121 protein-coding genes, 1 tRNA gene and 1 riboswitch (2 of these 123 only partly in view) are annotated in these 110476 nt (G+C 67.5%); of the genes, 33 read left to right on the forward strand and 89 right to left on the reverse strand.

All coding sequences use genetic code 11. The features are described 5' to 3' along the window. The 8 genes from ACLHG5_RS12500 to pstB all read left to right on the forward strand — a co-directional run. Positions 1 to 461, forward strand: partial view of a DNA-binding response regulator gene (locus ACLHG5_RS12500; RefSeq protein ID WP_411317414.1) — the 3' portion only. It extends 229 nt beyond the left edge of the window; the window shows 461 of its 690 coding nt (coding positions 230-690); the start codon falls outside the window, past its left edge; it ends in the stop codon at positions 459 to 461. Next, positions 442 to 1392 (forward strand): mycothiol synthase, encoded by a 951-nt coding sequence (gene mshD, locus ACLHG5_RS12505; RefSeq protein WP_411319038.1) that lies wholly within the window; start codon positions 442 to 444, stop codon positions 1390 to 1392. Before ACLHG5_RS12500 ends, mshD begins: the two co-directional genes overlap by 20 nt. A 56-nt stretch (positions 1393 to 1448) precedes the next feature. Further along, entirely contained in the window at positions 1449 to 3629 is a 2181-nt protein-coding gene (locus tag ACLHG5_RS12510) for an RNA degradosome polyphosphate kinase (RefSeq protein ID WP_411317412.1), read from the forward strand. Next, positions 3629 to 4570: an NUDIX hydrolase gene (locus tag ACLHG5_RS12515; RefSeq protein ID WP_411319039.1), complete on the forward strand. Its 942-nt coding sequence runs from the start codon at positions 3629 to 3631 to the stop codon at positions 4568 to 4570. Before ACLHG5_RS12510 ends, ACLHG5_RS12515 begins: the two co-directional genes overlap by 1 nt. A gap of 152 nt (positions 4571 to 4722) precedes the next feature. Then, positions 4723 to 5817 carry a phosphate ABC transporter substrate-binding protein PstS gene (locus ACLHG5_RS12520; RefSeq protein WP_411317410.1) on the forward strand — a complete coding sequence of 365 codons (1095 nt, stop codon included), beginning with the start codon at positions 4723 to 4725 and terminating at the stop codon, positions 5815 to 5817. Between the two features lie 127 nt (positions 5818 to 5944). Next, a complete protein-coding gene (gene pstC / locus ACLHG5_RS12525) occupies positions 5945 to 6901 on the forward strand; it encodes a phosphate ABC transporter permease subunit PstC (protein ID WP_411317409.1) in 957 nt (318 codons plus the stop codon). An 8-nt stretch (positions 6902 to 6909) separates the two neighbouring features. Next, the gene (pstA, locus tag ACLHG5_RS12530) at positions 6910 to 8004 is read left to right on the forward strand and encodes a phosphate ABC transporter permease PstA (protein ID WP_411317487.1); all 1095 of its coding nucleotides are present in this window, start codon (positions 6910 to 6912) and stop codon (positions 8002 to 8004) included. Between the two features lie 8 nt (positions 8005 to 8012). Next, on the forward strand, positions 8013 to 8792 hold the full coding sequence (gene pstB, locus ACLHG5_RS12535) for a phosphate ABC transporter ATP-binding protein PstB (protein ID WP_411317408.1): 780 nt from the start codon (positions 8013 to 8015) through the stop codon (positions 8790 to 8792). Between the two features lie 130 nt (positions 8793 to 8922). Here the strand turns inward: pstB and ACLHG5_RS12540 are convergent, their stop codons facing one another. From ACLHG5_RS12540 to ACLHG5_RS12550, 3 genes are all read right to left on the reverse strand, one after another. Beyond that, complete coding sequence (locus ACLHG5_RS12540; protein ID WP_411319040.1) at positions 8923 to 9792, reverse strand: anti-sigma factor domain-containing protein; 870 nt, start codon at positions 9790 to 9792, stop codon at positions 8923 to 8925. Next, entirely contained in the window at positions 9789 to 10394 is a 606-nt protein-coding gene (locus ACLHG5_RS12545; RefSeq protein WP_411319093.1) for a sigma-70 family RNA polymerase sigma factor, read from the reverse strand. Before ACLHG5_RS12545 ends, ACLHG5_RS12540 begins: the two co-directional genes overlap by 4 nt. Before the next feature lie 303 nt (positions 10395 to 10697). After that, entirely contained in the window at positions 10698 to 11327 is a 630-nt protein-coding gene (locus ACLHG5_RS12550) for a DNA-directed RNA polymerase subunit beta (RefSeq protein ID WP_411317406.1), read from the reverse strand. 89 nt (positions 11328 to 11416) lie between these two features. Between ACLHG5_RS12550 and ACLHG5_RS12555 the strand changes: the two genes are divergently transcribed. The 3 genes from ACLHG5_RS12555 (at position 11417) to ACLHG5_RS12565 (ending at position 12031) form a co-directional block, all read left to right on the forward strand. Then, positions 11417 to 11489: transfer RNA gene (locus tag ACLHG5_RS12555), tRNA-Lys, on the forward strand. Positions 11490 to 11565: 76 nt separating this feature from the next. Next, a complete protein-coding gene (locus ACLHG5_RS12560; protein ID WP_411319041.1) occupies positions 11566 to 11757 on the forward strand; it encodes a hypothetical protein in 192 nt (63 codons plus the stop codon). Between the two features lie 103 nt (positions 11758 to 11860). Further along, positions 11861 to 12031: a CsbD family protein gene (locus ACLHG5_RS12565; protein ID WP_411317404.1), complete on the forward strand. Its 171-nt coding sequence runs from the start codon at positions 11861 to 11863 to the stop codon at positions 12029 to 12031. A gap of 117 nt (positions 12032 to 12148) precedes the next feature. Here ACLHG5_RS12565 and ACLHG5_RS12570 read toward each other — a convergent pair whose 3' ends face one another. The 3 genes from ACLHG5_RS12570 to ACLHG5_RS12580 all read right to left on the reverse strand — a co-directional run bounded on the left by ACLHG5_RS12570 (position 12149) and on the right by ACLHG5_RS12580 (position 13973). Continuing rightward, positions 12149 to 12325 (reverse strand): hypothetical protein, encoded by a 177-nt coding sequence (locus ACLHG5_RS12570; RefSeq protein WP_411317403.1) that lies wholly within the window; start codon positions 12323 to 12325, stop codon positions 12149 to 12151. Further along, a complete protein-coding gene (locus tag ACLHG5_RS12575) occupies positions 12322 to 12774 on the reverse strand; it encodes a pilus assembly protein CpaE (RefSeq protein ID WP_411319042.1) in 453 nt (150 codons plus the stop codon). The genes ACLHG5_RS12570 and ACLHG5_RS12575 overlap by 4 nt, the downstream gene beginning before the upstream one ends. Before the next feature lie 83 nt (positions 12775 to 12857). Beyond that, entirely contained in the window at positions 12858 to 13973 is a 1116-nt protein-coding gene (locus tag ACLHG5_RS12580; protein ID WP_411319043.1) for a VIT1/CCC1 transporter family protein, read from the reverse strand. A 278-nt stretch (positions 13974 to 14251) separates the two neighbouring features. Here ACLHG5_RS12580 and galT point away from each other — a divergent pair, with 278 nt between their 5' ends. The 3 genes from galT to ACLHG5_RS12595 are packed head-to-tail and all read left to right on the forward strand — an operon-like array spanning position 14252 to position 17327. Then, on the forward strand, positions 14252 to 15355 hold the full coding sequence (gene galT / locus ACLHG5_RS12585; protein ID WP_411319044.1) for a galactose-1-phosphate uridylyltransferase: 1104 nt from the start codon (positions 14252 to 14254) through the stop codon (positions 15353 to 15355). Further along, entirely contained in the window at positions 15352 to 16509 is a 1158-nt protein-coding gene (gene galK, locus ACLHG5_RS12590; protein ID WP_411317399.1) for a galactokinase, read from the forward strand. Before galT ends, galK begins: the two co-directional genes overlap by 4 nt. 26 nt (positions 16510 to 16535) lie before the next feature. After that, positions 16536 to 17327: a hypothetical protein gene (locus ACLHG5_RS12595; protein WP_411317398.1), complete on the forward strand. Its 792-nt coding sequence runs from the start codon at positions 16536 to 16538 to the stop codon at positions 17325 to 17327. Between the two features lie 90 nt (positions 17328 to 17417). On the opposite strand, the gene ACLHG5_RS12600 is transcribed toward ACLHG5_RS12595, so the two are convergent. From ACLHG5_RS12600 to ACLHG5_RS12615, 4 genes are all read right to left on the reverse strand, one after another. Next, on the reverse strand, positions 17418 to 18293 hold the full coding sequence (locus ACLHG5_RS12600) for a bifunctional methylenetetrahydrofolate dehydrogenase/methenyltetrahydrofolate cyclohydrolase (protein WP_411317397.1): 876 nt from the start codon (positions 18291 to 18293) through the stop codon (positions 17418 to 17420). Beyond that, complete coding sequence (gene glyA, locus ACLHG5_RS12605) at positions 18287 to 19573, reverse strand: serine hydroxymethyltransferase (RefSeq protein ID WP_411319045.1); 1287 nt, start codon at positions 19571 to 19573, stop codon at positions 18287 to 18289. The genes ACLHG5_RS12600 and glyA overlap by 7 nt, the downstream gene beginning before the upstream one ends. Positions 19574 to 19629: 56 nt before the next feature. Next, positions 19630 to 19713: riboswitch (ZMP/ZTP riboswitch) on the reverse strand. Between the two features lie 2 nt (positions 19714 to 19715). Continuing rightward, positions 19716 to 20132, reverse strand: a complete 417-nt coding sequence (locus ACLHG5_RS12610; RefSeq protein WP_411319046.1) for a hypothetical protein — start codon at positions 20130 to 20132, stop codon at positions 19716 to 19718. A 1-nt stretch (position 20133) separates the two neighbouring features. Then, the gene (locus tag ACLHG5_RS12615) at positions 20134 to 21408 is read right to left on the reverse strand and encodes an MFS transporter (RefSeq protein ID WP_411319047.1); all 1275 of its coding nucleotides are present in this window, start codon (positions 21406 to 21408) and stop codon (positions 20134 to 20136) included. Positions 21409 to 21523: 115 nt separating this feature from the next. On the opposite strand from ACLHG5_RS12615, the gene purU reads away from it, so the two are divergent. From purU to ACLHG5_RS12635, 4 genes are all read left to right on the forward strand, one after another. Next, positions 21524 to 22378: a formyltetrahydrofolate deformylase gene (gene purU, locus ACLHG5_RS12620; RefSeq protein ID WP_411317393.1), complete on the forward strand. Its 855-nt coding sequence runs from the start codon at positions 21524 to 21526 to the stop codon at positions 22376 to 22378. A 169-nt stretch (positions 22379 to 22547) separates the two neighbouring features. Continuing rightward, the gene (locus ACLHG5_RS12625; RefSeq protein ID WP_411319048.1) at positions 22548 to 22982 is read left to right on the forward strand and encodes a hypothetical protein; all 435 of its coding nucleotides are present in this window, start codon (positions 22548 to 22550) and stop codon (positions 22980 to 22982) included. Between the two features lie 47 nt (positions 22983 to 23029). Further along, positions 23030 to 23953, forward strand: coding sequence for an FAD:protein FMN transferase (locus tag ACLHG5_RS12630; protein ID WP_411319049.1), 924 nt, complete (start codon positions 23030 to 23032; stop codon positions 23951 to 23953). After that, the gene (locus ACLHG5_RS12635; protein WP_411319050.1) at positions 23950 to 25464 is read left to right on the forward strand and encodes an oxidoreductase; all 1515 of its coding nucleotides are present in this window, start codon (positions 23950 to 23952) and stop codon (positions 25462 to 25464) included. Before ACLHG5_RS12630 ends, ACLHG5_RS12635 begins: the two co-directional genes overlap by 4 nt. 105 nt (positions 25465 to 25569) lie before the next feature. On the opposite strand, the gene ACLHG5_RS12640 is transcribed toward ACLHG5_RS12635, so the two are convergent. Further along, complete coding sequence (locus ACLHG5_RS12640; RefSeq protein ID WP_411317389.1) at positions 25570 to 26784, reverse strand: NADP-dependent isocitrate dehydrogenase; 1215 nt, start codon at positions 26782 to 26784, stop codon at positions 25570 to 25572. A gap of 148 nt (positions 26785 to 26932) precedes the next feature. Here ACLHG5_RS12640 and ACLHG5_RS12645 point away from each other — a divergent pair, with 148 nt between their 5' ends. The 3 genes from ACLHG5_RS12645 (at position 26933) to ACLHG5_RS12655 (ending at position 28284) form a co-directional block, all read left to right on the forward strand. Continuing rightward, positions 26933 to 27388, forward strand: coding sequence for a GNAT family N-acetyltransferase (locus ACLHG5_RS12645; protein ID WP_411317388.1), 456 nt, complete (start codon positions 26933 to 26935; stop codon positions 27386 to 27388). A 9-nt stretch (positions 27389 to 27397) separates the two neighbouring features. Continuing rightward, entirely contained in the window at positions 27398 to 27709 is a 312-nt protein-coding gene (locus ACLHG5_RS12650) for an MGMT family protein (RefSeq protein WP_411319051.1), read from the forward strand. Between the two features lie 125 nt (positions 27710 to 27834). After that, complete coding sequence (locus ACLHG5_RS12655; RefSeq protein ID WP_411317386.1) at positions 27835 to 28284, forward strand: hypothetical protein; 450 nt, start codon at positions 27835 to 27837, stop codon at positions 28282 to 28284. 49 nt (positions 28285 to 28333) lie between these two features. Here the strand turns inward: ACLHG5_RS12655 and ACLHG5_RS12660 are convergent, their stop codons facing one another. From ACLHG5_RS12660 to sucC, 8 genes are all read right to left on the reverse strand, one after another. After that, positions 28334 to 30139 carry an ABC transporter ATP-binding protein gene (locus ACLHG5_RS12660; protein ID WP_411317385.1) on the reverse strand — a complete coding sequence of 602 codons (1806 nt, stop codon included), beginning with the start codon at positions 30137 to 30139 and terminating at the stop codon, positions 28334 to 28336. Next, positions 30136 to 31917, reverse strand: coding sequence for an ABC transporter ATP-binding protein (locus ACLHG5_RS12665; protein WP_411319094.1), 1782 nt, complete (start codon positions 31915 to 31917; stop codon positions 30136 to 30138). The genes ACLHG5_RS12660 and ACLHG5_RS12665 overlap by 4 nt, the downstream gene beginning before the upstream one ends. A 313-nt stretch (positions 31918 to 32230) precedes the next feature. Further along, on the reverse strand, positions 32231 to 33832 hold the full coding sequence (purH, locus tag ACLHG5_RS12670) for a bifunctional phosphoribosylaminoimidazolecarboxamide formyltransferase/IMP cyclohydrolase (RefSeq protein ID WP_411319052.1): 1602 nt from the start codon (positions 33830 to 33832) through the stop codon (positions 32231 to 32233). Continuing rightward, positions 33829 to 34422, reverse strand: a complete 594-nt coding sequence (purN, locus tag ACLHG5_RS12675) for a phosphoribosylglycinamide formyltransferase (RefSeq protein ID WP_411317383.1) — start codon at positions 34420 to 34422, stop codon at positions 33829 to 33831. Before purN ends, purH begins: the two co-directional genes overlap by 4 nt. A gap of 9 nt (positions 34423 to 34431) precedes the next feature. Continuing rightward, positions 34432 to 35904 (reverse strand): DUF6350 family protein, encoded by a 1473-nt coding sequence (locus tag ACLHG5_RS12680; RefSeq protein ID WP_411319053.1) that lies wholly within the window; start codon positions 35902 to 35904, stop codon positions 34432 to 34434. 97 nt (positions 35905 to 36001) lie between these two features. Next, a complete protein-coding gene (locus ACLHG5_RS12685; RefSeq protein WP_411317381.1) occupies positions 36002 to 36229 on the reverse strand; it encodes a hypothetical protein in 228 nt (75 codons plus the stop codon). 117 nt (positions 36230 to 36346) lie between these two features. Further along, entirely contained in the window at positions 36347 to 37234 is an 888-nt protein-coding gene (gene sucD / locus ACLHG5_RS12690; RefSeq protein ID WP_411317380.1) for a succinate--CoA ligase subunit alpha, read from the reverse strand. A gap of 57 nt (positions 37235 to 37291) precedes the next feature. Further along, a complete protein-coding gene (gene sucC, locus ACLHG5_RS12695) occupies positions 37292 to 38455 on the reverse strand; it encodes an ADP-forming succinate--CoA ligase subunit beta (RefSeq protein ID WP_411317379.1) in 1164 nt (387 codons plus the stop codon). Between the two features lie 170 nt (positions 38456 to 38625). Between sucC and ACLHG5_RS12700 the strand changes: the two genes are divergently transcribed. Next, complete coding sequence (locus ACLHG5_RS12700) at positions 38626 to 39459, forward strand: oxygenase MpaB family protein (RefSeq protein WP_411317378.1); 834 nt, start codon at positions 38626 to 38628, stop codon at positions 39457 to 39459. A 20-nt stretch (positions 39460 to 39479) separates the two neighbouring features. Here ACLHG5_RS12700 and ACLHG5_RS12705 read toward each other — a convergent pair whose 3' ends face one another. The 6 genes from ACLHG5_RS12705 to ACLHG5_RS12730 form a co-directional block, all read right to left on the reverse strand. Next, positions 39480 to 39884 (reverse strand): response regulator, encoded by a 405-nt coding sequence (locus ACLHG5_RS12705; protein ID WP_411317377.1) that lies wholly within the window; start codon positions 39882 to 39884, stop codon positions 39480 to 39482. An 80-nt stretch (positions 39885 to 39964) separates the two neighbouring features. Continuing rightward, the gene (locus ACLHG5_RS12710; protein ID WP_411319054.1) at positions 39965 to 41734 is read right to left on the reverse strand and encodes an ATP-binding protein; all 1770 of its coding nucleotides are present in this window, start codon (positions 41732 to 41734) and stop codon (positions 39965 to 39967) included. Between the two features lie 8 nt (positions 41735 to 41742). Beyond that, positions 41743 to 42156, reverse strand: coding sequence for a response regulator transcription factor (locus ACLHG5_RS12715; RefSeq protein WP_411319055.1), 414 nt, complete (start codon positions 42154 to 42156; stop codon positions 41743 to 41745). Further along, positions 42146 to 43168: a response regulator gene (locus ACLHG5_RS12720; RefSeq protein WP_411317374.1), complete on the reverse strand. Its 1023-nt coding sequence runs from the start codon at positions 43166 to 43168 to the stop codon at positions 42146 to 42148. Before ACLHG5_RS12720 ends, ACLHG5_RS12715 begins: the two co-directional genes overlap by 11 nt. Positions 43169 to 43395: 227 nt before the next feature. Next, a complete protein-coding gene (locus ACLHG5_RS12725) occupies positions 43396 to 45831 on the reverse strand; it encodes an ATP-dependent helicase (protein ID WP_411319056.1) in 2436 nt (811 codons plus the stop codon). A 33-nt stretch (positions 45832 to 45864) separates the two neighbouring features. Next, the gene (locus ACLHG5_RS12730; RefSeq protein WP_411319057.1) at positions 45865 to 46902 is read right to left on the reverse strand and encodes a glycerophosphodiester phosphodiesterase family protein; all 1038 of its coding nucleotides are present in this window, start codon (positions 46900 to 46902) and stop codon (positions 45865 to 45867) included. A 76-nt stretch (positions 46903 to 46978) separates the two neighbouring features. On the opposite strand from ACLHG5_RS12730, the gene ACLHG5_RS12735 reads away from it, so the two are divergent. Genes ACLHG5_RS12735 through ACLHG5_RS12745 form a run of 3 tightly spaced genes read left to right on the forward strand, consistent with a single transcriptional unit; the run spans position 46979 to position 48780 of the window. After that, positions 46979 to 47338: a zinc ribbon domain-containing protein gene (locus ACLHG5_RS12735; RefSeq protein WP_411317371.1), complete on the forward strand. Its 360-nt coding sequence runs from the start codon at positions 46979 to 46981 to the stop codon at positions 47336 to 47338. A gap of 43 nt (positions 47339 to 47381) precedes the next feature. Beyond that, complete coding sequence (locus tag ACLHG5_RS12740) at positions 47382 to 47933, forward strand: hypothetical protein (RefSeq protein ID WP_411319058.1); 552 nt, start codon at positions 47382 to 47384, stop codon at positions 47931 to 47933. Positions 47934 to 47982: 49 nt separating this feature from the next. Then, the gene (locus tag ACLHG5_RS12745; protein WP_411317369.1) at positions 47983 to 48780 is read left to right on the forward strand and encodes a Bax inhibitor-1/YccA family protein; all 798 of its coding nucleotides are present in this window, start codon (positions 47983 to 47985) and stop codon (positions 48778 to 48780) included. A 145-nt stretch (positions 48781 to 48925) separates the two neighbouring features. On the opposite strand, the gene guaA is transcribed toward ACLHG5_RS12745, so the two are convergent. The 6 genes from guaA to guaB all read right to left on the reverse strand — a co-directional run bounded on the left by guaA (position 48926) and on the right by guaB (position 56364). Continuing rightward, on the reverse strand, positions 48926 to 50500 hold the full coding sequence (gene guaA / locus ACLHG5_RS12750; protein ID WP_411317368.1) for a glutamine-hydrolyzing GMP synthase: 1575 nt from the start codon (positions 50498 to 50500) through the stop codon (positions 48926 to 48928). Further along, entirely contained in the window at positions 50493 to 50936 is a 444-nt protein-coding gene (locus ACLHG5_RS12755) for a DUF3817 domain-containing protein (protein ID WP_411317367.1), read from the reverse strand. Before ACLHG5_RS12755 ends, guaA begins: the two co-directional genes overlap by 8 nt. 4 nt (positions 50937 to 50940) lie before the next feature. Continuing rightward, complete coding sequence (locus ACLHG5_RS12760; RefSeq protein ID WP_411319059.1) at positions 50941 to 51732, reverse strand: SURF1 family protein; 792 nt, start codon at positions 51730 to 51732, stop codon at positions 50941 to 50943. Between the two features lie 165 nt (positions 51733 to 51897). Continuing rightward, complete coding sequence (locus ACLHG5_RS12765; RefSeq protein ID WP_411317365.1) at positions 51898 to 53628, reverse strand: glycerol-3-phosphate dehydrogenase/oxidase; 1731 nt, start codon at positions 53626 to 53628, stop codon at positions 51898 to 51900. Between the two features lie 52 nt (positions 53629 to 53680). After that, complete coding sequence (locus tag ACLHG5_RS12770; RefSeq protein WP_411319060.1) at positions 53681 to 54802, reverse strand: GuaB3 family IMP dehydrogenase-related protein; 1122 nt, start codon at positions 54800 to 54802, stop codon at positions 53681 to 53683. A 59-nt stretch (positions 54803 to 54861) separates the two neighbouring features. Then, positions 54862 to 56364 (reverse strand): IMP dehydrogenase, encoded by a 1503-nt coding sequence (gene guaB / locus ACLHG5_RS12775; protein WP_411319061.1) that lies wholly within the window; start codon positions 56362 to 56364, stop codon positions 54862 to 54864. 273 nt (positions 56365 to 56637) lie between these two features. Between guaB and ACLHG5_RS12780 the strand changes: the two genes are divergently transcribed. From ACLHG5_RS12780 to ACLHG5_RS12795, 4 genes are read left to right on the forward strand one after another with little or no spacing between them, the layout of a single operon-like run. Then, the gene (locus ACLHG5_RS12780) at positions 56638 to 57927 is read left to right on the forward strand and encodes a branched-chain amino acid ABC transporter permease (RefSeq protein WP_411317362.1); all 1290 of its coding nucleotides are present in this window, start codon (positions 56638 to 56640) and stop codon (positions 57925 to 57927) included. 9 nt (positions 57928 to 57936) lie between these two features. Next, positions 57937 to 58917: a branched-chain amino acid ABC transporter permease gene (locus tag ACLHG5_RS12785; RefSeq protein ID WP_411317361.1), complete on the forward strand. Its 981-nt coding sequence runs from the start codon at positions 57937 to 57939 to the stop codon at positions 58915 to 58917. After that, a complete protein-coding gene (locus ACLHG5_RS12790) occupies positions 58910 to 59827 on the forward strand; it encodes an ABC transporter ATP-binding protein (protein WP_411317360.1) in 918 nt (305 codons plus the stop codon). The genes ACLHG5_RS12785 and ACLHG5_RS12790 overlap by 8 nt, the downstream gene beginning before the upstream one ends. Beyond that, positions 59827 to 60627, forward strand: coding sequence for an ABC transporter ATP-binding protein (locus tag ACLHG5_RS12795; RefSeq protein WP_411319062.1), 801 nt, complete (start codon positions 59827 to 59829; stop codon positions 60625 to 60627). The genes ACLHG5_RS12790 and ACLHG5_RS12795 overlap by 1 nt, the downstream gene beginning before the upstream one ends. Before the next feature lie 172 nt (positions 60628 to 60799). On the opposite strand, the gene ACLHG5_RS12800 is transcribed toward ACLHG5_RS12795, so the two are convergent. From ACLHG5_RS12800 to groES, 4 genes are all read right to left on the reverse strand, one after another. After that, positions 60800 to 62098: an ABC transporter substrate-binding protein gene (locus ACLHG5_RS12800; RefSeq protein WP_411317358.1), complete on the reverse strand. Its 1299-nt coding sequence runs from the start codon at positions 62096 to 62098 to the stop codon at positions 60800 to 60802. 238 nt (positions 62099 to 62336) lie between these two features. Beyond that, positions 62337 to 63152, reverse strand: coding sequence for an ABC transporter substrate-binding protein (locus ACLHG5_RS12805; RefSeq protein WP_411319063.1), 816 nt, complete (start codon positions 63150 to 63152; stop codon positions 62337 to 62339). A 53-nt stretch (positions 63153 to 63205) separates the two neighbouring features. Further along, positions 63206 to 64174: an EamA family transporter RarD gene (rarD, locus tag ACLHG5_RS12810; RefSeq protein ID WP_411319064.1), complete on the reverse strand. Its 969-nt coding sequence runs from the start codon at positions 64172 to 64174 to the stop codon at positions 63206 to 63208. A 103-nt stretch (positions 64175 to 64277) separates the two neighbouring features. Continuing rightward, entirely contained in the window at positions 64278 to 64574 is a 297-nt protein-coding gene (groES, locus tag ACLHG5_RS12815; protein WP_100388242.1) for a co-chaperone GroES, read from the reverse strand. A 165-nt stretch (positions 64575 to 64739) separates the two neighbouring features. On the opposite strand from groES, the gene ACLHG5_RS12820 reads away from it, so the two are divergent. After that, positions 64740 to 65945 (forward strand): THUMP-like domain-containing protein, encoded by a 1206-nt coding sequence (locus ACLHG5_RS12820; RefSeq protein ID WP_411319065.1) that lies wholly within the window; start codon positions 64740 to 64742, stop codon positions 65943 to 65945. Here ACLHG5_RS12820 and ACLHG5_RS12825 read toward each other — a convergent pair. The 8 genes from ACLHG5_RS12825 to glmS all read right to left on the reverse strand — a co-directional run bounded on the left by ACLHG5_RS12825 (position 65942) and on the right by glmS (position 72822). After that, on the reverse strand, positions 65942 to 66595 hold the full coding sequence (locus ACLHG5_RS12825) for a hypothetical protein (RefSeq protein WP_411319066.1): 654 nt from the start codon (positions 66593 to 66595) through the stop codon (positions 65942 to 65944). The genes ACLHG5_RS12820 and ACLHG5_RS12825 overlap by 4 nt on opposite strands. A gap of 78 nt (positions 66596 to 66673) precedes the next feature. Continuing rightward, positions 66674 to 67735 (reverse strand): tRNA (adenosine(37)-N6)-threonylcarbamoyltransferase complex transferase subunit TsaD, encoded by a 1062-nt coding sequence (tsaD, locus tag ACLHG5_RS12830; protein ID WP_411317353.1) that lies wholly within the window; start codon positions 67733 to 67735, stop codon positions 66674 to 66676. Beyond that, on the reverse strand, positions 67732 to 68277 hold the full coding sequence (rimI, locus tag ACLHG5_RS12835; RefSeq protein ID WP_411319067.1) for a ribosomal protein S18-alanine N-acetyltransferase: 546 nt from the start codon (positions 68275 to 68277) through the stop codon (positions 67732 to 67734). The genes tsaD and rimI overlap by 4 nt, the downstream gene beginning before the upstream one ends. Continuing rightward, positions 68274 to 68906: a tRNA (adenosine(37)-N6)-threonylcarbamoyltransferase complex dimerization subunit type 1 TsaB gene (gene tsaB / locus ACLHG5_RS12840; RefSeq protein WP_411319068.1), complete on the reverse strand. Its 633-nt coding sequence runs from the start codon at positions 68904 to 68906 to the stop codon at positions 68274 to 68276. The genes rimI and tsaB overlap by 4 nt, the downstream gene beginning before the upstream one ends. A 41-nt stretch (positions 68907 to 68947) precedes the next feature. Next, positions 68948 to 69493 carry a tRNA (adenosine(37)-N6)-threonylcarbamoyltransferase complex ATPase subunit type 1 TsaE gene (gene tsaE / locus ACLHG5_RS12845; RefSeq protein ID WP_411319069.1) on the reverse strand — a complete coding sequence of 182 codons (546 nt, stop codon included), beginning with the start codon at positions 69491 to 69493 and terminating at the stop codon, positions 68948 to 68950. After that, on the reverse strand, positions 69490 to 70599 hold the full coding sequence (gene alr / locus ACLHG5_RS12850) for an alanine racemase (protein ID WP_411319070.1): 1110 nt from the start codon (positions 70597 to 70599) through the stop codon (positions 69490 to 69492). The genes tsaE and alr overlap by 4 nt, the downstream gene beginning before the upstream one ends. Beyond that, complete coding sequence (locus ACLHG5_RS12855) at positions 70596 to 70970, reverse strand: holo-ACP synthase (protein WP_411317348.1); 375 nt, start codon at positions 70968 to 70970, stop codon at positions 70596 to 70598. The genes alr and ACLHG5_RS12855 overlap by 4 nt, the downstream gene beginning before the upstream one ends. Positions 70971 to 70974: 4 nt before the next feature. Then, on the reverse strand, positions 70975 to 72822 hold the full coding sequence (gene glmS, locus ACLHG5_RS12860) for a glutamine--fructose-6-phosphate transaminase (isomerizing) (RefSeq protein ID WP_411317347.1): 1848 nt from the start codon (positions 72820 to 72822) through the stop codon (positions 70975 to 70977). 68 nt (positions 72823 to 72890) lie between these two features. Between glmS and coaA the strand changes: the two genes are divergently transcribed. Continuing rightward, positions 72891 to 73841 (forward strand): type I pantothenate kinase, encoded by a 951-nt coding sequence (gene coaA / locus ACLHG5_RS12865; RefSeq protein ID WP_411317346.1) that lies wholly within the window; start codon positions 72891 to 72893, stop codon positions 73839 to 73841. Between the two features lie 56 nt (positions 73842 to 73897). On the opposite strand, the gene glmM is transcribed toward coaA, so the two are convergent. The 4 genes from glmM to truA all read right to left on the reverse strand — a co-directional run bounded on the left by glmM (position 73898) and on the right by truA (position 77355). Next, entirely contained in the window at positions 73898 to 75259 is a 1362-nt protein-coding gene (gene glmM / locus ACLHG5_RS12870; protein ID WP_411319071.1) for a phosphoglucosamine mutase, read from the reverse strand. 24 nt (positions 75260 to 75283) lie between these two features. Continuing rightward, a complete protein-coding gene (gene rpsI / locus ACLHG5_RS12875) occupies positions 75284 to 75787 on the reverse strand; it encodes a 30S ribosomal protein S9 (protein WP_411317344.1) in 504 nt (167 codons plus the stop codon). A gap of 32 nt (positions 75788 to 75819) precedes the next feature. Then, positions 75820 to 76266 (reverse strand): 50S ribosomal protein L13, encoded by a 447-nt coding sequence (gene rplM, locus ACLHG5_RS12880; RefSeq protein WP_411317343.1) that lies wholly within the window; start codon positions 76264 to 76266, stop codon positions 75820 to 75822. A 156-nt stretch (positions 76267 to 76422) separates the two neighbouring features. Next, positions 76423 to 77355: a tRNA pseudouridine(38-40) synthase TruA gene (gene truA, locus ACLHG5_RS12885; protein ID WP_411317342.1), complete on the reverse strand. Its 933-nt coding sequence runs from the start codon at positions 77353 to 77355 to the stop codon at positions 76423 to 76425. Positions 77356 to 77396: 41 nt separating this feature from the next. Here truA and ACLHG5_RS12890 point away from each other — a divergent pair, with 41 nt between their 5' ends. Then, positions 77397 to 79355, forward strand: a complete 1959-nt coding sequence (locus ACLHG5_RS12890) for an acyltransferase family protein (protein ID WP_411319072.1) — start codon at positions 77397 to 77399, stop codon at positions 79353 to 79355. An 88-nt stretch (positions 79356 to 79443) separates the two neighbouring features. Here ACLHG5_RS12890 and rplQ read toward each other — a convergent pair whose 3' ends face one another. The 11 genes from rplQ to ACLHG5_RS12945 all read right to left on the reverse strand — a co-directional run bounded on the left by rplQ (position 79444) and on the right by ACLHG5_RS12945 (position 86623). Continuing rightward, a complete protein-coding gene (rplQ, locus tag ACLHG5_RS12895) occupies positions 79444 to 80013 on the reverse strand; it encodes a 50S ribosomal protein L17 (protein WP_411317340.1) in 570 nt (189 codons plus the stop codon). Positions 80014 to 80066: 53 nt separating this feature from the next. Further along, a complete protein-coding gene (locus ACLHG5_RS12900; protein WP_411319073.1) occupies positions 80067 to 81062 on the reverse strand; it encodes a DNA-directed RNA polymerase subunit alpha in 996 nt (331 codons plus the stop codon). A gap of 148 nt (positions 81063 to 81210) precedes the next feature. Then, the gene (gene rpsK / locus ACLHG5_RS12905; RefSeq protein ID WP_161885428.1) at positions 81211 to 81609 is read right to left on the reverse strand and encodes a 30S ribosomal protein S11; all 399 of its coding nucleotides are present in this window, start codon (positions 81607 to 81609) and stop codon (positions 81211 to 81213) included. Between the two features lie 42 nt (positions 81610 to 81651). Beyond that, positions 81652 to 82026 carry a 30S ribosomal protein S13 gene (gene rpsM, locus ACLHG5_RS12910; RefSeq protein WP_411317338.1) on the reverse strand — a complete coding sequence of 125 codons (375 nt, stop codon included), beginning with the start codon at positions 82024 to 82026 and terminating at the stop codon, positions 81652 to 81654. A 146-nt stretch (positions 82027 to 82172) separates the two neighbouring features. Next, entirely contained in the window at positions 82173 to 82286 is a 114-nt protein-coding gene (gene rpmJ, locus ACLHG5_RS12915; protein WP_354474636.1) for a 50S ribosomal protein L36, read from the reverse strand. Between the two features lie 68 nt (positions 82287 to 82354). Continuing rightward, the gene (gene infA, locus ACLHG5_RS12920) at positions 82355 to 82576 is read right to left on the reverse strand and encodes a translation initiation factor IF-1 (protein ID WP_022883252.1); all 222 of its coding nucleotides are present in this window, start codon (positions 82574 to 82576) and stop codon (positions 82355 to 82357) included. 177 nt (positions 82577 to 82753) lie between these two features. Beyond that, on the reverse strand, positions 82754 to 83905 hold the full coding sequence (locus tag ACLHG5_RS12925) for a mannitol-1-phosphate 5-dehydrogenase (RefSeq protein WP_411319074.1): 1152 nt from the start codon (positions 83903 to 83905) through the stop codon (positions 82754 to 82756). Beyond that, complete coding sequence (locus ACLHG5_RS12930) at positions 83902 to 84342, reverse strand: PTS sugar transporter subunit IIA (RefSeq protein WP_411317336.1); 441 nt, start codon at positions 84340 to 84342, stop codon at positions 83902 to 83904. Before ACLHG5_RS12930 ends, ACLHG5_RS12925 begins: the two co-directional genes overlap by 4 nt. Positions 84343 to 84368: 26 nt before the next feature. Continuing rightward, on the reverse strand, positions 84369 to 85895 hold the full coding sequence (locus ACLHG5_RS12935) for a PTS mannitol transporter subunit IICB (protein ID WP_411319075.1): 1527 nt from the start codon (positions 85893 to 85895) through the stop codon (positions 84369 to 84371). 106 nt (positions 85896 to 86001) lie between these two features. Continuing rightward, a complete protein-coding gene (locus ACLHG5_RS12940) occupies positions 86002 to 86268 on the reverse strand; it encodes an HPr family phosphocarrier protein (protein ID WP_411319076.1) in 267 nt (88 codons plus the stop codon). Beyond that, a complete protein-coding gene (locus tag ACLHG5_RS12945) occupies positions 86261 to 86623 on the reverse strand; it encodes a PTS sugar transporter subunit IIB (protein ID WP_411319077.1) in 363 nt (120 codons plus the stop codon). The genes ACLHG5_RS12940 and ACLHG5_RS12945 overlap by 8 nt, the downstream gene beginning before the upstream one ends. 114 nt (positions 86624 to 86737) lie before the next feature. Here ACLHG5_RS12945 and ACLHG5_RS12950 point away from each other — a divergent pair, with 114 nt between their 5' ends. Continuing rightward, positions 86738 to 88657, forward strand: a complete 1920-nt coding sequence (locus ACLHG5_RS12950) for a BglG family transcription antiterminator (protein ID WP_411319078.1) — start codon at positions 86738 to 86740, stop codon at positions 88655 to 88657. A gap of 18 nt (positions 88658 to 88675) precedes the next feature. On the opposite strand, the gene map is transcribed toward ACLHG5_RS12950, so the two are convergent. From map to ACLHG5_RS13105, 31 genes are all read right to left on the reverse strand, one after another. Beyond that, positions 88676 to 89503 (reverse strand): type I methionyl aminopeptidase, encoded by an 828-nt coding sequence (gene map / locus ACLHG5_RS12955; protein WP_411319079.1) that lies wholly within the window; start codon positions 89501 to 89503, stop codon positions 88676 to 88678. Positions 89504 to 89508: 5 nt separating this feature from the next. Beyond that, entirely contained in the window at positions 89509 to 90120 is a 612-nt protein-coding gene (locus tag ACLHG5_RS12960) for an adenylate kinase (protein ID WP_411317330.1), read from the reverse strand. After that, on the reverse strand, positions 90117 to 91442 hold the full coding sequence (gene secY, locus ACLHG5_RS12965) for a preprotein translocase subunit SecY (protein WP_411317329.1): 1326 nt from the start codon (positions 91440 to 91442) through the stop codon (positions 90117 to 90119). The genes ACLHG5_RS12960 and secY overlap by 4 nt, the downstream gene beginning before the upstream one ends. Positions 91443 to 91522: 80 nt before the next feature. Continuing rightward, the gene (rplO, locus tag ACLHG5_RS12970) at positions 91523 to 92278 is read right to left on the reverse strand and encodes a 50S ribosomal protein L15 (RefSeq protein WP_411317328.1); all 756 of its coding nucleotides are present in this window, start codon (positions 92276 to 92278) and stop codon (positions 91523 to 91525) included. Next, positions 92278 to 92463, reverse strand: coding sequence for a 50S ribosomal protein L30 (gene rpmD / locus ACLHG5_RS12975; RefSeq protein ID WP_411317327.1), 186 nt, complete (start codon positions 92461 to 92463; stop codon positions 92278 to 92280). Before rpmD ends, rplO begins: the two co-directional genes overlap by 1 nt. Continuing rightward, positions 92463 to 93140, reverse strand: coding sequence for a 30S ribosomal protein S5 (gene rpsE, locus ACLHG5_RS12980; RefSeq protein ID WP_411317484.1), 678 nt, complete (start codon positions 93138 to 93140; stop codon positions 92463 to 92465). Before rpsE ends, rpmD begins: the two co-directional genes overlap by 1 nt. A 47-nt stretch (positions 93141 to 93187) precedes the next feature. Then, positions 93188 to 93559, reverse strand: coding sequence for a 50S ribosomal protein L18 (gene rplR / locus ACLHG5_RS12985; protein ID WP_411317326.1), 372 nt, complete (start codon positions 93557 to 93559; stop codon positions 93188 to 93190). A 2-nt stretch (positions 93560 to 93561) separates the two neighbouring features. Continuing rightward, positions 93562 to 94098 carry a 50S ribosomal protein L6 gene (gene rplF / locus ACLHG5_RS12990; RefSeq protein WP_411317325.1) on the reverse strand — a complete coding sequence of 179 codons (537 nt, stop codon included), beginning with the start codon at positions 94096 to 94098 and terminating at the stop codon, positions 93562 to 93564. Positions 94099 to 94104: 6 nt separating this feature from the next. After that, the gene (rpsH, locus tag ACLHG5_RS12995; RefSeq protein ID WP_411317324.1) at positions 94105 to 94503 is read right to left on the reverse strand and encodes a 30S ribosomal protein S8; all 399 of its coding nucleotides are present in this window, start codon (positions 94501 to 94503) and stop codon (positions 94105 to 94107) included. Positions 94504 to 94584: 81 nt separating this feature from the next. Further along, on the reverse strand, positions 94585 to 95178 hold the full coding sequence (gene rplE / locus ACLHG5_RS13000) for a 50S ribosomal protein L5 (protein WP_411317323.1): 594 nt from the start codon (positions 95176 to 95178) through the stop codon (positions 94585 to 94587). Next, a complete protein-coding gene (gene rplX, locus ACLHG5_RS13005) occupies positions 95178 to 95537 on the reverse strand; it encodes a 50S ribosomal protein L24 (protein ID WP_411317322.1) in 360 nt (119 codons plus the stop codon). Before rplX ends, rplE begins: the two co-directional genes overlap by 1 nt. Before the next feature lie 2 nt (positions 95538 to 95539). Further along, positions 95540 to 95908 carry a 50S ribosomal protein L14 gene (rplN, locus tag ACLHG5_RS13010; RefSeq protein WP_411317321.1) on the reverse strand — a complete coding sequence of 123 codons (369 nt, stop codon included), beginning with the start codon at positions 95906 to 95908 and terminating at the stop codon, positions 95540 to 95542. Positions 95909 to 95940: 32 nt separating this feature from the next. Next, on the reverse strand, positions 95941 to 96264 hold the full coding sequence (gene rpsQ, locus ACLHG5_RS13015) for a 30S ribosomal protein S17 (protein ID WP_411317320.1): 324 nt from the start codon (positions 96262 to 96264) through the stop codon (positions 95941 to 95943). Then, complete coding sequence (rpmC, locus tag ACLHG5_RS13020) at positions 96264 to 96611, reverse strand: 50S ribosomal protein L29 (protein ID WP_411317319.1); 348 nt, start codon at positions 96609 to 96611, stop codon at positions 96264 to 96266. Before rpmC ends, rpsQ begins: the two co-directional genes overlap by 1 nt. Further along, positions 96611 to 97030 (reverse strand): 50S ribosomal protein L16, encoded by a 420-nt coding sequence (gene rplP, locus ACLHG5_RS13025; RefSeq protein WP_411317318.1) that lies wholly within the window; start codon positions 97028 to 97030, stop codon positions 96611 to 96613. Before rplP ends, rpmC begins: the two co-directional genes overlap by 1 nt. Positions 97031 to 97032: 2 nt before the next feature. Next, positions 97033 to 97821: a 30S ribosomal protein S3 gene (gene rpsC, locus ACLHG5_RS13030; protein ID WP_411317317.1), complete on the reverse strand. Its 789-nt coding sequence runs from the start codon at positions 97819 to 97821 to the stop codon at positions 97033 to 97035. Then, positions 97821 to 98228, reverse strand: coding sequence for a 50S ribosomal protein L22 (rplV, locus tag ACLHG5_RS13035; RefSeq protein ID WP_411317316.1), 408 nt, complete (start codon positions 98226 to 98228; stop codon positions 97821 to 97823). Before rplV ends, rpsC begins: the two co-directional genes overlap by 1 nt. Before the next feature lie 24 nt (positions 98229 to 98252). Continuing rightward, positions 98253 to 98534: a 30S ribosomal protein S19 gene (rpsS, locus tag ACLHG5_RS13040; RefSeq protein WP_411317315.1), complete on the reverse strand. Its 282-nt coding sequence runs from the start codon at positions 98532 to 98534 to the stop codon at positions 98253 to 98255. 12 nt (positions 98535 to 98546) lie between these two features. Beyond that, on the reverse strand, positions 98547 to 99386 hold the full coding sequence (rplB, locus tag ACLHG5_RS13045; RefSeq protein WP_411317314.1) for a 50S ribosomal protein L2: 840 nt from the start codon (positions 99384 to 99386) through the stop codon (positions 98547 to 98549). 19 nt (positions 99387 to 99405) lie between these two features. Next, positions 99406 to 99705 carry a 50S ribosomal protein L23 gene (gene rplW, locus ACLHG5_RS13050; protein WP_411317313.1) on the reverse strand — a complete coding sequence of 100 codons (300 nt, stop codon included), beginning with the start codon at positions 99703 to 99705 and terminating at the stop codon, positions 99406 to 99408. Beyond that, entirely contained in the window at positions 99702 to 100439 is a 738-nt protein-coding gene (rplD, locus tag ACLHG5_RS13055; protein ID WP_411317312.1) for a 50S ribosomal protein L4, read from the reverse strand. The genes rplW and rplD overlap by 4 nt, the downstream gene beginning before the upstream one ends. Before the next feature lie 3 nt (positions 100440 to 100442). Then, positions 100443 to 101108 carry a 50S ribosomal protein L3 gene (gene rplC / locus ACLHG5_RS13060; RefSeq protein ID WP_411317311.1) on the reverse strand — a complete coding sequence of 222 codons (666 nt, stop codon included), beginning with the start codon at positions 101106 to 101108 and terminating at the stop codon, positions 100443 to 100445. An 11-nt stretch (positions 101109 to 101119) separates the two neighbouring features. Beyond that, a complete protein-coding gene (gene rpsJ, locus ACLHG5_RS13065) occupies positions 101120 to 101428 on the reverse strand; it encodes a 30S ribosomal protein S10 (RefSeq protein ID WP_021010896.1) in 309 nt (102 codons plus the stop codon). Between the two features lie 433 nt (positions 101429 to 101861). Continuing rightward, positions 101862 to 102845 (reverse strand): hypothetical protein, encoded by a 984-nt coding sequence (locus ACLHG5_RS13070; protein ID WP_411319080.1) that lies wholly within the window; start codon positions 102843 to 102845, stop codon positions 101862 to 101864. Between the two features lie 236 nt (positions 102846 to 103081). Continuing rightward, positions 103082 to 104050 (reverse strand): DNA topoisomerase IB, encoded by a 969-nt coding sequence (locus ACLHG5_RS13075; protein WP_411317309.1) that lies wholly within the window; start codon positions 104048 to 104050, stop codon positions 103082 to 103084. A 113-nt stretch (positions 104051 to 104163) separates the two neighbouring features. Next, positions 104164 to 105357: an elongation factor Tu gene (gene tuf, locus ACLHG5_RS13080; RefSeq protein ID WP_411317308.1), complete on the reverse strand. Its 1194-nt coding sequence runs from the start codon at positions 105355 to 105357 to the stop codon at positions 104164 to 104166. Positions 105358 to 105589: 232 nt separating this feature from the next. Then, on the reverse strand, positions 105590 to 107707 hold the full coding sequence (gene fusA, locus ACLHG5_RS13085) for an elongation factor G (protein WP_411317307.1): 2118 nt from the start codon (positions 107705 to 107707) through the stop codon (positions 105590 to 105592). A gap of 104 nt (positions 107708 to 107811) precedes the next feature. Continuing rightward, positions 107812 to 108282 (reverse strand): 30S ribosomal protein S7, encoded by a 471-nt coding sequence (gene rpsG / locus ACLHG5_RS13090; protein ID WP_411317306.1) that lies wholly within the window; start codon positions 108280 to 108282, stop codon positions 107812 to 107814. Further along, on the reverse strand, positions 108282 to 108656 hold the full coding sequence (gene rpsL, locus ACLHG5_RS13095) for a 30S ribosomal protein S12 (protein ID WP_325517316.1): 375 nt from the start codon (positions 108654 to 108656) through the stop codon (positions 108282 to 108284). The genes rpsG and rpsL overlap by 1 nt, the downstream gene beginning before the upstream one ends. Before the next feature lie 312 nt (positions 108657 to 108968). After that, positions 108969 to 109433, reverse strand: a complete 465-nt coding sequence (locus ACLHG5_RS13100; RefSeq protein ID WP_411317305.1) for a DUF6121 family protein — start codon at positions 109431 to 109433, stop codon at positions 108969 to 108971. Beyond that, positions 109408 to 110476: the 3' portion of a hypothetical protein gene (locus ACLHG5_RS13105; protein WP_411319081.1), read on the reverse strand. The gene runs 110 nt beyond the window's last position; only the last 1069 of its 1179 coding nucleotides appear in the window; its start codon lies off the right edge, out of view — the gene reads right to left on this strand; its stop codon occupies positions 109408 to 109410. The genes ACLHG5_RS13100 and ACLHG5_RS13105 overlap by 26 nt, the downstream gene beginning before the upstream one ends.

Raw genomic sequence — 110476 nt, forward strand, 5'->3', positions numbered from 1 at the left:
CCGAGGGCGGGCTCACGGCGGTCAACGCCGAATGGGGGATCGACGACGTCATCCTCGAGACCGCGGGGCCCGCCGAAGTGGATGCGCGCATCCGGCTCGTCGTCGCTCGTCAGACGAACGACCCCAACTCGGGAAAGATCCAGGCCTCGGGTGTCGTCATCGACGAGGCGAGCTACTCGGCCAAGGTGCACGGTCGCCCGCTCGACCTCACGTTCAAAGAGTTCGAGCTCCTGCGGTTTCTCGCGACGCACCCCTCTCGCGTGTTCACGCGCGAACAGCTCTTGAGCGAGGTGTGGGGCTACGACTACTTCGGCGGCACGCGCACGGTCGACGTGCACGTGCGTCGGCTCCGGGCGAAGCTCGGCGACCTCGAGTCGCTCATCGGAACCGTGCGCAACGTCGGTTACCGCTTCAACCTGCACGAAGACGACTCGGAGCTCCGTGGCCAATCCACCCGCTGAGTCGCTCGACGTCCGGAGCCCCTTCGAGATCCTCGATCCTCGGGATGCCGACGACGTGCGGTCGGTTCTCGCCCTCGCGGCGCGGGCGGCGGATGTCGACGGCCAACCGCCGTTCTCCGACCAGACCCTCATCGATGCGCGCTCGGGCGCGCGCACCCTCGTCGCGGAGAGGTCGGTCGAGACGGGGGAGATCGCCTCGGTCGCGGCGGTCTCGATCGCCGCGGCCTCGCCCGCTTCTTCGCCCGGCGACGCCGCACCCGCCGAAGCGGAGGCCGTCGTCGACCCCGACGAGCGGCGCCGGGGGCACGGCGCGAGGCTCCTCGACGAGGTTCTGCGAGTCACCGATCACGACGCGCTCCTCTGGGCCCACGGCGATCACCCCGGGGCCCGCGCCCTCGCCCGGTCGCGCGGACTCGCTGTGACTCGTGAGCTCCTCCAGCTGAGACTCGACCCCGTCGAGCAGAACGGCACGGCCGCAGACGTGCGCCCCTTCCGGGTCGGCGTCGACGACTCCGAGTGGCTCGCCGTCAACGCCGCCGCCTTCGCGTCGCACCCCGAGCAAGGCAAGCTCACGCAAGCCGACCTCGACGCGAGGATCGCCGAGCCGTGGTTCGATGCCGACGACTTCCTCGTGGCGCGCGACGACGGCGGCGCGATGATCGGCTTCTGCTGGCTCAAGACCGTCGACGGGATCGGCGAGTTCTACGCCGTCGGCGTCGCTCCCGAGGCCCAGGGCAGCGGACTCGGTCGCCGACTCGTCGAGAGCGGGCTCGCGAGACTCGTCGCCCGCGGCATCCGCACCTCGAGCCTCTACGTCGACGGAGACAACGTCGCCGCCGTCTCGCTCTACCGCTCGGTCGGTTTCGTCGATCACACGATCGACGTGCAGTACGCGCCGACCCCGACGCCCCCGCTCCACGCCGCGGGTTAAGGCTCCGTTCACCGATCGCGACGATGCGCACCGACCCCTGGTGGCATCATGGGGTCATGGATAGCGAGACCTATGTCGGCGATGCCGTCGGAGCCGACCTGATCGACGACGATTACGACGACGAGTCGACGTGGTCGGATGACGGCAGCCTCCCAGCCGATCGCTACCTCGACCGCGAGCTCAGCTGGCTCGCGTTCAACACGCGCGTGCTCGAGCTCGCCGAAGACCCCGCGCTCCCGCTGCTCGAGCGCGCGAACTTCCTCGCGATCTTCGCGAGCAACCTCGACGAGTTCTTCATGGTGCGCGTCGCCGGACTCAAGCGCCGCATCGTCACGGGCCTCGCGGTGCCGACGAACGTGGGCCGCGCACCGAGCGACGTGCTCGCGCACATCGCGCGCACGGCGCACGACCTGCAGTCGCGTCACGCGGCCGCCTTCACCGACCTCGTGAAGCCGGCGCTCTCCGAGGCAGACATCCACATCGAGTCGTGGAACGACCTCGACGCGGCTGACCGGGTGCGACTCGAAGAGATCTTCTCGACTCAGATCTTCCCCGTGCTCATGCCTCTCGCGGTCGACCCCGCGCACCCGTTCCCCTACATCTCGGGTCTCTCACTCAACCTCGCCGTGCGCATCCGTCACCCCAAGAGCGGCAACACCGAGTTCGCCAGACTCAAGGTTCCGTCGATGCTCCCCCGATTCGTGCCCCTCCCCGACGACGGATCGGGATCGATGCGGTTCATCCCGCTCGAAGACCTCATCTCGAACCACCTCGGTCACCTCTTCCCCGGCATGGAGGTGCTCGACCACCACGAGTTCCGGGTCACGCGCAACGAAGACGTCGTGCTCGAAGAAGACGAGTCCGAGAACCTCATCCAGACTCTCGAGCGCGAACTGCTGCGTCGACGGTTCGGTCCGCCCATCCGCCTCGAGATCACCGACGACATGGATCCCGTGACCCTCGACCTCCTCGTGCGCGAGCTCGGCATCACCGAGCAGGAGGTATACCGCCTCCCCGCTCCCCTCGACCTCGGCGGTCTGTTCGACATCACCAAGATCGACCGCCCGCACCTCAAGTACCGCAAGCACGTGCCCACGACCGCGGCGCAGCTCATGCCCACCGAGCCCAACGCGAAACCCGACATCTTCGGGTCGATCGCCCGGCAAGACGTGCTCCTGCACCACCCGTACGAGTCGTTCGCCACGAGTGTGCAGGCCTTCCTCGAGCAAGCCGCGGCCGACCCCAACGTGCTCGCGATCAAGCAGACCCTCTACCGCACGAGCGGTGACTCCCCCATCGTCGAGGCGCTCATCGACGCGGCCGAATCGGGCAAGCAAGTGCTCGCGCTCGTGGAGATCAAGGCGCGCTTCGACGAGCAAGCGAACATCACGTGGGCGCGCAAGCTCGAGAAGGCCGGCGTGCACGTGGTCTACGGCCTCGTCGGGCTCAAGACGCACTGCAAGCTCGCGCTCGTCGTGCGACAGGAAGCCGACGGTCGACTGCGGCACTACAGCCACATCGGCACGGGAAACTACAACCCCAAGACGTCGCGCATCTATGAGGACCTCGGTCTCCTGACCGCCGACGACACTGTCGGCAAAGACCTCACGCGGCTCTTCAACGAGCTCTCGGGTTACGCCATCGAGCGCAAATTCAAGAGACTCCTCGTCGCCCCCCTCCACTTGCGCAAGGGGCTCATCAAGCACATCAACACCGAGACCGCCAACGCCAAGCGCGGTCTTCCGTCGGGTATCCGGATCAAACTCAACTCGATCGTCGACGAGGCGATCATCGACGCCCTCTACCGCGCGAGCGCCGCGGGGGTTCCCGTCGAGCTCGTCGTGCGCGGCATCTGTGTGCTGCGCCCTGGCGTCGAGGGGTTGAGCGAGAACATCACCGTGCGCTCGGTGCTCGGTCGCTACCTCGAGCACTCGCGCGTCTTCTCGTTCGTCAACAATGACGACCCCCAGGTCTACATCGGCAGCGCCGACATGATGCACCGCAACCTGGACCGCCGCATCGAGGCTCTCGTGAGGCTCACGAGCAGCGAGCACATCAGGCAGATCCACAACCTCTTCGAGCTCGCCACCGCCCCCGACACCGCGTGCTGGACGCTCTCGGGTGACGGAACCTGGACGCCGCACACCGCCGGCCCCGACGACAAGCCCCTCCGTGACATGCAGAACGTCATGATGAGACGCATCGCTCAGCGCAAACGCGGCGGGGTTCTGCGGTAATGCCGCCGACGATGTCGACGGTCGTCGCCGCCGGAACGGTGTGCTGGCGCGAGCGCAACGGCACCGTGCTCGTTCTCGTGATCCGACGCGACGAGCACGAGGATGTCTCCTTTCCGAAAGGCAAGGTTGAAGCGCGCGAGACTCTGCCCGAGACCGCCGTGCGCGAGACGCGCGAAGAGACCGGGCTCGCGGTGACCCTCGGTGCCTCGCTCGGGTCGATCGAGTACCCCCTCCCCGGCGGGCGGGGAAAAGTCGTTCACTTCTGGGCGGCCGAGGTGACGGATGCGGCGCGCAAAGCCTCGGACTTCACTCCGAACACCGAGGTCGCCTCGATCGAGTGGCTCCCCCTCGCCGCCGCACGGAGCACCCTCACCTACGACCACGATCGCGGCGTGCTCGACGAGCTCGCCGCACGCATCGAGCGCAACACCGCCCGCACCTTCGCGATCATGGCGCTCCGCCACGGCAAAGCCGTGCCCGCGAGCACCTGGCGAGGCCCCGACGCCTCCCGCCCGCTCGAACCGCTCGGCCACGACCAGGCCGCGAGCATCGCGAGAGCGGTCGCGAGCTTCGGGCCCCGCAAACTCGTGAGCAGCACGGCGGCGCGCTGCCTCGCGACGATCGAGCCCGTCTCGACCCTCACGGGGCTCGAGGTCAAAGCGACCGCGGCCATCAGCCAAGACGCCCACGAGGATGGCGACGCGAACGTCGAGCGCGTCATCGACAAGAGGCTCGCACGCGCCGTGTCGGCCGTCCTGTGCAGCCACGGGCCGGTTCTGCCGGACATCCTCGACCGGGTGGGCGCCGCGACAGGCGCGATCGGACGTCGCGCTCTCCGTCACGCCTCCATGCTCGACACGGGCGACGTCGCCGTCGTGCACGTGTCGACGTCGCAGCCGCACTCGATCGTGTCGGTCGAGACATACTCACCCGCGCTCTGAGCGCGCGGAGACCCCCGGAGGATCGTCGACCATTCGACGTCTGTTCACCGTCCGTTCACCGAAGCGGACGAGCCTGGACACGCGGGGTGACTACCGTCGGATCTCGGGTCAGCACCGGCCCGCACCCAGCAATCACCCCCGAAGGGAACACTGTGAAGTTCAATCGTCTTGGCCGCGCGGCCGTCATCGCCGCCGCGGGCGCGATTCTCCTCTCCTCTTGCGCTGCGAACGAGGGCGGCACGACCGACTCCGACTCGGGCAGCGAATCCAGCCTCACCGGCACGCTCGTCGGCGCCGGCGCATCATCGCAGCAGGCCGCACAGCAGGCCTGGACCGCCGGCTTCCAGGAAGCCAACAGCGACGTGACCGTCGAGTACGACCCCTCGGGTTCGGGCGCAGGCCGCGACACGTTCATCGCCGGCGGAAGCTCGTTCGCGGGCTCCGACGCCGCGTTCGACGACGAGGCCCTCGAAGCCGACGAGTTCGGTTCGTGCGTCCCCGGAACGGGAATCATCGAGATCCCCGCCTACATCTCGCCGATCGCCGTCATCTTCAACCTCGACGGCATCGAGACCCTCAACATGGACTCCGCGACCATCGCGGGGATCTTCACCGACGAGATCACGACCTGGAACGACCCGGCCATCGCCGAGCTGAACGAGGGCGTCGACCTTCCCGACACCGCCATCACCGCGGTGCACCGCGCGGACGAGTCGGGAACCACCGAGAACTTCGCCGAGTACCTCAGCGCGACCGCACCCGACGTGTGGGACGCCGAGGTCAGCGGTGACTGGCCCTACGGTGGCGAAGCCGCCAACCAGACCTCGGGTGTCGTCGACACCGTGACGAACGGAACCGGAACCATCGGTTACGCCGACGCCTCTCAGGCCGGCGACCTCGGAACCGTCGCCGTGCAGGTGGGCGACGAGTTCGTCGAGTACTCCGCCGAGGCCGCTGCCGCCATCGTCGACGCCTCGCCGTTCGTCGAGGGTCGCGAGGACGGCGACCTCGCCATCGAGCTCGACCGCGAGTCGACCGAGGCGGGCGTCTACCCGATCGTTCTCATCAGCTACCTCATCGCGTGCAACGAGTACGAAGATGCCGAAGCCGCTGAGCTCGTTCAGGCGTACCTCAGCTACATCATCAGCGACGAGGGCCAGCAGGTCGGAGCGGATGCCGCCGGTATCGCACCGATCTCGGAGAACCTCTTCGAGCTCGCCACCACCGCAGTAGACAACATCCAGTAACACGCACCACCCCGGGTCCGCTCGGCAGAGCGCGGATGACCATCCGCCTCCGCCGAGCGGGCCCAGCCCCGTGCGGGGCAACCCCCCAGTCCTCCTCCGAGACCCCGACACGAGGGACACAGACGACATGAGTTCTCCAGCCAGCGCGACAGCTCCGGCGCGAGTGAAGCCCAAGCAGCGACCGGGCGACCGGGTATTCGCTGGAAGCGCCCTCACCGCCGGCTCGCTCATCCTCGCGATCCTCGCCGCCGTTGCCGCGTTCCTCCTGCTGCAGAGCACCGAGGTCTTCACGACCCCCAACGAGGACATCCAGATCCTCGGCGGGCAATCGTTCTGGTCCTACGTCGGCCCCCTCGTCTTCGGAACCCTCTGGGCCTCGGCCCTCGCGCTCCTCATGGCTGTCCCCATCGCCATCGGCATCGCGCTCTTCATCTCGCACTACGCTCCGCGGCGCCTCGCCCAGGGCCTCGGCTACATCATCGACCTGCTCGCCGCCGTGCCGTCGATCGTCTTCGGCCTCTGGGGCGCGACCGTGCTCGCCCCCGCGGTGCAGCCCTTCTACTCGTGGCTCGTCGAGAACTTCGGGTGGTTCCCGCTCTTCACCGGGCCCGTCTCGGGCACCGGCCGCACCATCCTCACCGCGGGCGTCGTTCTCGCGGTCATGATCCTTCCGATCATCACGGCCCTCTCGCGCGAAGTGTTCCTGCAGACACCGGTCCTCCACGAAGAGGCGGCTCTCGCTCTCGGCGCCACCCGCTGGGAGATGATCCGGATGACGGTGCTCCCGTTCGGCCGCCCCGGCGTCATCTCGGCCGCCATGCTCGGCCTCGGTCGCGCCCTCGGAGAGACGATCGCCGTCGCCGTCGTGCTCTCCGCGGCCGGCACGGTGACCTTCGCCCTGCTGACCTCGCAGAACCCCGGAACGATCGCCGCCAACATCGCCCTGAGCTTCGCCGAGGCCTACGGGGTCAACGTCAACGTGCTCATCGCGACCGGTCTCGTGCTCTTCGCGATCACCCTCATCGTCAACTCGCTCGCTCGATACATCGTCAGCCGTCGTAGCGCTTTCTCAGGAGCAAACTAATGACCCAGATGCCGACGATGATCCGGCCCGACTCCGCAGACAAGCCCATCACCAACACCTACGCCTCGGGACGCCTCGGGCGCTGGACCCCGCTCTTCCTGCTCGGGGGCGCTGCGGCCGTGTCGATCGGCGTGTTCTCGCTCATGCAGGTCGCGGGCACGACCGAGGAGTTCAACATCTCGGGAGCCGTGCTCCTGACCCTCGTGGTCTACGCCATCGCCGTCTACGTCGCCTCGAGGCTCATCGAGGGTGCTCGCCGCGCCGTCGACCGGCTCGTGACGACGCTCGTCGCGACGGCATTCATCATCGCCCTCCTGCCGCTCATCTCGGTCATGTTCACCGTGCTGACGAGAGGGTCGGCACGGTTCGACGTCCAGTTCTTCAGCGAGTCGATGCGCAACGTCGTCGGCGAGGGCGGCGGAGGACTGCACGCGATCGTCGGAACCCTCCTCATGACCGGAGCGGCGACCCTCATCTCCGTGCCGATCGGTCTGCTCGCGGCCATCTACCTCGTCGAGTACGGCCGCGGACACCTCGCTCGCGCGATCACCTTCTTCGTCGACGTCATGACCGGCATCCCCTCGATCGTCGCGGGGCTCTTCGCCTACGCGGTGTTCGCGATCATCTTCGGGCCCGGCATCAAGCTCGGCATCGCGGGAGCCGTTGCGCTCTCCGTGCTCATGATCCCGGTCGTCGTGCGCTCGTCGGAGGAGATGCTGCGGCTCGTTCCCAACGAGCTGCGCGAGGCCGCGTTCGCTCTCGGGGTGCCGAGGTGGCTGACCATTCTCAAGGTCGTCCTGCCGACATCCATCGCGGGAATCACGACGGGTGTCATGCTCGCCATCGCGCGAGTGATCGGTGAGACCGCCCCGCTGCTCGTCGCCGCGGGCTTCACCAACAACATGAACTACGACCTCACCGACGGCCGCATGCAGAGCCTCCCCGTGTTCGTCTACTCGTCGTACGTGAGCCAGGGCATCGACGCCCAATCGGCCCTCGACCGTGCCTGGGCGGGAGCGCTGACACTCATCGTCATCGTCATGCTGCTCAACCTTCTCGCCCGAATCATCGCCCGCATCTTCGCGCCCAAGCTGGGCCGGTAAGGATACAGATGTCAAAACGCATCGAAGTCAACAATCTCGACGTCTACTACAGCAAGTTCAAGGCCGTCGAAGGTGTGAGCCTCTCGATCGAACCCCGCACCGTCACGGCCTTCATCGGGCCGAGCGGGTGTGGCAAGTCGACCTTCATCCGCACGCTCAACCGCATGCACGAGGTCATCCCCGGGGCCTACGTCGACGGTGAAGTGCTCATCGACGGCAACAACCTCTACGGCGCCGGCGTGGACCCCGTGCTCGTGCGCCGCCAGGTCGGCATGGTCTTCCAGCGTCCGAACCCGTTCCCGACGATGTCGATCCGCGACAACGTGCTCGCGGGCGTCAAGCTCAACAACCGCCGCATCTCGAAGTCCGACGCCGACGACCTCGTCGAGAAGTCGCTTCGCGGAGCGAACCTGTGGAACGAGGTCAAGGACCGCCTCGCCCTGCCGGGATCGGGCATCTCGGGTGGACAGCAGCAGCGACTGTGTATCGCTCGTGCGATCGCGGTCTCCCCCGAGGTCATCCTCATGGACGAGCCGTGCTCGGCCCTCGACCCCATCTCGACCCTCGCGATCGAGGACCTCATCGAGGAGCTCAAGAAGGAGTACACGATCGTGATCGTGACTCACAACATGCAGCAGGCGAGCCGAGTGTCAGACCGCACCGCGTTCTTCAACATCGCGGGCACCGGCAAGCCGGGCAAGCTCATCGAGTACGACGACACCACGACGATCTTCTCGAACCCGAGCGTTCAGGCGACCGAGGACTACGTCTCAGGCAAGTTCGGTTGATCACCTGATCACCTGATCAGCGCGTCGCGCACGACGAAGGGCCCCGGACGATCCGTCCGGGGCCCTTCGTTCGATCTCACTGCGGCACTCTCCCGACTAGCAAGCTCGCGCCGTCAGAACGGATCGCGGCTCAGACGTCTCCGACGACGAGGATCGGATCGGTCGTCGGGGACTCGGATCCGCCCCGCGGCTCGACCGTGATGCCGACCGTCGCCGTGGATGCCTTCGTTCCATCGAGAACGCGCCAGGTCGGGCCCGCATCGACCGCCGTGAACGTGCCGGCGGGCGCCGCCGTCCCTTCGGCGTCGATGTACCAGAGCTGGTAGACGAGTTGGGCGTCGAGCTGGGGAAGAGAATCGATGACCACCGCCGAGAGCTGCGCGTCATCGGACGACAACACTTTGGCGACGCCACCCCCGGCGACCTCGGCGACCGCCTGCTCGAGGTCGGGGGCGCCCGTGAGCTCAGCGAGCTGCTCCGCTTGAGCGAGTTCGGTGTCGGCGGGGGCGAAGAGGGGCCCCGCGAGGGCTCCTCCCGCGAAGATGGCGACCGCGGCGGCGGCCGAGAGCATCAGGGTCGCGGGCTTGCGATACCAGCGAGCCGCGGCTTTCGCCTCGGCGGGCGACTGCCGTCGCTCGGAACCCGGGCGCTCCAAACCGGAGCGCTCGGCAGCGAGGGAGTCGATGCCGCGCTGCTGGGCGATGGTCGGGGCCACCGTGTCGTCGAGGTCGCTCGTCGGCGCCGTAGGAGCCTGTGGGAGCGGCGGCAGCTGGGCGGTGGAGCCGAGCTGCGCCATGAGCCGCGCCTTGAGGTCGACGGGAGGTGTGACGGGGGCGGCCGCGAGGCCGAGCATCACTGCGGTGTCGGTCAATTCAGCCACCTCCGTTCGTGCTTCTTCGGATCGGGCGAGATACGCCTCGAATTCTTGTTTCTCTTCTTCTGTCACAGCGTCGAGGGCGTAGGCACCCGCAAGCAGGTGCATGTCATCGCGTTCGGTCACGATGCCACCCCCAATTCGTCACGCAGTCTGATCATTCCGTCACGCAATCGGGTCTTGACCGTGCCGATCGGAATGCTGAGCATCGACGCGACCTCACTGTGGCTGTAGCCGCCGTAGTAGGCGAGGGTCACCGCCTGGCGCTGCAGTTCGGTCAATCGCGTCATGGCCTTCTTGACCCGTTCGTGCTCGATCGTTATCTCGACGGCTTCGGATACGTGGTCGTATTCCGGAGCGATGTCGCGGATGCCGATCTTGGTGTCGCGGTCGCGTCCGGACTGCGATGATCGGATTCGATCGACCGCGCGTCGGTGCGCCATCGTGAGAATCCACGTCGACGCTCCCCCGCGCGACGCGTCGAAACGCGATGCGGTTTGCCAGATCTCCAGGAAGACCTCTTGAGCTACTTCTTCCGACTGCGCGTGATCGATGAGCAATCGGCGGATGAGCCCGAGCACTCGCGGTGCGATGTCGTCGTACAGTTCGCCGAAGGCCGCCTGATCACCGGCGGCCACCCGGCCGAGGAGGTCTTCGCGAGACGTCACGGGACGCGAAGGCTCGACGCCCTCGCTCGACTCACTTGCACTGACCACGCGCTCCAGCATGTCAAACATTCGACACACTCGCGCACCACCACGTCGAGACACCCGGTCGCCGGGGCGATGGGTGTCGTCGGGGGATGGTCACACTGAGAGTTCGCAGCGTCAGCCCGAACGGTTTGGTCCGGTTGACCGGAAGTCGCGGCGAGGAGCCCGCGGAATCGAGAATCTTCGGAGAGTCGGTGAGGCCGGACCGCAGAACGCCTCTCGGCGTGAGGCCGCTCGGAGCGGCGAATATTGGAGCCCGGGGTTACTGCGGCCCGACCGTGGCCCGAAGGCCGAGATCCAGTGTACGCGCTCCTCGCCGGGTCAATCCAACGAGCCTGTGCGCCACAAGCGAGCACACGCGGCGAGCTCGACGCTCGTGCGCGAGAGCCGCAGCGCCATGCGCGTGAGGTCGCTCGCGTGGTCGGGCTGGCTCAGGTCGGCGTCGTCGGCGTGGGATGTCGCACCCGCGGCCGTGATGCGGCAGAACGCCGCCGCGCGCTCGAGTGCGACCGCGAAGTCGCCGTCGAAGACGCCCCGCAGAATCGCATCGGCGAGGGTCATGATCTCGGCGGGGCCCGTCGGACTCGTCGCTCCCGCGACGACGGGGTCGATCGTCACCGAGATCTCCGAGCCTCGCTGGAACAGCAGGCTCGTCGACTCCGGGTTCTGCCTCACGAGCGTGCGCATGAGGTAGAGCCTCCACAGGGCTCCCGGCAGGCTGCGGGCGCTCGCGTGCGACCACAGCTCCGCGATCGCGTCGATGCCGTTCTCGTCGGCGAATGTCACGACCCGATCGAGGATGTCGGGGTCGGGGCTTTCGCGCACGCGCGACAGCAGGGCTCCCGCGGTCTCGTGCGCGATGCGACTCACGGTCGCGGGGTCGTCGCCTCCGACCATGCTCTCGAACTTCGAGCCCGAGAACTGTGTGGGCTTGTGGAACTCGTCAGTCATCGGGGCCACACTATGTCACCGGCACTGAGCGGAGGTACCTCCGTTTTGCCTGTAGATTTGTGTCCGTATGGACGCACGAGCGCCCATGGGGGCCTCTAGCTCAGTTGGTAGAGCATCGGACTTTTAATCCGCGGGTCGTCGGTTCGAGTCCGACGGGGCCCACCGCACCGCTGTCCGACGGACACCATGTCCAGGCTTCGTTCGGCTCGCCTCCAGAGTGGCCGGGTACGGTCGCCGCATGAGTCGAGAAGCCGCGCGCCCGAAATACCGCGGACTCCTCCTCGGCATCCTCTTCGGGGTCGGCCTCGGCATTTCGGTCGGGCTCATCCTCGACGACGTGGCTCTCGGGATCATCGCGGGGCTCGGAACCGGTGTGATCATCGGGGCCGTCGTCGACATGGCGAAGCGCGGCGAGACCAAGCGGCGCTGACTGCCCGCAGGACCGCCGATCGAGCATCGGGGAATCCTCAGACCCTCTCGGTACGATCGCCCCCGGTGATCACATCACCCGACGGAAAGAAAGAGGTGTAGCAATGGCAACTGAAGACAAAGCAGAAAACCATGGACAGAACCTTGCCGGTAAAGGCAAGGAAGCTCTCGGAAAGGTCACCGGCAACGAGTCCCTCGAAGCCGAAGGCAAGGCCGATCAGACCGGGGCGAACCTCAAGAACGCCGGCGAGAACGTGAAAGACGCGTTCAAGTAAAACGTCGAATCACGAAAGGCCCGGACCATCTCGCGATGATCCGGGCCTTTCGTCGGTTTCAGCGAGGCGGAGGCGACATCGTCGTCGCGACCCGCGTCGCGTCGGCTGGCGGTTTCGTCAGCTGCCGGCCTCGTCGTCCCCGTGGTCGACGGGGCTCACGTAGTCGCCTTTACCTTCGGTGGTGGCGGATGTCTCATCTGCCCCCTTCCCGTGGTCCACGGGATGCACGAAATCAGCCGCCTCGTCGTCGAGGCCGCCGTCGTGGTCTGTGTTGGTTCCGTCATGGTGTGTCATGGCGACCACGGTACGCCGTCGGGTTCGTCTTCGACAGTGCCGCCGTGCGACCGGTCCAGCAGATCGAGCAGCGCTCGACCGTAGGCGTCGGCCGCGTCGACCCCGACGAACGTCAGCGCCTCATCATCGATGACGACGTTGACCTCGAAGCGGCCGTCGGCCGCGGCGACGAGCGACCGGAACGTTCGAGCGAGCAGGAACCGCAACTGACCCTCGTGCGGAAGCCACAGGGTGTCGTCGAGCTCTATCGAATCGAGCGCCCACTCGGTCGTGCCGTTGAATCCCAGCACCGTTCCCGTCGGATAGTGGTGGGCCTCGACCGTCATCTCGCTCAACACGAAGACGTCACCGTCGGCTTCGGGCCTGTCGATGCGAAACGCGTCACCCGGCTCGGGGTGCCACGTCAGACCCGAATCCCGCAGGGCCCTGGCAAGCTCGGTCGCGATCATCCGCCATTATGCACACAGCACTCTGGAGGAGCATCCGGAGAGTCGGGGCATCTCGCAGAACACCCCAAGGCGCTTCCGGCGAATCAGAGAACGGTCGCGCCGAAGAGCAGGCCGAGAACGTAGGTCGCTCCCGCCGCGCCGATGCCGATCGCGAGCTGACGCAGAGCTCGCGGGAGCGGAGCGGCACCCGAGAGCACTCCGACGACGGCTCCCGTGAGGAGGAGCGCGGCACCGACGAGCACCGCGGCGACGATCAGAGCCGCGATCCCCTCCACTCCGAAGAAGAAGGGGATGAGGGGGATGATCGCACCCGACGCGAAGAAGCAGAAGCTCGACGCCGCGGCGGACAATCCCGTGCCGACCTCCTCGTACGCCTGATCGCCCGAGTCGGCGTCGCGGAGGGAGTGGTCGGCGAGCATCGCGGCGGCGCGCGCCGAGGCAGCCTCCGGATCCATCCCCCTCGCGCGGTAGACGAGGGTCAGCTCGTTCGCGTCGACGTCGAGGTCGCGCACGGCCGACCCGGCTCCGGGATTCGGCACCGACGCCTCGAGGAGCTCGCGTTGCGATCGCACCGACACGTATTCCCCCGCCCCCATCGAGAGCGCACCGGCGAGAAGCCCCGAGATGCCCGTGAGCAGCACGGTCGCCGCGGGGAGTCCCGTCGCCGCGACACCCGCGACGAGGGCGAGATTGCTGACGAGTCCGTCGTTCGCCCCGAAGACTGCGGCACGGAAGGTTCCCGAGATGCGGCTCCGCCCACGAGCCGCGAGCCCGCGGACGACCTCCTCGTGGATGCGCTCGTCGGCGACCATGGCGGCCGTCGCGTCGCTGTCGTTGGCGTACGGCGAGCGCGCCTCCGCGCGCTGCGCGAGCGCGAGAACGAAGACCGACCCGAACCGCCTCGCGAAGAACCCGAGAACGCGCGTGCGCACATCACCACGGCGGGGCCTGCCGAGACGGTCGCCGAGGAGTTCGACCCAGTGCGCCTCGTGGCGCCCCTCCGCCTCGGCGAGCTCGAGCAGGATCGCGCGTTCCTCGCCCGAGCGACGACTCGCGAGATCGCGATAGACCGAGGCCTCCGCTCGCTCGTCGGCGAGGTATTTGCGCCAGCGCCTCACATCCGCTGCCTTGACGTCGGTTCGCGGCGACTGCCCGCCGACCTCGCTCGCGCGAGGGGCGTTGCTGATCGGTTCAGACATGAAACCTCCGGCGAGAACTCGGTCGGGCGCGGATGCGGACGACTGTCCAGAATATCGAATGCGGCGAGACCGCGGCGGCTGCGACGGGCGGTCCCGGGAGGTGCCACGACATCGGGAGCGACCGCCCCGGCGCGACATCGGTGCGTCTGGCTGCTCCGATATGCTTGCGCGAGATCACCGATTGCCGCTCAGTCGAGAGCGGCAGCCGTAGCCCGTCCGGCGCTCGAGAGCCCCGAGAGAGCGCGACGGGGTCGGCCATGCGACAGAGGACAAAGGTCATGCCTCCCATCACGAAACGCGAATACCTGCTGGCGGACGGACGGGAGCTGATCTACTTCGACGACAGCGACACGACGCTCTCGCCGGACCGCAAACCCGATGAGCGCGTGCTCGACGCTCGACCGGCCACGGCCGTCATGCGCCAAGACGTGCTCACGGGCGAGTGGATCTCCATCGCCGCCGCGCGCCAGAACCGCGCTTTCCTCCCCCCGGCCCACCTCGACCCCCTCGCGCCGTCGACGCCCGCGAACCCCTCGGAGATCCCCGACACCTACGATGTCGCGGTCTTCGAGAACAAGTCACCGTCGTTCGGGCCCGGTCTCGAGACGGATGTCGACGGCGGAGCGCCGTTCGACGCGACGTCGATCGGGTTCGAGCGCACGCATCCGTCGATCGGGCGGTGCGAGGTCGTGTGCTTCAGCCCCGAGCACGAGGGATCGTTCGGGAGCCTGAGTGAGTCGCGCGCCCGCACCGTCATCGAGGCGTGGGCCGACCGCACGGCAGCGCTCTCCGCGCTCCCCGGCGTCGCGCAGGTGTTCCCGTTCGAGAATCGCGGCGAAGCGATCGGTGTGACCCTCCACCACCCGCACGGCCAGATCTACGCCTACCCCTACGTCACCCCGCGCACGCGCCGCGTGATCGAGTCACTCGACGCCGTCGGACCCGACCTCTTCGAGAGGATCCTCGAGACGGAGCGAGCCTCGGAGCGGGTCGTGCTGAGCGGCGAACACTGGACGGCGTTCGTGCCGTTCGCCGCACGCTGGCCCATCGAGGTGCACATGCTCCCGCACCGCCACATCCCGGACTTCGCCGCGACGAACGAGGCCGAACGCGACGAGCTCGCAACCCTCTACTTGCGCCTGCTGCGGGGTCTCGACGCGCTCTACGACACCCCGACCCCCTACATCGCCGCGTGGCACCAGGCTCCCGTCGTGGAGCGTCGCGACGACATCCGCCTCATGCTCCAGGTCACGTCTCCGCGCCGAGCCGAGAGCAAGCTCAAGTTCCTCGCGGGGTCGGAAGCGGCGATGGGCGCGTGGATCGGCGACGTCGCCCCCGAACAGGCAGCAGCATTCATCAAAGAAGGGATCGCGCGCGTATGAGCGACATCCGAGACGACGTCACCGCGGGCTTCACCGAGATCTACGGCTACGAGCCCGTCGGCCTCTGGTCGGCGCCCGGCCGTGTGAACCTCATCGGCGAGCACACCGACTACAACGACGGCTTCGTGCTGCCGTTCGCGATCGATCGACGCACCATCCTCGCTCTCGGCGTGCGTGACGACCGGATCGTGCGCGTCGCGAGCGACTTCGCCGACGAGCAGGTGGAGATCGACCTCGCAGAGCTCACGACCGACAACCTGCGGGACTGGTCGGCCTACCCCCTCGGCGTCGCGTGGGCGCTCGGAGAGAACGGCGCCGATCTCGCCGCCGTCCCCGGCGTCGACATCTACATCGAGTCGGACGTTCCCGTCGGGGCGGGACTCTCGTCGTCGGCGGCGATCGAGAGCGCCGTCGCCCTCGCGCTCAACGACGTCTGGCAGCTCGGCCTCGACCGCCGCACCCTCGCGCGCGTCGGCCAGCGCGCCGAGAACGTCGCGGTCGGCGCCCCCACGGGCATCATGGACCAGTCGGCGTCGCTCCTCGGTGAGGTCGACTCCGCCGTCTTCCTCGACTGCCGCACCCTCGACGCCGAGATCGTCGACCTCGGTTTCGCCGCGGCAGGGCTCGAGCTCGTCATCATCGACACCAAGGTGAGCCACTCCCACGCGACGGGCGGATACGGCGATCGGCGGGCCTCGTGCGAACTCGGCGCGAAGACGCTCGGCGTCGACTCGCTGCGGGATGTCTCGGTCGACGACCTCGAGCGAGCCCGCACCGTGCTCGACGACGTGACCTTCCGTCGCGTACGCCACGTCGTGACCGAGAACCGCCGTGTTCTCGACACCGTGCGCACCATCCGCGAGCAGGGTCCGCGGGCGATCGGGGAGCTCCTCGACGCCTCGCACGAGTCGATGCGCGACGATTTCGAGATCTCGGTGCCCGAACTCGACCTCGCGGTCGAGACGGCCCAGATGAACGGTGCCATCGGCGCGAGGATGACGGGCGGCGGTTTCGGCGGCGCGGCGATCGCCCTCGTGCCGAGCGAAGCCGTGTCGCGCGTGCAGGTCGCGATCGATGGCGCCTTCGCCGAACACGCCTTCAGCCAGCCTGATATTTTCGTCGTGCGCGCCTCGAAGGGCGCGAGTCGGGACTGACCCGACCGAGAGAGGGGAGGGCGGACGTGACACGTCGTCGCCTCGCGCCGCGGACCGCGACGATCGGTTCCGCGCTCGTGATCTTGAGCGCAGGTCTGCTCACCGGGTGCACGCCGCCGTCTGCGACGGCCGACCCCCCGCCCTCGGCGCCCGCCGCCCCCGAGGTGACGCCGACGCCGTCACCCTCGATCGTCGAACCCGACACGACCCTCTTCACCGTCTCGGCCAAGGTGCGGGCGATCGACAACACGACCGTCGACATCAGTCTCACCGGGTTCGAGCCCGTGCCCTCGACCGACCCGCGAGCCGCCGACCTCGTGGAGATGCTCGTCGACGGATGCCGCGCCATGGACGCCGCGAGCGTCTCCGACGTCACCGCCCCCGTCTCGGCGGCGAGCCTCGCCGAGTACGGCAGCAGCCTCATGCGCCTGGACTACACGGCGACCCCCGAGGGACACACGTTCTTCGCACCCGTCGACCTCCAGGTGGGTAGCCCCTACTTCGGCCGCATCGTGTCGGGCGAGAACGTCGCCGAGGTCGTGACCAACACGACGTGCACGGGCCGCTACCAGTTGACGGGGTCGGGCGAGGCGACGGCCGTGAGCAACTATGAGAGCGGTCGATCGGTGCCCGATGACGACCAGTGGATCTACGGCCACTACGGGTTCACGGTGCCGTTCGAGTCGGGCGCGACGATCGAGGCGTGCTCGGTCGAGGTCAGCGACCTCGCCGCCGAGAGCGTCGGCGACGTTCCAGGATGGGAACCGGGGTCGGATCGCACCGCGATCTCGTGCGGCATCGGGTGGCTCGGAGACTGAGCCTCCGACACCTGGGCCTCCGACACCTGAGGCGCCGTCACCCGGGCCGCCGACACCCGGGCCGCCCACCGCGGAGCGCGCGACCTCGACCTAGAGTCGTTCGGCCGCCTGCACGACGTTCTCGAGGAGCATCGCGCGGGTCATCGGTCCCACTCCCCCGGGCACGGGCGACACGAAGGCCGCGACATCCGTCACTCGCGGGTCGACGTCGCCTCGCAGCTTGGCCTTGCCGGTCTCGGGGTCGACGACGCGCGTGATGCCGACGTCGAGCACCGTGGCCCCGGGCTTGACCCACTCCGGTTGCACGAGCGAGGGAGAGCCGACCGCGGCGACGACGATGTCTGCCCGACGCACGTGCTCCGCGAGGTTCGCGGTGCGGGAGTGCGTGAGCGTCACCGTCGCGTCGAGTCCCTTGCGAGTGAGGAGGAGGCCAAGAGGCCGGCCGACCGTGAGTCCGCGCCCGATCACGACGACCTCGGCCCCGGCGATCGGCACGTCGTGGCGCTCGAGCATCTCCACGATGCCCGCGGGAGTGCACGGGAGCGGCGAATCGAGCTCGCCCGCGACACCGAGCACGAGTCGCCCGAGGTTGGTGGGGTGCAGTCCGTCGGCGTCTTTCGCCGGATCCATGAGCTCGAGCATCGCGTTCTCGTCGATGCCCGCGGGGAGCGGGAGCTGGATGATGTACCCCGTGACGGCGGGATCGGCGTTGAGACCGGCGATCGCGTCCCGCACCTCGCGCTCGGTCGCCGACGCGGGGAGGTCGACCCTGATCGACTCGATTCCCACCTCGGCGCAATCACGGTGCTTGCCCGCGACGTAGGAGAGCGAGCCGGGGTCGTCACCGACGAGCAGCGTGCCGAGACCGGGCGTGATGCCTCGCTCGCGCAGTACCGCGATGCGGCCGGCGAGGTCGTTCTTCACCGCGGTCGCCGTTGCGACGCCGTCCAAGCGAACGGCTACCACTGCTCGAGGCCGTCGTAGAGCGGGAACCGGTCGGCGAGAGCCGTCACTCGACTCGAGAGCGACTCGAGGTCGGCACCCGGGAGAAGAGTCGACGCGATGATGTCGGAGACCTCGGTGAACTCGGCGTCGCCGAAACCGCGCGTCGCGAGCGCGGGCGTGCCGATGCGGAGCCCCGACGTGACCATCGGCGGGCGAGGGTCGAAGGGCACAGAGTTGCGGTTGACCGTGATGCCGACCGTGTGGAGCGCGTCTTCCGCTTGCTTGCCGTCGAGCGGCGAATTGCGCAGATCGGCGAGCACGAGGTGCACGTCGGTGCCCCCGGTGAGCACGTCGACGCCCGCCGACGCGGTGTCGGGCGCCATGAGACGCTCGGCGAGCAACTGGGCCCCCCGGATGGTGCGCTCCTGCCGGTCGCGGAACGCGGGCTCCATCGCGAGCTTGAACGCCGTCGCCTTCGCCGCGATCACGTGCATGAGCGGCCCGCCCTGCTGGCCGGGGAAGACGTTGCTGTTGAGCTTCTTCGCGAGCGCGGTGTCGCGGCTCAGAATGATTCCCGACCGCGGTCCGCCGAGGGTCTTGTGCACCGTCGACGACACGACGTCGGCGAACGGCACGGGAGAGGGGTGGAGGCCCGCAGCGACGAGCCCGGCGAAGTGGGCCATGTCGACCCACAGCGTCGCGCCGACCTCATCCGCGATTTCCCGGAAGGCGGCGAAGTCGAGCTGGCGGGGGTAGGCCGACCAGCCCGCGATGATCACGCGCGGTTTGTGCTCGCGCGCCTTGACGCGCACGACATCCATGTCGATGAGGAAGGTGTCGGGGTCGACGCCGTAGGCCACCGCGTTGTAGAGCTTGCCCGAGAAGTTGAGCTTCATGCCGTGGGTCAGGTGACCGCCGTGAGCGAGCTCGAGGCCGAGGATCGTGTCGCCGGGGTCGGCGATCGCCGAGAGCACCGCGGCGTTGGCGGATGCCCCGGAGTGCGGTTGCACGTTGGCGAACTCGGCACCGAAGAGCTGCTTCGCTCGCGCGATCGCGAGCGACTCGGCGACGTCGACGAACTCGCACCCGCCGTAGTACCGGCGACCGGGGTATCCCTCGGCGTACTTGTTGGTGAGCACCGAACCCTGCGCTTGCAGCACGGCGCGAGGCACGAAGTTCTCGCTCGCGATCATCTCGAGGGTGCCGCGCTGGCGGCCGAGCTCGAGCTCGAGCACTTCGGCGATCTCGGGGTCGACGACCGAGAGGGGCTCGGTGAAGGCGGAGAAATGGGATTCGGACACTGGCAGCTCCTTGTCACGGGTCGAAGGCACGCTCGGCGCACACTCGACGTCTTGTGTGGAATGGCCCAGGCGTACGGCCACCAACCGTGTCAATCGCTCCCCGATGGGTGCCCATCTGAACGCCAGTCGCGACGCTGTCAGTCTACCCCCGCGGCGGTCTGCCGCGTCTGGCAGACCGCCTGCGGCGTCGTGCGGCACGTTCTCTCCGCGCCTTCTCGCGAGCCCGGGGTGGCACGAGAAAAGGGATCGCGGGATAGAGCACGCCTGCACCCACCCCGTGCAGCATGCCGATGGAGCACACCGTCACGACTCCGAATAGCAAGACGGCGACGAAGGCGGGGATGAGCGTGCCCAGGTCGAAGAAGCCGATCTCACCGAGGAAGTTCATGAGGAGCGCCACGCCGAGCAGCATGAGCGCTGGTGGCCAGAACGAGGGGTGAACGCGAAGAAGCACCCCGAAATTCTCCGCCCGACCGTCGGAGTGTCTCCAGCTGTAGAGGGAAAGCACCGGAAAAGCCACAGCGCCGACAGCACTCAGGATGGTCGCGATGGTCGTCATGCTAGGTGGGGATCGTCGGGATCTCGGATGTCTGCGGCTCCACGCGAGCCCGCCGACGCCGGCTGATGACGCGATCGCTCGCGACGATGAGCACGACACCCGCCGCGACGATCGACGCCTCGAAGAACGGAAGGGTCTCGAGACCCACGGTGTCGTAGAGCTGCCCGCCGATGAAGGCGCCGCCCCCGATGCCCACGTTGAACGAGACCGTGAACCACGCCGAGGCCTGATCGCGCACGCGAACCGACGCGGTCTGCAGCATCCGGGTCTGCAGGAGGGCTGGGCCGCCACCGAACGCGATGCCCCACACGATGAGGGCGACGACGACGATGATGCGCTGCTCGGGAACGAGGCCGATCACCGTGACGGCGATCGCGACGATCGCGAAGGCCCCCGCGAGGCTCGCCCGCGGATAGCGCGCGCCGACGATACCGACGAGGATGAGACCGACCGCGCCCGCTCCCCCGTAGACGAAGAGCAGCACGCTCACGCTCGACTCCGCGAACCCGCTGACGCCCGTGTAGAACGGCACGATGTAGGTGTAGAAGAGGTTCTGGCCGATCATGATGACGGCCACGATGGCGCACAGGAGCACGACACCCGGGATGGACTTGTCTTTGCGCGCGGGGAGGGGGATCTCGCCCGTGCGCAGCTCGACCCCGTGCTTGACGGCGGGCAGGAAGAAGACGACGAGCACCGTGAGCACGACGATCGTCACGGCCATCACGACGAAGGCCATGCGCCAGCCGAGAGCCGTGCCGAGCGCTGTGCCGACCGGCACACCGAGAACGAACGCCGTCGTCGCCCCGGCGCTCGTGATCGCCACCGCACGGGCGAGCTGCTCGCGCGGCACGAGGTAGCCCGAGTACGCCCCGACGACGGCCCAGAACAGGCCGTGGGCGAGACCACCGAGCATGCGGGCGACGACGACCACGGCGAAGTTCGGTGCGAGAGCGACGAGCACGTTGGTGAGCGCGAACGTCGTGAGCACGACGATCACGAGGGTCTTGCGGTCGAAGCGTCTCGTGAGGGTCGTGAGGATGGGCGCGCTCACGACGACCGTGCCCGCGTAGACCGTGACGAGCAATCCGACCTGCGATTCGGTCACGGCGAGACCCTCGGCCAGTTGCGGCAGGAGACCGGTCGGCAGGAATTCACTCGTGACGCACACGAAGATCGCGCCCGAGAGGATGACGAGGCCGAACCACGGGAACGGCTTCGCTGCGGATGCGGAACCGCTCGGCGAGCGCGGGGATCGGTTGTGGGGCGCGTTCATAGGAGAAGGGCTTCCCTGGGAGAGTGTGGATCGTGTCGCCGTCCGCGGGATGCCTCCCGTTCGAGGCCATCGCGGCCAGACTATCGCAGGGCCTCCAGACCCGTACGCTGTCACGGTGACCGACTCCACCCACTGGGCCCTGACCATCGTGTGCGACGACCGACCCGGCATCGTGCATGCCGTGAGCGGAGTCGTCGTCGACACGGGGGGCAACATCACCGAGTCGCAGCAGTTCTCGAGTGACGACACCGGGCGGTTCTTCATGCGCCTGCAGGTCGAGTCGCCGCGAACGCGCGAGCAGTTCGAGACCGCACTCGAGCCGATCGCCGAGAGCTACGACATGACGTGGCGACTCGACGTCGTCGGCCGCCCTCTGCGCACCCTCGTGCTCGCGAGCACGGCGGCGCACTGCCTCAACGACATCCTCTTCCGCACGCGCGCCGGGCAGCTGCCGATCGAGGTGCCCCTCGTGCTGAGCAACCACGAGTCGCTCGCCGGACTCGCCGAGTTCTACTCCGTTCCCTTCGAGTCCCTCCCCGTGACGGATGCCGAGCAGAAGGCCGCGTTCGAAGCGCGCGTGCTCGAGGCGGTCGAGGCCCACGACATCGAACTCGTCGTGCTCGCCCGCTACATGCAGATCCTGTCGAGCGAACTGTGCGCCAAGCTCGAGGGGAGGGTCATCAACATCCACCACTCGTTCCTCCCCGGGTTCAAGGGCGCGAACCCCTACAAGCAAGCCCACGCCCGCGGCGTGAAGCTCATCGGTGCGACCGCGCACTTCGTGACCCCCGACCTCGACGAGGGGCCCATCATCGAGCAGAACGTCGTGAGGGTCGACCACTCGAGGACACCCGCGCAGCTCGTCGCGATCGGTCAGGACGAGGAGTCGCGCACGCTCACCCAAGCGGTCAAGTGGTACGCCGAGAACCGCGTGCTCCTCGACGGCGATCGAACCATCATCTTCAAGTAGCGCGCGGCTCCCGACCCGCGTCGCGGGGAGCACCGACGCGAGTCTCGAGGGGCGACCAAGCTCTGCGAGGCTTCGCAGCGAATACATAGCAGTGCCCCGCAACAATGAATTCGATCAGCACCGCCGTCGGCACCGCCACCGTGACGGCACCACACTTCGAGGAGATCCCGTGACCGCCGCCCGCCGCCGCACCGCCGCCCTCGTCTTCGGAGGCATCTCCGTCGCCACGGCCCTCGCCGGGTGCTCGACACCCGACGCCTCGACCGGGTCCGACTCGACGGGCGGGTCCGCGCCGACCACGTCGGGCGACTACGCCGACGGCAGCTACTCGGCCGCGGGCGACTACCAGAGCCCGGGCGGCACCGAGTCGATCGACGTCGAGTTGACCCTCGCCGACAACATCGTGACCGAGGTCTCCGTCACCGGGAACGCGACGTCCGGCAACGCCGAGCGCTACCAGAGCGAGTTCATCGACGGCATCGACGCCGAAGTCGTCGGGGTCGACATCGACGACCTCGCCGTCGACAAGGTCGCCGGGTCGTCGCTCACGAGCGACGGTTTCATGGCGGCCGTCGCACAGATCAAAGCGGATGCCGCGAGCTGAGGCCGCGCGATGACGCCGCCTGCGGCCGCACGCCCGGTTCTCCTGTGATGACCGACCTCGTGAGCCACCGTTTCGATGCGATCGGCACCCGCTGGTCGATCGACACTCCCCTGCCCCTCGACGCGTCTCTCGTCGAGGCCGTCGCAGATCGTGTCGAGCGGTTCGACCGCGACTGGTCGCGATTCCGGCCCGACTCCCTCGTCGCGCGCATCGCGAGCACCGCCGGCCGCACGATCCTGCCCGACGACGCTCCCGGGCTCCTCGACGTCTACCGTCGCCTCTACGCCGCGACCGACGGCGCTGTGAGCCCCCTCGTCGGGCGCACCCTCTCCGACTGGGGTTACGACGAGCACTACTCCCTCGTGCCCGCACCGCGCATCTCGTCCGTCCCCTCGTGGGACGACGCGATCTCGTGGCACGGCCGCTCGATCGAGACGTTCCGACCGGTGACCCTCGACGTCGGGGCAGCCGGCAAGGGATACCTCGCAGACATCCTGAGCGCGCTGCTGAGCCGCGCGGGAGTCGACGAGCACACGGTCGACGGCAGCGGCGACATCGTGCACCGCGCACCGCGCGCCCTGCGGGTCGCTCTCGAACACCCGCGCGACGCGACGAAAGCCATCGGGATCGTCGACCTCTCGACGGGGGCGATCGGCGCCTCGGCGTCGAATCGTCGGGTGTGGCGCGGCGCGCACCACATCCTCGACGCCGTGACGGGCCGCCCCACGAGCGCGGTCGCCGCGAGCTGGGCGATCGCGGCGACGGGCATCGAGGCGGACGGCCTCGCGACGGCTCTCATCGTCGGCGACCCCTCGCGCCTCGCCGAGCACTTCGACTTCGAGTGGGTGCGGATGCTCGCCGACGGAACGATCGAGCGGTCGGCCGGCTTCACCGGGCAGATCTTCGCGCACGAGACCGTCGCCGACCGGATCTCCGCGGACCGTGCCGCCGCGCACGAGGGGGCCGCATGATCTCGGCCCTCGCGACCCTCGACCGCACGCTCGGACGCGTGACGATGTATCGCCTCGTGACGCTCGTCCTCGCCGCGCTCGCCCTCATCTCGCTCGGGCTCTCCGCCCTCGGCATGCTGCCGTACGCTCCCCTCGACATCCTCGCGAGTGGGGCCGTCGCGATCGCGAGCACGCTCGTCGCATCGCGCGTGATGGCCCTCCTGTTCCGCACGCGGCCGCACGTCGAGTCCTCGCTCATCACCGCTCTGCTCGTGTTCTTTCTGTTCTGGCCATCGAGCGAACCGCGCGACCTCGCGGTCGTCGCCCTCGCGAGCGCGCTCGCGACCGCCTCGAAATACGTCATCGCGTGGCGTCGACGTCACATCCTCAACCCGGCCGCCGCCGGGGCGATGATCGTCGCCCTCCTCGGGTTCGATTCCGCGGTCTGGTGGGTCGCGACGGCAGCGATGCTCCCCTTCGTCGTCGTCGGCGCGGCGCTCGTGCTCCACCGGGTGCGTCGATTCGCTCTCGCGGGGGTCTTCATCGTCGCGAGCGCGAGCATCCTCGTCGGTCGACTCGCCTGGTCGGGCTCGACGCTCCTCGACGCGACCGCGACGGCCTTCGTGTCCTACCCGATCGTGTTCTTCGCCGCGTTCATGCTGAGCGAGCCGCTCACCCTCCCGCCCCGGCGCTGGCAGCAGCTCGCCCTCGCGGCGCTCGTCGGGGCGCTCTTCGGCGTCGTTGGTCTCGTCTTTCTCGGACCGGTGTCGCTCTCGTTCGAAATGGCTCTCGTCATCGGCAACATCGCGGCGTTCGCCGCGGGCCAGCGTCGACGGGTCTCGCTCCGCTACGTCGGTCGCGACGACCTCACCCCGACAGCCGCGCGCTTCACGTTCGCCCCCGCCGCTCGCGTGCCATTCCGCGCCGGGCAGTACATCGAACTCACCCTTCCGCACGACCGCGCCGACGCACGCGGGTCGAGACGCGTGTTCACGCTCTCCTCCGCTCCCGGCGACGACACGGTGAGCGTGAGCCTGCGGATGAACGACCCCTCGAGCTCGTTCAAGCGCACCCTCGCCGCGCTGCGCCCCGGGGCGAGCGTATCGGCGACGCAGGTCGCCGGCGACTTCGTGCTCCCGAGAGACGAAGGGGTCCCCGTGCTGCTCGTCGCTCGCGGCATCGGGGTGACACCCTTCGTGAGCCAGCTCGCGGACGACCGCGGACGCGGTCGAGCCAGGGACTCGGTGCTCGTCTACGAGGTCGCCTCTCTGCGGGAGTTGGCCTTCTCCGACGAGCTCGCAGAGCACTCCGTCGTGCTCGTCTCGCCGAGTGAGCCGCAGAACCTCCCCGCGACGTGGCGCTGGGCGGGCGCGGGGCCCATCGACATCGACCTGTTGCGGCGCGAGGTGCCGGATGCGGCGTCCAGGCGGGCATTCGTCTCGGGAGCACCCGCGATGGTCACGGCGACGGCCGCGGCGCTTCGTCGCCTCGGCGCCTCGCGCGTCACGACCGACCACTTCGCCGGGTACTGAGCGGGCGATCGAGGCCCGACCCCGGCCCCACGCACGAATCGCGCCGCCCCGTCGCCCGGTGGGGCGAACGGCACGACGCGATTCGCGGGTGCGGTTCGGCGGTGATCAGCCCAGGCGCGCAGCGAGGTTCTTGTCGAGCGTGTCGAGGAACTCCTCGGTCGTCTGCCACTTCTGGTCGGGACCGACGAGGATCGCGAGGTCCTTCGTCATGGCGCCGGACTCGACGGTCGTGATGACGACGTCTTCGAGCGTCGACGCGAAGTCGATGAGGGCCTGGTTGTCGTCGAGCAGGCCGCGGTGCGCGAGACCGCGCGTCCAGGCGTAGATCGACGCGATGGGGTTCGTCGAGGTCGGCTTGCCGGCCTGGTGCTGGCGGTAGTGACGCGTGACCGTGCCGTGCGCGGCTTCCGCCTCGACGACCTTGCCGTCGGGGGTCGCGAGAACCGAGGTCATGAGCCCGAGCGAGCCGAAGCCCTGGGCGACGGTGTCGCTCTGCACGTCTCCGTCGTAGTTCTTGCAGGCCCAGACGTAGCCGCCCTCCCACTTCATGGCCGACGCGACCATGTCGTCGATGAGGCGGTGCTCATAGGTGAGACCGGCAGCGTCGAAACGCTCTTTGAACTCGGTCTGGAAGATCTCCTCGAAGATGTCCTTGAACCGACCGTCGTAGGCCTTGAGGATCGTGTTCTTGGTCGACAGGTAGACCGGGTAGTTGCGGCTCAGACCGTAGTTGAGGCTCGCCCGGGCGAAGTCGATGATCGAGTCGTCGAGGTTGTACTGCACCTGGGCGATGCCGTCACCGGGAGACTGGAAGACCTCGAACTGCTGGGGCTCGGAGCCGTCTTTCGGGGTGAAGCTCACCGAGAGCGTGCCCTCGCCCGCGAAGCGGAAGTCGGTCGCGCGGTACTGGTCGCCGAAGGCGTGACGACCGATGATGATGGGCTTGTTCCAGCCGGGCACGAGGCGGGGGATGTTCGAGATGATGATCGGCTCGCGGAAGATCACGCCGCCGAGGATGTTGCGGATGGTTCCGTTCGGCGAGCGCCACATCTTCTTGAGACCGAACTCTTCGACGCGGGCCTCGTCGGGGGTGATCGTCGCGCACTTGACGCCGACGCCGTGCTTCTGGATGGCGTGAGCCGCGTCGATCGTGACCTGGTCGTCGGTCGCGTCGCGGTGCTCGATTCCGAGGTCGTAGTACTCGAGGTCGATGTCGAGGTAGGGGTGGATGAGCGTGTCTTTGATCGACTGCCAGATGATGCGCGTCATCTCGTCGCCGTCGAGTTCGACGACGGTTCCTTCTACCTTGATCTTCGACACTGGTGATCTCCTCGGTTCGTTCGGTGGGCCGCCAAACAGCCTACACTTCGGGCCAACTATCTCGACATCGAGATACTTCTCGGGGGAGAACCACGCCAGGCGAGCCGCGGCCTACCTCGCGTCCGCCGCCTCAAGCTAGCCTGGAGACATGGCTGACCTGAGACTCGAAGAACTGTCGGCGAAGAACGCCGTCGCGGCGAACAACCTCACGCTCAAACCGGGTCAGGAGCAGTTCATCGCTCCCGTCTCCTACGCGATGGCGAGCCCGTTCCTCGATCCGAGCACGAGCTGGTCGCGCGTCGTGCTCGACGACGACGACGAGGTCGTCGCGTTCATCATGGCGAACTTCGATCCCGAGGCGCACGAGCCCGAATTCCAGAGCTGCATCTGGCGCATGAACGTCGCCGCCGAGGCCCAGGGCCGCGGCGTCGGTCGCTACGTCGTGATGTCCGTCGCCGACGAGGCGCGCAAGCGCGGCTTCACGCGGCTCACCGTCATCTGGGAGCCGGGAGACGACGGCCCCGAGGAGTTCTTCATCAGGGTCGGATTCGCCGTCGTCGACCAGACGCAGTACGGCGAGAACATCGGGGCGATGGACCTCTGAGTCACGAGTGTGACCGACGCTGCGGATGACTTCGTCTCGCGAGTGCTCGCGGTCGTCGACTCCATACCGGCAGGACGCGTCATGACCTACGGCGACGTCGCCGCCGCCATAGGAACACGGGCGGCACGCGCCGTCGGCGCCGTGCTCGCGAGATACGGGTCGACCGTCGCGTGGTGGCGCGTGGTGCGAGCCGACGGCAGACCAGCCGCCGGTCACGAGGCCCGAGCGCTCGAGCACTACCTCGACGAGCAGACACCGCTCACCTCGGCGGGCGAGTTCCCGCGGATCGCGCTTGCGAGAGCGCGGTTCTCTCCCGACTGAACGCGGGAGTCATCCTCGCGACGGATGACCGAGCGACCGAGGGGTGACGGCGTCGCGACGCGGGGGTGACGACATCCGCTCGCCGACGCGGTCGACTGGGGGTACACCAACCGAAGGACCCCCACATGACACCCCGCTCGCTCCCCTCCCGCTCGGCCGCACGCCGATCCCTCACCGTCGTCGCCACCGCGACGGTCGCCGTGCTCGGCGCGACGACCCTCAGCGGGTGCACGGTCCTCGAGGCCTTCGCGACGACCTCGGAAGCGCGATACGTCGACTATGCGGACTTCTCCGAGAACGCGGAGCTCGTCTTCCGCTCGGCCGACTGGGTGCCCGACGATTCGACCGACCTCGCGGTGCGCTTCATCGTCCGGGAACCGGGGAACATGCTGCGGTTCACGAGCGAGAGCGGCGTCGATCCCGACGAGTGCGTGGAGGGCGCCCTCTCGGGCGAACCTCCCCTCGAGGCCGGATGGTGGCCCTCGAGCGAGCCGGACGAGGGGCTCGTGTGCGCGACCGACTGGCAGGTCTTCGAGCACTCGGGCTCGTGGTTCGCCTGGACGAACGCCGCGTGACCTCGCGGCCTCACCGGCCGAGCGGGCCTCGCGTCACCCTCGAGGCCCGCTAGACGAGCGAGTCCCGCCACGCCGCATGCAATTGTGCGAACTTGCCCGTGCCGGCGATGAGGTCAGCGGGTGTGCCGTCTTCGACGATGCGGCCGTGTTCCATGACGAGCACGCGATCGGCGATCGCGACGGTCGAGAGCCGGTGGGCGATGATGATGGCCGTGCGCTCGGCGAGAAGCGTCGTGAGCCCCTCCTGCACGAGTCGCTCGCTCGGGATGTCGAGCGACGCCGTCGCCTCGTCGAGGATGAGCACGACGGGATCGGCGAGGAACGCGCGCGCGAACGAGATGAGCTGGCGCTGCCCGGCCGACACGCGTCCCCCGCGCTTGTTGACGTCGGTGTCGTAGCCGCCGGGCAGCCCCTCGATGAACTCGTGCGCCCCGACAGCTCGAGCCGCCTCGACGATCTGCTCGCGCGTCGCGTCGGGTTTGCCGAGAGCGATGTTGTCGGCGACCGACCCCGAGAAGAGATAGGCCTCTTGCGTGACCATGACGATGGCGCGGCGCAGGTCCTTGGGGTGGAGCGAGGTGAGGTCGACGCCGTCGAGGGACACCGTGCCCTTGCTCGGGTCGTAGAACCTCGAGATGAGTTTGGCGAGCGTGGACTTTCCGGCGCCCGTCGAGCCGACGAGCGCGATCACCTGGCCCGCGGGGATATCGAGATCGAATTCGGGGAGGATCACGGTGTCGCGCTTGTAGGCGAACTCGACCCCCGAGAACGAGACCGCGCCATCCGCTTTCCACAGGTCGACGGGAGTGACGGGATCGGGCACGCTCGGTGTCTCCTCGAGCACTCCCGAGATCTTCTCGAGCGCGGCAGCGGCCGACTGGTAGGAGTTGTAGAACATCGCGATCTCTTGCGCGGGCGCGAAGAACTGCCTCGTGTAGAGGAGTGCCGCGAGGAGGACACCGATCGCGAGCGAGCCGTCGGCGACCCTCAGGCCGCCCACGAGCAGCACGACGGCGAGCGCGACGTTCCCGATGAGCACGAGGCCCGGATCGAAGATGCCGAAGAGGCGGATGACCCGGCTGTTCGAGTCGCGATAGGCCTCGACGTAGCCCGCGAAGTCGTCGGCGTTGCGCTTCTCCTTGCGGAAGGCTTTGACGGCACGGATGCCCGTCATCGTCTCGACGAAGTGCACGATGAGGCGCGCCGACGCGACCCGCGTCTCGCGGAACACGCGCTGCGATCGCACCTGGAACCAGCGCGTGAGAAGCGCGAGCGGAATGAGGAACGCCGCGAGCACGAGCCCGCTCGTGGGGTCGATCAAGACGAGCGCCCCCGCGATGAAGACCATGTAGAGCACGCCCTGCACGAGCTGGTTGATGCCCGAGTCGAGCAGCTCGCGAATCGAGTCGAGGTCGCTCGTCTGGCGGGCGATGATGCGGCCCGATGTGTAACTCTCGTGGAACTCGAGGCTCAACCGCTGCGTGTGCAGGAACACGCGCTTGCGCAAGTCGATGAGGATCGCCTGGCTCACCCGAGCGGCGAGCACGGTGTACCACGCGATGAGCAGCGCGCCGATGACACCCGTGCCGAGGTAGGCGCCCACCGCGAACCCGAGCGGCATCCACTCGCCGTCGATGATGCCGGGGAGCCCGGCGTCGATCCCGTAGGCGATGAGAGCGGGGCCGGCCACCTGGGCGGCCGAGCTGACCGAGACCACGAGCATCGTGAGCACGACGCGCGCCGTGAGCGGACGCAGTAGCGACCCGAGCAGGCGAAGGGATCGCCTCCGGATCTGGCGGCTCTCGGCCTTCGTGAAGTCGTCGCGCTCTTCACCCTCGACACCCCGCACACTCATGAGAGGGCCCCTCTCGTGTTGGGTGCGGCGGTGTCGTGCAGAACATCGGGCAGGGGGCCGGGCGCGGGGTCGGGCACGGTGTCGGGCCCGGGGTCTGGCATCGCCGCGGCTGCTTCCTCGTCGAGGCTCGAGATGACGAACCGGTAGTGGTCGTTGGTCGCGAGCAAGTGCGAGTGCGTGCCGACCGCCGTGACCCTGCCCCTCTCGAGCAGGGCGACGCGATCGGCGAGCATGACCGTCGAGGGGCGGTGGGCCACGATGAGGCCCGTCGTCGAGGCGAGCACGCGGCGCAGCGCCGCTTCGACGAGGGCTTCGGTGTCGACGTCGAGAGCCGAGAGGGGGTCGTCGAGCACGAGCACCTCGGGTCGGGCCGCGACAGCGCGCGCGAGGGCGAGACGCTGGCGCTGCCCTCCCGAGAGGCTCAGCCCCTCCTCGCCGACGAGGGTCTCGACACCGTGGGGGAGGTCGTGCACGAAGGCCGCCTGCGCGATGTCGAGCGCTTCGGCGAGATCGGCGTCGCTCGCCTCGGGCCGACCGAGGAGCACGTTGTCTCTCACCGAGGCCGAGAAGAGGATGGCGTCTTCGAACGCCATGGCGATGTGCCTGCGCAGATCGTGGCGCGTGAGATGCCGGATGTCGACCCCATCGAGGGTGATGCGCCCCGCCGTCACGTCGTAGAGCCGTGTCGAGAGTGCCGTGAGCGTCGACTTGCCCGAGCCCGTGAGCCCGACGAGAGCCATCGTCTCTCCGGGTTCGAGAGCGAGATCGATGCCGTCGAGGAGGTCGGGAAACTGCGCGGGCGAATCCTGGTAGCGGAAGTGCACGCCCTCGAACACGAGTCGGCCCTCAGGGTCGTCGATGACCACGGGAGACTCGGGGTCGGTGATGGTGTTCTCCTGATCCATGACCTCGAAGAAGCGATCGGCCGCGGTGCGTGCGTCGAACGTCATCGCGAGCAGGTAGCCGATCGACTCGACGGGAAAGCGCAAGACCGTGGCCGTCGCGAAGAAGGCGACGAGCTCACCGACGCTCAGCTGGCCGTCCGCGGCGAGGAGCACCCCGCCGAAGAGCGAGAGCGCGAACGTCACGTCGGGAACGAGGAGCAGCCACAGCCAGATGCCCGCGACGGCGCGGGCCTTCTCGATCTCGGTGCCGCGGAGGTCCTCCGCCTGGTTCACGAAGTTGCGCAGCGCGTGACCGCCGCGCCCGAACGCCTTGAGCACCCGGATTCCGTGCACCGACTCCTCGACGGATGTCGCGAGATCCCCCGCCTGGTCTTGGCTCCGTCGAGACACGACCGAGTACTTCTTCTCGAACACGTAGCCGTAGATCCACATCGGCACGGAGCACACCATGAAGAGCACGCCGAGCATCCAGTTGATCGAGATCAGGAACACGAATCCGACGACGATCGTCGCGATGTTGACGACGAGCAGCACGAGCCCGAACGACATCCAGCGGCGGATGATGTTGAGGTCGCTCACCGCTCGCGAGAGCAGTTGCCCGCTCGCCCACCGATCGTGGAACGACACGGGGAGGTCTTGGAGTTTCTCGTAGAACGCGTTGCGCATCCCCGCCTCGACCCTCGTGCCGGGCTGCAGCACGAACCACCGGCGCAGCCAGATCATCACGGCCTCGATGACGCCGAGCGCGAGAACGACGAGCACGGGAACCCAGATCTCACTCGAATCGCCGTCTTGCAGGGGACCGTCGACGAGAGACCTCAGCACCTGCGGGATCGCGAGGGCGACGAGCGCGGCGAGGAGCGCGGAGACCATTCCGAGGTAGATGCGCGGGAGGGCCGACTTCGCGTAGGGGTAGAGACGGAGGATCGAAGCGAACGTGCTGGGTTTCTTGACTGGCGTAGACACGGTGTTCCTTGGTCGCGCATCGCTGCGGCGCGAGACGGTGTCGAGGGGATTGTCGGGGCGGAGGACGAGAGCCACGGTCTCGGCTCGACGGAGCCTTCCAGATTATGCCGTCACACAGAGCGAAGGCAAGAGAAAGCTCATGTTCGTTCGAGGGCGCAGTCGAGGCGCCGAGCCGGGTCGATCCCGCGGGCTCGGGATCGGTCTCGTGGCGCGGCGCGGCCTAGTGGTAGAAGTGACGCTCGCCGGTGAAGTACATCGCGACTCCCGCTCGGGTCGCCGCCTCGATGACCTCCTCGTCGCGCACGGAGCCTCCCGGCTGTACGACCGCCGTGACCCCCGCCGCGAGCAGGATCTCGAGGCCGTCGGCGAAGGGGAAGAAGGCGTCGGATGCCGCGACCGAACCGGATGCGCGGTCTCCGGCACGATCGACCGCGAGGCGGCACGAGTCGACGCGGTTGACCTGCCCCATGCCGACTCCGACCGATGCTCCCGCGTGCGCGAGCAGGATCGCGTTGGACTTGACCGATCGCACCGCTCGCCACGCGAACTCGAGGTCGGCGAGCGTCGACTCGTCGACGGACGACCCGGCGACGAGCGACCATCCGTTGCTCGAGAAGTCGTCGAACGTGTCGGGTTCCTGCACGAGTAGCCCGCCGGAGATCTGGCGGAACTCGCGTGCGTCTCGCGCGTAGCCCTCCGGCAGGGTCAACAGTCGGATGTTCTTCTTGGAGCGGAGGACGTCGAGAGCCTCGGGCTCGAAACCCGGAGCGATGACGACCTCGGTGAAGATGTCCTTGACCTGCTCGGCCATCGCGAGCGTGACCGGACGGTTGGCCGCGATGACCCCGCCGAACGCCGAGACGGGGTCGCACTCGTGGGCACGCATGTGCGCCGAAGCGATCGCATCGCCCGCGCCGTGGCTGACCGCGATACCGCACGGTTGGGCATGTTTGATGATCGCGACCGCGGGCTCGTCGAAGTCGTAGGCCGCGCGCACGGCGCCGTCGGCATCGACGTAGTTGTTGTACGACATCTCTTTGCCGTGCAGTTGCTCGGCACGAGCGACACCGGGCAGGTCTCTCGTGTAGAGCGCCGCCCGCTGGTGCGAGTTCTCGCCGTACCTCAGCACGCTCGAGAGCTCGTAGGTCGCCGCCACGGTGTCGGGGAAGATCGCGGGTTCGGCGACGTCCGCGACGATCTGGTCGGCGAAGAAGCGCGCGACCGCCCGGTCGTACTGCGCCGTGTGGGCGAATGCCTCGGCGGCGAGCATGCGACGCAGCGCGAGGTCGGTTCCCCCGGCGCGCAGCGCGGCAACGACGTCGGGGTAGCGCGAGGGCGAGACGACGATCGCGACGTTCGCGTGGTTCTTCGCCGAGGCCCGCACCATCGCGGGGCCACCGATGTCGATCTGCTCGACGGCGGCGTCGCCCGTGATGCCCGCCTCGATCGTCTCGACGAACGGGTAGAGGTTGACGATGACGAGCTCGAACGGCGAGATCCCCAGTTCGGCGAGCTGCTGCTCGTGGGCGGAGAGCCGGAGGTCCGCGAGGATGCCCGCGTGGATCGCCGGGTGGAGGGTCTTGACGCGACCGTCGAGCGCCTCGGCGAAACCGGTGACGTCGCTCACTTGCGTGACGGGGTGCCCCGCGGCCGCGATCGTGCTCGCGGTGGAACCCGTCGACACGATCTCGACGCCCGCATCGACGAGGGCGGCGGCGAGTTCGAGGAGCCCCGACTTGTCGCTCACCGAGACGAGGGCACGTCGTGCCGTGACGGTGTCGCGCTCGCGATAATCGGCGGGATCGTGTGTGGCTGCGCTCATGACTGAGATCGCTCCTCGAGGTCGATGGTTCCGTTGGCGATGTCGAGCACGACCGAGACGAGCAATCGACGCTCGACGATCTTGATGCGGTCGTGCAGAGTTGATTCGGTGTCGCCGTCGAGCACGTCGACGCGCTCGCGGGCGAGGATCGGGCCGCTGTCGACACCGCGATCGACGATGATCACACTCGCGCCGGTTCGGTCGACCCCGGCGGCGAGGGCATCCCGCACGCCGTGAGCTCCGGGGAACTCGGGGAGGTATGCCGGGTGCGTGTTGATGAGCTTCGGCGCGAGGGAGTCGACCACGCGCTCGGGCAGGAGCCTCATGAACCCGCTCAGAATGACGAGGTCGGGGTTCCACACCGAGAGGTTCTCAAGGAGGGCGTCGCCCCACTCGTCGCGACTGTCGTAGTTCGAGAAGGGAACGGTGAAGGTCGGGATGCCGAACGACTCACCGTGGGCGAGGCCCTCGGCGTCGCGGTCCGCCCCGATGGCGACGACTCGCGCCGGGTATTCCGCGTCATGGGTCGCCTCGAGGAGAGAGCGGAGGTTGGAGCCGGCACCCGAGATCAAGACGACGAGTGAGAGCACCGGTGAAGCCTATCGCGCGCCCGGTCGCGGCTCGCGCTCGGGCTCGGGCTCGGGCTCGTGCTCGGCGCCCGCCGCGCTGTCGGCACCCGCCGCGCTGTCGGCACCCGCCGCGCTGTCGACGCCCGCCTCCCGGCCACCGCGCTCGGCGACCGCGTCGGTCACACGGTCTGTCACGCGGTCGGAGAGCGCGCGCACATCCACTCCTCCGATGACGAGCGCGAGTATCGCGGGAACAGCGATCTCGAGGGCTCCCCACCCTCCGACGGTGAGCCAGTGCGGCCCCACCTCGACGAGGCGGCCGGGGCCCGCCGATCCGGATGCGAGACCCGAGAGCAGCGCGAGGATGACGCCGCCGATCGCTCCGATCGCCGCGCCCGCGGCCGCGAGCACCCATCGGGACTCGGACAGCACGGAGACGAGCCTGCGTCGCGCGAGGGCCGCGGCGACGAACGCCGCGACGACGGGGACGAGGAGTCCGACGAACGAGAACTCCCCCGCCGACTCCGGCACCGCACCGAGCATGGGGATCGCGGGTACGGGCCCCAGGGCGGTCGCGAGGGGGCTCACCGTCGAACCGCTGCCGATCGCGAACCCGGGACCGATGAACCAGCTCGCCGCCCAGACCACGAGGTTGGGAAGCGCGGCGAGCTGACCGATCGTGAGTGCTGCCCCGCCGAGGTACCCCGACTGCACGGCCTCGTAGAGCCCGATGATCTGGCCGTAGCTCGTCGCGAGGAGCACCGCGACCGCGACCGCGGAGACGGCCAGGATGCTCGCGACGACGACGACGGCCACCGCGGCGAGACTGCCCACCGCCCGCCTGAGCCGGAGGGGGATCATCGAATCGAGCCAGGTGCGGATGTCTGCGCCCATCGCCGCAGTGCGGGCAGCCATGAGCGACGCGGCAGGCGCAGCGCCGGCAGGAGCAGCGCCGGTAGACACAGACGCGGCCGATGCAGACCCGGCAGGAGCGGGCGCGGGCATCGCGCGCGTCGAACCGATCACGGTGCCGACGACGAACACGAGCGCGGGCAACAGGATGCCCTGCCACAGCACGGGCACCGCCGCGGAGGTCGTCGCCGAGAGGGTCGCCGCGGCGGAGAGCACAGCGACCGTCGTGACCGAGACGATGTGTCCGGTGAGCCGGTGCGGCGTCTCACCGATGCGACGGCCCGCCCGAACGGCGAGGAGGAGGGTGACGAGCGCGAATCCGAGGAGGGCCACCGTGACGGTGAACCCGTCTGCGGCACCCGGGAGCCCCGAGGCCGCGGCGACAGCGGGATCGAGAGCGAACGCGACGTCGACACCGTGGCCGATGAGCCACACATCGACCGCGGCACGCCAGAACACGATCCAGTCGACCTGGAGCCCGTATTCGAACGCCCACATGAGCGTGAGCGGCGCGAGGGTGATGCCGATGCCGACACCGACGACGAGGAGCGCCTCGAGGGCGGCGAAGAGGGCGGTGAGCGGACGATTCATACGCGAAGGACACTACCCGCGGGAGCGGCCGCCGGAGTCGCGCCTCGCGCAGTGCGGGGCAACCCCGGACGATCGATCCGCGGGGGCGGAGCCACTCCTACTCGTCGGGGCTGAAGTTGTAGCTCCACGCCGACTTGCCGCCGCCGTGGCTGCCGCCTCCGGTGCTCACGTAGCGCGCCCTCACCTCGTCGACCTCGAATTCGATCGAGGCGTTGAGGCCCCCCTCCGACACGACCGTGCCGGTTTTGCCGTCGAGGGGGCCTCCGAAGAGGCAGACGCGATACTTCTCCCCCGCGGCGGGCAGTTCTGGTCGAGATCCGGTCATGACTTCATCTCCCTATTCGAGTGTGCACCCCGCGGGGCGCTCTCGCTATACCTACTGCGCTTGCCGTGCCGGGAGCGGAGTCACCCGGACTCCGCCCCCGTTGCTACCGTGTCGGGCTCAGAGGCTCGCGAAGAGCTCCCGCATGAGTGAGGCGGTCTCGGACGGCGTCTTGCCGACCTTGACCCCCGCTGCCTCGAGCGCCTCTTTCTTGCCCTGTGCTGTGCCTGCGCCGTCGGAGACGATCGCGCCCGCGTGACCCATGGTCTTACCCTCGGGTGCCGTGAAACCGGCGACGTAGGCGACGACCGGCTTCGTGACGTTGGCCTGGATGAATTCGGCCGCGCGCTCCTCGGCATCGCCACCGATCTCACCGATCATGACGATCGCTTTGGTGTCGGGGTCGGCCTCGAACGCCGCGAGCGCGTCGATGTGCGTCGTGCCGATGATGGGGTCTCCACCGATGCCGATCGCCGTCGAGAAACCGAGGTCGCGGAGCTCGAACATCATCTGGTACGTGAGGGTTCCCGACTTCGACACGAGTCCGATCGGGCCGGCGTCGGTGATCGTCGCGGGGATGATGCCCGCATTCGACTTGCCCGGGCTGATGACTCCGGGGCAGTTCGGGCCGATGATGCGCGTCGTGTTGCCCTTCGCCTTGGCGTGGGCCCAGAACTGCGCCGAGTCGTGGATCGGGATGCCCTCGGTGATGACGATCGCGAGAGCGATCTCGGCGTCGACCGCTTCGATGACGGCGCCCTTGGCGAACGCCGGAGGCACGAAGATGACTGAGACGTTCGCGCCGGTCTCGGCCATCGCGTCGGCGACCGAGCCGAAGATCGGGAGGGTGTGACCCTCGATCTCGACGGTCGTGCCGGCCTTGCGCGGGTTCACGCCACCGACGATGTTCGAGCCGGATGCGAGCATCCGCCCCGCGTGCTTCGTGCCCTCGGACCCGGTGAGGCCCTGGACGATGATCTTGGAGTTCTCGTCGAGGAAGATCGACATGTCTAATCCTTTCCGGTCGCGCGTGCGACCGACTTCGAGGCGCTCGCGCGCGGGGGGTTACGCGTGGGCGAGCTCGGCGGCCTTGTCGGCCGCTTCGTCCATGGTGTCGACGACGGTCACGAGGGGGTGCGCGGCATCCGCGAGGATGCGGCGGCCCTCGACGACGTTGTTGCCGTCGAGTCGCACGACGAGGGGCTTCGTCGCGCTGTCACCGAGAGTGGCGAGGGCGCCGACGATGCCGTTCGCGACGGCGTCGCACGCCGTGATGCCGCCGAAGACGTTGACGAACACGCTCTTGACCTGGGGGTCGCCGAGGATGACGTCGAGGCCCGCGGCCATGACCTCGGCCGATGCTCCGCCGCCGATGTCGAGGAAGTTCGCCGGCTTCACGTTGCCGTGCTTCTCACCCGCATAGCTCACGACGTCGAGGGTCGACATGACGAGCCCCGCGCCGTTGCCGATGATGCCGACCTCGCCGTCGAGCTTGACGTAGTTGAGGTTCGACGCCTTGGCCTTGGCCTCGAGGGGGTCCTCCGCATCGGTGTCGACGAGGGCAGCGTGGTTCTCGTGACGGAACTCGGCGTTCTCGTCGAGGGTCACCTTGCCGTCGAGGGCGACGATGTCGCCCGCGCCCGTGAGCACGAGCGGGTTGACCTCGACGAGGGTCGCGTCCTCGCCGACGAAGACGTCGTAGAGCTTCACGATGACGGGGGCGATCTTCGGCACGAGTTCCTCGGGGAACTTCGCGGCGACGGCGATCTCGGTCGCCGTGTCGAGGTCGATGCCCGCGGACGGGTCGACCTCGATGCGCGCGAGCGCCTCGGGGCGTTCGACGGCGAGGATCTCGATCTCGACGCCACCCTCGTAGCTCGCGAGGGAGAGGAACGAGCGGTTCGCCCGGTCGAGGAGCACCGAGAAGTAGAACTCCTGCGTGATGTCGGCGCCCGCCGCGACCATGACGCGCTTGACGACGTGGCCCTTGATGTCGAGACCGAAGATGGCCTTCGATACCTCGGCCGCGTCGTCGGGGGTGTGGGCGACCTTCACGCCCCCCGCCTTGCCGCGGCCACCGATCTTCACCTGGGCCTTGACGACGACGGTGCCACCGAGCTTCTCTGCCGCGGCACGCACCTCCTCGGGGCTGTCGGCGATGATGCCGGCGAGAACGGGAACGCCGTAGGACTCGAATACGTCCCTGGCCTGGTACTCGAAAAGATCCACGCTGTTTGTCCAATCCGCGGGTCGGTTGTGGGGGATGCGACCCCGATCTCGGTCGAGATATCTCGACGTCGAGAGAAACGGGCCATCAATCACTCTACCCCTCCCCCGTGTCGAGCCAGCGGGCGTCGGGCCTCGGGCACGGACGGATGCGCGCGAGCTAGCGTGGATGCATGGTCAGATCGTCAGCCCCCCGGCGCCTCGTCGACATCGGGGCCGAAGGAGCGCTGCTCGCGGGCGGCGGGCGGGCCGTTCTCCTCCAACTGGCGCACCCGGCGATCGGTGCCGCGATCGCCGACCACAGTGATTTCGCCTCTCGGCCGACCCACCGCCTCGAGCAGACCCTCACGTTCGTCTACGCGCTCGTCTACGGCACAGACGATCAGGCGGCGGCGGTCACGCGACTCGTGAACGGCAGACACGCTGGCGTGGTCTCGGCCCCCGACAGTTCGACCGCCGATGGCGCGGGCAGCGGCGCATCCGTTCGCTACGACGCCAACGATCCGCACCTGCAGCTCTGGGTCGCCGCGACCCTCTACGACACGGCCGTGCTCGTGCACGACCGCCTCATCGGCAGGCTCGACGACACCGAACGCGACGCCATCTACGCCGACTACGCGATCGTGGGGACCGCGCTCCGGGTTCCCGCGGGCTTCTGGCCGGCCGACCGAGCCGCGTTCGCCGACTACTGGCAGCGGGTATCGAGCGGGCTCAGCGTCGACGACCGCGTTCGCGAGGTCGCCCACACCCTGCTTCATCCGCCGACGGGTCCGTTGTGGCTCCGCCTGGGAATGCCGCTCGCGAGACTCGTGACCGCGGGCCTGCTCGACGATCACCTCCGCAGAGAGTTCGCGCTCCCCTGGTCGGAGCGACGGCGGAGACGGTTCGACGTCGCGATGCGGGTGTTGGGCGCCCTCCAGCGCGTTCTGCCCCGCCGCGTGCGCGAGTGGCCTCGAGACCTCCTGCTGTCACGCCTCGATCGCACCGCGCGCGGCGGGGCGCACTGACCGGGTCGGGTCGGCTCGACTCAGGGCGTCTGCCACCGGTCGACGCACCGCTCGAGCACGTCCCGCACCCGGGCGCGCGACACGGGTTTGACGAGCGACGCTTCCGCACACGGATACTGCTCGGGGTCGAGCACCGACGTGATGGCCACGGGACACCCCGGGAGGTCGGCCCGGATGCGGGCCGTGAGATCCCACCCGGTCATGCCCGGGAGCAGGAGATCGACGACGGCGAGATCGACGCCGGCCCCGACCGTCGAATAGAGCTCGATGGCCGCTTCGGCCGACTCCGCGTCGATGACCCGACACCCGTGCCTCTCGAAGAGACGCCGCAGCAGAAGGCGCTGATCGTCGCTGTCCTCGACGACGAGAACGGTCACGGGCTCGCGAGAGACCTCGTCGGTCGCGATCGTCGTGCCCTGCGACATCCGAGCCCCCCGGCCTAGTAGACGGCTAACCCTACGCACTCCTCGACGACCGGATCACACCAGGGCACCCCCAGTGCGGGTCAGACGGCGAGGTGCTGACGCTCGTCCGCGCGCACAGACTCGGTGACGGGGAGCGAGAGGGTGAAGGTCGTCCCCTCGCCGACGACGCTCGAGACACCGACGGAGCCCCCGTGCGCGGTCGCGATCGCCCGAGTGATCACGAGACCGAGGCCGACGCCGGGCACGGCGTTCTTCGTCGCGGTCGACGCCCGGAAGAACGGGGTGAAGAGCCTGTCGAGTTCGGCCGGAGGGATGCCGATGCCCGAATCGGTCACGGTCACCGCGGCGGCACCGTCTGCCGCGATCGCGAGGCCCGCTGTGACGGTCCCCCCGCGGGGCGTGAACTTGATGGCGTTCGACAGGAGGTTGTCGAATGCCTGACCGAGCCTGCCCGAGTCGCCGTCGACGAGAGGGGCGGACGCCGCGTCGGAGATCGATTCGGTGAGTGTCACACCCGCGGCCGCCGCTGCGGGCGTGGCGGATTCGATCGACGCCCGCACGATCGGCGCGAGACTCTCCACCGCGCGATTCAGGGCGAACGAGCCCGATTCGACTTGAGCGGTGAACAGCAGATCGCCGACAAGCGACAGGAGCCGGTGCGCGTTCCGCTCGGCGACACCGAGGTATTGCAGCTGGGTCGGCGTGAGCTCGGTGCCCTCGTCGTCGTCGCGCAAGAGCTCGAGGTAGCCGAGGATCGAGCTCAGCGGCGTTCTCAACTCGTGCGAGATGAGGCCGACGAACTTGTCCTTGAGTTTCGCGACCTCGCGTTCCCTCGTCATGTCGGCGGCGACGAAGAGGTAACCGACCGTCTCCCCGTCGGAGTTCATCCTGCGCGTGACGCTCAACGCGACGGGGATGGTCGAACCGTCGGGGCGCACGTATGTCCAGTCGCGCGTGTCGGCGCTTCCCGTGCGCGCGAGTTCGACGAGAGCGGTGAAGCCCGAATCGACGCCCGCGACCCCGACGGGATGCTCGAGCGTGCGAGCCCGCTCCTGAAGCTCGGTGAGCACGTGGAACTCGACCACGTGCCGGCGGTCGACCACCTCGGCGGCGCGCACTCCCAGCATCCGCTCCGATCCGCTGTTGAGCATCTCGATGGTGCCGCGCGTGTCGGTGCCGATGATCGATTGCTCGGTCACGGCGTCCCAGACGCCCCGGAGCACGCGCTCCGCCTCGAGCACGTCGGCGTGCGCCCGTTCGATCGTCGCGACCTGGCCGACCGCGGCATCGAGCAACTGCTCGCGCTCGTTCGCGAGAGCGCGGAGCTGCGTGAGTTGCGATCGGTTCTGCAGGGTGAGCTCGTTGATGACGACGGCCGCGATCGCGAGGATGAACGGAGCGGCAACGGCACCCGCGGGAATGCTGCCGTTTGGCGCCTGGATCTGTTCGATCATCGGGGGGATGAGCAGAGCGATCGCCGACCCGATCGCCGCGTAGACGACGTTGCGGCGGCCGGCCTCGGCCGCGAACCAGATGAGCGGCAGAACCGCGAGCGAGGCGAAGATCGCGGATCGCTCCTCCGACGCGTATCTCAGTGCTCCGAGCGCCACGAAGTCGCACGCGGGAACGAGAAGGGCCCAGTTGCGTCGACGCGGCTTCGCCGTGAACACGCCGGCGAGAATCGTCGCGACGACGATCATCACGAGGCCGAAGGTCTTGCTGCCTGGGTGCATGACCTCCCAGTTCGGCAGGTACAGGCTGAACGAGCTGATGAAGAGGAACAGAACGGTGATGGGAACCTGGCGCACGATCGGAGACGCGTCGAGGAACGAGGGGAGCCACCTCCTCAATCGAGCCTTCACGACACCAGCCCCGACGGCGCGGCCACGGCGACCAGTTTCTCGATGAGCACGCGCGGGCTGAACGGCTTGATGAGGTAGTCGTCGGCCCCGGCGGCCCACCCCTCGGCGTGGGACTCACTGTCGACCCCCGCCGAGATGAGCACGATGTGCACGGGCGCGAGGGAGAGGTCCGCGCGGATGCGCCGAGACACCTCGAGGCCCGTCATCCCCGGCATCGCGACGTCGAGGAGCACGATGTCGGGGCGGTGCTCGACGACAGCCGACCACGCGGATTCCCCGTCGGCGACCGCCGCCACGAGTTCGAGACCCGCTCGGGCCACGGTGATCGAGACGAGGTCGCGCAGGTCGTCGTCGTCATCCGCGATGATCACGCGCGTCGCACCCGCTCCGGTCGCGGCACTACCCGACATCGACGGAGTCCCGCACGATCTCGAGAGGTTCGCACGCGCCGCCCGCCCCGAACCGCGACCAGTACCGCGCCGTCGCGATCACGAGGTCGGGGTCGAGGGAGGCGGGGCGCTCCCCGCTCGCGGCGAAGCACGCGAGCATCGACAGTTTTGCCTCGGTGACGTCGTCGATCGACACGAAGCGGTTGGGACGGAAGTCCACGGTCGCCGTGGGGCTCTGATAGCACGCGACCGTGCGCGCAGCACCGGTATCGACGGAGGATGTCGCACTGCGCGCCGCCTCGGAGACCGCGCGGCGATCGCCGTCGCGATCGTTCGCGCTCGGGAGGTACACGATGGTCGGCGTCACGTCGGCGAGCACTCGCGAGATGATCGCGGCGTTGTGCTCGACACTCGCAACCTCGGAGTCGCGCTGGTCCTCGAGGATGAGCACGGCTCCGATCGTCGCGGCGGCAGCCGAGCCCTCCGCCCACGCGGTCGCGATGCCCCCCTCTCGACGCCCGCCCGAGAGCGTCAGCACGGTGACATGATCTCCGGCCGCGCGGTGAGCCGCGAGGATGCCCCCGACACCGATCCCCACGTCGTCGGGGTGGGCTCCGATCGCGAGAACGGTCTCGGGTGCCCGGGCGGCGGCGGCGGCTCGGGACTCCTCGGCGAGGCGCGTGACGATCGACACGAGGTCGGCCGACGACACGGGCTTGTTCACGAACTCGTCGACTCTGTTGCGGAGGGCCGTCACCGCGTAGTCGACCGACACGTGCGCGGTCATGACGACGATCGGGGTGCCCGGTTGCTCGTCTCTGATGTGTTCGACGAGGTCGAGGCCCGACATCCCGGGCATCTCGATGTCGGTGATGACGACGTCCGGTCGCAGCTCGCGCACGGCGGCGCGCGCCTCGCGCGGATCGGTGACGGCGATGACGGTGCAGCCGAGTCGCTTCTCGAGCACCGTGGCGGTGTAGTTCGCCACGTCGACGTCGTCTTCGATGACGACGACACGATAATTCTCCGCCATTGTGCCCCCCGGCCGACCAGTGGCCACAGACAGCCGCAGAGGCCCACCCTACCGAGCGGGCGGTCGCCCCCGGCCTATCTCGGCGCCCCCAGTGCGGGTGACGACGCCAGCGCGCTAGAGCTTCTCGATGGCATGTCGCGCAGCGAGATGAGACAGGTGGACGAAGCTCGCTAGAGCTTCTCGAGCGGCATCTCGCGCAGCGAGATGAGACCGGTGGGCGAAGCTCGCTAGAGCTTCTCGATCGGGCTTATTTTGATGAGCAACCGCTTGCGACCCGCGGTGTCGAACTGCACTTCGGCGACGCTCTTGGTGCCGCTTCCCGACACGGAACTCACGCGCCCGTCGCCGAAGTCGACGTGCCGGATGCGATCGCCGGGGGCGAGCGTGAGGTCGCCGTTGTCGCGCACGGTGTTGGTGACTCCGCTCGTCCACTCGGTCTTCGGTTTGCCGGCGTTGCGTGCCGCGCGCGCGAGGGCCGTCGCGCTCGGTCCGCCCGAGGAGATCGAGTAGTCGGATGCTCCACCGAGGCTCGCGCGCCCGGCCGAACCTCGGTTGGCGTTGAGGGCGCGGGACTGCGTGCCGCCGCGGCTCGTCGCCATCCCGGGCGACTGTCGCCAGTCGATGAGTTCGACGGGGATCTCCTGCAGGTAGCGGCTCGGCATGGCGACGCTCACCTCGCCGAACTGGGCTCGCGTCATCGCGAGCGAGAGGTAGAGGCGCCGGCGCGCGCGGGTGATCCCCACGTAGAAGAGGCGCCGCTCCTCGGCGGGGCCGCCGGGCTCGCCCGCCGACATCCGGTGCGGCAAAAGGTCTTCTTCCACGCCCGCGAGGAAGACCGCCTCGTATTCGAGCCCCTTGGCGGTGTGCAGGGTCATGAGCGAGACCGTTCCGCTCGAGTCGTCGAGGTCGTCGGCCGCGGCGACGAGCGAGGTCTCGGTGAGGAAGTCGATGAGGGTGCCGTCGGGGTTGTTCTTGTTGAACTCCTTGGTCACGGCGACGAGTTCTTCGACGTTCTCGGCACGCGCCTCGTCTTGCGGGTCGCGGCTCGCGCGCAGTGCTTCGACGAAACCTGTCTTGGTGAGCAGGGCGGTGAGGATGTCGGCGACCGGCGCCGGGCGGCCCGCACCCTCGGGCGGATCGACCGTCGCGCCGACCTCGTCGAGCACGGCGCTGAGGGCGAGGATCGCGTTCGTGACCTTGGGTCCGAGGCCGAGTTGGGCCGCCGACCTCATGGCGTCGCGCAGCGTGACACCGTTCTTGTCGGCGTGGCTCTGCAGAGCGGCTTCGGTCGCGGGCCCGATGCCGCGCTTGGGCGTGTTCATGATGCGGCGGAGCGCGAGAGGGTCGGCGGGGTTGGCCACGGCGATGAGGTAGCCGAAAGCGTCTTTGATCTCCGCGCGCTCGTAGAACTTGGTGCCGCCGAGCACCCGGTATGGCAGCGCCGAGCGGATGAACACCTCTTCGAGCGCTCGCGTCTGCGCGTTGGTGCGGTAGAACACCGCGATGTCCCGATACTCGACGCCCTGGGTGTGCAGCTCGGTGATCTCGTCGGCGATGAACTGCGCTTCGTCGTGCTGGCTGTAGCCCGTGAAACCGACGATCTTCTCGCCGTCTCCGACCGTCGTGAAGAGCTTCTTGTCTTTGCGATCGAAGTTGTTCGAGATCACGGCGTTGGCCGCGCTCAAGATGATCTGCGTCGAGCGATAGTTCTGCTCGAGCAACACGACCTTCGCCCCGGGATAGTCGCGTTCGAACTCGACGATGTTGCGGATGTCTGCCCCGCGGAACGCGTAGATCGACTGATCCGAGTCGCCCACGACCGTGAGCGACGCCGGCGGCAGTTCTTTCGTCGGATCACGCAGGAGCGCGCCGTCGAAGCCGACCGCGTTTTCGAGGAGGTCGGTGCGCGGCGGCCGGGTGAGCTCGCGGATGAGGGCGTACTGCGCGTGGTTCGTGTCTTGGTACTCGTCGACGAGGATGTGCCGGAAGCGACGCTGGTAGAGCGCGGCCACGTGGGGGAAGGCGCGGAACAGGTAGACGGTCTGACCGATGAGGTCGTCGAAGTCGAACGCGTTCGCGCTCGAGAGGCTGCGGGTGTACTGCCGGAAGATCTCGAGGAACATGCGCTCGGCGGGGTCGTCGATGTTGACTCCGCGCGAGTAGGTCTCGACGTCTTGCAGTTCGTTCTTGAGCTTCGAGATGCGGCCGGACGCCGAACTCACGGTGATGCCGAACGTGTCGGCGTCGAGGTCTTTGATGATCCGCTTGAGCAGCGCACGGCTGTCAGCGGAGTCGTAGATCGTGAAGTTCTTCGAGAAACCGAAGTGTTCGGCCTCGCGCCGCAGGATGCGCACGCACGCGGAGTGGAACGTCGAGATCCACATGCCTTCGGCGGCCCCGCCGACGAGGTGCTGCACGCGCTCGCGCATCTCGGCCGCGGCCTTGTTCGTGAAGGTGATCGCGAGGATCTGGCTCGGCCACGCTTCGCGGGATTCGAGGAGCCCCGCGACCCGGCGCGTGAGAACGCTCGTCTTGCCCGACCCCGCCCCCGCGACGATGAGGAGCGCTTCGCCCCGGTATTCGACGGCTTCGCGCTGCTGCGGGTTGAGCCCCTCGACGAGAGGGGACGACGAGGGCTCGGCGGGATCGAGGATGAAGGTCATTTCCCCCGATTCTAAACGCGGCCACCGACCTTGCTACGCCGTCGGGAGCCCGTCGGTGCGCTGCCGCCTCGCCGTCCTCGCGGCGAGCGCGAGGTCGGGGTGGTCGGCGAAGACCCCGTCGACCCCCGTGCCCAGCACGGCGTCGAACTCGCGCTCCCACTCGCCGGTGTCGTGGGGGTCACCCCCGGGCCGACGATTCGCCGGGGCGAGAAACCGGTTCTCGATGCGCAGGGTCCACGTGTAGACGGCGAGACCGACGGCGTGTGCGCGCGCCACGATGTCCGCCCCGACCGTTCGCCCCGACTCATCCGTTCTCAGGAGCACGCGCTTGTCGACGCTCACGCCGTCTGCCCACGTCGCGAGTTCGCGGAGACCGTCGTCCGTGAGCGCGTCGGCGTAGGTCGACGTCGGGCGGTCGACCGGAGACCCCGTCGCCTCGACCAGAAAGACGAGGCGCACACCCGCCGATCGCATCGGCTCGCGCTCGAGCACGCTCGCCTCGAAGCTCTCGACCGTGATGGCCGCACGATCCGCGGGGGTGGCGGCGGTGAGGGCCGCGACGAAGAGCGCCCCGAGGTCGAACCCGAGATCGGCGAAGTGGCTCGCGTGCTTCAGTTCGGCGACGAGGGCGACCCCCGTGCCGTCGAGGATGTCGAACACCTCCTCGAGTCGCAGAATCGGCTCGCGGTCGTTCCACACGACGTTCGCGGGCCGCAGCGCGGGGAGACGCTCACGAGCGCGGAGGGTCGTGAGCTCCGCCCACGTGAAGTCTTCGGTGAACCACCCCGTGACCTCGACACCGTCGATGGTCGTGGTGCGGTGGCGACTCGCGAACTCCGGATGCTCCGCGACATCCGTCGTTCCCGAGATCTCGTTCTCGTGGCGGACGACGAGCACACCGTCGCGACTGACCACGAGGTCCGGTTCGACCGCGTCGCAGCCCTGCGCGATCGCGAGCTCGAACGCGCTCCGCGTGTGTTCGGGGCGGTATCCGCTCGCCCCGCGATGCGCGATGACGAGCGGGCTGCCCGGTGAGGGGCGCGGCGAGGCGGGCGGCGGGAGCGACGTCACACCGCAACGGTACGCGAGGGGTCGCACGGGAGGGCACCGCGAGGGAAGGCACCTGGCGAATTGGTACCCTGCAGCCATGACCACGTGCACGAATTGCGCCGCGGAGCTCTCCCCGCGGTGGAAATTCTGCATCCACTGCGGAACGCCGGTCGTGCGCTCCGAGGCAGCAGCGCCCCCGGCCACCCCGCTTCCGGTGACCCCACCCCCCGTGATCCCGCCCGCGGTGCGCCCGGCCGATCTCGCCGCGCCGCCGAGCACCGACCACCCCGCGGTGGACCACCGATTCGACGACCCTCTCGACGAGGATCCCGAGGCCGATGCGACCGCGCCGACCGAGCGCCGCATCGATGTGCTCATCGCACTCAGCGCCCTGCTCGCCCTCGGCGGCATCGCCCTCGTCGTCACGATGGTGATCGTCCTCGGCGGTCGCGAGTGAGCAGGGTCCACATCTCCCGCCAACGCACGAGGCGGTTTCGCGAGTGAGCGACGCCGTGCGACGGAACGAAACCTGGACCGAGCCCACCCGCAACCTCCCGCTGCGGTTCGGCTCGCACCCCGGGCGACTCGCCGTGACAGTGGCCCTGCTGATCACGGGAGGCATCGCCCTGCAGTTCGCGTCGGCGTACACCCTCGGTCTGCTCTTCTGGGGGGTCGTCGGAAGCGCCGCGGCATGGATCGTGGTTCCCGCCCGAGGGTGGCGCCGTGCGATCGCTCTCGGCCCCGGTGTCTTCGGAGTCGCCTCGCTTCTCGCGGGAGCCGCATCCGGGGCCCTCATCGGCCTCACCCTCGCCGCGTGGCTCCTCGTGCGCGAGCGTCGGGCCGTCACCTACGTTCTCGTCTGCGTGCCCGTCGCCGTCGCGGTGACCCTCGCGCAGTTCTTCCCCGACTACGGGTGGGGTTTCGTGGTCGCACCGATCCTCGGGGCGACCGTCGTCGGCTGCGCGTGGGCGGCCCGTTCGCTCACAGCGGCGGCGGCGCGGCGCGATTCGGCGTTCGCCCAGCCCGACGCGAGCCGTTCTCCCCTAAAATAGAGCGACGAGGGTTCTTCATCGGGCTCTCCCCACAGCGAAAGAGGAATCGATGGCTTCGTCCAACCCAGCTTTCACCAACTCCCCGGCGTTCTCCAACAAACCGGGAACGTCCGCCCAGCTCTTCCAGCCCCAGGCTGCAGCGACGCTGTCGGCGGGTCAGCTCGACGACCTGTACAACCGCCCGTCGGCCGGCCCCAGCGAGACCGACCGGATGACCTACGAAGACACGATCGTCAAGACCGTCGTGTCGTTCGGCATCCTGCTCGTCGGCGCAGCGATCGGGTGGATCTTCCCGGTCCTCGCGATCCCCGCGGCGATCGCCGGATTCGTGCTCGCGCTCGTCAACATCTTCAAGAAGAAGCCGTCGCCCGCGCTCATCCTCACCTATGCCGCAGCGCAGGGAGTCTTCGTCGGAGGCATCTCGAACATCTTCGAGACGGCCTACAACGGCGTCGTGCCGCAGGCGATCCTCGGAACCCTCGTGGTCGTCGGTGTCGTTCTCGCGCTCTTCACGAGCGGAAAGATCCGCGCCTCGAAGAAAGCAACGAAGGTCTTCATCGTCGCGATGGTCGGCTACCTCGTGTTCTCGCTCCTTAACCTCGGTCTCACCGCGTTCGGTGTGCTCGACGGTTTCGGTCTGCGTGAGGGACCGTTCGGCGTGATCATCGGCATCTTCGTGATCCTCCTCGCGTCGTACTCGCTCGTGCTCGACTTTGACACCGTCAAGACCGGCGTCGAGCGTGGCGCGCCCCGCGTCTTCGGATGGTCGGCCGCCTTCGGCATCATGGTCACCGTCGTGTGGCTCTACGTCGAGATCCTCCGACTGCTCGCGATCTTCCGCGAGTAATCCCCCTCGTCAACACCACGAGCGAAGGCCGCCCCTCGGGGCGGCCTTCGTCGTACACCGCCCCCGCCCCCGAAAGAACGCAATTTCCGCGAGGGTACGCCGGATCCGGCATCCGCTCGCGGAAATTACGTACAGTCGGTGGGGGCTATTCCCACTCGATGGTTCCCGGGGGCTTCGACGTGACATCGAGCACGACGCGGTTCACGCCGGGCACCTCGTTGGTGATGCGGTTCGAGATCGTCGCGAGCACGTCGTAGGGCAACCTCGTCCAGTCGGCCGTCATGGCGTCCTCCGACGACACGGGGCGCAACACGATCGGGTGACCGTAGGTGCGACCGTCACCCTGCACTCCGACCGAGCGCACGTCGGCGAGAAGAACCACGGGGCACTGCCAGATCTCCTGGTCGAGGCCCGCGGCGCTGAGCTCGGCACGGGCGATCGCGTCCGCCTTGCGGAGCAACTCGAGGCGATCACGCGTGACCTCCCCGACGATGCGGATGCCGAGGCCCGGCCCGGGGAACGGCTGGCGCGAGACGATGACCTCGGGCAGGCCGAGCTCGCGTCCGATGGCCCGCACCTCGTCTTTGAAGAGCGCGCGAAGCGGCTCGACGAGCTCGAACTTGAGGTCTTCGGGCAAGCCACCGACGTTGTGGTGGCTCTTGATGTTGGCGGTCCCGCTGCCGCCCCCGCTCTCCACGACATCCGGATACAGGGTGCCCTGCACGAGGTACTTGATGCTCTCGCCCTCGGCCTTCGCCTCGAGCACGAGCGCCTCCGCCGCGTTCTCGAACGTGCGGATGAACTCGCGCCCGATGATCTTGCGCTTCTGCTCGGGGTCACTCACTCCCGCGAGCGCATCGAGGAACTGGTCGACGGCGTCGACGGTCACGAGACGCACGCCCGTCGAGGCGACGTAGTCCTCCTCGACCTGACGCCGTTCGTCCTGACGCAGGAGGCCGTGGTCGACGAAGATGCACACGAGCTGGTCGCCGACCGCCTCGTGCACGATCGCCGCGGCGACCGCGGAGTCGACGCCCCCGGAGAGGCCGCAGATGACCCTGCCGGTTCCGACCTGCTCGCGGATGCGGGCCACCTGCTCGGCGATGACGTTGCCGCTGTTCCAATCGGCGGGGATGCCCGCGGCACGGTGCAGGAAGTTCTCGAGCACGTTCTGGCCGTGGGTCGAGTGCTTGACCTCGGGGTGCCACTGCACTCCGTAGAGCCGACGCTCGTCGCTCGCGAACGCCGCGACGGGAGTGGATGCACTCGATGCGAGCACCTCGAACCCCTCGGGTGCTTTCGCGACCGAGTCACCGTGGCTCATCCACGTGGTCTGGTCGGCGGGCTGCCCGCCGAGCAGGCTGCTGTCGCCGCCCGTGAGTGTCACCGCGGTCGACCCGTACTCGCGCAGCCCCGTGTTGGCGACCTCGCCACCGAGCTGCTGCGCCATGACCTGGAATCCGTAGCAGATGCCCAGCACCGGGATGCCGAGCTCGAGGATGCCGGGGTCGAGGGTCGGCGACCCGGGCTCGTAGACGCTCGACGGCCCCCCGCTCAAGACGATCCCGGCGGGGGCCATCGCCGCGACCTCTGCCGAGGTGATGGTGTGGGGCACGATCTCCGAGTAGACGTTCGCCTCGCGCACGCGTCTCGCGATGAGCTGAGCGTATTGTGCGCCGAAGTCGACGACGAGCACGGGTTTCTGTTCGGTCTCACTCAACGGGGGCCTCCACTCGGCTCGCGGCCTGTTCGATCTCGTCGAGCTGCGCGGTCGCGCGCCTCGTGATGAAGTGTTCGACGATGAACGACAGCAGGGGCACGACGCCGCCGAGGGCGATCGTGATGAAGTAACTGAACGGCCACCTCATGAGACTCCACAGGCGGAAGTCGGCGAAGAGGTAGACGACATACATCCACCCGTGGGCGATGAGGATGGCGCTCGAGAGGTTGAACGCGGTCACCGTGTCGACGGGCACGAGGGCGAAGAACCCGCCGGGCCCACCGAGCTCCATCTCGAGCTGCAGGGGCGTGTACTTGAAGATCATCTCGAAGATGAGCAGGAGGAGGAAGAAGCCCGTGATGTAGGCGGTGACCCGGTAGAACTTCAGGGCCTTCCGTATCCGGGGAACGTCGGACGCTTTGGGCTTCAAGGGCATGCGGTCAGTTTACCGGCGCACGCTGGGCCGACGGTGCGACGTCGAGGTCGGCCTCCTCCTCGGCGGCGAGTTCCTGCTCCCGCTCGTGGGCGTCGCGCACGAGGCGGTACCACATGAAGACCGCGAACCCCGCGAAGATGACCCACTCGGCCGCGTAGAACACGTTGAGCCAGTTGATCTGCACGTCGCTCGAAGGCGGCGGCGCGTCGATGGCCTCGAGACCGGCGGGTGGGTCGAACGTGACGACGTAGCCGCTGTAGGTGCCGCCGGCCGCGACATCCCACAGGTTCACGAAAGCCGAGGGTGCCATCGTCGACGTGAGTCCGCTTGTGAGGTCGCCGTCTTGGGGCCCCTCCCCGGGGAGATATCGCCCGACCACGGTTCCCGCCGAGGGGGCTGATCGCACGACCGCCTCCGCGTCGTCGAGAGTCGCCGCCCAGCCGAGTGCGACCGACACCGACGCTCTGCTCGATTCTGAACCGTCCGTGACGAGATGGCCGACGACCCAGTATCCGAGTTCGCCGTCGTTGACACGGTTGTCGAGAACGAGGAAGTCCGACTCGACGAACTCGCCGTCGACCGAGACCTGCTGACCGTCGACGTCTTCGCGGAATCCGGTCTGCGGCTGGGCGACCTCGGCGAGTGGCCGGACGTTCTCGGATGCCTGCTCCGCATCCCCCTCGGATGCCACACTCTGGGCGAACTGCCACTGCCCGAGCGCGGCGAAGGCCGACGCGATCGCGAGGGCGAGCACGAGGAGCGCGATCCAGCGGGGACGACGAGCGACGCTCCACACGGCGGAACTCCCGTTCTCGGCTCACGCCGTTCTACCTGTCACCCCTCGCGGGCACTCGTGATCATTGTCGCGCACGACACTGAGGGAGTGCTCCAGTCGAGCCGGCCCGACGCGCAGGCCGACGACGCAGGCCCGACGGCTCCGACCCGTGCAGCCCCGCTCCGATCAGCGCGAGGCGATGATGTCGGGAGCCGCGAGCCTCACGCGGTCGGCCGACTCGTCGTCGGGCTGAGTCTGGCTCTCGATCTCGGCCGAAACCCTCTTGAGGTAGTTGCCGACCTCGTTCTCGATGCGTTCGGCGTCCCAACCGTGAACCCGTGCCATGAGCTCGGCCGCGACGGGAGCTGCGGAGACACCGCGATCCCACGCCTCGATCGAGATGCGTGTGCGTCTGGCGAGCACATCCTCGAGGTGCAGGGCGCCCTCGTGCGACGCGGCGTAGACCACTTCGGCACCGATGTAGTCGTCGGCTCCCGGCAGAGCCTCCCCGAGGGAGGGGTCCTCGCGGATGATGTCGAGCAGCTCGTCGGTCAGCGTTCCGTAGCGGTTGAGCAAGTGCTCGATGCGCACCTTGTGCACGCCGAAGGCCCTCGCGATCTTCGCGCGTTTGTTCCACGCGGCGTGATAGCCCTCGGCCCCGAGGAGCGCGATGTCTTCGGTCGTCGATGCGGGCACGTTCGCGTCGAGCGCGGCGACCGCCTCGTCGATGGCGTCTTGCGCCATGATGCGGTAGGTCGTCCACTTGCCGCCGGCGACGACGACGAGCCCGGGCACGGTGTGCGCGACGAGGTGCTCGCGCGAGAGCTTCGAGGTCTGGTCGGACTCCCCCGCGAGGAGCGGGCGGAGGCCGGCGTAGACACCCTCGACGTCGTCGCGCGTGAGTGGCACCGCGAGCACCGAGTTGACGTGCTCGAGGATGTAGTCGATGTCTGCCGCGGTCGCCGCGGGGTGGGCCTTGTCGAGATTCCAGTCGGTGTCGGTCGTTCCGATGAGCCAGTGGCGACCCCACGGGATGACGAAGAGCACGCTCTTCTCGGTGCGCAGCAGCAGACCGAGCTTCGACTGGAAGCGGTCGCGCGGCACGACGAGGTGCACGCCCTTCGACGCGCGCACCTTGAACTGGCCCCGCTCCCCCACCATCGACTGCGTGTCGTCGGTCCACACTCCCGTGGCGTTGACCACTTGCTTCGCGCGGATCTCGAACTTCTCGCCCGTCTCGAGGTCGTGCGCATGCACTCCCACGACGCGCTGGCCGACCTTGACGAACCCTTCGACCCGCACGCGGGAGGCGACGTGGGCGCCGTAGAACGACGCCGTGCGCGCGAGGGTCGACACGTAGCGCGCGTCGTCGACCTGGGCGTCGTAGTAGGTGATGCCGCCGACGAGAGCGTCATTGGCGATGCTCGGCGAGAGCCTCTGCACTTGACGCTTCGTGAGGTGGCGGTGGTGCGGAACACCGGGAGGGCGGCCGCCGCTGTAGCTCAGGATGTCGTAGAGGAGCATTCCGGCGCCGATGTAGCAGCGCTCGATGACGCGCTTCTTGAGCGGGTAGAGAAAGCGCACGGGCTTGACGAGGTGCGGGGCGAGCCGCTGCAGGAGCAGGCCGCGCTCCTTGAGGGCTTCGCGCACGAGACGGAAGTCGAGCTGCTCGAGGTAGCGGATGCCCCCGTGCACGAGTTTCGACGACCGGCTCGATGTTCCGCTCGACCAGTCCCTCGCCTCGACCATGCCGACGCGCAGACCGCGAGTGACCGCGTCGAGGGCGGCCCCGGTGCCGACGATGCCGCCACCGACCACGAGGATGTCGAGCTCTTTGGTCTTGAGGGCCGCGATCGCGGCATCCCGCTCGTCCGGTCCGAGCTTCGACGACCGAGTCACTGTCTTGAGCGTGGCCATTATTGCCTCCCGGTTCTCGAGGTCGGCCACCGTGGCCGGCCCTCAGTCAACGCTAACCGGCGCTGTACGGAGCGACAACAACCTCGACCCGCTGGAACTCCTTGATGTCGGAGTAGCCGGTCGTCGCCATCGATCTCTTGAGTGCGCCGACGAGGTTCACTGTGCCATCGGCGACTGTGGATGGGCCGAACAGCACGCTCTCGAGCGGCGCCGCCTGGCCGACCGCGACACGGTGGCCGCGGGGCAGTTCGCCGTGGTGGGATTCGGCTCCCCAGTGCCAGCCTCCGCCGGGGGCGTCGGTCGCGCGGGCGAGGGTCGATCCGAGCATGACCGCGTCGGCCCCCATCGAGAACGCCTTCGCGATGTCGCCGGATGTTCCGAGGCCGCCGTCGGCGATGACGTGAACGTAGCGGCCGCCCGACTCGTCCATGTAGTCGCGACGGGCGCCCGCGACATCCGCGAGCGCCGTGGCCATGGGAGCGTGGATGCCGAGAGACTTGCGCGTCGTCGACGCCGCACCTCCCCCGAACCCGACGAGCACGCCCGCGGCGCCCGTGCGCATGAGGTGGAGGGCGGGCGTGTAGCCTGCCGCGCCACCGACGATCACGGGGACGTCGAGCTCGTAGATGAACTTCTTGAGGTTGAGCGGCTCCTGGTTCTGGGAAACGTGCTCGGCACTCACGGTGGTGCCTCGGATGACGAAGAGGTCGACACCCGCCGCGACGACGGTCTCGTAGAGCTCCTGGGTGCGCTGCGGGGAGAGCGCCCCCGCGACCGTCACTCCGGCCGCACGGATCTCGGCGAGGCGAGCCGTCACGAGCTCGGGCTTGATCGGCTCCGAGTAGATGGCCTGCATGCGCTTCGTCGCCTCGGCGCTGTCGAGGGAGCGGATCTCCTCGAGCACGGGCTCCGGGTTCTCGTACCGGGTCCAGACGCCCTCGAGGTCGAGCACGCCGAGACCGCCGTGGCGACCCATCGCGATGGCTGTCGCGGGCGAGACGACCGAGTCCATCGGGGCGGCGAGGAAGGGGATGTCGAACTGGTAGGCGTCGATCGACCACGAGACCGAGACGTCTTGAGGGTCGCGGGTCCGGCGACTCGGGACGATGGCGATGTCGTCGAATGCGTAGGCCCTGCGGGCGCGCTTTGCGCGGCCGATCTCGATGTCACTCACCCCGCCAGCCTACCGGGCGACCCTTTCGCCGAGAGGTCGCCCGGCCGCGGAGCGCGCGGCTACCGGCGGTAGTTCGGCGCCTCGACGACCATCTGCAGGTCGTGAGGGTGGCTCTCTTTGAGTCCCGCCGCGGTGATGCGCACGAACTTGCCCTTGTTCTTGAGTTCCTCGATCGTGCGAGCGCCCGTGTAGAACATCGACTGCCGGAGGCCCCCGATGAGCTGGTACGCGACCGCCGCGAGGGGGCCGCGATAGGGCACCTGCCCCTCGACACCCTCGGCGATGAGTTGCTCGTCGCTCGGGACATCCGCCTGGAAGTAGCGGTCTCGCGAGTACGACGTCTTCTTTCCGCGAGTCTGCAACGCGCCGAGCGAGCCCATTCCGCGGTAGTTCTTGTACTGCTTGCCTCCGACGAACACGAGGTCTCCCGGGCTCTCGTCGCACCCGGCGAGGAGCGACCCGAGCATGACCGTGTCGGCGCCGGCGACGAGCGCCTTCGCGATGTCGCCCGAGTACTGCAGGCCGCCGTCGGCGATCACGGGCACATCGTGCTCGCGCGCCGCGAGGGACGCCTCGTAGACCGCGGTCACCTGGGGAACACCGACTCCCGCGACCACCCGCGTGGTGCAGATCGAGCCGGGCCCGACCCCGACCTTGATGGCGTCGGCTCCCGCGTCGACGAGGGCCTGGGCACCGGACCTCGTCGCGACGTTGCCGCCGACGATGTCGACGTGGGCGAACGTCGGGTCGGACTTCAACCGGCGGATGATGTCGAGCACCCCTGCGGAGTCGCCGTTGGCGGTGTCGACGACGATCATGTCGACCCCGGCATCGGCGAGCGCTCCTGCGCGATCCCACGCGTCTCCGAAGAAGCCGATCGCGGCGCCGACGCGCAGTCGCCCCTCGAGGTCTTTCGTGGCGCTGGGATACTTCTCGCTCTTGTCGAAGTCCTTCACGGTGATGAGTCCGCGGAGGCGCCCCTGACCGTCGATGAGGGGGAGCTTCTCGATCTTGTGCTGGGCGAAGATCGCGATGGCCGAGTCGGGGTCGACCCCCTCGGGGGCGGTGATGAGCGGACCCTTGGTCATGACGTCGCGCACGAGAGTCGTCGACTTCTCGAACGGCGAGACGAAGCGCATGTCGCGATTGGTGATGATGCCCACGAGGGTGCCGTCGGCCTCGACGACGGGGAGACCCGAGACGCGGAACTGGCCGCAGAGCTCGTCGACCTCCTGCACGGTCGCGTCGGGCGACGTCGTCACAGGGTTCGTGATCATGCCCGACTCGGAGCGCTTGACCTTATCGACGAGCGTCGCCTGGTCGTCGATCGACAGGTTGCGGTGCAGCACGCCGAGGCCCCCGTGGCGAGCCATCGCGATCGCCATGCGCGACTCGGTCACGGTGTCCATCGCCGACGAGAGGAGGGGGGAGTTGACCGTGATCCGCCGGGTGAGCCTCGACGAGGTGTCCGCTTCGCTCGGGATGACATCGGTGTGCCCGGGCAGAAGCATGACGTCGTCGTACGTGAGTCCGATGAAACCGAACGGATCGGGCTGGGACATGTGTCTCCCTGTTGGATCGAGGGGGGAAAGAGTCTCCGGGTGCTGCGTCGAATCCGGTATTCAATGTTAACGGTTTAGGGATCGCCTCATTCCCCCGCATAATAAGGGCCTACTCGTGAGTCGACCCGAAACACGAGGGACACAAATGATCGGTAACGTCATCGTCGACGACCAGCCTTGAAGGCGAGACCACTCCCGTGCTCTTGCTGGCTCGCCCCTGGAGGTTCAGTGCCACTCATCCTGCGACGCGCTTCGCCGCTCGTGAACGTATCCGTGACCCTTCTGGGGACCCTCCTCGTGGGGCTCTTCCTCGCACTCGCCGTCGGGCTCTCTCCCGCGTCGGCCGAGTCGAGCCCGAGCCCCTCGCCGTCGCCCTCGAGCGACTTCACCGACACCTATACGGTCGGCGGACTCATCCGCGACGGTGACGAGCCCATCGCGGGCGTCGAGGTCGAGGTCGAGGGCTCCGGCTTCAGCGAGATCGGCGTCACGGGTGACGACGGTCGCTGGACGGTCACGGTTCCCGGCCAGGGCGCGTACACCGCCACCCTCCTCCCCGACACCCTCCCCGAGGGCGTCGTGCCTCGCGACCCCGACAACCTCACGCGCGACGTCAACCTCGCGCAGACCAACACGGTCAACGTGCTCTTCCCCACGGGTGAAGGCACGTCGGTGAGCTCGAGCATCCTCGACACGATCCTCACGCGCGCCGTCTACGGCGTGAACTTCGGGCTGCTCCTCGCGCTCGCCGCGATCGGCATCTCGCTCATCTACGGCACGACGAAGCTCAACAACTTCGCCCACGGTGAGATGGTGACCTTCGGCGCGGTGATGTTCCTGCTCTTCGGAACCGTGCTCGACCTGCCGATCATCGTCGCCGTGGCGATCACCCTCGTGCTGAGCGCCTTCACCGGATACGCGCAAGACGCGTGGCTCCACAGACCCCTGAGGCGACGCGGGGTCGGTCTCGTGCAAGCGATGATCGTCACGATCGGTCTCTCGATCCTCGCGCGATACGTCATCCTGTTCTTCCTCGGCGGAAACATCGAGACACTCGACACGGGCCTCACGCAGACGGTCACCGTCGGCCCCGTGACCATCACGCTCGCATCCCTCGTGAGCATGGGCATCAGCATCGTCATGCTCGCCCTCGTCGCGTTCTTCCTCACGCGCACCCGCATCGGCAAGGCCACGCGAGCCGTGAGCGACAACGCGTCGCTCGCCGCCGCCTCGGGCATCAACGTCGACCGCATCATCCGCATCGTCTGGATCATGGCCGCGACACTCACGGGGCTCAGCGGAATCCTCTACGGGGTGTTCCGCCAGGTGAACTGGAACATGGGCTTCCAGATCCTGCTCCTGCTGTTCGCCGCGGTCACCCTCGGCGGGCTCGGAAGCGCGTTCGGAGCCCTCGTCGGCTCGCTCGTCATCGGAATCGTCACCGAGGTGTCGACCGTCTGGATTCCCAACGACCTGCGCTACGCGGTCGCACTTCTCATCCTCATCCTCGTGCTCCTCGTGAGACCACAAGGTGTCTTGGGGCGCAAGGAACGGGTCGGCTAGGAGGCCATCATGGACTGGGGACAGATTCTCAACAGTGCCGCGGGCGAGCTGCTCAGCCCGGTCACGGCGGCGTACGCTCTCGCGGCGATCGGGCTCAGTGTGCACTTCGGCTATGCCGGACTGCTCAACTTCGGTCAAGCCGGCTTCATGGCGATCGGCGCATACGCCTTCGTCGTGCCGACCCTCCTCTTCGACTTCCCGCTGTGGGCGGGGTTCCTCTCGACGATCCTCGCGAGCGTGCTCTTCGCCTTCCTGCTCGGCATACCGACGCTGCGGCTGCGAGCCGACTACCTCGCGATCGTCACGATCGCGAGCGCCGAGATCGTCAGGTTCACGGTGTCGACCACGGCACTCACCGACGTCACGGGTGGTGCGGCCGGGCTCTCAGGGTTCAACAGCGGCTTCATCGCGCTCAACCCCTTCGCCGACGGCAGCTACGGCTTCGGCCCGTGGACCTACACGGCCAACCAGCTGTGGATCCGCGTGTTCGGTTGGGGCCTCGTGATCCTCGCGACGATCCTCGTGTTCCTGCTCATGCGGAGCCCGTGGGGCCGCGTCGTCAAGGGCATCCGCGAAGACGAGGATGCCGTGCGCAGCCTCGGCAAGAACGTCTACGCCTACAAGATGCAGGCCCTCATCCTCGGTGGTGTCTTCGGATCTCTCGCCGGCGTCATCTTCGTGCTGCCGCGAGCCGTGCAGCCCGGTAACTACGCGACGACGCTGACGTTCTTCATCTGGACGATGCTGCTCCTCGGCGGGGCGGCGACGCTCCTCGGTCCGATCGTGGGAGCCATGCTCTTCGCAGCACTCCTCACCCTGAGCGACAGCATCCTCCGCGGCCTCATCTCGGCTGACATCATCACCTTCATCAGCAGCACCCAGGCCGGGCAGATACGTTTCATCATCATCGGCGCCGTGCTCATGCTCCTCGTCATATTCAGACCCCAGGGCATCTTCGGCAATAAGAAGGAGCTGTCGTTCAATGTCTGACACCGCGCTCACCCACCCCCTCGTCGTCGGCGAGGTCGGCCCCGGCTGCAAGAAGGTCGACCCGATCGTCGTCGCCGACGGCGTCACCCGCACCTTCGGTGGCCTGACCGCCGTCGACGTCGCCCACGTGGAGATCCCCCGCGGGAGCATCACGGCTCTCATCGGGCCCAACGGTGCGGGCAAGACGACGTTCTTCAACCTGCTCACGGGGTTCGACAAGCCCAACACGGGCGACTGGAGTTTCGAGGGAGACAGTCTCGCGCGCGTCCCCGCGTTCCGTGTCGCCCGCAAGGGAATGGTGCGCACCTTCCAGCTCACGAAGTCGCTCGGCCGTCTGAGCGTGCTGCAGAACATGCTCCTGGGAGCCACCAAGCAACCGGGCGAGAACATCTTCACGGCGCTCATCAAGCCGCTCTGGAAGAAGCGCGAGACCGACATCACGGCGAAAGCCGAAGAGCTGCTCGCCCGCTTCAAGCTCGACGCCAAGAAGGACGACTACGCGGCCTCGCTCTCGGGCGGCCAGCGCAAGCTCCTCGAGATGGCTCGCGCCCTCATGAGCGACCCCGTGCTCGTGATGCTCGACGAGCCCATGGCCGGGGTCAACCCGGCGCTCACCCAGTCGCTCCTCGGCCACATCAAGCAGCTCAAGTCCGAGGGCATGTCGGTGCTCTTCGTCGAGCACGACATGCACATGGTCAGGCACATCTCCGACTGGGTCATCGTCATGGCCGAGGGCAAGGTCGTGGCGGAGGGCCCGCCAGACAGCGTGATGAACGACCCCGCCGTCATCGATGCCTACCTCGGTGCGCATCACGACACCGACCTCGGCGACATGACCGGCACGACCAACCCCGTGGTCGAGGCCAAGCAGGCCGCCGAAGCCCACGCAGCAGAGCGAGAGGCGCACTGATGAGCGAGACAGTCGAACCCACGTCGACCCCGACGACCACCGCGACCGTCGACCCCGTGCTCTACAGCACCGACCTCGTCGCGGGATACATCCCCGGTGTCAACATCCTCAACGGATGCAACATCACGGCCTACCCCGGTGAGCTCATCGGCATCATCGGCCCCAACGGCGCGGGCAAGTCGACCTTCCTCAAGGCCGTGTTCGGGCAGGTGAAGATCCGCGAGGGCACGATCCACCTCAAGGGCGAGGACATCACCGGGCTCAAGGCCGACAAGCTCGTAAGCAAGGGCGTGGGCATGGTCCCGCAGAACAACAACGTGTTCCCGACCCTCACGATCGAGGAGAACCTCGAGATGGGGCTCTTCCAGCGCCCGAAGGTCTTCGACGAGCGCTTCGAGTTCGTGACGACGATCTTCCCCGAGCTCGGGACCCGCCGCAAGCAGCGTGCGGGCTCGCTCTCGGGCGGCGAGCGACAGATGGTCGCCATGGGCCGCGCGCTCATGATGGACCCCTCCGTGCTGCTCCTCGACGAGCCGTCCGCAGGGCTGTCGCCGGTGCGTCAAGACGAGACCTTCCTCCGCGTGCACCAGATCAACCGCGCCGGCGTCTCGGTCATCATGGTCGAGCAGAACGCCCGCCGCTGCCTGCAGATCTGCGACCGCGCCTACGTTCTCGACCAGGGCCGCGACGCCTACACGGGCACGGGCCGGGAGCTGCTGAAGGACCCCAAGGTCACCGAGCTCTACCTCGGCACCCTCGCGGCCGACGTCGACGCCGACACGAAGGCTCGCGGCGTCTGAGCGGCACTCACGACGACGAAGGCCCCGGGCACTCGCCTGGGGCCTTTCTCATGCCGTGACGGCTGCGTGAGCGCCTCGACGGCCGTGTCGACCAGACACGCGCGCCGTGAGCAGGCGCGAAGAAGGGCCCGGCCGTGGCGGCCGGGCCCTTCAGTGTCGTGCAGTCGAACGATTACTCGTTGAGGCTGCCGAACTCCGCGTTGAGCGGCTCGTACTGGTTGTCGGCACCGTACTGGTAGATACCGATGTACGCCTCGGTCGGGTCACCGTTCGCATCGAACGTGATCGGTCCCGAGGGGCCGTCGTAGTCGATGTCTTCACCCTCGGAGATGAGCGCGAGGCAGTCGGCGAACGTCTCGCACGTCTCGCCGTCCTTCGAGACCGACTCGAGGTTGTCGCGAATCGTGGTCGGGTCGTCGCTGCCACCCTGAGCGGCCGCGAGGGCCGACAGGATCACGGCGTCGTAAGACTCGGCCGAGTAGCTGAAGTCCTCGAGGTCGGGGTCGACCTCGAGCAGGCGGTCACGGAAGTCCGACGAGGCGAAGTTACCCGGCAGGGTTCCCTTCGCTCCCTCGAGCGTGCCCTCTTCGAACTCGTAGCTGTTCGAGAGGTTTCCGTCGGTGAAGTACACGCCCGCACCGTCGAAGCCCTGGGTGTTGACGAGCTCGGGGATGATCGACGAGGTCTCCGCGAAGGCGACGACGGCGATGGCATCCGGGTCTCCGGCGAGCGCCTCGTCGACGATCGCGGTGAACTGCGTGTCTCCCGGGTTGAACGCGACGGACGCCGAGACGGTTCCGCCCGCATCCTCGACGGCGGTCGTCGCGTTCTCGACGAGACCGGTTCCGTAGGGGTCGTTGATGTAGATGAACGCGACGTTCTCTGCACCGTCGCCGACCATGAGGTTTCCGAGCACGCGACCCTGGAGCACGTCGCTCGGCGCGGTACGCCAGTACCAGCCGTCGTCCTCGTATTCGGTGAAGTCGGGCGAGGTGTTCGCGGGCGAGAACTGCACGATGCCCGCGTCGACGAGACGGTCGATGAACGTGAAGGAGACTCCCGAGGATGCCGCACCCACGACGACGTCGGTCGGGAGGTCGACGAGCTCGGTCGCGGACTGCGTCGCGATGTCGGTCTCGAGGTCACCCGAGTCACGGTGCTCGACGGTGACGTCGAACTCGAAGTCCGAGTCGGCGATCTCTTCGGCGGCGAGGTCGACGCCGGCGAACTCGGGCGGGCCGAGGAAGGCGAGGCTACCGGTCTGCGGAAGGATCGTGCCGATCGAGAGAACCCCGTCTGCCTCGCGTGACGACGCGGGGAAGTCGGTGGTGGCTTCGTCGGTGTCTTCTTCGGCAGGACCGCTGGCGCACGAGGCCAGCAGCAGGATGCCCGCGGTGGCCGCGACAACCTTGATTCCCGCCGAGAAGGCGTGCGAGCGGGAAGGTGTTGAGCCCTTCAGGAATGCGCTCATTGTGCTCCTCTGGTGTAGGTGAGTTTTCCGGCACGGAAGAACCGCGCGGTTGGTTCACGGTATAGACGGAATGACCCCCACACAATACGAGGCTGTTACAGCCGTGTAACGCGACGGAATCGTTACATTGACGGGGCAGAACCGGGCAAGCACTCCGTGCGGTGTGCCCGGCACGACGGAACCCGCATGATGCCGCGGGTATCGAAGCTCCTGGTCACGGATGACCGCGGCCCCGCATCTAGCGGAACGAGCGGGCGCCGCTCATTCCGGTGAAAGCGATTGTGACACCGTCGTCGAGCGCCGCGATGCACTCCCCGACGACGCTGCACGAGACGCTCCCCGTCGTGACCGAGGCCACGGCAGCGGCGACGGATGGCCCGCCGTCGTCGTCGGCCGCGATCGCGGCGAGAGCGACGAGGGTCGTCGCGTCGAACGCCTCCGCCGCATAGTCGACGTCGGCCACTCCGGGGTCGGTCGTCCGCACGAGCGCCGTGAAGTCGTCGTCGGCCGTCGTAGGGTCGCGCATGCTGTCGGGGGCCGTGCTGTCGTCGAGCCCCGCGAGCACGAGGGCGAGCGGCTCGTCCACGGCGAGCGGGCCCGCGGTCGGCGAAACCACGGCGACGTCGTCGTCGGCCAGGGCCTCGGCGACCCTCGCGACGGCATCCGCGGTTCCGGGCCCTATGATGACGTCCACACCGAGGTCGGCGAGTTCCCGTGCGGCCGACACGAGGCCGTCGCCCGACGCGTCGCGGTGGGTGACGACGGCGGGGGTCCCGCCGACACCTCCGGCCTCGTTGAGGGCGCGCACCGCGGCATCCACTCCCGCGACCTGCGCGGCCCCGATGTCGGCGAGATCGCCCGTGAGTTCGAAGAGGGTGCCGATCGACAGCTCGCCGTCACCACTCGGAGCGACCTCGCTCGGGCTCGGAGTGGCGCTCGCGCTCGGGACAGGCATCGAATCGGTCGTCCCGCTCGACGCGCACGCGACGAGCGACACGGCCAGGGCGGCGGCGACAGCACTCGTCGCGAGCGCGCGCAAGGGACCCTGGGCCATCGATCAACTCCTTCCGTGTCCGCGTCTCCGCGGCGCACGAGGGAACCCTAGTGTCAGGTCAGCGGGCGTACGACGCGGCGTGCCGACCTGCCCGAAACGACCATGTCCACCGTGAGCACGATGAGGGCGACCCAGACGAGCCCGAACCCGACCCAGCGCTCGGGGGGCATCGCCTCGCGCAACACGAAGGCTCCGAACGCGAACTGCAGGAGGGGCGCCAGATACTGCACGAGACCGAGGGTGATGAGCGGCAACCGACGCGCGGCTCCTGCGAACAAAAGGAGGGGAACCGCCGTGATGACCCCCGACCCGATCACGAGGAGCGTGTGCCCGACGCTCACGGAGCCGAACAGGATTCCCGTCGACGAGCCGACGACGGCCAGCTGGATGACGGCGACGGGGGTGAGCCACGCGGTCTCGAGCGAGAGTCCGCTCACCGCATCGACCCGCGGCCCCACGCGCTTCTTGATGAGCCCGTAGAGCCCGAACGAGAAGGCGAGCGCGAGCGATATCCACGGGAACGTGCCGTAACCGATCGCGAGCACGAGCACGGCGACGAAGCTGATCGCCACCGCGACCCACTGGGCGGGCCGCAACCGTTCGCGGAGGATGAGCACACCGAGCAAGACCGTGACGATCGGGTTGATGAAGTAACCGAGCGCGCCCTCGAGCACCCGGTCGGTGAGCACCGCGAAGATGTACACCTGCCAGTTGACGTAGATGAACACTCCCGCGAGCCCGACGGTGAGCAGGAGTCGCGGCGAGCGCACGATCGCGACGACGGCCCCCCAGCTGCGCGTGACGGTGAGCAGGAGCGCGCAGAACACGAGCGAGAACAGGATGCGGAACGCGACGATCTCGAACGGACCCGACGGCGCGAGCACGAGGAAGTAGACGGGGAGGAAACCCCAGAGACCGTAGGCACCGATGGCCTGGATGAACCCGGACTTCACGCCCGGTGCGGAGGGGCGGGGAGAGGGCGACGGGGAGCCGCTCGGGGAGGGCGATGAGGCGTCGGGCACTGTCCCGATGCTACTCCCGGGATCGGGCCGACTCTCGCCGTCGCCGCACACGACGAAGGCCCGCCCGGATGACCGGGCGGGCCTTCGAACTGGCGGGTCGTGACTAGCGGACGACGACCGCGAGCACGTCGCGAGCCGACAGCACGAGGAGGTCTTCTCCGCCGTACTTCACCTCGGTTCCGCCGTACTTGGAGTAGATGACCTTGTCGCCGACGGCGATGTCGAGGGGCACGCGGTTGCCGTTGTCATCGATGCGACCTGGACCCACGGCGACGACCTCGCCCTCCTGGGGCTTCTCCTTCGCGGTGTCAGGAATGACGAGACCGGAGGCAGTGGTCTGCTCGGCGTCGACCTGCTTGATGACAATGCGATCCTCGAGCGGCTTTATGGAGACCGACACGGTTGACCTCTTCTTTCTCAGTGCTAACGAAACTTGGGGTTGGCACACTCTCGGTGAGAGTGCCAGAAGTAGCTTACGGGGTCGATTAGCACTCACGCAATCGGAGTGCCAGCCGCGCCTCTCCCCGCGGCGCCGACACGGTCGCCCGTGAGCGACAATGGGGCCATGGAGACCGGCGACCTACTCGAAGTGCTTTCGGCCGACGGGCTCCGGTTGCTCGACTCCCTCCCGCCCTTCGATCCCTCGGCGGACATCGTGCGCACGGTGCGCGAGCTGCGCGCCGCGGGGCACTCCCCCGAACTCGTCGCCGCGGTGCTGAGCCAGTCGAAGCTGCGGGCCCGCGCTCGCGCCAAATTCGGCGAGTTCGCCGACCGCATGCTCTTCACGACCGCGGGCCTCGAACAGGCCACTCGCTTGAGCGTGGCCGCCCACCACGCCGGGCGGTTCACGGCGGCGGGAGCGCGCAGGGTCGCCGACCTCGGCTGCGGCATCGGGGCGGACTCCCTCGCGTTCGCCGCCCTCGGCCTCGACGTGCTCGCGGTCGAGAGAGACGACGTGACCGCGGCGATCGCGACCTACAACCTCGCCCCGTGGGAGGGCGCAACCGTCGTCTCCGCAGATGCCGCGACCGTCGACCTCGCCGACGTCGACGCCGTCTACGTCGACCCGGCGAGACGCACGCGAGGCCACGACAACACGACGCGCGTGCACGACCCGAACCAGTGGAGCCCGCCCCTCGACTTCGCGTTCGGCCTCGCCGCCGATCGGCCCGTCGGGGTCAAGCTCGGGCCGGGTGTCGACCGCGACCTCATCCCCGCAGACGCCGAGGCGCAGTGGATCTCGGTCGATCGGGAGGTCGTCGAGGCCGGCGTCTGGTTCGGTGCGGCGGCACGGGACGGCATCACGCGTTCCGCTCTCGTGATGGGCGCACACGGCACCGCGGAGATGATCTCCCACGGAGACAGCGAGGATGTCGCGACGGGCGCCCTCGGGGGTGTCGTCTACGAACCCGACGGTGCGGTCATCCGCGCCCGCTTGATCGGCGACCTCGCGAGGTCGCTCGACGCGCGCATGGTGAGCGACTCGATCGCCTACCTGACTTCGGACGAGGTCGTCGAGACGCCCTTCGCGGTGCCGTTCCGTGTCATCGCGACCCTGCCCTTCGACGAGCGCACCCTCAAGAGAGAACTCGCCGCTCGCGGCATCGGTCGCCTGGAGATCAAGAAGCGCGGCGTCGACGTCGACCCGGCGAAGCTGAGGTCGCGACTGTCACTCAAGGGCACCGGCTCTGCGACGCTCATCGTGACGCGCGTCGCCGGCCGGCACTCGGCTCTCCTCGTCGAGCGAGTGGAGCCCGCGGTCGGTGCCTAGTACCCGCCGGAGTAGGGGTCGCTGCCGATGACGGCGAAGAACGCGATCCACCCGACGAGAGCGATGAGGGCGAGCCCGACACTGACGAAACCGGTGATGAGCGCCGTGAGCCACAGCCCCCGCGCCGGCGCACCCTCGCGCGACTTTCCGAGGAACCCGAGCACGATCGCGGCGGCCGGGAAGAACAGGCCCAGGAGGGCCCCCGCAATCGGAATGAAGAGGACCCACAGACCGAGGACGCTGACGATCCCCGCGATCATTCCGAGGAGGCTCAGCGTCTTCGGCGGAGCGGGCGGGGCCGGGGTGTACCCCGCCGAACCGTATCCGCTCGTCTGCTGGTAGCCACCGGGCTGCTGGTACCCGTTGCTCTGCTGGTAGCCGTTGCTCTGCTGGTAACCGCTGGGCGGCTGATATCCGCCGGGCTGCGCGTAGTCGGCGGGAGCACCGTACGCATTCGAGGTCGCCTCGGGCTGCGGCGGGGCGTATCCGCCCGGTGCCGTGTACTCGCCGGGCGCGGTGTAGGTGCCCTGACCCTCGGGAGCGGTCGGTTCCGGCGGCGACGGCTGCGCGGCGACGGAGTGGTCGTCTGCCTGCTGGTCGGACGGCGCAGGCGGAACGGGTGGCACAGAGTCGTCTTTGGGGTCGGACATAGGAGCTCCTAGCGGAATGGCTGAGGTGACACGGTTCGGCTCAGCCTGACATCGCGCCGGAGGGGTGTCAAACGAGCGTCACGCCTGGATGGAGGTGACGGGCAGGGTCGAGTCCGCAGAGAAATGCAGGGTCGACGGCGGGGCCCCCGCGGCGATCAGGCGGGCGGCGAGAGCCGCGATCATCGCCCCGTTGTCGGTGCACAGCGAGAGCGGCGGGATGCGCAACTCGATCCCCTCCGCGGCGCAACGCTCCGTCGCGAGTTCGCGCACGCGCGCGTTGGCGACGACCCCTCCGCCGAGCAGCAGGCGGGGGACTCCGAGATCCCGACACGCCGCGACGGCCTTCGTGATGAGAACGTCGGCGACCGCCTCGCGGAAGCTCGCCGCGACATCCGCGATCGGAACCTCCTCGCCGCGATCCCGCACGGCCTCGACCCAGCGGGCCACGGCCGTCTTGAGGCCCGAGAAGGAGAAGTCGTAGCGGTGCGCGTCGAGGTCGCGGGGACGGGTGAGGCCGCGGGGAAAACGGATAGCGCGCGGGTCGCCCCCCACCGCGGCCCGGTCGATCTCCGGGCCGCCCGGGTAGGGCAGGCCGAGCAACCGCGCGACCTTGTCGAAGGCCTCGCCCGCGGCGTCGTCGATCGTCTCGCCGAGCAACTCGACGTCGGAGGTCAGGTCGTGCACGAGGAGGAGGGATGTGTGACCTCCCGACACGAGGAGCGCGACCGTCGGTGTCTCGAGGGGCTCCGCCGACTCGCTCACGAGGTCGGCCCCGACGTGACCGACGAGGTGATTGACGGCGTAGAGCGGTTTGTCGAGGGCGATCGCGAGAGCCTTCGCGGCGCCGACCCCCACCATGAGCGCTCCCGCGAGCCCCGGTCCGCTCGTCACGGCCACGGCGTCGAGGTCTGCGAGGTCGACGCGCGCCTCGGCGAGCGCCGAGGAGATCGTCGGGGCGAGCGCCTCGAGGTGAGCTCGAGCGGCGATCTCAGGAACCACTCCCCCGTAGCGAGCGTGCTCCTCCATCGATGAGGCGATGACGTTCGCCAGAAGAGTCGAGCCCCGCACGATGCCGATCCCCGTCTCGTCGCAACTCGTCTCAATGCCGAGCACGAGGGGCGCGGGGGCGTCGGCACTCATGTCGCGGGTCCGTTCGTCGGGTCGGCCGTCGTAGGGGGCGACGCGTCGATCGTGCTGCCGGTCGCCGGCACGGTCTCGGGCTCGATGAACACGAGCCGCATGACGACGGCGTCGACGTCGTCGGGTTGGTAGTACCGCGGTCGCACGGCGATCTCGACGAACCCGAGGTCGCGGTAGAGCGCTTGGGCCGACGGGTTGTCAGCCCGCACCTCGAGGAGGACCTCGTGAGCACCGCGCTCCCTCGCCTCGGCGAGCATCGCGAGCATGAGGACCCTACCGAGACCTCGACGTCGAGCCGCGGGGGCGACGGCGATCGTGTTGACGTCGGCTTGAGGGGCCCGACGCGGGGCGAAGAGACCCGAATACCCGTCGACACGATCGGGCGACTCCGGGCGGAACGCGACGAGGTAGTAGCCCTGCGCGTTGGCGACCTCCGCCCGCATCGTGGCCCTCGACCACGCGTCGGTGGAGAAGATGCTCTCCTCGAGCAGCATGATCGCGTCGAGGTCACCCTCCCCGGCGCGGCGCAACTGCCACGTCACGACGTCACGCGCTTCGGGCCGCTCGACACCGTGACGTCGGGCGAACGGAGGTAGAGCGGAGCAGCCGACGCGAACTGCCGTTCCGCCGACCTCATGCGCGCGGCGAGAACACCGAGGGCGACTGCCGACACCGCCACGTCGTCGACCCTCGCGAAGCGCGAGAAGTCGGGGACCGCCGACTCGAGGTCGGCGGGGCGGCAGAGGCCTGCGGCATCCGCTCGCTCGGGGACCCCGTCGCTCGCGAGACCCGAGTATGTGGACCAGTAGACCTCGCGCCGACGCGCGTCGGTGACGACGAGAAGGGGGCGGTTCTCCGACGCGAGCTCGGAACTCGCGATGGCGTCGTGGCTCACGACCCGCAGAACGGGTACGGCTCGTCCGAGCCCGAAGGCCTCCGCCGCGGCGATGCCGACCCTGAGGCCCGTGAACGGTCCCGGCCCCATTCCGACCGCGACCGCGGCGACGTCCGATGCCCGAGCACGCGCATCGGCGAGGCACTCGACGATGAGACTGCCGACGACCTCGGCGTGCCGTCGGGAATCGGATGACGATCGCTCCGCGACGGCGTTCGCCCCGTCGTCGACGAGACCGACGGTCGTGCCGCCCGACGTGTCGATCGCGAGAATCACCCGCCAAGCCTAGATGACCGGGGCGCGAGCGAACCCGTCTGTCACACCGGAGCGACGAAGGGCCGCCGGGCCCAGCGGTCACCGAGCGGTTCGATGCGCACGACCCTCGCCTCGATCGGCTCGTCGTCGACGGTGTCGCCGTCGCTGTCGTTGTCGTTGTCGTTGTCGACAAGCTCGCCTCGCCCGGCCCCCGTCGGGCGCTCGATCGTGATGCGCAGCACCGAGTCGTCGAGGCCGGCGAGCATCCCGGCGGCCCACTCGACGACGACGATGGACTCGGCGAAGTCGATGTCGAGGTCGTCGAGCTCGGCGGCCGACCCGAGACGGTAGGCGTCGACGTGCACGAGCGGTGCGCCCCCCGCGGTTCGAGGATGCGTGCGCGCGAGCACGAAGGTGGGGCTCGAGACCGTGCCCCGCACGCCGAGCTCGCCCCCGAGCCCGCGAGTGAAGGTGGTCTTGCCCGCACCGAGCGGGCCGTCGAGCGCGACGATGTCGCCCGCTCGCAGCTGCCTCGCGACGTGGGCTCCGAGCGCGGCCATGCTCTCGGGCGTCGAGACCTCGATGTCGATGGGCACCGGCTCGCTCACGGAAGGTACGACCGCTCGATGCGCGCGCCGAGGCGCGTGACGATCTCGTAATTGATGGTGCCGCACGCGGCAGCCCAGTCGTCGGCGCTCGGGAGGCCCTCCACGGGATCGCCGAAGAGCACCGCGCGATCGCCGACCGCGACGCGCGAGTCGCCGACGTCGACGACGAACTGGTCCATCGCCACGGTTCCGGCGATCGGGAAGACCGTTCCCCCGATCGAGACGACACCGCGACCCGACGCGGCGCGCGGAACGCCGTCGGCGTATCCGAGCGGAACGAGCGCGAGCGTCGTCTCCGCGGTCGTGCGGTAGCGATAGCCGTACGACACCCCGTGACCGGCGGGAACGCGCTTGACGGAGACGATCGACGCACTGAGCTCGAGCGCCGGCGAGAGCCCGAGGTCGGCCGAGGCGACCTGCTCGAACGGCGAAAGGCCGTAGATGCCGATACCGAGTCGCACCATGTCGAATCGCGCGTCGGGAATCCGCAGTGCTCCCGCCGTCGACGCGAGATGACGGATCTCCGGCTCGAGCCCGGCCGCCGCGGCCGCCCCGAGAGCGTCGCGGAACACCGCGACCTGGTCGGCGTCGGCGTCGGCCCCCGCGTTCGCGAGGTGGCTGAAGAGCCCGCGCACGACGATCTCGCCGCGTCGCTCGAGAGTCGCCGCGACATCCATGAGGCGCTCGACCTCGCTCACGGGCACGCCGCCGCGGCCGAGCCCCGTGTCGACCTTGAGGTGCACTCGCGCGGCGCCGTGCGCGCGCGCGGCGCTCTCAAGAGCGGCGATCGAGCCGATTCCGACATCGATTCCCGCGGCGACGGCGGGGGCGAAGTCGACGGCCGGGTCGTGCAGCCACGCGAGGATCGGCGTCTCGCTGATTCCGGATGCCCGCAACCGGAGCGCCTCGTCGATGTCGACGACGCCGAGCCAGTCCGCTCCGCCCTCCACGGCGGCTCGCGCGACCGGCGCTGCACCGTGACCGTATCCGTCGGCCTTGACGACGGCCATCGTGTGCGTCGTCGACGTCGCCCGCCGGAGCGCGTCGACATTGCGGCGGATGCGGTCGAGGCTCACGCGTGCCTCGCGCAGGGAACGCGGTGTCATGAGCGACTCCCCTCGGCGACGACGTAGGCGATCGCGACGCCCGCGTCGTGGCTCATCGACACGTGCACGCTCTCGACGCCTCGTGATTCGGCCACGGCGGCCGCGGCACCCGAGAGTTCGAATCCCGGGTTGCCGTGGCCGTCGGGGACGATACGCATGTCGTGCCAGCGCACTCCCGTCGAGTCACCGAGCGCCTTGATGAGCGCCTCCTTCGCCGCAAACCTCCCCGCGAGCGAACGCAGAGGCAGAACGCGCTCCCCGACCCGCCGTTCGCTCTCGGCGAACAACCGCGGGAGCAGGCCGGCAGTGCGCGACGCGGCCCGCTCGAACCGCGCGAGATCGACGATGTCGACCCCCACCCCGACGATCACCGCACTACTCGACCGTGACCGACTTCGCGAGGTTGCGCGGCTGGTCGACGTCGAGTCCCTTCGCCGAGGCGAGCTCCATCGCGAAGATCTGCAGTGGCGCGACCGCGAGGAGCGGCTCGAAGAGAGTGGAGGCGAGGGGGATCGGGATGACGACATCCGCGTAGGGCAGCACCGCGGCATCCCCCTGCTCGGCGATCGCGAGGATGCGGGCACCTCGCGCCCGGATCTCCTGGATGTTCGAGATGACCTTGGGGTGCAGGGAGTCGTGCGCGCGCGGGCTCGGAACGATCACGAAGACCGGTTGGCCCGGTTCGATGAGGGCGATGGGCCCGTGCTTGAGTTCCCCCGCGGCGAACCCCTCGGCGTGGATGTAGGCGAGCTCCTTGAGCTTGAGCGCTCCCTCGAGGGCCACGGGGAATCCCGCGTGCCTGCCGAGGAAGAGGACGGCGCGCGTGTCTGTCATCCACCCGGCGAGCTGGGCGATCGCATCGTGCTGCTCGAGCACGACCGAGAGCTGCTCGGGCAACGATTGAAGCTCGCCGAGCAGCTCGGCGATCTCGACCTTCGGAAGCGAGCCGCGCACGGTCGCGAGGTGCAGTCCGAAGAGGTAGAACGCCGCCACCTGGGCGACGAACGCCTTGGTCGACGCGACGGCGACCTCGGGGCCCGCGTGCGTGTAGATCACCGCGTCGGACTCGCGGGGAATGGTCGCACCCTGGGTGTTGCAGATCGAGAGGGTGCGGGCGCCCGCCGCGCTCGCGTACTTGACGGCCATGAGCGTGTCCATGGTCTCGCCGGACTGGCTCACCGAGATCACGAGGGTGCGCGCGTCGAGGATCGGGTCGCGGTAGCGGAACTCGTGCGAGAGCTCGACGTCGACGGGGATGCGGGCCCACTTCTCGATCGCGTACTTCGCGAGCATGCCGGAGTATGCCGCCGTGCCGCACCCGAGGATGACGATGCGGTCGACCTCGTCGAGGGGGAGCCCGTCGATCTCCTCGAGCCGCACCGCGCCGTCGACGACGCGACCGAGGAGGGTGTTCGCGATTGCGAGAGGCTCCTCGCTGATCTCCTTGGCCATGAAACTCGACCAGCCGCCCTTGTCTGCCGCCGTCGCGTCCCACGCGATCTCCTTCTCGACCGTCGGGCGGGGAGTGCCGTCGAAGTCGGTGACGGTCACACCGTCGGCGGTGATCGTGACGATCTGGTCTTGACCGATCTCGACGTAGCGCCTCGTGTGGTCGACGAACGCGGCGACATCCGACCCGAGGAAGTTCTCACCCTCGCCGAGCCCGATCACGAGGGGGGAGTTACGCCGCGCCCCGACGACGATGCCGGGCTGGTCGCGGTGCACGACGAGCAGGGTGAACGCGCCGTGCAGGCGCGGGACCACACCGCTCAGGGCCGAGACGAGGTCGCCCGTCTTCTGGTATTCGAGCCCCACGAGCAGAGCCGCGACCTCGGAGTCGGTCTCGCTCGTGAACACGGTCTCCGGGTGCGCTGCGAGCAGCTCGGCCTTGAGCTCCGCGAAATTCTCGATGATGCCGTTGTGGATGAGGGCGAGCTTGCCGTCGTCGCCGAGGTGGGGGTGCGCGTTCTCGTCGTTGGGCCCACCGTGGGTCGCCCACCGGGTGTGCCCGATGCCGGTCGCCCCGTTCTCGAGGGCGAGTTCCTCGAGGTCGTCGATGAGGATCTTGAGCTTGCCCGCGCGCTTGCGCGTGTGCATCTGGCCCTGGTCGTCGATGACCGCGATCCCGGCGGAGTCATAGCCGCGGTACTCGAGCCTCCGGAGTCCCCCGACGAGAACCTCGATGCTCTTGTTGCTCCCGACATAACCCACGATTCCGCACATGAGGATGCATTTTACGCGGTGCCGGCTCCGTATCTGCGCAGGCTGTCGCGGGACTACGCTCGATCCCTATGGGTGAAGCCGCGCACGCGCACACGAACGGCCACGGAACACCCTTCGTCGAAATCGATCGGGCGACGTGGGCCGATCTGTCGCCGTCGACAGCGCTCCCCCTGAGCCCCACCGAGATCGTGGGGCTCCGCGGGCTCGGCGACGTGCTCGACATCCGCGAGGTCTCCGAGGTCTACCTCCCCCTCAGCAGACTCATCAACCTCTATGCCGCCGGCGCCAAGAATCTGCACAGGTCGACGAGCGAGTTCCTCGGACGCCGCACGCAGAGCACGCCGTTCGTCATCGGCGTCGCCGGCTCGGTCGCCGTCGGCAAATCGACGATCGCGCGTCTCCTCCGCGAACTCCTGGCCCGGTGGGACGACACGCCCCGAGTCGAACTCGTGACGACCGACGGCTTCCTCTACCCCAACCACGAGCTCGAGAGGCGCGGGCTCATGACCCGCAAAGGCTTTCCGGAGTCCTACGATCGGCGGGCGCTCCTCAGGTTCGTCAGCCAGATCAAGAGCGGCGCGACGGAGGTGCGCACGCCCTTCTACTCCCACCTGAGCTACGACATCGTCCCCGACGCGGAGATCGTCGTGCGGCAACCCGACATCCTCATCGTCGAGGGGCTCAACGTTCTGCAGCCTCCCGTGTCGGGCCGCCTCGCGGTGAGCGACCTCTTCGATTTCTCGGTCTATGTCGACGCCCGCAGCGCCGACATCGCGTCGTGGTACGAAGATCGCTTCCTGCGACTGCAGGAGGGGGCGTTCGCGAACCCGAAGTCGTACTTCCACCGCTACTCGACGCTCTCCCCCGAGGAGGCGCGAGCGACGGCGCGGGACATCTGGAACCGGATCAACGGCCCCAACCTCGCCGAGAACATCCTCCCGACGCGGTCACGCGCGACGCTCGTCTTGCGCAAGAACGCCGACCACGCCGTCGACCACGTGCTCGTGCGCAAGATCTGACGCGCCACGTCGTCGAGACGTCGGCACCGGCCGAACACGCGGCTAACGGCGACGGATCAGACGGCGATCTCGCGACGCACGAGGTCGGCGAGCTCGTGCGCGATGCGATCGGCCGTCGACTGGTCGGTCGCCTCGACCATCACGCGCACGAGCGGTTCCGTTCCCGAGGGGCGCAAGAGCACGCGCCCCGACTCGCCGAGCTCCGCCGTGTGCTGCGCGACCGCCGAGGCGATCGCGTCGTTTGCCGCGAGGCGTTCGCGGTCGACTCCCGTGACATTGACCATGATCTGCGGGTACACGGTCATGACGGATGCGAGCTCCGCGAGCGACCGCCCGGTGCGGGCCATCTCGCACATGAGCTGCAGTCCCGTGAGGATGCCGTCGCCCGTCGTCGCGAACTCGCTCATGATGACGTGGCCCGACTGCTCGCCGCCGAGACTCAGCCCGCGCTCGTTGAGAGCCTCGAGCACGTAGCGGTCGCCGACCTTCGTCTCGACGACCGAGATGTCATGCTCGGCCATCGCGACCTTGAGGCCGAGGTTGCTCATGACCGTCGCGACGAGTGTGTCGTCGGTCAGGGTGCCGTTCGCTTTCATCGCGAGGGCGATGATCGCCATGATCTGGTCGCCGTCGACGACGGTGCCGTCGGCGTCGACGGCGAGACACCGGTCGGCGTCACCGTCGTGGGCGATGCCGAGGTCGGCGCCGTGCTCACGGACCGCCGCGGCGACGGCCTCGAGGTGGGTCGAGCCGAACCCGTCGTTGATGTTCGTGCCGTCGGGGTCCGCACCGATGACCGTGACGCGGGCGCCCGCATCCGTGAAGACCTCGGGCGACACCGCCGCGGCGGCACCGTGCGCACAGTCGAGAACGACGTGGAGCCCGTCGAGGCGGGTTTTCACCGTTCCGAGCAAATGCACGACGTAGCGGTCTTCCGCATCCGCGAAACGCGTGATCCTCCCGGCTTCGATGCCGGTCGGTGCGAGTTTCGTGTCGGCGAGCGCTTGCTCGATGCGATCCTCGACGATGTCGGGCAGTTTTGTTCCGCCCTGCGCGAAGAACTTGATTCCGTTGTCTGCGGCCGGGTTGTGCGAGGCCGAGATCATGACGCCGAAATCGGCCCCCACATCGCCGATCAGGAACGCGGCAGCGGGAGTCGGGATGACCCCCGCGTCGAGGACGTCGACACCGGAACTCGCGAGTCCCGCAGACACCGCGGCGGCGATGAACTCACCGGAGACGCGCGGGTCGCGCGCGACCACCGCGACCGGTCGGCGCCCCGAAGCGCGCCGACCGTCGGCGATGCGTCCCTTGCCGAGCACCACCGCTGCTGCCTGAGCGAGACCGAGCGCGAGCTCGACAGTGATGTCGCGATTCGCGAGTCCCCGAACACCGTCGGTACCGAAAAGCCGTGGCATGTGATGCCAGTCAGCGGAGCGCGATTAGCGCTTCGAGAACTGGGGTGCCTTACGCGCCTTCTTGAGTCCGGCCTTCTTGCGCTCCTTGACGCGAGCGTCGCGGCTGAGGAAGCCCGCCTTCTTGAGCGTGGCGCGGTTGTTCTCTTCGTCGATGAGGTTGAGCGACCGAGCGATGCCGAGACGCAGGGCGCCGGCCTGGCCGGAGGGGCCACCGCCGGTGATGCGGGCGATCACGTCGTAGCTGCCCATGAGGTCGAGCACCTTGAAGGGGTCGTTGATGAGCTGCTGGTGGAGCTTGTTCGGGAAGTACTCGGCGAGCGTGCGGCCGTTGACGACGAACTCGCCGGAACCGGGGACGATGCGCACGCGAGCGATGGCCTGCTTGCGACGACCGACCGCGGCACCGGGAACGTTGAGAACCGCGCGCGGGGCGCGGGGAGCGTCGTCGGCCGGGGTCTCGGTCGAGTAGCTGTCGGGGGCAACCTCACCGAGGGTGCTGGAGTCGAGAGAGTCTGAGATCTTCGCCATGAGTGGGAATCCTTTGATTGCTTCTGGCGGCGCTACTGCGCGACCTGGGTGAGGGTGAAGGTCGTGGGCTGCTGCGCAGCGTGAGGGTGCTCGGCTCCGGCGTAGACCTTGAGCTTCGTGAGCTGAGCGCGACCGATCGAGTTCTTCGGGAGCATTCCGCGGACGGCCTTCTCGACGGCACGCGTCGGGTGCTTCTCGAGCATCTCCGCGTAGGTCGTCGCCGTCAGTCCGCCCGGGTAACCCGAGTGGCGGTAGGCCTTCTTCTGCGCGAGCTTCGACCCCGTGAGGGCCACCTTCTCGGCGTTGATGATGATGACGAAGTCTCCGGTGTCCATGTGGTTGGAGAAGATCGCCTTGTGCTTGCCGCGCAGGAGCGAGGCGGCGTGGGTCGCGAGACGACCCAAGACGATGTCGGTCGCGTCGATGATGAGCCAGTCGCGCTGGATGTCATCGGGCTTCGGGGAATAAGTGCGCGTCACGGTAGGACTGCTTTCTGTCGAAATGAGGTGTTCGTGAATCCCACTCCGTGGAACGTTCCCGACGGGAACCTTGCCGGTGGAGGGCTCAACTTCGGGTGTCGCACTGAGATAAGCGCAGGCACCAAGGGTAAACACTAGACCACGGTCGCGGCACGGTCAACCGACGGGCGATGCCTCCGGGGCATCGAGAGGGGGCCGGATGGCCCGGGTCTGCTCCGCCCGAGCAGCGAGCTCATGATCGGCCGGATACCCGACCTCCATGAGGGTGAGCCCCTTCGCTGGCACGACCTTGAACTCGCTCGTGCGTTCGAGCTGCTCCCTGATCTCGATCATGCGCTCGGGGGTCATCTGCCCCGCCCCCACCGCGAGCGACGCCCCCACGAGTGCGCGCACCATGCTGTGGCAGAACGCGTCGGCCTGCAGGCGCGCGACCACGACACCGTCGACCGCGCGGTGCCACGAGAAATCCTGCAGAGTGCGGATGCTCGTGCCGAAGTCTTTGGGCTTGCAGAAGGCCGCCCAATCGTGGAGACCCAGAAACCGCCCCGCGACGGTGTTCATGCTCTCCACGTCGAGCGCGCGCGGAATCCAGAGGGTGCGATTGCGCTCAAGGGGGTTCCTCGGCCCGCCCTCGTCGGAGACCCGGTATTCGTATCGCCTCCAGACGGCGCTGAAGCGAGCGTCGAAACCCGCCGGGGCGCGGCTCACGCGAGAGACGTAGACGTCGCTCGAGAGTCCGGCGATGCCGTTGAGTCGTCGGGCGAGCGCCGTCACGGGGTCGAGCTTCGCGCGGCCGGACGGCCCGCGATGGGGTCTCTCGAGGCTCGCGAGCTGCTCGCTCGTCAGATCGAGGTGGGCCACTTGCCCGAGCGCGTGCACGCCGGCATCCGTGCGCCCGGCGACCGTGAGTGTCGGCGCGTCACCGTGCCGCGAGAACACGGTCGCGAGGGAGGCTTCGAGCTCCCCCTGCACCGTCCGCAGGGAGGGCTGGCGGCTCCACCCGGTAAACTCTGTGCCGTCGTAAGCGATGTCGAGCCGCAGTCGCGTGAGCTCCGTTCCCGGCTCGCGAGCGGTCGCTTCAGTCGTCATTCCGACGATTCTAGGCGCGCCGAATCGAAGGGAGACCCGCCGTGTCCGTGGGCACTCCCCTCCCTCCCGATCCGACCGTCGTCCCTGCGCCGGGTGGGACTGCGTCGGCCGCCGCCCGGCCGCGCATCCCCGCGCTCGATGGCCTCCGCGCGATCGCGGTGATGGCCGTGGTCGTCTACCACGTGTCGCCGGGCGCTCTCGCGGGCGGATACATCGGGGTCGACGTGTTCTTCGTCGTGAGCGGTTTTCTCATCACGGTTCTGCTCGTGCGCGAGCACGCAGCGACCGGGCGGATCGCTCTGCGCCAGTTCTGGATGCGTCGCGCGCGTCGCCTCCTCCCCGCCCTCGCCGTCCTGGTCCTCGTGACGAGCTCGGCCGCCCTCGCCGTCGGCGGTGACGCTCTCGTCGGGCTCGGCAGGCAAGTGCTCGGCGCCGCGACGTTCAGCAGCAACTGGCTCGAACTCGCCTACGGCAACGACTATTTCGACAACACCTCGGCCGACCTCTTCCGCAACCTCTGGTCGCTCGCGGTCGAGGAGCAGTTCTACCTCGTGTGGCCCCTCGCGGTCCTCGCGCTCGCCTCCATGAGCAAGCGCTCGTGGCGCGTGGGCATCGTCGTCGCCATCGCCGCCGCGTCGGCACTCGCGATGGCGATGATCCACACCCCGGGCAGCGACGCCACTCGCGTCTACTTCGGCACGGATACCCACAGCTTCGGGCTCGCGATCGGGGCCGCCCTCGCCTTCGCCCTCGTCGGCCGCTCCCCCGCCCTCGACCCCGGCGCGGGGGCATCGACGGCCGCCGGTTCGCGCGTGCGGGCACGGTTCGCCGACGTGGCGGCCGGAGCACTCCTCGCCTCGGTGCTCTCGGCATTCGTCGCCCTCCCCGCCGACGACGACCTCGTCTACCGCGGTGGCCTCGTCGGAGTGGCCCTCGCCGTCGCCGGGATCATCGCCTGCGCCCTCGTGCGGGGCTCCGTCATCGCGCGCGCCCTCGATAATCGTCTGTTCCGATGGATCGGCGAGCGCTCGTACGGCATCTACCTCTGGCACTGGCCCGTCTTCATCCTCGTCGTCGGCCTGCTCGACTCAGTCGACCGTTCCGGTGCGAGCGGGTGGGGTCTCGGCGGCATCGCGGCGGGTGTCTCGGTCGCGGCGGCCGCGCTCTCGTTCCGCTTCGTCGAGCGACCGATCCGGCGCCACGGTTTTCGCGGTGTCGTGCGCCTCGTGCGGCGTGCCGCCCCGACGACGCGGCCACGACTCGTGGCCGGGAGCATCGCGGTCATCGTGCTCGCATCCCTCATCGGCACCGCGACGGCCATCGCGGTGAGCCCCTCGACGAGCGACGCGCAAAGCGAGATCCAAGAGGGACTCGACGCTATCGCGACCGCGCCTTCGGACGTGTCGGCCCCGGGAGAACAAGCGCGAGACGCTGCGGCGGATGCGGGACCGCCCCTCTCGACCGACCCGATCACCGGCGACCAGATCACGGCGATCGGGGACTCCGTCATGCTCGCGTCGGCCCCCGAACTGCAAGCGGCGTTCCCCGGAATCGCGATCGACGCCGCGGTGTCACGCCAGCTGTCGGCGGCGCCCGCGATCATCGACGAGATGGTCGACGCCGACACGCTGCGCCCGATCGTCGTGCTCGGACTCGGGACGAACGGACCGATCGACGACGCCACACTCGACGAACTCCGCGACCGGGTGGGGCCCTCACATCGGATCGTCGTCGTCTCCGTCTACGCCCCGCGCGGCTGGACCGACGGGGTCAATGCCACCCTCGACTCATTCGCTCGCGAATACCGCGACGTCGAACTGTCGGACTGGCGCACAGCGATCGCCTCGCAGACCTCGCTTCTCTCGAGCGACCAGGTGCACCCCGGAGCCGCCGGGGGCGAGGTCTACGCCGACGAGCTCCGCGCCGCGCTGCAGCGGCTCTCCGAAGTGCCCCCGCTCCTGCGCCCCAACGACTACGGCCTCGCACCGCGCCCCGAATAGCGACAGACGAGCGTCGAGCGACGGGCGGGTCAGCACAACGAAGAACGGCCCCGCTCGAGGAGCAGGGCCGTTCCGGTGAAGCGCGAGACTACTTGGCGTCAGCTGCCGCGGAATCGTCGGTGCTGTCGGTCGTGACGGTCTCGTCAGTGCTGTCGGCGCCATCGGTCGCGACGGTCTCGTCGGCGACGGTCTCATCAGCGACGGTCTCGTCAGCGACGGTCTCGTCCGTGCTGGCGTCGTCGACGGGCGCGGCGACCGGAGCGGCCTTCGTCGAGGCTTTCGCCTTCGGCTTGGCGTTGACGGGCTCGAGAACGAGCTCGAGCTGCACCATCGACGCGTTGTCGCCCTTGCGGAAGCCGAGCTTCGTGATGCGGGTGTATCCGCCCTCACGGTTCTCGACGAGTGGCGCGATCTGCGTGAACAGCTCGTGCACGACGGTCTTGTCGCCGATGACGCCGAGAACGCGACGGCGCGCATGCAGGTCGCCGCGCTTCGCGAACGTGATGAGACGCTCGGCGAGCGGACGCACGCGCTTGGCACGCATCTCGGTGGTCTTGATGCTCTTGTGGGTGAACAGCGCAGCGGCGAGGTTCGCGAGCATCAGGCGCTCGTGAGCAGGACCTCCGCCGAGGCGGGGACCCTTGGTTGGCTTAGGCATTGTGTGTTGTCTCCGGAATCTTCAGGTAGTGAGGGGCGTCGATGACGACGGCTCTAGTTGGTCTCTTCGACGTCGTCGTAGCCGCTGTAGAAGTGGGCTCCGTCGAAACCGGGAACCGTGTCCTTGAGCGAGAGGCCCATCTCGACGAGCTTGTCTTTGACCTCGTCCACCGACTTCTGTCCGAAGTTGCGGATGTTCATGAGCTGCGTCTCCGACAGCGCCACGAGCTCGCTGACGGTGTTGATGCCCTCGCGCTTGAGGCAGTTGTAGCTGCGCACCGAGAGGTCGAGGTCTTCGATCGGCATGCTGAGTTCCGACGACAGAACGGCGTCGACGGGAGCCGGGCCGATCTCGATGCCCTCGGCCGCGGTGTTGAGCTCGCGAGCGAGACCGAACAGCTCGGTGAGGGTGCGGCCGGCAGAGGCGATCGCGTCGCGCGGGGTGATCGCCGACTTGGTCTCGACGTCAACGACGAGGCGGTCGAAGTCGGTGCGCTCACCGGCACGAGTCGCCTCGACGCGGTAGGTCACCTTGAGCACGGGCGAGTAGAGCGAGTCGATCGGAATCTGACCCGCTTCGCTGAACTCGCTGCGGTTCTGCGTGGCGGAGACGTATCCACGACCGCGCTCGATCGTGAGTTCGAGCTCGAACTTGGCCTTGTCGTTGAGCGTCGCGATGACGAGCTCGGGGTTGTGGATCTCGACACCGGCGGGAGCGGAGATGTCGGCGGCCGTGACCTCGCCGGCACCCTGCTTGCGCAGGTACGCCGTGATCGGCTCGTCGTTCTCGCTCGAGACGACGAGTCCCTTGATGTTCAGGATGATCTCGGTGACGTCTTCCTTCACCCCGGCGATCGTGCTGAACTCATGCAGAACGCCGTCGAGACGGATGCTCGTGACTGCCGCGCCGGGAATCGACGAGAGCAGGGTGCGGCGGAGCGAGTTGCCGAGGGTGTAACCGAAGCCGGGTTCGAGGGGCTCGATGACGAACCGCGAACGGAACTCGGAGATGTTCTCTTCGGTAAGAGTTGGACGCTGTGCAATCAGCACTATTGATTCCTTTCGGCGAAGTGTCCGCTATTTGACACTTGGGAAATGTATTGAGTTGTCCTATGCGCCGATGTCACACCGGCCGCGAGGCGGCCGGTGTGACGAGGCGATCATGATCCGCGTGAGCGAGCTCCCGCGACGGGGTGCGTTAGACGCGGCGACGCTTGGGCGGGCGGCAACCGTTGTGCGCCTGCGGGGTGACGTCGTTGATCGAACCGACCTCGAGGCCGGCGGCCTGGAGCGAACGGATCGCGGTCTCGCGGCCCGAGCCCGGTCCCTTGACGAAGACGTCGACCTTCTTGACGCCGTGCTCCTGAGCCTGGCGCGCGGCCGACTCGGCGGAGAGCTGCGCGGCGAAGGGGGTCGACTTACGCGATCCCTTGAAGCCGACGGTTCCCGACGACGCCCAGCTCAGCACGGCCCCGGTGGGGTCGGTGATGGTGACGATGGTGTTGTTGAAGGTCGACTTGATGTGGGCCTGGCCCACGGCGACGTTCTTCTTCTCTTTGCGACGCGGCTTACGAGCGGCCGATTTTGGTGCTGCCATGATGTTCTCCTAAAACTGTTATGGCGATACGAGCAGTGCTCGCTATCGGGCCTTCTTCTTGCCGGCAACGGTGCGCTTCGGGCCCTTGCGGGTGCGAGCGTTGGTCTTGGTGCGCTGTCCGCGCACGGGCAGGCCGCGACGGTGACGGACACCCTCGTAGCTTCCGATCTCGACCTTGCGTCGGATGTCGGCAGCCACCTCACGGCGGAGGTCACCTTCGACCTTGTAGTTGCCTTCGATGTTGTCGCGCAGAGCGATGAGCTGGTCATCGGTCAGATCTTTGACGCGGATCTCTCCGCTGATCTCGGTCTCGGCGAGGACTTTGAGTGCCCTCGTGCGGCCGACACCGTAGATGTATGTCAGTGCGACTTCAACGCGCTTGTCGCGCGGGATGTCGACGCCGGCTAGACGTGCCATGGTGGCTTCTCCTGGTGTTTCGTGGAGGTCTGTAGCGATCCCTGTGCAGCGGCCTCCGCCCACTGGTGTCCCCGCGTAGCCCGGAGGGCATCGACGGTTCTGGTATCGCTAGTTCTGTATTCAGTTGTGGTGCTGGTGCAGCTGGATCAGCCCTGGCGCTGTTTGTGGCGCGGGTTCTCGCAGATGACCATGACGTTGCCGTTGCGACGGATGACCTTGCACTTCTCGCAGATCGGCTTGACGCTGGGGTTGACCTTCATCGTGTTTTCCTTGTGTTCGCTGTCGTCGTGCCCTCGAAGAGTCGAGGGCCGTTACTTTCCAGCACGCGCTACTTGTAGCGGTAGACGATCCGGCCGCGGGTGAGGTCGTAGGGGCTCAGCTCGACGATCACGCGGTCCTCGGGGAGGATGCGGATGTAGTGCTGACGCATTTTGCCCGAAATGTGGGCGAGTACTTTGTGGCCGTTGGTCAGCTCGACGCGAAACATCGCGTTGGGCAGCGCTTCGACTACAGCACCTTCGATCTCGATGACACCGTCTTTTTTCGCCATATCCTCTTCGTCGCTAAAAGTTATTGTTTGCTGGTCGTGCGGTGGATGTGGCGTCTCTCGCGCTTGTGACAAGCGAGAACCGGGCACGACAGAATCGGGCCAAGACACCAACGATCGAGCTTAGGTGATTTCCGGGCGTTTCGCCACCTGCGCCGTATACTCCGCGCCGGTCGCCGATCAGAGGTCGGCTTGAACGGCCGAGACTCTCGTCGACACCGCCGCGAACAGTGGCGACCCGGAGTCGATTCCGGTGACTCTCTCCGTGACGGTGTCGGCATCCTCGGAACGCAGCAGCGCCTGCAGTTCGACACTCTCCCGGTCCTCCGGAACGTCGAACTGCACGGCTGCCCCCATCGCACGCACGAGCGCGTCGAACGATCCGCCGCGCTCCGCGATCTGGCGGGCGGGCGAGACGAAGCGCTCGTTGCGACCGAGTTTGCGCAGCGGCTCCCGGCCGACGCGCTCGGGGGTGTCGGGAAGGTCAGCGTTGGCGAAACGCACGAGAGTGCGCTCGACGTAGGCGTCGTGGTCGGCCTGATCGAGCAGGTGCTTTCGCACGAGGAGATCCGCCGTCTCGGCGAGGACGGCCTCGACTTCGGCTCGGACCGCGGGGATGGCGATGGCCTCGGCGAGCGTTGCGGCGCCCGCGAGGAAGCCGTGATAGGCCGTCGTCGCGTGCCCGGTGTTGACCGTGAAGAGCTTGCGCTCGATGTACGGCTCGAGGTCGGGAACGAAGTGGGCATCGGGGATGACGGGGACGTCGCCGTCGAACGACGATGTCTCGATGGCCCACTCGAAGAAGTCCTCGACGGTCACGTCGAGCGACTCGGGGTCTGCTTGCCCCGGGACGATGCGGTCGACGGCCGTGTTGGCGAACACCGCGCGCCCGTGCAACCATGCGGCGTCCCGATCGCCGAGAGCCTTCGCCACCTCCGCCGCGAGCAGATCGGTCGCGTTGATCGCGTTCTCGCAGGCCATGACCGTGAGCCGGCCGGCGTCGTCTGCTCGCTGCTCGAGGGCCTTCGCGATCACCGGCGCGATGAACCTCAGCACGTTCGGACCCACCGCGGTCGTGACAACCTCGGCAGTGGCGATCTCGGCGATCACTCCCGCCTCGTCGTCACGACTGTTGATGGCGCGATAGCCGTCGACGGACCACGTGCGAGGCTCCGCGCCGACCTCGTGCACCTCGTAGCTCGAGCTCGCCGCGAGCTTTGCGATGAGCTCCGTCGCGACATCCGCGAAGACGATCTCGTACCCCGCGCGATGGAGGATGAGGCCGACGAAACCGCGACCGATGTTTCCGGCCCCGAAGTGAACGGCCTTCACGCGGCGTTGACGTCGCCGAGCGCGGAGAAGAGCTCGTCGGCCGAGCCCGCGTCGAGGAGCTTCTGCACCTCGTCCTCGTCGGAGAAGATGATCGCGATCTTCGACAGGATCTCGAGGTGCCCGTTCTCTTTGCCCGCGATACCGACGACGAACCGTACGTCGTTGCCGTCCCAGTCGATCGGGGAGTCGTACCGCACGAACGAGAGCGCAGACTTCAGGATCGTGTCCTTGCCCTCGTTCGTGCCGTGCGGGATGGCCAGGAGATTGCCCATGTACGTCGACGTGACCGCTTCGCGCGCGTGCATGAAGCCAAGGTAGTCCTCGGTCACCGCACCCGCCTTGACGAGGATGGCGTTCGCCTCCTCGATCGCGGCGTCCTTCGTCGTCGCTGATCCCGACGCGACGATCTGGTCTCGTTCGAGCACGTTCTCGCTCATGGTTCCTCTTCCTGTTCTGGCCGGTGTTACTTCTGCTGGTCCGCGACCCGCTCGACGACCTCGTCGTAGCGCGGGCTGTTCATGAAGTTGTCCACCGAGACGTGCTCGGCGTTACCGTTCTTCTCGCGGGCCCGATCGGTCAACTCACGCTGCGTGATGATGAGGTCTTCTGAACCGTCGAGGTTCGCGATCGACTTGTTCGTCACCGTGATCCCGTCGATTCCGGCCTTCTTCATCTTGTTGCGCAAGACACTCGCACCCATGGCGCTCGAGCCCATACCAGCGTCGCACGCGAACACGATGTTCTGCACGCGCGCGGCCGTTCCGACAGAACCGGCGGCAGCCGACGTCGACGCTGCTTCGCCCTTGAGTCCGGTCGTGTAGTCGCTCTTCTTTCCCTTGAGCTCGTCCATCTTCGCGGCGGCGGCGGCGAGGTCGTTCTCTCCCGCGGCTTCGGCCGCGAGGTCACGCTTGCGCGTCGCCCGCAGGATGATCGACGCGATCACGAAGGTGACGGTCGCCGAGATGATGACCGAGAGCACGACACCGAGGTGGCTGCCGCGCGCCGTCTGAGCGAGGATCGCGAAGATGCTGCCGGGCGATGCCGGGCTCACGAGTCCCGACCCGAAGATCACGTTCGTGAGGATTCCGCTCGCGCCACCCGCGATGAGGGCGAGGAGCAGGATCGGCTTCGCGAGCACGTAGGGGAAGTAGATCTCGTGGATTCCGCCGAAGAACTGGATGATGATCGCGCCGGGAGCGGTCGAGCGGGCGACGCCCACACCGAACACCGAGATCGCGAGCAGCAGTCCGAGTCCGGGGCCGGCGTTCGCCTCGAGGAGGAAGAGGATCGACTGCCCGGTCTCGGCCGACTCGGCGGCACCGAGCGGCGTGAGCACACCCTGGTTGATGGCGTTGTTGAGGAACAGCACCTTCGCGGGCTCGATGATGATCGAGGCGAGCGGGAGGAGGTTCGCGTCGGTCAGGGCGCGGACACCACCACCGAGAACGTCACTCACGGCCTTGAGCACGGGGGCGACGAAGAAGAACCCGGCGAGCGCCACGACGAACGCGACGAACCCGCCCACGTAGTTGTTGACGAGCATCTCGAATCCGGCGCGGATCTTGCCGTCCCAGATCGAGTCGACCTTCTTGAGGATGTACGCCGTGAGCGGCCCGACGATGAGCGCACCGAGGAACATCGGGGTTCCCGCGGCGCCGATGATGACACCCATGGTCGCTGCGGCACCGACGACTCCACCGCGCATGCCGTAGACCATGTGGCCACCGGTGTAGGCGATGAGGAGCGGCAGGAGGTACGTGATCATCGGTCCGACGAGGCCGATGTTCGGGTCACCGGCGGCGTTGGTTCCGAAACCGCCGAGTTCCGCAACGGGAACCCAACCGGTCTCGATGAAGAGGGCGGTGATGAGGCCCCACGCGATGAAGGCGGGGATGTTCGGCATGACCATGCCGGAGAGGAAGGCACCGAATTGCTGAATGCGAACGCGGACCCCCTTCTTCGTCGTGGTCTGAGGTGACGTCGTCGTCATGACTGTGCTCCGTTTTCGTGAGTGGTGGGTGGTGGCGTGGTGCGAGGTGCGGTGATGCGGGTGCTGCGGTGCTGTGGTGCGAGGGGTGGGTTTGAGGGGCGACCGATCATTCGGCGTCCATGTCTGTGGCGAGGAGCGCGACGAGCTCGGCGACGACGTCGTCGGCCGACTCGCCTTCGGCTCCCACGGTCACTTCGTCATCGTGGTCGATTCCGAGGGAGATCACTCCGAGGATGCTCGCGGCGTTCACGGACTTGCCGTTCTTCGTGATCGTCACGGGGATGCCCGCTCTGGCTGCCGCCTGGGTGAAGAGCGAGGCGGGTCGCGCGTGCAATCCGTGAGCGGATGCGACGACGACGTTCTGTTCAGGCATGGGTTTCTCCAGAGGGGGATGCGGGCGAGGAGGCGCCGCGGACGAGACCGCGGTCGAGAAGGGGGCCGAGGGCCGCGTAGGCCGTGCGAGCACCGGCGGAGTCGAAGCCGACGGGCTCGAGCAGAGCCGATGCGACACCCGCACGCACCGCGGAGTCTTCGAGAGCGGGATACACCGCGGCGAGGTGATGCCCGACGAGGAGCACGTCGACATCCTCGAGAGCCGTGTCGATGTCGTCGATCGATCCGGCATCGAACCGGATGTCGTCGGCGCGGGCGGTCGCTTCACGCCGGAGCCAGTGGACGAGGAATGAGCTGGATGCGCCCGCACCGCAGACGACGAGAACTCGCTGCATCGCACGCCTCCTTGCGCTCACAAACCTTGTTCGACCATCCTCCCTCCCGTGCCAAGCACTGCGCCAGCAGGCTTGCTTCCGCACCCCCGGAAACGAAGGCCTAGGGTGGAGACGATGAGCGACAGACACGAACGGCTGCTCGCCTACCTCCGATCCGACGCCGGGTGGGTGACCGCGAGCGAGCTCGCCGACCACCTCGGGGTCACGACACGCAGCGTGCGCAGCTACGTCACCGCGGTGAAGGGCCTGGCCGCTCCGCTCGAGGTCATCGAGTCGTCGACGAACGGGTATCGGCTCGATCGTGAGGCCTACGCCTCCTTCCTCTCCGCGAAGCCGACCTCGCCGGGCGACACGGGGTCGCCGAGCGACCGGATCTACCACCTCGTGCGTCGACTCGGCGATGCGCCCGAGGGTCTCGACCTCTACGACCTCGCCGACGGGATGTTCGTGAGCGAGTCGACGATCGAGTCGGACCTGCGCAAACTCCGCCCCGAAGTGGAGTCGGCCGGACTGCGCCTTCTGCGTCGCGACAACCGTGTCGTCCTCGACGGCCCCGAGCACCGACTCCGTCGACTCATCAGCCGCATGTTCCGTGACGAGGGGGCGCAGGGTTTTCTCGAGATCGACAGCATCGAGAGGGAGTTCGCGTCGTCGGATCTGCGCGGGTTCAAGACCGATCTCATCGCCATGCTCGACGGCCACGGGTATTTCGTCAACGAGTACGGCATCAACAACGTGCTCCTGCACGTCGCCATAGCGGTCGATCGCGCCGCCAAACGGCAGTTGCCGTCGTCGGCGGAGATCGATGCGCGTCACGAATCCGTCGCGGGAGTCTCGACCGAGCTCGACGCGCTCATCGTCGCCCGATTCGGGGTCGCACTATCGCCGACGGACCTCTCCTACCTCGCATCTCTGCTGACGACGCGCGTCATCACGCGCGGATATACCGCGACGCAGACGGATGTCGCCTCGCTCGCGGTCGACCGCGAGCTCGCGCTCGTGCGCTCCATCGTCGAGCGCGTCGCCGAGGAGTATCTCGTCGATCTGCACAACGAGGAGTTCATCGTGCGGCTCTCGCTGCACGTCAGCAACCTCATCGCCCGCGCGCACGATCAGTCGTACTCGCGCAATCCGATGACGAGATCGATCAAGACGGCCTACCCCCTCATCTACGAGATCGCCGTCTTCATCGCGAGCGAGATCCAGCGCAGCGAGCACGTCGCCATCAACGACGACGAGATCTCCTACATCGCCCTGCACGTCGGCTCGTATCTCGAGAGGCAATCCAAGCGCGAGGAACGCGTGACGTGCGCGATCGTGTGCCCGAACTACTACGACATGCACACGATCCTGCGCGAGCGACTCGAAGCGGCGCTCGGAGATCAGCTGCACGTCGAGATCGTCATCACCCGCACCGACATCGACTGGCACGCCCTCGCGACGGACATCGTCGTGACGACGCTGCCCGACGTGCGCACGACCGACGACACCGTCGTCATCCAGCCCTTCCTCACCGACGACGACGTCGACGCGGTCCGACGCGCCGTGCGGCGAGTGAGGCGGCAACGCCGCCGGTTGCGACTCAAAGACGACCTCCTGCTGTTCTTCGACGAGTCACTCTTCGTGCGCAACCTCGAGGTCGACGGCCGCGAGAACATCATCCGGGCGCTCGGTGAGCGCATGGTCGCCCTCGACATCATCGACACCGACTATGTCGCTCACGCGATCGACCGCGAACGCATGTCGTCGACCGCGTTCACCGACAGCCTCGCGGTGCCTCACGCGATCGGGATGACGGCCCAGCGCACCGCGATCTGCATCGCTGTCAACGAGTCGCCGATCGAGTGGGGCGACAACAGGGTCAACGTCGTCGCGCTCATCGCGTTCAGCGCGTCGGATCGAACGACCTTCCAGTCCCTCTTCGACCAGTTCGTGTCGGTCTTCGCCGAGCGCGACGATGTGCACCGCATCATCCGCGGATCCGCCGACTTCCCCTCGTTCATCGAAGAGCTCGTTCGGAGCATCGACAAGTAGGCACTCTCTCGCGGTGTGTCAGGCGAGCGGGGTCGGCACGACCCCGAAGGGCGCGAGTCCGGCACGACCGCCGTCGGGAGCCGTGAGCACCCAGACGCCGTGCGCGTGGACCGCGACCGAGTGCTCCCAGTGCGCGGCGTCGGAACCGTCGCTCGTCGCGACCGTCCACTCGTCGTCCCTCACAACGGTGTCCGACGACCCCGCGGTGACCATGGGCTCGATCGCGACGACGAGGCCGGGTTTGATCGCGGCGCCCCTCCCCCGCACGGCGTAGTTAAACACCGACGGCTCTTCGTGCATCGCGCGGCCGATCCCGTGACCGGCGTAGCCCTCGACGATCCCGTACTGTCCTCGAGCATCGACAGCCGCCTCGATCGCCTCGCCCACCGCGCCGAGGTGCTTGGCCGACGCGAGAGCGGCGATCCCCGCCCACAACGATCCCTCGGTGACCGCCGACAAGCGCGACCGCGACCGCACGCGGGACTCCTGACCGTCATCCGGAAGCACGACAGTGAACGCCGCGTCGCCGTTCCACCCTTCGAAGAGCGCCCCGCAGTCGATCGAGAGGATGTCGCCCGCCTCGAGAGGGCGATCAGTCGGGATCCCATGCACCACATCGTCGTTGACCGACGCGCAGATCGTGTGGCGGTATCCGGGCTCGAGGGCGAAATTCGGCTCGGCCCCGGCATCGCGGATGACCCCTTCCGCGATCGCGTCGAGTTCGAGGGTCGTGACACCGGGGCGGATCGCGTCCCGGACTGCAGACAGCGCGGCCGCCGTGATGCGGCCGGGTTCGAGCATCGCCCGCATCTCGGCCGGCGACTTGTAGATCGACCGGGAACGCACGGTTCTCAGCCCGCGGTGGGTGCCGACTCTTCGACCGGCACGGTGACACCGCGCTCGAGCAGAGCCGTGCTGATGCGCTGACCGACCTCGTCGATCGCGCCGAGCCCGTCGACCTCGACGAGGAGGCCACGCTCCGAGTAGCCGGCGACGATCGGCGCGGTCTCGCGAGCGAACACTTCTTGACGGTGACGGATGGCGTCTTCCGAATCGTCGAGCCTGCCCTGGTCGACGGCGCGGCGGCGCAGACGGGAGACGACCTCATCGGTGTCGGCGACGAGCTGCACGACGGCGTCGAGCGCCTGGTCCTTCGACGCGAGGAGCTCGTCGAGGAACGTCACCTGGTCGAGCGTGCGCGGGTAGCCGTCGAGGAGGAAACCGTCGAGGGCATCGGGTTCCGTGAGTCGCGCCGCGACGAGCTCGTTCGTGAGCTCGTCGGGAACGTAGTCCCCCGCGTCGACGATCGCCTGGACCTTCTGGCCGAGCTCCGTCCGGTTCTTGATGTTGTGACGGAAGATGTCGCCCGTCGCGATCGCCGGGATCCCGTAGGTCCGTGCGATCTGCGCGGCCTGCGTGCCCTTGCCCGCACCGGGCGGGCCGACGATGAGGAGCCGGGTCACCGGAGAAGTCCCTCGTAGTGCCGCTGCTGCAGTTGCGAGTCGATCTGTTTGACCGTCTCGAGACCGACGCCGACGATGATGAGGATGCTCGCGCCGCCGAACGGGAAGTTCGCGTTGGCACCCACGGTCGCGAGAGCGATGAGCGGGATGAGCGCGATGAATCCGAGGTAGAGCGAACCGGGCAGGGTGACCCTCGTGAGCACGTAGTCGAGGTACTCGGCCGTCGGACGTCCCGCGCGGATGCCGGGGATGAATCCGCCGTACTTCTTCATGTTGTCGGCGACCTCTTCGGGGTTGAAGGTGATCGCGACGTAGAAGTAGGTGAACCCGACGATGAGCAGGAAGTACATGAGCATGTACAGCGGGTTGTCGCCCGTGCGCAGGTTGTCGGTGATCCACGTCACCCAGGGTGCGGGCGGGCTTCCGTCTGCAGGCTGGTTGAACTGCGCGATGAGCGACGGCAGATAGAGCAGCGACGATGCGAAGATCACGGGCACGACGCCGGCCATGTTGACCTTGATCGGGATGTAGGTGTTGTTTCCACCGTAGGTGCGTCGCCCGACCATGCGCTTGGCGTACTGCACGGGGATGCGCCGCTGAGACTGCTCGACGAAGACGACCGCGCACATGATGACGAGGCCGACGGCGAGCACGAGGAGGAAGACCTCGAAGCTCTGCGCGAGGGCGATGCCCCAGAGGGCGCTCGGGAACGTCGCGGCGATCGAGGTGAAGATGAGGAGCGACATGCCGTTACCGACGCCGCGCTCGGTGATGAGCTCGCCGAGCCACATGATGAGGCCGGTGCCCGCGGTCATCGTGATGACCATGAGGAGCGTGGCGTACCACGACGGGTCGGTGATGAGGTTGCTGCAGGCGGGGACGCCGGTCGTCGACGGGAACAGCGCGCCACTCCGGGCCACGGTGATGAGAGTCGTCGACTGGAGGATCGCGAGCGCGATCGTCAGGTAGCGCGTGTACTGGGTGAGCTTCGCCTGCCCGGTCTGGCCCTCCTTGTGGAGGGTGTCGAAGTGCGGGATGACCACACGCAGGAGCTGCGTGATGATCGACGCCGTGATGTACGGCATGATCCCGAGCGCGAAGACCGAGAGTTGGAGCAGAGCGCCACCGCTGAAGAGGTTGACGAGCTCGTAGAGCCCCGTCGTTCCGTCATTCGAGGCGATGCACTCTTGGATGTTGCCGTAGTCGACGTACGGCGCCGGGATGAACGACCCCAGCCGGAAGATCGCCACGATGCCGAGCGTGAACCCGATCTTCCTGCGAAGGTCGGGCGTGCGGAAAATCCGCGCGACAGCTCTGAACACGAGGTCCTCCTGGTTGCTCTGAAACAGCCGAGCGGTGGCCCTTTCGGGCCACCGCGGCTGGATGGTGCTGGTTCGACCTGTTACTTGATCGAGCCGCCCGCGGCGACGATCTTCTGCTCTGCTGAGCCGGAGACCTTGTCGACCGCAACAGTCAGCTTAACCGCAATGTCACCATTGCCGAGAACCTTGACCTTCTCGTTCTTGCGAACGGCGCCCTTGAGCACGAGATCCTGCACCGTGACGTCTCCGCCCGACGGGTAGAGCTCGGCGAGCTTCTCGAGGTTGACGACCTGGTACTCGACGCGGAACGGGTTCTTGAACCCGCGCAGCTTCGGAGCACGCATGACGAAGTTGATGTTTCCACCCTCGAAACCGGGGCGCATCGAGTAACGGGCCTTGGTTCCCTTGGTTCCGCGACCCGCGGTCTTACCCTTCGAGCCCTCACCACGACCCACGCGCATGCGGTCCTTCTTGGCACCGGGCGCGGGGCGGAGGTGGTGCATCTTGAGCACCTGCGGACGCACGACGACGTCGGCCTGAGCGGCCTTCTTCGCCGGAGCGGACGTCGTCGACGATGCGGCGTCAGCCGAGGCATCCGCCGAACCGGGCTTCTTGGCTGCAGGCTTCTTCGCGGCGGGCTTCTTCGCGGTGGCGGGCTTGGTGTCCGCCTTCGCGTCGTCGGCCTTGGGCGCGTCTGCCTTCGCTGCGGGCTTCTTGGTCGCGGGCTTCTTCGCGGCCGACGTGGTGTCGGCAGCAGCCTTGGCCGGAGCCTTCTTGGTCTTCGCGGCGGTCTCGGCCTTGGGGGCCTTCTCCGCCGGAGTGGTGTCTTCAGCCATTAGTCAATCTCCTCGACCTTGACCAGGTGAGCGACGGTACGGACGTAGCCGCGGTTCTGCGAATTGTCTTCGCGAACCACGATGTCGCCGATGCGCTTGAGCCCGAGGCTCCGCAACGTGTCGCGCTGGTTCTGCTTCTCACTGATTTTCGATTTGATCTGGGTCACCTTCAGGCGCGCGGCCATCAGACACCTGCCTTCGCGTCAGCCTGGGCACGCAGGAGGCGAGCAGGCGCGACGTCCTCGACCGACAGACCCCGGCGTGCGGCGACCGCAGCGGGCTCCTCGAGCTGCTTGAGGGCAGCGACGGTGGCCTGGACGATGTTGATCGTGTTCGACGACCCGAGCGACTTGCTCAGGACGTCGTGGATGCCGGCGCACTCGAGCACGGCACGGACGGGACCACCGGCGATAACACCGGTACCCGCGGATGCGGGGCGCAGAAGCACGACGCCGGCGGCAGCTTCACCCTGCACGGGGTGCGGGATCGTCTGGGCGACGCGGGGAACGCGGAAGAAGTTCTTCTTCGCCTCTTCGACGCCCTTCGAGATCGCGGTCGGAACTTCGCGAGCCTTGCCGTATCCGACGCCCACGAGACCGTTACCGTCACCGACGACGACGAGAGCGGTGAAGCTGAAGCGACGACCACCCTTGACGACCTTCGACACGCGGTTGATCGTGACGACGCGCTCGAGGAACTGGCTCTTCTCGCTGTCGCGCGAGCCACGCTGCTGGTTCGGGTTGCGCTCACGGCCACCGCGACGCGCTTCGCGCGGCTCGGTCGTCGCGCTGTTGTCCGTACCGGCTGCCGTCTCGACGACAGCGGTCTGAACGACTGCCGTCTCCGTCGAGTCGGGCTCCACGGCCTTGGTCGGCTCCACGGTCTGCTCCTTGTTGGTTGTTGCGTCGCTCACAGGTCCAACCCGCCTTCCCTGGCTCCATCGGCGATCGCGGCGACGCGACCGGCGTAGCGGTTACCACCGCGGTCGAAGACGACGGCGTCGATACCGGCGGTCTTCGCGCGCTCGGCGATGAGTTCGCCGACGCGCTTGGCCTTCGCCGTCTTGTCACCGTCGAAGGTGCGCATGTCCGACTCGAGAGTCGACGCCGACGCGAGGGTAAAACCCTTGCTGTCGTCGACGACCTGCACGAAGACGTGACGCGCCGACCGGGTGACGACGAGGCGCGGACGCACCTCGGTTCCCACGACCTTCTTGCGAAGGCGGGTGTGTCGGCGACCCTTGGCGGCCGACTTGCTCTTGCCTCTAGTTCCGAGAGCCATGATCACTTACCACTCTTTCCGGCCTTGCGGCGGACTACTTCGCCTGCGTAGCGCACACCCTTGCCCTTGTAGGGCTCGGGCTTGCGCAGCTTGCGGATGTTTGCGGCCACTTCACCGACGGCTTGCTTGTCGATTCCGTGGACGGTGAGCTTGTTGTTGCCCTCGACCGCGAACGAGATGCCTGCGGGCGGGGTGACGACGACGGGGTGCGAGAAACCGAGAGCGAACTCGAGCGTCTCGCCCTTGGCTGCGACGCGGTAACCGGTACCGACGATCTCGAGGCCCTTGGAGTAGCCGTTCGTGACGCCGATGATCTGGTTCGCGATGAGCGTGCGGGTCAGTCCGTGGAGCGACCGCGACTCGCGCTCGTCGTCGGGGCGGGTGACGAGCACCTGGCCGTCTTCGAGGGCGACCTGGATGGGGCTCGCGACGGTGAGCGAGAGCTCACCCTTCGGGCCTTTGACCGTGACCGCTGCGCCATCGACGGTGATGTCGACGCCGGCAGGCACGGGAATGGGAAGTCTTCCGATTCGTGACATGACGGGTTACCACACGTAGGCGAGGACTTCCCCACCCACGCCTTTCGAGGTTGCCTGGCGGTCCGTGAGGAGGCCAGAGGAGGTCGACAGGATTGCGACACCGAGACCGCCGAGAACGTTGGGAATCTCGGTCGACTTCGCGTAGACGCGGAGGCCGGGCTTCGACACGCGCTTGATGCCCGCAATCGAACGCTCACGGTTGGGGCCGTACTTCAGGTCGATCGTGAGGGTCTTGCCGACGCGAGCGTCTTCGACCTTCCATCCCGTGATGTAGCCCTCCTTCTGGAGGATCTCGGCGATGTGGGTCTTGAGGTTGCTGCTCGGAAGCGACACGGTCTCGTGAAAGGCCGAATTCGCGTTGCGCAGTCTGGTCAGCAGGTCTGCGACCGGATCTGTCATTGTCATGAGTTGATTCCTTTATCTCGTCTGGTTTCGGCATCCGTTACGCGGACATGCCGACCTGGTCGATCGGTGATGCGTGAGGTGTTACGGGGTGTTCTGGGCGTTGCGGAACGGGAAACCGAGCGCCTTGAGCAGCGCGCGACCCTCGTCGTCGTTCTTCGCGGTGGTGACGACGGTGATGTCGAAACCACGCACGCGGTCGATCTTGTCCTGGTCGATCTCGTGGAACATCGACTGCTCGGTGAGACCGAAGGTGTAGTTGCCGCGGCCGTCGAACTGCTTGTCGCTCAGTCCGCGGAAGTCACGGATACGCGGAAGCGCGAGCGACAGCAGACGGTCGAGGAACTCCCACGCGCGGTCACCACGGAGGGTGACGTGGGCGCCGATGGGCTGGCCCTCGCGCAGCTTGAACTGAGCGATCGACTTGCGCGCATTGGTGACGACGGGCTTCTGGCCTGTGATCGCCGTGAGGTCCTTGACGGCCCCGTCGATGATCTTGCCGTCGCGAGCGGCCTCGCCCACACCGGTGTTGACGACGATCTTCACGAGACCGGGCACCTGGTGCACGTTCGTGAAGCCGAAGTCCTTCAGCAGCTGGGCCGAGATCTCGGTCTTGTACTTCTGCTTGAGGCGCGGCTGCACCTTGACAGCCGTCGCGGCAGTAGTTGTGTCGGTCATTACAGGTCCTCACCTGACTTCTTGGCGTAGCGGACGCGGACGGTCTTGGTGACGCCGTCCTTCTCCACCTGCTCGTTGCGGAAACCGACGCGTGTCGGCTTCTTCGTTGTGGGGTCGACGAGGGCGACGTTCGAGACGTGGATGGGTGCCTCGTGGGTCTCGATGCCACCCGTCTTCGAGCCGCGCTGGGTCTGTCCTACGCGAACGTGCTTGGTGACGAAGTTGACACCCTCCACGACCACGCGGTTCTTCTCCTTGAGCACCTCGAGCACGCGACCCTGCTTGCCACGGTCACCGCCACGCTCTTGCTTGGCGCCGCTGATGACCTGCACGAGGTCACCCTTCTTGATGTTCGCCATGACTAAATAACCTCCGGGGCGAGCGAGATGATCTTCATGAACTTCTTGTCACGAAGCTCGCGGCCGACCGGTCCGAAGATGCGGGTACCGCGGGGGTCCCCGTCTGCCTTCAGGATGACGGCGGCGTTCTCGTCGAACTTGATGTATGAGCCGTCGGGACGACGGGTCTCCTTCTTGGTGCGAACGATGACGGCTTTGACGACGTCACCCTTCTTGACGTTGCCGCCCGGGATGGCGTCCTTGACGGTCGCGACGATGACATCGCCGAGACCGGCGTAGCGACGGCCTGAGCCGCCGAGGACGCGAATCGTGAGCAGCTCTTTGGCGCCGGTGTTGTCAGCGACCTTGACTCGTGATTCCTGCTGAAGCATCTGTATCTCCTACTGAAAGCAAGCGCGGACGCTTACTTGGCCTTTTCGAGGATCTCGACGAGGCGCCAGCGCTTCGTGGCACTGAGCGGACGGGTCTCGCTGATCATGACCAGGTCGCCGACGCCGGCGGAATTCGCCTCGTCGTGGACCTTGACCTTGGATGTGCGGCGGATGACCTTGCCGTAGAGGGGGTGCTTGACGCGGTCCTCGACCTCGACGGTGATCGTCTTGTCCATCTTGTCGCTCGTCACGTAGCCGCGACGGGACTTGCGGTAACCGCGAGCAGCCTCATCCTTGACGTCGTGAGCGGCGTGCACGGTGGTGTCGGACGCGGTCTTCGTGTCTTTCGTTGCCATTACTTCGCCTCCTCATTCTTCTCGGTGGATGAGTCCGCCGGAGCGGTCTCGTCGGTGGCAGTGTCTGCCTTGGCCTTCTTCTTGCTCGCCTTGGCGGGCTTCGACTCGACCTCGATCGGAGCGGGCGTGGCACGGATGCCGAGCTCGCGCTCACGGATCACGGTGTAGATACGAGCGATGTCGCGCTTGACCGCGCGCAGACGCCCGTGGCTCTCGAGCTGGCCGGTGGCCGACTGGAAGCGCAGGTTGAACAGCTCTTCCTTGGCCTTCTTGAGTTCGTCGACGAGCCTGTCGTCTTCGAAAGTGTCGAGCTCGTCAGGGGCGAGCTCCTTGGAACCGATCGCCATTATGCGTCGCCCTCCTCGCGCTTGATGATGCGTGCCTTGAGGGGCAGCTTGTGAATTGCACGAGTGAGAGCTTCGCGAGCGACGGTCTCCGAGACACCGCTGAGCTCGAAGAGCACGCGACCCGGCTTGACGTTCGCGATCCACCACTCGGGCGAACCCTTACCGGAACCCATGCGGGTCTCGGCGGGCTTCTTGGTGAGCGGGCGGTCGGGGTAGATGTTGATCCACACCTTTCCACCACGCTTGATGTGACGCGTCATCGCGATACGAGCTGCCTCGATCTGGCGGTTCGTCACATATGCGGGAGTCATGGCCTGGATGCCGTACTCACCGAACGAGACCGTCGTGCCACCGGTCGCCTGGCCACTACGGCCGGGGTGGTGCTGCTTACGGTGCTTGACCTTGCGGGGAATCAACATGATTACGCCTCTGCTCCTACTGCTGCCGGAGCAGCCTCGGTCCTCGGGGCTCCGCTCGCGGGTCCACGACGCGCTCCGCCGTCACGACGGTCGTCGCCGCGACGCTCGGGGCGCGACGACTTCGCGTTGGCCTGCTCGCGAGCGAGCTCCTTGTTGGTGATGTCGCCCTTGTAGATCCAGACCTTCACGCCGATGCGGCCGAACGTCGTCTTGGCCTCGTAGAAGCCGTAGTCGATGTTGGCGCGCAGGGTGTGCAGCGGAACGCGACCCTCGCGGTAGAACTCGGAACGGCTCATCTCAGCACCACCGAGACGACCGGAGACCTGGATGCGGACACCCTTGGCTCCGGCGCGCTGGGCGCCCTGGAGACCCTTGCGCATCGCACGACGGAACGCGACGCGAGCGCTGAGCTGCTCCGCGATTCCCTGTGCCACGAGCTGAGCCTCGGCCTCGGGGTTCTTGACCTCGAGGATGTTGAGCTGGATCTGCTTGCCCGAGAGCTTCTCGAGGTCGGCGCGGATGCGCTCGGCCTCGGCGCCACGACGACCGATCACGATGCCCGGACGGGCCGTGTGGATGTCGACGCGGACGCGGTCACGGGTGCGCTCGATCTCGATGCGTGCCACACCGGCACGGTCGAGGCTCGTCTTGAGCAGGTTGCGGATCTTGACGTCTTCAGCGACGTAGTCGCTGTAACGCTGGCCGGCCTTCGTGCTGTCGGAGAACCAACGCGACACGTGGTCGGTCGTGATTCCCAGACGGAAGCCGTAGGGGTTTACTTTCTGGCCCATTACTTCTTTCCTGCCTTCGTCGTTGTGGCTGAGCCCGTCGAGGCGGCATCCGCCTCGTCCGGCGTCGCCAAGACGATCGTGATGTGGCTCGTGCGCTTCAGGATCTGAAACGCGCGACCCTGTGCACGCGGCTGGAAACGCTTGAGCGTCGCGCCCTCGTCGACATAGGCCGACGAGATGAACAGGTCATCGTCGTTCAGGTAGCTGTTGCTGGCATCCGCCTTGACTCGCGCGTTGGCCATGGCCGACGCGACGAGCTTGAAGACGGGCTCGCTCGCACCCTGGGGGGCGAACTTCAGGATGGCCAAGGCCTCCGTCGCCTGCTTGCCGCGGATCATGTTGACGACACGACGAGCCTTCGTAGGGGTCACGCGGATGTGTCGCACACGTGCGATCGACTCCACCATTTCTCTCCTCCTTACGCCACCGCGTTAGCGGCGACGACCCTTCTTGTCGTCCTTCTCGTGTCCACGGAAGGTGCGGGTGGGGGCAAACTCACCGAGCTTGTGCCCAACCATCGTCTCGGTGACGAACACCGGGATGTGCTTGCGACCGTCGTGCACCGCGATGGTGTGACCCAGCATTGCCGGGACGATCATCGAGCGGCGCGACCAGGTCTTGATCACGTTCTTGCTGTTGGCCGCGTTAGCGCCGACGACCTTGCGAAGCAGGTGGTCGTCAACGAAGGGACCCTTCTTGAGACTGCGTGGCATCCTCTACAACTCCTACTTGCGCTTCTTGCCGGCGTTACGGCGGCGAACGATGAGCTGATCGCTCTCTTTGTTGGCGTGGCGGGTGCGGCCCTCTTTCTGGCCCCACGGGCTGACCGGGTGGCGTCCACCGGAGGTCTTGCCCTCACCACCACCGTGCGGGTGGTCGACGGGGTTCATGGCGACACCACGCACGGTCGGGCGGACGCCCTTCCAGCGCATGCGGCCGGCCTTACCCCAGTTGATGTTCGACTGTTCGGCGTTGCCGACCTCGCCGATCGTGGCACGGCAGCGCGCGTCGACGTTGCGGATCTCACCCGACGGCAGACGAAGCTGCGCGTAGGGACCGTCCTTGGCGACGAGACGAACCGAAGCACCGGCGGAGCGGGCCATCTTGGCGCCGCCGCCCGGCTTGAGCTCGATCGCGTGGATGACCGTACCGGTGGGGATGTTCTTGAGCGGGAGGTTGTTGCCCGGCTTGATGTCAGCCGATGCACCCGACTCCACGATGTCGCCCTGCTTGAGCTTGTTCGGCGCGATGATGTAGCGCTTCGAGCCGTCGAAGAAGTGCAGGAGCGCGATGCGTGCCGTGCGGTTGGGGTCGTACTCGATCTCGGCGACGCGAGCGTTCACGCCGTCCTTGTCATTGCGACGGAAGTCGATGACACGGTACTGGCGCTTGTGGCCACCACCGATGTGACGAGTCGTGATGCGACCGGCGTTGTTACGACCACCGGTCTTGGAGAGCGGACGAAGCAGCGACTTCTCCGGGGTCGAGCGGGTGATCTCGGCGAAATCTGCGACCGAGGATCCCCGACGACCAGGAGTCGTGGGCTTGTATTTGCGAATAGCCATGTGTATTCCTCTATGTCCCTTAGCCGACAGCCGTGAAGATGTCGATCGAACCGGACTTGAGCGTCACGATCGCGCGCTTGGTGTCTTTGCGCTTGCCGATCCCGAACTTGGTGCGACGGGTCTTGCCCTTTTTGTTCAGGGTGTTGACCGAGGCGACCTGCACGCCGAAGATCTTTTCGACGGCGAGCTTGATCTCGGTCTTGTTCGAACGGGGGTCCACGACGAACGTGTACTTGCCCTGGTCGATCAAGCCGTAGCTCTTCTCGGAGACGACGGGCGACAGGATGACGTCGCGCGGGTCTTTGTTGATTCCGGTCATGCTGAGACCTTCTCCTTCTCGGCGGCGGCACGCTCGGGGCTCACGCGCTTCTTGCTGGGCGCGCCGTCGACATCCGTCGACTTCGGCTGGGCCGCAGCGGGTCCGGCGACGAAGCCATCGAATGCCGCACGCGTGAAGACGATGTCGTCGGAGACGAGAACGTCGTAGGCGTTGAGCTGATCGAACGGCAGCACGTGCACCGACGGGATGTTGCGGACGCTCTTGGCGCTCAGTTCGTCGTCACGCGTGAGCACGATGAGAACGTGCTTGCTCGTGGCGATCGAGTCGAGCAGGGCGACGATCGTCTTGGTCGAGGGGACGTCTCCGACCGAGAGCGAGTCGATGACGTGGATGCGTCCACCGCGCGCGCGGTCGGAGAGCGCTCCGCGGAGGGCCGCAGCGATCATCTTCTTCGGGGTGCGCTGCGCGTAGTCGCGCGGCGTGGGCCCGTGGACGATTCCACCACCGGTCATCTGGGGAGCACGGATCGAGCCCTGGCGAGCGCGACCGGTTCCCTTCTGCTTGAACGGCTTGCGACCTGCGCCGGAAACCTCTCCGCGGCCCTTGGTCTTGTGCGTTCCCTGGCGCGCTGCTGCACGCTGGGCGACGACGACCTGGTGGATGAGCGGCACGTTGGTCTGCACGTCGAACGTCTCGGCGGGCAGCTCGACGGAGTCGACCTTGGCGCCCTTCGAGTCGATGACGTCGAGCGTGGCGTTGGCGTTGTCAACCATCGGTTACGCCCCCTTCACTGCGTTGCGAACGAATACGAGACGGCCACGAGCACCGGGAACGGCACCCTTGACCAGGATGAGACCCTTCTCGAGGTCGACTGCCTGGACCTTGAGGCTCATCGCGGTCACGCGCTCGCCACCCATACGACCGGCCATGCGCATGCCCTTGAAGACACGGCTGGGGGTCGACGAAGCACCGATGGAACCGGGCTTGCGGTGGTTGCGGTGTGCACCGTGCGATGCGCTGACGCCCTTGAAGTTGTGACGCTTCATGACACCGGCGAAGCCCTTGCCCTTGCTCGTGCCGACGACGTCGACCTTCTGGCCGGCTTCGAAGATGTCGACTGCGATCTCCTGGCCGAGCGTGTAGTCGGCGGCATCCGCAGTGCGGATCTCGGTCACGTGACGGCGCGGCGTGACGCCGGCCTTGTCGAAGTGACCCGACTTGGGCTTGTTGACCTTGCGAGGGTCGATCTGCCCGTAGGCGATCTGGACGGCCGTGTAGCCGTCGACCTCGGGGGTGCGCAGCTGCGTCACGACGTTGGGCGTGATCTCGATGACGGTCACGGGGATGAGCTTGTTGTTCTCGTCCCAGACCTGGGTCATCCCGAGCTTGGTGCCGAGAAGGCCCTTGCTCGTCTTGGTTGTCTGGCTCTGTGTAATAGGCATGCGGATTCCCGTTAGAGCTTGATCTCGATGTTGACGTCGGCGGGGAGGTCGAGGCGCATGAGCGAGTCGACCGCCTTCGGCGTCGGGTCAATGATGTCGATCAGGCGCTTGTGAGTGCGCTTCTCGAAGTGCTCGCGGCTGTCCTTGTACTTGTGAGGAGAGCGGATCACGACGACCACGTTCTTCTCCGTAGGAAGGGGCACCGGTCCGACGACGGTCGCGCCGGCACGGGTCACCGTGTCGACGATCTTGCGCGCCGAGCTGTCAATGACCTCGTGGTCATACGACTTAAGTCGAATGCGGATCTTCTGTCCCGCCATGTGTGACTCACTCTCTTTGTTCCCTTTGCGCGTCCTGTCGGACACACACGCTGCTCGAGCACTTCTGCTGTCGCACCACTGTTTTTCTGTCAAAAGCCTGTCGCGTCGTCCGACCCCCGCACTCGGGCGTGTCGCGTAGTTCGACATACCCGATGGTGCGCACGCCGATAGCGTGGGTTCTGATCGGATTTCTGCAGTTCTGCTACCCGCGGCCTAGACCCGGGCCCGTGGCCTCAGATCTATGCACTGCCTGGCAGTGATCCAGACGCATTGCCCGGAATGTTGAACTAGACGAGTTTGCCACACCCCGACACAGGCTGCAACCCGGGCGTGTCACGTTGGGCGTGTCGCGTTCCGGAGGCCGCGCGGGGGCGTGCGCCGTGCATCCCGCCCCCGAGAGTACGCAGTTTCCGCGAGCGTACGCCGGATCGGACTACCGCTCGCGGAAACTGCGTACTCTCGGGTGGGGTTTTGTGGCGAGACGGGCACGCGAGGCACGGATGCCCGCCCGCTCGAGCTTGCGGAAGAGCGGCTGTGCCTGCATCGCGTCGTCCCATCCCCAGCGAACGAAGCCTCGCACGCACGAGCGGATGGCGTCCTCCCGCTCCTTCTCCTGTGCGAGAGCCTCCTCAGGCGTCCGCCCGCGCAGGAACACCGGGTCGCGGTACTTGCCTCGGCCATCGGATTCGCCGACCACATCCTCGTGCTCGAAAAAGAAGTCCGCGAAGTAGACCGCCCCGTCGACCTCGAACCTGGCCTGCTGCTCCGGGAGCGGAAACCCGCCCTCCCAGAAGCGGACCATGCTGAGCGACTCGAACGGCGACTCCGAGAGCCCCGTCGCGAACTCGACGACTCGCGCCGCGCGGGTCGAATTGCGGAACGGACCGACGTGGCTCAACCTCTCGAGGAGGTCGCGGCGACGAACACCGTAGATCTCGGGTCGTGCCAGCACGTGGTCGAGCGACACGACGCCACTCGCGAAGTCCCGGCTCCCGAAGACATCGATCAGGGTGCGCAGCGGCGACGTGCAGAGAAAACCCTCCGTCTCGACCACGTCTCCCGCGAGGTCGCCTGTGTGCCAGATCACGGCGTTCGTGCTCCGACGGGGGCGAAGGAAATCGGATGTCGCGTGCGGACGCGAAGGCAACGCACCGAGCACCGGAATGCCGAGGAGTCCCGCTGCGGACTCGTGCGAGAAGACCATCGCACGCTTCGCGGCGGCCTGAGCGGCGACGACGAGAGCGTAATGCCTCTCCTCAGGTCGCGCAGCGAGCCAGTCGACAGTCTCGGCATACGCCCCCTGCCGCACGCGCGTGAGTTCGCCACGCTCGGCGGCCCGCTCGAGAGGATCGTTCGCGACGCCCGAGCGTCGGGCAGCCGCGGAGGTGATGAGGCGGGGGACGGAGTCTGCGGACATCCGGCCACTGTCGGGCAGCCCTGAATCGCAGGGGCGTGCCCTCACGAGTCGGTGGGTGGATGATGAAGCCGCGCCCCCGGGGAGGACGGGCTTTCGCGCCCAAGCCGCCGCCACTGTACACAGTTTCCGCGAGGGTATGTCGGATCCGACGTACCCTCGCGGAAACTGTGTGTTCTGGGGCGGGCGGGCGGGCAAGCAGGCAGGGCTGGCAGCGCGGGGGCGGCGGGCGGCGCGGGTCAGGCGTAGAGCAGGGCGCGCAGCTCCGACTCGGCGGCGTGGAGGCGGTCGCGGGAGATGGTCCGGCCGTGCTGGTAGTGGTCGACGACCCGAGGGTCGACATAGCTCGTCTTCGCGATCGACGGGGTATTGCCGAGCACCTCGGCCGCGTCGCGCATCGCCTGCGCGAGCGCGCGAGACCGCGCCGACTTCTTCTCCTCCGGCCCGTGCTTCGCGAGACTCACCGCCGCGGCGATCGTGCCGTGCAGGGTGCGGAAGTCCTTCGCCGTGAACTCTCCCCCGGTCTGCTCCCGAACGTAGGTGTTGATGTCCTCAGGCTGCAGGGGGTGCCACCCGCGTTCGTCGCGATAACTCAGCAGACGGGCCGTGGGCCCCCGGCGCTTCAACGAACGCACCGACGTCGCGAGATCCGCGTCGCTGATCTCGCTCTCCCACTCCTGCCCGCTCTTCGCGGGGAACTTGAGGGCGACGGTGGAGCCCCGCACAGTCGCGTGTGAGCACAGAAGCGTCGACAGACCGTGGCTGCCGTTCGACTCCGCGTAACGCTCCGAGCCGATGCGCAACGAGCCCGTGTCGAGCATGCGGAACGCCGTGGCCAAAGCTCGCGTGTGCGTCGCCCCCTCGCTCCGCAGGTCGATCGTGACCCGCCGCCGCGCGGTCGGGAGCGACTCGGCGAGACGCAACGCGCGATCGAACTTGATGCGGTCCTTCTGTTCGCGCCACGTCGGGTGGTAGATGTACTGGCGGCGCCCCGCCGCGTCGACGCCCGTCGCCTGCACGTGCCCGTTCGGGTAGGGGGCGATCCAGACATCCGTCCAGGCCGGGGGGATCGCGAGGTGCTCGATGCGGGCCCGCAGATCGGGATCACGGATGGCGCGGCCGTCGGCGTCGCGGTAGGAGAACCCGCGACCGGAACGGACCCTCTTGAGACCGGCGCCCGACGAATCACTGCGGCGGAGACGAGGCATTGCCCTATCGCACCACACGCGGGAGCCCGACGACGCGACACGAGCGGATCTCACGGCAAAACGAAAGCGGGGCCGGCTCCGAAGAGCCGACCCCGCTAGCGGTGGAGCAGGTACTACTTGAGGATCTTGACGACCGTGCCAGCACCGACGGTGCGGCCACCCTCGCGGATAGCGAAGCGGAGGCCCTCCTCCATGGCGATCGGCTGGATCAAGTTGACCGTCATCTCGGTGGTGTCACCGGGCATGACCATCTCGGTGCCCTCGGGCAGCGTGATGACACCCGTGACGTCCGTGGTGCGGAAGTAGAACTGCGGACGGTAGTTCGCGTAGAACGGGTTGTGACGGCCACCCTCATCCTTCGAGAGGATGTAGGCGTTCGCCTCGAACTCGGTGTGCGGCGTGACCGAACCGGGCTTGACGACGACCTGACCGCGCTCGACGTCTTCACGCTTCGTTCCACGGAGCAGGAGACCGACGTTCTCTCCGGCGCGGGCGTCGTCGAGGGTCTTGCGGAACATCTCGATCGCGGTGACGGTCGTCTTCGACGACTTCTCCTTGATTCCGACGATCTCGACCTCGTCGTTCGGGTGGAGGATTCCACGCTCGACACGACCGGTGATGACGGTTCCACGACCGGTGATCGTGAAGACGTCCTCGACGGGCATGAGGAAGGGCTTCTCGGTCTCGCGGACGGGCTCGGGAACGAACTCGTCGACCTTGTCCATGAGGTCGGCGACGGTGTCCGCCCACTTGGCGTCACCCTCGAGGGCCTTGAGCGCCGAAACCTGAACGACGGGGGCGTTGTCGCCATCGAAGTCCTGGCTCGAGAGCAGCTCGCGAACCTCGATCTCGACGAGCTCGAGGATCTCCTCGTCGTCGACCATGTCGGTCTTGTTGAGAGCAACGACGATGTAGGGCACGCCGACCTGGCGAGCGAGCAGCACGTGCTCACGCGTCTGGGGCATAGGGCCGTCGGTCGCCGCAACCACGAGGATCGCGCCGTCCATCTGCGCAGCACCCGTGATCATGTTCTTGATGTAGTCCGCGTGGCCGGGGGCGTCGACGTGAGCGTAGTGACGCTTCTCCGTCTGGTACTCGACGTGCGAGATGTTGATCGTGATTCCACGCTGCTTCTCTTCGGGCGAGTTGTCGATCTGATCGAACGCCGAAGCAGTGTTGAGATTGGGGTACTTGTCATGCAGCACCTTGGTGATAGCCGCGGTCAACGTGGTCTTACCGTGGTCGACGTGACCAATGGTGCCGATGTTGACGTGCGGCTTAGTCCGCTCGAACTTTGCCTTCGCCAATGGGTCCTCCTCAGGACTTCGTTGTAAGAGCACACGACCGAAGGATTTCGATCGCTCGTCTTACGGGGATTTTGGGGTGATGTTCATGTTACTAGAAGTGCGTTTTTAGTTTGAATTGGGGGCCACCGGATCGTCTGTCCGGCGGCCTGCGAGCGGCTCGCATACCGCGTGCCGCTCGCAGCCGATCTTCGCGCCGGCGCAAGCACCGGAGCTCAGACCGCGAATAGCGAAGCTATTCGCCCTTGTTCTTCTGCACGATCTCGTCGGCGACCGCGCGCGGCACCTCCGAGTAGCTGTCGAAGCTCATCGAGTAGACGGCGCGACCAGAGGTCTTCGACCGGAGGTCTCCGACGTAGCCGAACATCTCCGACAGCGGGACGTTCGCCTTGACGACCTTGACGCCCGTGGCATCCTCCATCGACTGGATCTGTCCACGACGCGAGTTCAGGTCGCCGATGACGTCGCCCATGTATTCCTCGGGCGTGCGGACCTCGACGGCCATGAGCGGCTCGAGGAGCACGGGATCGGCCTTGCGGGCCGCTTCCTTGAACGCCATCGAACCAGCGATCTTGAACGCCATCTCCGAGGAGTCGACGTCGTGCGCAGCACCATCGAGCAGGATCGCCTTGACACCGACCATGGGGTATCCGGCGAGAATACCGACCTGGAGGGCGTCTTGGATTCCGGCGTCGACCGACGGGATGTACTCGCGAGGGATGCGGCCACCGGTGACCTTGTTGTCGAACTCGTAGATCGTGTCTGCCGTGACCTCGAGAGGCTCGAGCGAGATCTGGACCTTCGCGAACTGACCCGAACCACCGGTCTGCTTCTTGTGCGTGTAGTCGTGCTTCGCAACGATGCGGCGGATCGTCTCGCGGTAGGCCACCTGGGGCTTACCGACGTTGGCCTCGACGTTGAACTCGCGCTTCATGCGATCGACGAGGATGTCGAGGTGGAGCTCGCCCATTCCCTTGATGACCGTCTGACCGGTGTCCTGGTTCTGCTCGGTGCGGAACGTGGGGTCCTCTTCAGCGAGCTTCTGGATGGCGACACCCAGCTTCTCCTGGTCGGCTTTCGTCTTCGGCTCGATCGCGACCTCGATGACGGGCTCGGGGAACGTCATCGACTCGAGAACGACCTGAGCTGACGAGTCAGAGAGGGTGTCTCCCGTGGTCGTGTCTTTGAGGCCGATGACCGCGTAGATGTGACCGGCGGTGACGCTCTCGACCGGGTTCTCCTTGTTGGCGTGCATCTGGAAGATCTTGCCGATGCGCTCCTTCTTGCCCTTCGTGGAGTTCATCACGCCCGATCCGCTCTCGATGGTGCCGGAGTAGACGCGGATGTAGGTGAGGCGACCGAAGAACGGGTGAACCGCGACCTTGAACGCGAGAGCCGCGAACGGGTCTTTCGGGTCGGGGTGACGTTCGATGACGACAGTCTCGTCGCGCACGTCGTGTCCTTCGACAGCGGGCACGTCGAGCGGGGTCGGAAGGTAGTCCACGACGGCGTCGAGCATCGGCTGCACGCCGCGGTTCTTGAACGCCGAACCGCAGAGCACGGGGTAGATCTGGCTCGAGATGGTGAGCTTGCGGATCGCAGCTTTGATCTCGGCGACCGTGAAGTCGGTGTCACCCTCCATGAAGCGCTCGAGGAGCGCGTCATCGGTTTCGGCGACGACCTCAATGAGCTGCGCGCGGTACTCGTTGGCCTTCTCGACGAGGTCGGCGGGGATCTCCTCGATCTCGTACTTCGCGCCGAGCGCGACGTCACCCTTCGAGTCGCCGCGCCACGTGAGGGCGCGCATCTCGACGAGGTCGACGATGCCCTCGAACGAGCTCTCGTATCCGATCGGAAGCTGGATGACGAGGGGCTTCGCGCCGAGGCGCTTCACGATCGTGTCGACCGTGTAGTAGAAGTCGGCTCCGAGCTTGTCCATCTTGTTGACGAAACAGATGCGGGGAACGTCGTACTTGTCGGCCTGGCGCCAGACGGTCTCGGACTGGGGCTCGACGCCCTCCTTGCCGTCGAACACGGCGACCGCACCGTCGAGCACGCGAAGCGAGCGCTCGACCTCGACCGTGAAGTCGACGTGGCCCGGGGTGTCGATGATGTTGATCTGGTTCTTGTTCCAGAAACAGGTCGTGGCGGCGGACGTGATGGTGATGCCGCGCTCTTGCTCTTGCGCCATCCAGTCCATCGTGGCTGCGCCGTCGTGGACTTCACCGATCTTGTGAGTGATACCCGTGTAGAACAGGATTCGCTCGGTGGTTGTGGTCTTACCGGCATCGATGTGAGCCATGATGCCGATGTTGCGGACCTTGTTCAGGTCGGTGAGCACGTCTTGTGCCACGGAGTTCCTCCGAAAAGTTGTGGATCTGGATGTCTGGACTGCCACACTTCCGCGCCGGTCGGCCCGAGTCACCTCGAAGCCGACCGACGCGGTGAGCGCGATAGTTACCAGCGGTAGTGCGCGAAGGCCTTGTTGGATTCGGCCATCTTGTGAGTGTCTTCACGACGCTTGACCGCGGCACCGAGGCCGTTGGACGCGTCGAGGATCTCGTTGGTGAGGCGCTCGGTCATCGTCTTCTCACGACGACCCTTCGCGTACGTGGTCAACCAGCGAAGCGCGAGAGTGTTCGCGCGGTGCGGCTTGACCTCGACGGGCACCTGATAGGTCGAGCCACCGACGCGGCGGCTCTTGACCTCGATGGTCGGACGGACGTTGTCGAGCGCCTTCTTGAGCGTGACGACGGCATCCGCACCGTTCTTCGAGGAGACTCCGGCGAGAGCGTCGTAGACGATCTTCTCGGCGAGGCCTTTCTTGCCGTCAAGAAGGATCTTGTTGACGAGCTGGCTGACGATGGGGGCTCCGTAGACCGGGTCCGCGATGACGGGACGCTTCGGTGCTGGTCCTTTACGAGGCATTACTTCTTGTCCATTTTCGCTCCGTAGCGGCTGCGAGCCTGCTTGCGGTTTTTGACTGCTTGGGTGTCGAGCGCGCCGCGCACGATCTTGTAGCGCACACCGGGGAGGTCTTTGACTCGACCGCCACGCACGAGCACCATCGAGTGCTCCTGGAGGTTGTGGCCCTCACCGGGGATGTAGGCGGTGACCTCGGTGCCGTTGCTGAGCTTGACTCGGGCGACCTTGCGCAGAGCCGAGTTCGGCTTCTTCGGGGTGGTCGTGTAGACGCGGGTGCACACGCCGCGCTGCTGGGGGTTGGCCTTGAGGGCGGGCGCCTTGGTCTTGACGACCTTGGGGCTGCGGCCCTTCCGGACCAACTGCTGAATAGTTGGCACTGATTACTCCTTGTGATGACTGCACGGTGACAGGTGTTGCTTGCATTCGACCGTGCCCGTCACCGGGTGAGTCGAGTTCAGATGGACCCACCTCGCTCTCGGCACCTTCTCTCGCGAGAGGGTCGAGCGGCGTGAATGGTGGGTATGCCGTGGGGGCTCCTGCTCCTCGTGGAGCAGCGGGCCCAACATCGATCAGTGGATCCCGTGCGCTTCTCCGTCTTTCGACGGTGCGGGCGCACGACAGAACACACCTCTGCCAACTGTAGCCCGTCGACTCGGGACGGTCAAATGTCGGCGGTGTCTCGAGCCTCGTCAGCGACGGGCGTCGAGGTGGCCCGCGACGAGGACGACGAGGCCGGCGACGACACCCGACGACAGCACGAATGGACTCACGACGTAGTTGGCGAAGAACACCGGAATGACGGCGATCTGGGTGCGCACGAGCGAGTAGACGATCGCTCCGACGGCGGGTCCGATGAGCACGGCCGCGACTCCCGCGCCGATCGCGCGGGTTCGGATCGACTGTGCGCGCGGTGCGCCGACGGCGCGTGCCACGACGGCGAGCACCGCGACGAACATGAGTGGCCCGGTGAGCGTGCCCGCATCCGCCTGGGTGATCACGTCGCGATCGAAGATCAGGCTCTCGAAGCCGTAGACGAACACGAGGAGTGCGGCGGTGAGCACGACCGCCATGACGGTGAGGATCGGGCGGGCGGGGATCGGGGATTCCGGGCCGCCCGGCCGACGGTCGTCAGGCGGAGGCGTAGCCGCGCTCATACTCCGCCCGGTGCTGGGCGGCGGCACGCTCGTATTCGTTGCGCGCCTCGATGTTCTTGGCCTTGACGCGGCGTCCGCGCGAGCTGATGGCCGCACCGATCCACATCGAGACCTCGCGAGCGACGAGCCCCGCGGCGATCACATAGGGGTTGACGGCGTAACCGACGAACCGAGCGGATGCCTGCGCCGGAGTGTCTTCGAGCACATTGTCGAGCAGCAGCTGAACCCCGATGGTGCCGAAGTAGACGAGGGCGCCGACGAAGAGGCTGCCGAGCACGAAAGCCCACCAGCTCGCGCGGTTGACGAGGAGAACGACGATGACGAACCCGACCACGAAGAAGAGAACGGGAACGTAGAACAGAGGCTCGACGAGGAAGAGCGTGAGCGCCTCGGTGACCGACTGCTGCGGTGCGGTCACGGCGACGATGAGCATCGTGACAGCCACGTAGATGGCCGCGAAGATCACGACCGAGAGCACCGCGATGAGCGAACCGAGGCCGCGGTTGCCCTTCTTCTTCGGCTCGACGGGCGGTGGGATGAACGAGCGCTGCGGCGGCTGCTGCTGCTGCTGCTGAGCGTAGGGGTTGCTCTGCGGTGGCTGCTGAGCGTAGGGGTTCGGCTGCTGCGCGTAGGGGTTCGGCTGCTGCGCAGCGGCGGGCTGAGCGGAGTAGTCGGGCTGCTGATCGCGCGCGACCGGTGCGGGCGCGCTGGCCGCGACGGGCACGGCGACGGGCGGTGGCGTCGCCGCAGACACCGGCGTGGTCTCAGAGACCGGCGTGGCCTCGGGGGCGGATGCCGTGGCCGCGGTCGTCGCCGACTCGTCGTATGCCGTGGTGTCGTAGGCGGCCGTCTCGGTCACCGCGGCCTCGTTCGCGGCGGTCTGGTTGACGGCACTGTCGTGTGCGGCCGCATCGGTCGCCGCGGCATCCTGCGCGGCGCTGTCGTCTGCGGTCGTGTCGCGTGCGGGGGCGTCATCTGTGGCAGGCGCCGGGGTGTCTCCCGGCTCGACGAAGAGCGGCGTGTCGCTGCTCGCGGGGGTGGCG

It is taken from the genome of Marisediminicola sp. LYQ85 (genome assembly GCF_046600695.1).
Classification (GTDB): Bacteria; Actinomycetota; Actinomycetes; order Actinomycetales; family Microbacteriaceae; genus Marisediminicola.

Excerpts from the sequence above, each read along its gene's own strand:
- ACLHG5_RS12510 (WP_411317412.1), top strand. The coding sequence starts at position 1,449 with ATGGATAGCGAGACCTATGTCGGCGATGCCGTCGGAGCCGACCTGATC.
- ACLHG5_RS12515 (WP_411319039.1), top strand. The coding sequence starts at position 3,629 with ATGCCGCCGACGATGTCGACGGTCGTCGCCGCCGGAACGGTGTGCTGG.
- pstC (WP_411317409.1), top strand. The coding sequence starts at position 5,945 with ATGAGTTCTCCAGCCAGCGCGACAGCTCCGGCGCGAGTGAAGCCCAAG.
- pstA (WP_411317487.1), top strand. The coding sequence starts at position 6,910 with ATGCCGACGATGATCCGGCCCGACTCCGCAGACAAGCCCATCACCAAC.
- pstB (WP_411317408.1), top strand. The coding sequence starts at position 8,013 with ATGTCAAAACGCATCGAAGTCAACAATCTCGACGTCTACTACAGCAAG.
- ACLHG5_RS12545 (WP_411319093.1), bottom strand. The coding sequence starts at position 10,394 with ATGCTGGAGCGCGTGGTCAGTGCAAGTGAGTCGAGCGAGGGCGTCGAG.
- ACLHG5_RS12550 (WP_411317406.1), bottom strand. The coding sequence starts at position 11,327 with ATGACTGACGAGTTCCACAAGCCCACACAGTTCTCGGGCTCGAAGTTC.
- ACLHG5_RS12560 (WP_411319041.1), top strand. The coding sequence starts at position 11,566 with ATGAGTCGAGAAGCCGCGCGCCCGAAATACCGCGGACTCCTCCTCGGC.
- ACLHG5_RS12565 (WP_411317404.1), top strand. The coding sequence starts at position 11,861 with ATGGCAACTGAAGACAAAGCAGAAAACCATGGACAGAACCTTGCCGGT.
- ACLHG5_RS12570 (WP_411317403.1), bottom strand. The coding sequence starts at position 12,325 with ATGACACACCATGACGGAACCAACACAGACCACGACGGCGGCCTCGAC.
- ACLHG5_RS12575 (WP_411319042.1), bottom strand. The coding sequence starts at position 12,774 with ATGATCGCGACCGAGCTTGCCAGGGCCCTGCGGGATTCGGGTCTGACG.
- ACLHG5_RS12580 (WP_411319043.1), bottom strand. The coding sequence starts at position 13,973 with ATGTCTGAACCGATCAGCAACGCCCCTCGCGCGAGCGAGGTCGGCGGG.
- galT (WP_411319044.1), top strand. The coding sequence starts at position 14,252 with ATGCCTCCCATCACGAAACGCGAATACCTGCTGGCGGACGGACGGGAG.
- galK (WP_411317399.1), top strand. The coding sequence starts at position 15,352 with ATGAGCGACATCCGAGACGACGTCACCGCGGGCTTCACCGAGATCTAC.
- ACLHG5_RS12610 (WP_411319046.1), bottom strand. The coding sequence starts at position 20,132 with ATGACGACCATCGCGACCATCCTGAGTGCTGTCGGCGCTGTGGCTTTT.
- ACLHG5_RS12615 (WP_411319047.1), bottom strand. The coding sequence starts at position 21,408 with ATGAACGCGCCCCACAACCGATCCCCGCGCTCGCCGAGCGGTTCCGCA.
- ACLHG5_RS12630 (WP_411319049.1), top strand. The coding sequence starts at position 23,030 with ATGACCGACCTCGTGAGCCACCGTTTCGATGCGATCGGCACCCGCTGG.
- ACLHG5_RS12635 (WP_411319050.1), top strand. The coding sequence starts at position 23,950 with ATGATCTCGGCCCTCGCGACCCTCGACCGCACGCTCGGACGCGTGACG.
- ACLHG5_RS12645 (WP_411317388.1), top strand. The coding sequence starts at position 26,933 with ATGGCTGACCTGAGACTCGAAGAACTGTCGGCGAAGAACGCCGTCGCG.
- ACLHG5_RS12655 (WP_411317386.1), top strand. The coding sequence starts at position 27,835 with ATGACACCCCGCTCGCTCCCCTCCCGCTCGGCCGCACGCCGATCCCTC.
- ACLHG5_RS12660 (WP_411317385.1), bottom strand. The coding sequence starts at position 30,139 with ATGAGTGTGCGGGGTGTCGAGGGTGAAGAGCGCGACGACTTCACGAAG.
- ACLHG5_RS12665 (WP_411319094.1), bottom strand. The coding sequence starts at position 31,917 with ATGGTCTCCGCGCTCCTCGCCGCGCTCGTCGCCCTCGCGATCCCGCAG.
- purH (WP_411319052.1), bottom strand. The coding sequence starts at position 33,832 with ATGAGCGCAGCCACACACGATCCCGCCGATTATCGCGAGCGCGACACC.
- ACLHG5_RS12680 (WP_411319053.1), bottom strand. The coding sequence starts at position 35,904 with ATGAATCGTCCGCTCACCGCCCTCTTCGCCGCCCTCGAGGCGCTCCTC.
- ACLHG5_RS12685 (WP_411317381.1), bottom strand. The coding sequence starts at position 36,229 with ATGACCGGATCTCGACCAGAACTGCCCGCCGCGGGGGAGAAGTATCGC.
- sucD (WP_411317380.1), bottom strand. The coding sequence starts at position 37,234 with ATGTCGATCTTCCTCGACGAGAACTCCAAGATCATCGTCCAGGGCCTC.
- ACLHG5_RS12700 (WP_411317378.1), top strand. The coding sequence starts at position 38,626 with ATGGTCAGATCGTCAGCCCCCCGGCGCCTCGTCGACATCGGGGCCGAA.
- ACLHG5_RS12705 (WP_411317377.1), bottom strand. The coding sequence starts at position 39,884 with ATGTCGCAGGGCACGACGATCGCGACCGACGAGGTCTCTCGCGAGCCC.
- ACLHG5_RS12715 (WP_411319055.1), bottom strand. The coding sequence starts at position 42,156 with ATGTCGGGTAGTGCCGCGACCGGAGCGGGTGCGACGCGCGTGATCATC.
- ACLHG5_RS12720 (WP_411317374.1), bottom strand. The coding sequence starts at position 43,168 with ATGGCGGAGAATTATCGTGTCGTCGTCATCGAAGACGACGTCGACGTG.
- ACLHG5_RS12725 (WP_411319056.1), bottom strand. The coding sequence starts at position 45,831 with ATGACCTTCATCCTCGATCCCGCCGAGCCCTCGTCGTCCCCTCTCGTC.
- ACLHG5_RS12735 (WP_411317371.1), top strand. The coding sequence starts at position 46,979 with ATGACCACGTGCACGAATTGCGCCGCGGAGCTCTCCCCGCGGTGGAAA.
- ACLHG5_RS12745 (WP_411317369.1), top strand. The coding sequence starts at position 47,983 with ATGGCTTCGTCCAACCCAGCTTTCACCAACTCCCCGGCGTTCTCCAAC.
- ACLHG5_RS12755 (WP_411317367.1), bottom strand. The coding sequence starts at position 50,936 with ATGCCCTTGAAGCCCAAAGCGTCCGACGTTCCCCGGATACGGAAGGCC.
- ACLHG5_RS12765 (WP_411317365.1), bottom strand. The coding sequence starts at position 53,628 with ATGGCCACGCTCAAGACAGTGACTCGGTCGTCGAAGCTCGGACCGGAC.
- guaB (WP_411319061.1), bottom strand. The coding sequence starts at position 56,364 with ATGTCCCAGCCCGATCCGTTCGGTTTCATCGGACTCACGTACGACGAC.
- ACLHG5_RS12785 (WP_411317361.1), top strand. The coding sequence starts at position 57,937 with ATGGACTGGGGACAGATTCTCAACAGTGCCGCGGGCGAGCTGCTCAGC.
- ACLHG5_RS12790 (WP_411317360.1), top strand. The coding sequence starts at position 58,910 with ATGTCTGACACCGCGCTCACCCACCCCCTCGTCGTCGGCGAGGTCGGC.
- ACLHG5_RS12795 (WP_411319062.1), top strand. The coding sequence starts at position 59,827 with ATGAGCGAGACAGTCGAACCCACGTCGACCCCGACGACCACCGCGACC.
- ACLHG5_RS12800 (WP_411317358.1), bottom strand. The coding sequence starts at position 62,098 with ATGAGCGCATTCCTGAAGGGCTCAACACCTTCCCGCTCGCACGCCTTC.
- ACLHG5_RS12805 (WP_411319063.1), bottom strand. The coding sequence starts at position 63,152 with ATGGCCCAGGGTCCCTTGCGCGCGCTCGCGACGAGTGCTGTCGCCGCC.
- ACLHG5_RS12820 (WP_411319065.1), top strand. The coding sequence starts at position 64,740 with ATGGAGACCGGCGACCTACTCGAAGTGCTTTCGGCCGACGGGCTCCGG.
- ACLHG5_RS12825 (WP_411319066.1), bottom strand. The coding sequence starts at position 66,595 with ATGTCCGACCCCAAAGACGACTCTGTGCCACCCGTTCCGCCTGCGCCG.
- tsaD (WP_411317353.1), bottom strand. The coding sequence starts at position 67,735 with ATGAGTGCCGACGCCCCCGCGCCCCTCGTGCTCGGCATTGAGACGAGT.
- alr (WP_411319070.1), bottom strand. The coding sequence starts at position 70,599 with ATGACACCGCGTTCCCTGCGCGAGGCACGCGTGAGCCTCGACCGCATC.
- glmS (WP_411317347.1), bottom strand. The coding sequence starts at position 72,822 with ATGTGCGGAATCGTGGGTTATGTCGGGAGCAACAAGAGCATCGAGGTT.
- coaA (WP_411317346.1), top strand. The coding sequence starts at position 72,891 with ATGGGTGAAGCCGCGCACGCGCACACGAACGGCCACGGAACACCCTTC.
- glmM (WP_411319071.1), bottom strand. The coding sequence starts at position 75,259 with ATGCCACGGCTTTTCGGTACCGACGGTGTTCGGGGACTCGCGAATCGC.
- rpsI (WP_411317344.1), bottom strand. The coding sequence starts at position 75,787 with ATGGCGAAGATCTCAGACTCTCTCGACTCCAGCACCCTCGGTGAGGTT.
- truA (WP_411317342.1), bottom strand. The coding sequence starts at position 77,355 with ATGACGACTGAAGCGACCGCTCGCGAGCCGGGAACGGAGCTCACGCGA.
- rplQ (WP_411317340.1), bottom strand. The coding sequence starts at position 80,013 with ATGCCTAAGCCAACCAAGGGTCCCCGCCTCGGCGGAGGTCCTGCTCAC.
- rpsK (WP_161885428.1), bottom strand. The coding sequence starts at position 81,609 with ATGGCAGCACCAAAATCGGCCGCTCGTAAGCCGCGTCGCAAAGAGAAG.
- rpsM (WP_411317338.1), bottom strand. The coding sequence starts at position 82,026 with ATGGCACGTCTAGCCGGCGTCGACATCCCGCGCGACAAGCGCGTTGAA.
- rpmJ (WP_354474636.1), bottom strand. The coding sequence starts at position 82,286 with ATGAAGGTCAACCCCAGCGTCAAGCCGATCTGCGAGAAGTGCAAGGTC.
- infA (WP_022883252.1), bottom strand. The coding sequence starts at position 82,576 with ATGGCGAAAAAAGACGGTGTCATCGAGATCGAAGGTGCTGTAGTCGAA.
- ACLHG5_RS12930 (WP_411317336.1), bottom strand. The coding sequence starts at position 84,342 with ATGAGCGAGAACGTGCTCGAACGAGACCAGATCGTCGCGTCGGGATCA.
- ACLHG5_RS12935 (WP_411319075.1), bottom strand. The coding sequence starts at position 85,895 with ATGACGACGACGTCACCTCAGACCACGACGAAGAAGGGGGTCCGCGTT.
- ACLHG5_RS12940 (WP_411319076.1), bottom strand. The coding sequence starts at position 86,268 with ATGCCTGAACAGAACGTCGTCGTCGCATCCGCTCACGGATTGCACGCG.
- ACLHG5_RS12945 (WP_411319077.1), bottom strand. The coding sequence starts at position 86,623 with ATGCAGCGAGTTCTCGTCGTCTGCGGTGCGGGCGCATCCAGCTCATTC.
- ACLHG5_RS12950 (WP_411319078.1), top strand. The coding sequence starts at position 86,738 with ATGAGCGACAGACACGAACGGCTGCTCGCCTACCTCCGATCCGACGCC.
- rplO (WP_411317328.1), bottom strand. The coding sequence starts at position 92,278 with ATGGCTGAAGACACCACTCCGGCGGAGAAGGCCCCCAAGGCCGAGACC.
- rpmD (WP_411317327.1), bottom strand. The coding sequence starts at position 92,463 with ATGGCCGCGCGCCTGAAGGTGACCCAGATCAAATCGAAAATCAGTGAG.
- rplR (WP_411317326.1), bottom strand. The coding sequence starts at position 93,559 with ATGGCTCTCGGAACTAGAGGCAAGAGCAAGTCGGCCGCCAAGGGTCGC.
- rplF (WP_411317325.1), bottom strand. The coding sequence starts at position 94,098 with ATGTCACGAATCGGAAGACTTCCCATTCCCGTGCCTGCCGGCGTCGAC.
- rpsH (WP_411317324.1), bottom strand. The coding sequence starts at position 94,503 with ATGACAATGACAGATCCGGTCGCAGACCTGCTGACCAGACTGCGCAAC.
- rplE (WP_411317323.1), bottom strand. The coding sequence starts at position 95,178 with ATGACCGACACAACTACTGCCGCGACGGCTGTCAAGGTGCAGCCGCGC.
- rplX (WP_411317322.1), bottom strand. The coding sequence starts at position 95,537 with ATGGCGAACATCAAGAAGGGTGACCTCGTGCAGGTCATCAGCGGCGCC.
- rplN (WP_411317321.1), bottom strand. The coding sequence starts at position 95,908 with ATGCTTCAGCAGGAATCACGAGTCAAGGTCGCTGACAACACCGGCGCC.
- rpsQ (WP_411317320.1), bottom strand. The coding sequence starts at position 96,264 with ATGGCAACGAAAGACACGAAGACCGCGTCCGACACCACCGTGCACGCC.
- rpmC (WP_411317319.1), bottom strand. The coding sequence starts at position 96,611 with ATGGCGATCGGTTCCAAGGAGCTCGCCCCTGACGAGCTCGACACTTTC.
- rplP (WP_411317318.1), bottom strand. The coding sequence starts at position 97,030 with ATGTTGATTCCCCGCAAGGTCAAGCACCGTAAGCAGCACCACCCCGGC.
- rpsC (WP_411317317.1), bottom strand. The coding sequence starts at position 97,821 with ATGGGCCAGAAAGTAAACCCCTACGGCTTCCGTCTGGGAATCACGACC.
- rplV (WP_411317316.1), bottom strand. The coding sequence starts at position 98,228 with ATGGTGGAGTCGATCGCACGTGTGCGACACATCCGCGTGACCCCTACG.
- rpsS (WP_411317315.1), bottom strand. The coding sequence starts at position 98,534 with ATGCCACGCAGTCTCAAGAAGGGTCCCTTCGTTGACGACCACCTGCTT.
- rplB (WP_411317314.1), bottom strand. The coding sequence starts at position 99,386 with ATGGCTATTCGCAAATACAAGCCCACGACTCCTGGTCGTCGGGGATCC.
- rplW (WP_411317313.1), bottom strand. The coding sequence starts at position 99,705 with ATGACCGGAATCAACAAAGACCCGCGCGACGTCATCCTGTCGCCCGTC.
- rplD (WP_411317312.1), bottom strand. The coding sequence starts at position 100,439 with ATGGTTGACAACGCCAACGCCACGCTCGACGTCATCGACTCGAAGGGC.
- rplC (WP_411317311.1), bottom strand. The coding sequence starts at position 101,108 with ATGCCTATTACACAGAGCCAGACAACCAAGACGAGCAAGGGCCTTCTC.
- rpsJ (WP_021010896.1), bottom strand. The coding sequence starts at position 101,428 with ATGGCGGGACAGAAGATCCGCATTCGACTTAAGTCGTATGACCACGAG.
- ACLHG5_RS13070 (WP_411319080.1), bottom strand. The coding sequence starts at position 102,845 with ATGTCCGCAGACTCCGTCCCCCGCCTCATCACCTCCGCGGCTGCCCGA.
- ACLHG5_RS13075 (WP_411317309.1), bottom strand. The coding sequence starts at position 104,050 with ATGCCTCGTCTCCGCCGCAGTGATTCGTCGGGCGCCGGTCTCAAGAGG.
- rpsG (WP_411317306.1), bottom strand. The coding sequence starts at position 108,282 with ATGCCTCGTAAAGGACCAGCACCGAAGCGTCCCGTCATCGCGGACCCG.
- ACLHG5_RS13100 (WP_411317305.1), bottom strand. The coding sequence starts at position 109,433 with ATGAGCGCGGCTACGCCTCCGCCTGACGACCGTCGGCCGGGCGGCCCG.